Below are 115,343 nucleotides of genomic sequence, written 5' to 3'. Positions count from 1 at the left end.
ACCCGGACGGGTATGGGAACATATCGAGCACGTAATACTTGGGGCCGGACAAGGACTCGGGTGTTTTAAAACTTTGCTTTTCTTCCCAAAAGGCTTGCCATTTGGGTTCAATGGTTAAATGGTCGTACTTCGGCACTTATCACTCCAGAAGAAAGATCGTACTTAAAGGGCGGGTGATGGGGCTCGCCTGCATGCGGCAAAGATGGGACGGACGCGGTCCCCCCGAACCTTTCCACGTCAGCATGTATTGGCTGGGCCGTTGTAAGGCAAACCCGCGAATGGAACAACGGCAGAATCGACTATTGTACTTTGGTTCCAGAAGCTGGGACAAGTATGGAATGCAATGGGTTAGCCCGCATCTCTCACCCGTTTTCTGCTTCGCGAGCCAAAAAGTCTGCTATCACCACGTTTGCTTGGTCAACCGGCCTTCGACGTAGCCCTGCTACGCCTGTGTCCGGTTTCGGTCGCAAGCCTTGTGCTACCAAACTTTTTGACACGCTTGCGACGAACACGGGTGAGAGATGCGGGCTAGCCCGCGAGCCCGGCTGTACCGTCGATCACACCCGTCTCACCCAGAGTTCTCGCTCGCATTGTTTCCAAGGAATTCTGCGACGAAGCCGAATCCTTGTAAGCAATGCGGGCTAAGAATGGTGTTCTCTGCCGAAGGGGCGCAGGCGGATCAGCAAGTAGGGAAGCAAGGTGACGGCCGCGAACAGGGCCGTTACCATCGCCAAGCTTGTGAAAATCCCGAAATAGATGGTGGGTCGGAAACTGGAGGCAGCCAGGATCATGAAGCCCGCCACAATGGTCACCGAGGTATAGAACATGGCGCGTCCGACGCCGCCGTGGCAGCGGTACAAGGTGGCGCGGTAATCGCGATGGATCTCAAATTCCGCCCGGAACCGATAAACGTAGTGGATGGTGTGGTCCACCGCGATGCCGACACTGACCGCCGCGATGGTGATCGTCATGAGGTCGAGGGGAATGCCCAATAAACCCATAATCCCTAGCACCAAAAAGACAGGAAACACATTGGGGACCAAAGCGATGATCGCGACGGGAAAGGAGCGAAACAAAATCAAGAACATCATTAAAATCGCCAAAAACACCACGCCGATGGTTTTGATCTGGGAATCAAACAAACTTTGCAGCATATTGTTGTAAAGCACGTACATGCCGGTGATGCGCACCTGATCTGCTTCGAACCCAATCTCGTTTATCAGGTGGTTGCGAATGCCGTCCAGCAGTTCCTGCCGCTTGAGGTTGGGGTCACTTTCGACGACCCGCGCCACCAGGCGGACCTGGCGGAAGTCGCGATCAACAAACGGCTCAAGCACCGCCTCCTTGAAACGCGCGGGCAGCGCGGTTTTGAGCATGCCCAGCAGGAAACTGTTGAGGGGGCGGCTGCCCGTGATCTCCTCGGCGACCTTAAGCGTGGCGTCCAGCGACAGCACCTTGCCGACGGCCGACTGTTGTTCCAAGTATTCATGGGCCTGGCGCAATTTGGCGCGATGGGCGGGGTTGATCCAATAATTTTTTTCGCCGCCGTCGATCACGATCTCCAGGGGAACCGTGCCGCCTAGCTTGCTGTCGATCAGCAGCATGCCCTGGTGGATTTCGGTGTTTTCGTGGAAATAATCGATAAAGCGGTTTTCGACACTGAGGCGGGTTGTGCCCCAAACCGAAACGCCCAGGAGCACCAAGGCCGCGATGAACAGCAAGCCGCCGTGGGCATCCGTGAGCTTGGCGAGCCACAGCATCAAAGGGTTTTCGGCCTCGGTTTCGGCTGTTTCGTCGCCGCTCCCCGCCGTTTCCGCGGTCGTCAGCACCAGCAGCGGGGCCAGCACCAGGAAAATGAAGGCGTAGGCGACGGCGATCCCGGCCGTCATCATCAATCCGAAATCCATCACCGGTTTGATCCCGGAAAAAACCAGCGAACCGAAACCAACCATGGTGGTTAACGAGCAGAAGAAGCAGGGGAGGGCCACGTCTACCACGGCCTGTTTGAGTTTGGTACGCGCGTTGCCGGACTGTTTGAGGTTGTCGAAGCGGACCGCGATATGAATGGCCATCGACATGCCGATAATCAGGAGCAGCGAAATGAAGTTGGAAGAAACGACCGTGGCGGGTTTGTCCAGTAGGCCCAGCAACCCGATCATGGTAACCACGACCAGGGCGCAGGTGAGCAACGGCAAAAACACAAAACGTTTGCTGCGGAACACGATCCACAAGGCCAGCGCCAGGAACGCGATCATGCCCGCGCCGAAGACGACCAGGTCGCGACGTACAAATGCGGTCATATCGGCCACGATCATGGGCAAGCCGCCTAGGTACACGTCGGCCGCATCGCGGTGGCGCGCCAAGACCGCGCGAATGTCGGCCACCATTTTTTCCTGTTGCTCGGCCTCGGCCGCGGTGAGCGTGCTTACCCTTTCTTCGAGCTCCGATAATCGCGCGGATTCTTCCGGCGAAAGGGCCGCGCTGCGTCGTGACCCGCGTAACGTCTCGCGCTCGATGATTGCTTCGCTCAGCGGCGGGTTTTTGGTGAGAACCAGTTGAATGGCGGTGGTTTCACCATCACGGCTGATTAACTGTTCGCTGTAAAAGGGGCTTTCGGTGAGTTCCTTGCGCGCGAGGGTTTTGTCCACCCTTTCGTCTTCCAGATTGGGGATCCCGCGCAGCAAGGCGGTAATCGGCAGGGGTGGGCTGAGCAGCAGTGGGGCGTTGAGCATGGAATTCACGTGTTCAACACCGTCTACCTGTTCCAGCTCGTCGACGAGTGCGCGCAATGCCTGCAGGGTCGCGGGTTCAAATAAATCGTGTTTGGGTTGGTAGGCCACCAGCAAAAAAGGTTCGTCTGGAAAGGTTTGTCGGATCTGGATATAGGCGCGCAGGTCGGCGTCGTCCTCAAGAATGAGGGAGTCACTGCCGGAATCGAGCCGAAAAGACGGCATGAAAACCGCGCAGGCCGCCACCACCAGCGCCATTGCGAGGAGGCAGCGGCGGGGATGCGCCAAAACGGCGTTTTCGTATAAGGCGGCGAGGGAGGATGACATGCAAGTTCCTTTTGGGTTGGATTCCGTCGGCATCGGGTGGCGATGCGCTTATTTAACCAGGAGACGCGCCCCAAAACCAGGTGGTTGCGGCGGCAGTCCGGGAGCGGCATCTTCTTTACGCCCAGGTTTGGGAATGGGTTTAGCAGAGAGATCGTCGGGTCGTGCGGCAAACCTCGTGGGTCAATTCGCGGGGATGGGTCGGGCGCGTAAAGCGTGGCGTTAGGTTATCCTTTGGTGGGCTGCATTTCTTGTGGATCCTTTTTTTTGGTTAAGGAGAAATCTGATAAACTGGAAAAATACCAAAACCCCGTGCAGAATCTCAAACACCCGCCGTGCATGACCGCGGGTGGGTTCTCCTCGCACTTGGTCCCGGAGTGCGCCTTGGATTTCGAAATCAACGAAGATGACAGCAACGACCTGGAAAAAGAGGGTCTTGCCTGGAAGCAAGCGACCCGCCTGCGTTCGATCTACTTAGGTTTGGCCGCTTACGGGGTGGCGCTTTTAGTGTGGTTTTTTGCCTACCGCCTCGGCTTTTTGTCGCTACCCGCGCGGGTTGGTATTGCCATCATCAGCTTGCATATCTTCGTTCAAATCGGGTTCATTTTGGTGGTTCGCAAGGGGTGGAACCTGCGTTTTGCAGACGCCAGCCTGACCATGCCCAACATTATTTTGGCCATTACCGTGAATGCGCCCGCGCTCTTTTATATGACCGCCGAAAGTCGCGCCATGATGTTGTTTCTTTTCTTGTTTGGTTTCTATTTCTCCATTTTGCGGTTGACCTACCGGCAGTGCTTCGCGGTGGCCCTTTACAACATCAGTCTGTACTGTTTTGTGCTTTGGGGTGTTTACCTCTGGCGAAATGATCAAATCGACCTGCACCTTGAGGCCTTTAACCTCATGGTTTTTTCGGCCTCGTTGTTGTGGCTGGCCTTTTTTTCCGGTTATACCAGTTTCCTGCGCAAGCGTTTGCGCAAAAAGAATTTAGAAAACCAAGACCTACTCAAAAAGTTGTCTGACCTGGCGGAACGCGACGAATTGACCGGTATCGCCAACCGCCGTAAGTTTTTTGCGCGTGCCGAGGAACTGCGTGCTTGGTGCCTGCGCAAGAACATGAACTATGCGGTGGCGATCATCGATCTCGATCATTTCAAGGCCGTCAACGACAATCACGGCCACGCCGTGGGTGACCGGGTTTTGCAAACCTTTGGCCGCCTTGGCGAAACCGAGCTGCGTTTTTGTGATGTCTTTGCGCGCATCGGCGGCGAGGAATTTGCCGTGATGGTGACCGATACCTCCCAGGAGACCTGCACCGTGGGTTTGGAACGGTTGCAGCATGCCTTTAGCAAAATTCATTTCGGCACCAGTGAAAACAGTTTCCGCGTTTCATTTTCCGCGGGCGTTGCCCTTTCCGACGCGGATGAACCCTTGGAAAATCTGATGGATCGCGCCGACCGCGCGCTCTACCTAGCCAAAGAAAAGGGCCGCAAGCGGGTTGAAATCGCCTGCGACACCCCTGGGCAACTGAGCCGCCAACTCTAATTCGGTCCCCATTGTAAGGGTGACCGGTTCGGAATCGTGCGACGCAGCGTGGCATTGCGGCATCGATCTTGTGGGCGTTAGGCCGCAATGTTTGCTAGTGACGTCGTCGACCACCCGATACATGCCGTGCAAGTAACTGTTTACACAGTTGCCAGTGTCGGTTGACGGTACTTTTTGGTATTTGATAGGCGTCCGCAATTTCCTGAAGCGTCATGTCCTCTAGCAGATAGCAAATGGCAATGTAGGCGTGGTCGGGAAGTGTTTCTATCAAACGCGCCATGGCTTGATGGGCGGTCAGCCGCATTTCCAGAGCCTCATTCGATGTGGCGGCAATCACTTGGAATGGGACGTCCCCGCTCTCCGTTTGCGGTCGCCGTTGCCTTTTGCGGCCTTCGTCAATCAAAATTTGGGTCATCGCCCAGCTTGCAAAGCCTTTGAAGGCTCCGGCAGTTTCCGCTTTTATGGGCTTGCCCTCGGCCCACTTGCGGTACAGGCTGTGAACCAGAGCCGTGGTTTGAAGCATGCCGCCTTGCCGCTCGCGTAGCATTTTGTGGTGCGCAATCGTTTTTAAGTCTTCATAAAAAAACGTAAAAAGCTGGCCAAATGCTTCGGTACTTCCCGCGCGCCATTGTTGAAGCCATGCTTCGACGCGGGGGGCTTCCCTGTTTTCACCTTGATGATGGGACACCATGATGGGTTCTCCTTTTTTTCGATGCAGAACACGTGGCTGATCCTTTTTAGGGGGTGCCTGCACCTTGAAGTATGGTGCTTGTGCTTTCAAGCAGCAGGGGCGAGGAGAACCGAACAACAACACCTCTAACTTCGCCTCAAACATCAAGAAATGCAAGGTGAAAGTCATGGTAATGAACAGGATACGCCTCATTGGGTTTGCCGTTCTCTGTTGTGTTTGTGCCGAGGTTTCGGCGAAAGGCCGTCCGATGCGGCCGTTTGAAATGCAACACAAAGTTCGGGTGATTGAAAATGTTAAGACAGTGGGCTTGCTGATTGACGCACACCCGTTTCGCGAAGATTTGAATGCCGTTCTTGTGGCGGGTTTCCTTAACGACGGGCGGTTGCAAGTTGTCGGTGCAGATGATCTTCAGGACCGGGCGGAGCAGCTTGGTGTGACCTTAGAAAGCTTACCCAGCCGGTCCGATAGTCAGCTGGTTAGCGGTCTGCTTGGGGAGCGTGGCGTGCTATTGCGCTTGCGCATTTTGAATGACAGCCGCCAACGTTTTAGACGCGGCTTTTTTCCACGCAACCAGGCGCTGACTCGGATGACGTACCAAGTGCGCGCCGAAATTCAGGTCCTAAAAACCGGAAAACGTTTCGACCCTCAATTTATTGAAGTTGTCCACGAGGTCACCGATAGCGAACTCAAAGGAACCCCGCGTGGGGCCGTGGCTCAGGCCATTCGGGAACGCTCGCTACAAGCCCTTTTCCGTGAGGTATTAGGTCTCTTTTTACCGGTAACGGAACGTGTGAGCGTTTACTTTTTCAATGATAAAAAATGCAACATGCGCGTGATGGCAGAACACATCGAGCAGGGTGATATGGCCCACGCTTTGGACGTTGGGCTTCAAGCAGCAGCCGATTTGGAAGCCTTTGGCGAGGTGAAGGTCGTGGACCAGAGCCGGCTTCATTTCAACATTGGTGCCTTGTATTTATTCGAGCGTCGCTTCGACAAGGCCCTTTACCACCTGGAGCGTGCCTTTGAATTGGAACCGATTGACGACGGCTTAGCCGTGTTGCTGCTTGCCCGCCGTGCGGCCACCCATGAAGCGAGTACGGCTGCTCGTTTAGAAGAGGACCGCGATCAATTGTTAAGTCAACTGCGCCGGTTAAAGGGTTGGCGTAAAGACGGCCTTATTGATGTTGAAGAGTACCGGGAACAGCGGATGTCGGTTTTACAGGGATATCAGACCGAAGCGGGGTTAACCATGGCCGAGCGGTTAGCCAAGGCCCGTGCGTTGTACGAAGAGAAACTCATCTCCGAAAAAGAGTACAAGCTGCTTAAAAACAAAATTTTCGAGAGCGTGGATCACTGAACCCTCTACCTAAGAAGCGCGATATCTCGCGTTGATTTTAGCGAAACCTCTGGGTTTCAACGGCCTGTAAAAATGCTCACCGCACCCGGCGGGTGCGGTCGTGTGCGACCCCGGTCTGCTTTTTCCAAGCATTTTCGCTCCAGATCTTTCGCGAAAATCCCTCGCTTCAGTGCCTCTTAGGTTCTAGGTTGCTGACCGGCAACCTTGTTTTTTTCAATCTTTTTAATCTGGGTGATCCCTAGGCCGCATGGAACGCACCTCGGTAAATAACAACAGCACGCCGGCAAGGGACCACGGGCGTGGCCCCCATGTCGGAATGCAAAAACATGACCTGACTCGTACGAAGCCGGCCCGCCTCTAAAGGGTGCGATGCGGGTGGATGCAATCGCGCAAATAACGGCGCTGCACACGCCTGGGTCTGGTGCGCGATTTCGCCGCTGAGAATCGCGCCAATCAGGCATCGGTGGGAACCTTTTTAAATTAAGGAGAATGTAATGCAAGGTAAGTTTTGTACCCAGTTCTGTCGGCATGGAATTCAATTGACCCTACTGTTTTTGTTGCTCTTTCAGGGACGCCTTTGGGCGGCTGATGTTGCCGATGGTGTGTGGGGACTCCGCTTCCGATTCAGTCCTGGTTCCGAGGTTTCATCAAGTTTCGGCTCGGGTTCGGCCTTAACTTCGGGCATAGAAGGGATTTATCAGCGAGGCATGGGTGAGTGGGGACGTTTTCCCTGGGGGCTTTCGTTTTCTGCCGGTTTATCTCGGTCTTCGATATCCGAGACGGTAGCAGAAGACTTTCGCTTCGAAGTGACCAACACCACCTTGACCGGTCAGGGGGGCGTCTTTGTGGACCTCTTTCAGAAAGAACGCTGGGACCTTCGGGCGGCCGGCGGTCCGCTTATCATGTGGCTCAATACCGATTTTGAATATGGCGGCCTGTCTGACAGTGTTTCCGAGTTTGAGGTTGCGCTTGGTCTTGAGTTGGTTGCGGGTTACCAATGGAACCAACGTCTGACCCTAACGAGCGGCCTCCACTATGTCACCCAGCCCGACACCACCTCCTCAACGCTCAGTTTGGCGCAAAATTCGTTGAGTTACTCCTTGGGTTGTCGTTACCGCTTTTAACGCGGGGCGCTCACATCGAACGGTTGCGATTCGGGTGGATGCGACTGGGCAAGTACGCCGCCGAGAATCGCGCCATTTCGGCCGAGCGAACCTGGTCTGGGTCAGCTTGCCACCGCGCCAATCATTGGCCGGTGGCGGCACCTCGTTCTCAGGTTTGCGCAACAATCCGGCATCGCCGCGGATGGAGGGAGATTATGGTTCATCGCGGTGTTCTTCGGCGTGCTGGGTGGCGCCGGCGCGGTCTTTTTGGGTGTCACCTGGTTTTCAACCCCGAGGCGCTGTTGCGTTGTCTGGATGCGTGGCGCCGGCGATCAACGGCTATGGGCCTCATGCTCCTGGCGTCCTGCGTGGCGCAACCGGCCATGCCGGTTAGGGTGGAGTATGACTTAACCCCGCGTACCGAAGGCATTAAGGTTCGCCTGCACAACCACGGCCACCGGAGTTTATGGGTGACGGTTGAATTTATCAACCACGAGCGTGGCTTGTCGCGCACCGTCAAATTGTTTTTGCCGGCGGGGGCGGGTCACGAGGTGGGCTGGTATGACGGCTGGAAGTTTGAGCCCGGCGAGTGTGTGCGTATTAAGCATGGTGATTTTCAGGACAAGCACGTTTGCCTTGAGTGATCACCCACTTTGGCAGAGGGACATCCTGTGAAATCGCCGCGTCAGCGCTTCTTTGGTTTAAGTCTGAAACCCATGAAAAAAGTTTGGAGAAGGTGCAATGGAAACCATCCGCCATTACAAGATTCTGAACCTAGTAGGACGGGGTGGCTTTGGCGACGTGTATCAAGCCTTCGATGACAAATTGAAACGTTATGTGGCATTGAAGGTGATTCGAACACCCGATGAGGTTTCCCTTTCGGCTGATAACCGACAGCGCTTTTATCAAGAGGGTAAGATTAGCGGCAAATTAGACCATGAAAATATTGCCGCAATTTACGAAATGGGGGAATGGGAAGGGCGCGCCTTTCTCGTAATGGAATGGATCGAGGGGCGTACGCTGGACAGCGTGATTCGTCGCCATGATCGGTTGAGCCTGACGCGGGTAATTGACTACATGCTTCAAATACGGAATGGTTTGGCCTTCGCCCACGAACATAACGTTGCACACCTTGACATAAAACCCACCAATATTATGGTAACGGCGCAAAACCGCATCAAGATTCTCGATTTTGGCGTTGCCCGTATGCTTGAACATTCGGGTTTGACCCGTCAAGGGTTTGAGGGTTTCACACCTTGGTATGCGGCGCCCGAGCAAGAGCGCGGTGATAAAGCCGACCACCGTGGCGACGTATACGCGGTTGGCGTTGTTTTTCATGAATTACTCACCGGCGCTTTACCCCAAATCAGCCTTGATACGCGTGCCTTAAGCGAGGAGATGTTTCCCGAACGCGACGGGGGTGATGATTCCGACATCGGGGTGCCCTCGCAAAACGCCCCTGATTCAAGCGTCCGGCCTCTTGACCTATTTTTTTACAAAGCGTTGCACCCTGAACCCGATAAACGCTACCAAAGCGTCGAAACGATGTTTGATGATCTCTCGAAAATTTTGGCCGATTTGGAGAACGTACCTGATTATCGCTTTTCGAGCACGCCCGACTTTTGGAAAACACCGGTTACCGAACAGGCTTTTTTATCCATGCAAAAGACACTCAGGGGCGCGCCTTCTCGTTTCAGCAAAGGTCGTCTAAAGTTGGTTTTCTGGATTTTTTGTTTGACCGTTGCTGGTGGATTATGGCCTCTAACGCGTGTTTTGCTGGGGCCGTCCAACGATGGATTGATCCCGTCCTCGCCGCGGATCGAACCGGCCCATGCACGGCAAAGGGACGGACAAGGTGGCTTGAGTGGGGAACAACCCGCGGACAAGGAGCCGGAAGAAGCCGGTGAAGTCGCGGACGCGATCAGCCAATCCGGTGATCACAACATCAGTCAATCAGGTGACAACAATACGGTGATTGGTCGGGATCTCAACATTTTTGGCCAACTGGAACCGGCCGCGCCTAAGGAAGGGCTTGATATTCGTTTGCAGGGTAACCCAGGCGCGACGGGTTCCACCCCGTCAAGCAAACCACGAACGAAGAAACGCATCAGCGGGAATCCCAATCTGCGTACCGATTTAAATGCAGATGTGGTTGCCAAAGAGGTGGAACGTCTTGCGGCGTTGGTGGATCGTTACCAAGACCGTGATCCTGATAAGGCGCTATTTTACCAGGGAAAGATTGTCGAACTTTTGCCGGAAGATACACGGCGGCAACAGCGTTTATTCGAGATGATGCGTGCATCCCTGCCCGACCTGTTCACCCGTTCAGATTTAGCCGCCCTGTTAAAGCGATTCCCTGATAAGAGTCGCCCGTTGTTACTCGAAGCGGATCAACGGGCTTGGCGGGCGCGTTGTTTGCCGCCTACCGGAAAAATTGTAGACTTTCTCCTGCTCTCTGATCAGAACGGTACGGTTCAACGAGGCCGCGGTCGCCTGTCGGGTCGCCACTTTTGGATAAACGGACGTCGGGCTGAAATGCAGGGTAGTTTGGAATACCACTACAGCCCTAATCTATCGCCTTATGACCGTTTTCAATACCTCCATCAGGATGGAAAATTTGCCATAGAAACAGGCTATAGTACTGAATTATTGCCTCGTGCCAAGTTTGCGCGAATGGCTTTCCACGACCACGAATCCCAACGATCTGTCACCGATGAAACCCTGGTTTTTTCTTTTGATGTTGTTTTGCTGACAAAGGGTGCAACACGTCGGCGAAATTTTTTGGGAGAAATCCCCATGCATGCCTTGCTGTCAAAATCCGTGGTGCGGCTGAATTTAGATTTATCTTTTGGGCGAGACGTTTTTTTGATTCACGAGGCGGGCTTTCCACTCTCGTTTTCCGACCGTCGACACAACATCGATTTTCACTCGGGCCGGCGCCTCACCCGAAACCGTGTTTCTCGCCTGAGGGATATCGACCTATTCGTGGGATCTCACATTGTGATCGTGCTTGAGCGGGTGTCCGATGCTGAGACGGATTTTAAGGTTCACTGGTCCGCGATTTCCCTGTCTACCGAGAGCAAAATCATATCGGTTCGCGAGGAGGGTGTTTTTGTAGACGACACCCGACATCCCTATAAGCCGATGGGTGATTTCTTCGGAAGCTCGGCAAACAGCTTGTGACTAACGCGCCTTTCTGGTGAAGGGCAAGCGGGCACAGCGACCGCCGGACACCTGGAACAAGGCTGCTGAATTGTTTGCCGAAATCCTACCCGTCCATTGCGCCTTCTGTGTCGAAGGACGTTACCGCGTCAGGATGGTGGCGACGAGATCGAGGCGCGTCTTCAAATCGGGATTGGAGACGGCGGCCTTGTCAACGGCGGTAAGCAGCGCCTTGGCTTCCCACGGCGATCCGCTAACAGCTAAAGCTTCCGCGAGATAGGTTTGGTACAAGAGCGTCAACCATTGGCGCGAGCCCAGTTGAGCCGTGGATTGAGCGACCACTTGATCGAGAAGGCAAAGCCCGGCCGCGACCTGACCGGATTTGACCAAGGCCAAACCAAGGTTACATTTTGAGTTCCAGGTTGGAATGGTCTTTTCGCCGTGTATCTCTATTTTTTGTTGAACCGCTTTTTGAAGAACGGGTACGGCGGCCCGATCATCATTCATTTTAATCAGGTAGTCACCCAGGTTGTTCAGAAGCCTGGCGTGGGCCGGTAATGGATCAAGGTTGCTTGGTAAAAAGCCGGCTTGGTTTTGTCGAATTAAATCGAGGCCTACATCAGGCGCGCCCAATTTGGCATAGGCACCGGAAAGGTTTGTCACCGCGTTCAGGCATTCGGACGTATGCAACTGATCCGGCCGGCATACTTCTTGGTACAAAAGAGAACCCAAATGGGCGGCCTCCGCGTAATCACCTTCCGCCATATGCGCCCGCACCAAGCCGTTTAAGCTGCGTCTGGTCACGGGGTGATTCTTGCCACGATGTGCTTGGTTCAAAAGCCAAGCTTCACGGTAGTAACGTGCGGCCTGTGACGCCTTGGTCGGGGTTTGCAGCAGGGCATAAGCTAAATTGGACAGCGTGCTGAGTCGCTGCGGATGACCGTGATCCAAGATCTTATCTTGGATTTCCAAAGCGCGACGCAACAGATTTTCCCCCTCATCAAGGCGATGCAGCTTGATGAGGGTCATGCCAAGGCCCGCGATGTTTTGCGGCGTATCCGCATGACTTTCCCCAAGCAAGCGCATCTGTCCCTGCATTGCGGCGCGGTAGTATTTCTCCGCCTCAATAAATTTGTGTCGCAGGTAGAACAAATGGGCGTAGTCGCCAAGCGCTTCAAAATGAAGGCGTTCGGCTTCCAGCATTGGGGACGATTCGGGATTATTTTGGGGGGCAAGCAGATGGATGATGTGACGATAGAGCTCGTTTGACGCCTCAAAACTGCGCAGGCGCTTAAGTGTTTTCGCTTTGAGAATCATCATTGCCAGCGCTTCGAGGTCGGGGTGCTTTTGGAGATTCATTTTTAGGGTTAAGGCTTGGTCGAGTTGGTCCAGGGCCTGTTGATAGGCGTCTATTCCGAAAAACAGTTTTGCGAACGTGTAGCGTGCGTGGGCTTCCATCTCAGGATCTCGCTCGAAAACGGTTTTTAAGGTGGGTTCTCTTTCCAGCAAGAGATCCACGACCTTTAACTCCGGCCCGGCGACATTGGGATGGGGGGCGGTGATTAGGTTGGTAAGGAACGCTTGTTGTCGGGTGAGTTTTTCATTTTGGAGACGCAGTTTTTTGTTGGCGTGAATTGCCTGACGTCCCTGGTAGACGGCGCTTACCGTGGAAATCAAGAGTACCGTGGCAACCACCGTCGTGGTGATAAGCGAGAATGCATGGCGCTTGAATAGTTTGTAGAGCTTGTAACGGGTATGAGCGGCCCTGGCCAGGATGGGTTTGTTCTTGGTGAAAAGGACCAGGTCGTCCCGGAGTTGGGTGACCCCCGCGTAGCGCTGTTCGGGATTAATCGCCAGAGCCTTCGCCAGAATCCAGTCAAGGTCTTGTTCCAGCCACAGCCTTAATTGCTTAGGGTTCGTCCCTCGGTTCCGTGCGGCTTGCTCCAAGGCTTCTCTATTATTTGCAAACCGTTCGGCGGCGGAACGATGGGGCGCTTCACAACGCGCCTTAAGCCATTTCGCCCATTCGCCGGGGTGCTTCAGTTCATGCTCCCAATGGGGAATGTCGACCAGCAGTTCCCAAAGAATGGTACCCAGCCCATATACATCGACACGAATATCAAAAACAGGTTCGCCGGGTTGAAGCTGTTCCGGGGCTGCATAGTAGGGTGTACCCAAGGGACCGTCACCGTTGTCCACGGTTTGAAGCTTGACCTCCTCGGCTTGCGCAATACCAAAATCAATAATCTTGACAACGGGTTTTTTACCTTCATGAACCAGAACATGGTCGGGTTTAAGGTCGCGGTGGATCACGCCACGTTGGTGCGCGAGAATTAGGGCGTCACACACTTCGAGGAATAGCTCGATACGGGTCCTAATATCGAGCTTCTTTGCATTGCAGTAGTCGGTAAGTCGTTTTCCTTGAACGTGCTCCATGACCAAAAAGGGGTGGCCTTGCGCGTCCAGGGCGACTTGGTGAATGGTTGAGATGTTTGGGTGGTTCAATTTTGCGAGAATATTTGCCTCAGCAATGAAACGCTCTTTCTCTCTTTGGCCGGGCAACTGCATGTTGAGGACCTTGAGCGCCACGTCGCGTTCTGGTTGGCTTTGGCGTGCTAAATAAACCGTCCCCATACCGCCGCTGCCGATCAGGGCCAGGATTTGGTATTCGCCAATCTGCCGTGGTATCGCCTCGGGAAGCTGGTTGAGGCGAGCACGTACCTCGGTAGGACCATCCACGGTTTCCTCTCGAAATTGCGCCGCGAGCGGTTGTGCGAACGCGGGCTTATCCAGTGGCGTTTCCCGAGCTTGATCCTGTTTCCAGAGGAGAATAAGCTGTCGCGCGGTTTCCGGGTCTTCTTGTCGGCAGCGTTCGAAAAAGGTGTCGTGCTCTTCAGGTTTTAGTTGGGCAAGCTTGTCGAACCACTGTGCCAATCGAGCCACGTCATGGGCGGTCATCAGGGCCGCGCTTCAGCGAGCGCCGAGGCCAGATAAGCCTTGGCGAAACGCCACTTGCGTTTAATTGTTGGTTCGGATACCGCGAGAATCTCGGCGCACTCGGCTACGCTAAAACCGCCAAAAAACCGCAATTCCACAACCTGGCCGGCCTCGGCGTCACCCTGGTGAAGGCTGGAGAGCGCCGCGTCGAGGAGGGTGAGTGCTTCCGCGCTGTAATTACTTGCGACCGTAAAGGCTTCGTTTAGAGATTGATGTTGCTGGTCCGCGCCACGTTTTTCCGCGTTCAGGCGGCGGGCCTCCTGGATGAGCAGACGACGCATGGTTCGCGCTGCAACACGAAAAAAGTGTTGGCGGTCGGTCCATGAAATTGCTTGTTTTTTGCTGAGCGAAATGAAGGCCAGGGAAATTAACTCAGTTGCCTGGAGGTGATTGCCAAGGCGATCCTTGGCCAGGAGGGAGCGACCCAGCTTCTTGAGCTGGGTGTATTGTTCTTCGATCAATACTTCGAAGGCTGTTGCATCGCCGCCGTGCCAGGCATGGAGCCGGCGGGTCACCGTTTTTGCAGACATAATGGTTGTCCTCATCATTTCGACGATACGTAGTCGGCAACCGTGAGACCCGGCCGGAGAACCCAAATAGCGCGGTGTCATGGGCCGCTCCCATCTGGAACTTGAAGAACGCCGGCGGGAAGCTATCGCTCTCAAGCGTGAAGCGCGGGTTGGTCAACCTTTGCGGAACAAGCGTTGGTCATTGATCGCCAAAAAACGCATTTTAAGGTCATATAATTTTCAAATCCTATCATATTTAACTTTATGGAAATGTGCTTTTTTAGAAGATGTTAACTTTATCCAAAAACCTAAAGTGTGCGATTCGGGTGGATACAATCGCACAAGTAACGGCGCAGGACGCGCCGATACTTGTGCGAGGGCGCCGCCTAGAATTGCTCAATTTAGGTAAAAGGCCCTGAAGCGAGGGGTTTTGGCTAAAGTTCTGGAGCGAAACGGTATGGGAAAAGCACGCCGGGGCCGACCTTTCGGCGTAACAGCGCTACGTCGCGGCCGCCCCACCGTTTCTTTGTAACGGTGAAGTCAAGTAAACTAAGTAATCACAGTTATTTAAACACGCGGTAGAACTACTGGTGAGGCATGCGGGTTCGCCACAATCACCGCGAGTTATCGCACTTCTTAGGTTTAAGGAAAGAAGGATTGAATGAGCGCGTGGCGTTTTTCAAAACAAAAAACGCGAGACGATTTCCGGCCAGGTGCGCATTACAGGGTGACCTCGGCGTGTTCAAACACGCGGTCGGTCAAATCTGAAATTCAGGAGCATAAAGATGCGCATGAAACTGACACTTCTTCACAAACGTTTTTCCCTCGGGCTTTCAATGACCTTTGCTTTGGGAGCAGGCTATCCTTTGGTCACGATCTTTGGTGTGGATCCTGTATCCACTGTATTCATCGGTTCGCTCATGTCGTTATGGGTGTTTTATCGCTTGGTTATGCCCGAAAAGCGTGTGACCTGTCAAGCGTGCGGTGCGGATCTCGTTTTGACCTCTATTGCTACTAAAAAGCGGTTGGTACCTGATATTAATGGAAGCGTGGCTCATGACACTGAAGGTCAAGCAACCGATGGGGCACCGTCGACGGGAGAAATCATTGAGACAGGCGGTAGTTCTGAAGACCCTGACGGGAGTGGTGATGTTTGAGACAATCCATTCCCGTCCCTACCGCCTAACGCAAGCGGCGCTTGTGTTTCACGCTTCTCTCGCGGAGCGCGCGAGGCATGAGTTGGCCGCATAATCACCACGAAAGGAGGCGATCGTGACGAACCAATAACAAGCGGCGATGATCCGGACATCGCTCCGTTTTGGTACAACGCGACAACAAACAAGGGGATGATCACTTGGAAAACTCAGGGTTTGGTTCGTTAAGTTTTGTCGGTTTGATAAGACGTGTGCCCGCAACCAAAAAAGGCGGACCTTGCGATCCGCCTCTCAAAAATTGGGTTTGGTAGGGCTTTAGGGGCAGGCGCCCTCTTCCATGGTGTTGATGTGGAGCAGGTCGCGGATGTCAATCACATCGTCGCCGTTGGCATCCATGGCGCTGTTGCGGTCGCGCCAGTTCGTCGCATAGCCGCGCAGGTCGGCGAGGTCGTTGCAACCGTTGCCGTCGTAATCGGCCAGCTCGGCGTTGGCCGGAACCAATACCGTCACGTCGTGGTTGAAGTTGTTACCGGACGCGGTGTGGAACAGGTTGAGGCGAATGGTCGTGGTTTCCGTGAGTTGCGGGTCAAGGGTGAGCAGGCCGGTGTCGCGGGCGATGATGCCGCCGCGGGTGCGGTTCTGCCAGGTGACCGTGTAGGCACTGGAATCACACATGACCGCTTCCAGCTCGACCGGGGCCAGGCCTTGGATCAGCGTGTTGTACATAATGCGGGGTTGTTCGCAGGTAACCACCTCAATCATGAGGGGGCGGCTGGTGTAACTGACGCTTTGGCTGAACACCGTCAGGGTAACCTCGTACATGCCGGGCGTGTTGAAGGTGACCAGGCCGGGGTTGAGCACGTTGCTGCCCGGCGCGCCGCCGCCGAAGTTCCACTGGTAGCTCAACGGGCTGGGCAGGTCGCCCACCAGACCGGAGAACATGACCGAGCCGCCTGCAACAACCGACATACTTTTGGCCGGGCTGGCGATGGTCGGAATCGATCCGTTACCACCGTTTTCTTCAACGGTGATCACCACTTGTGCAGGGCTTGGATCGCTCACGCCGTGTTCGTCCGTCACGGTGAAGGTAACAACGTATCGGCCCGGTCGGGTGAACATGCGTGAACCTGGATCCTGGCGGGTGCTGTCGGAAACGCCGCCGCTGTAGTTCCAGTGGTAGGTCATGCTGTCGCCGTCTGGATCGGAAGCGGAGCCGGCGAAAAAGACCTGTTGACCTGGTTGGATGGTCAGGTTTCCGGCGGGAGAGTCAATGGTGCCGTTGGGGGCGCGGTTCCCCTGGGTGACTTGAATTGTGGTTTGGGCCGGGCTGGGATCCTCGAGGTTTTCGCTGTCCCATACGCGCAAGGTAATGGTGTAGCTGCCCTCCTGATCGAAGCGAATCTGGCCGGGGTTTTGGGCGCTGCTGTCCGCGGCCGCGCCGTCAAAGTTCCAGAGGTAACGGAAGTTGGTGTCGCCGTCGGGATCGCTCGCGCTGCCCGCGAAGGTGACGGTGCCGCCTACTTGAATGACCGCGCCGGAAGCGGGGCTGTCGATGCGGCCGTTGGGGGCGCGGTTTTCGGCTTCAACGGTGACGCGCACGGAAGCCGGGGTTGGGTCACTCAAGCCCTGGCTGTCGGTAACGGTAAAGGTCACCGTATAGGTGCCGGGATTGTTAAAGCGAACGGCGCCGGGGTCTTGGGCGCTGCTGTTTGAAGCACCGCCGCCGAAGTTCCACGCGTAGGTGAGCGGGGTGTCGCCGTCGGGATCGCTCGCGGAGCCACTAAAGGAAACTGTTTGGCCCTCGGTGATGGTGACGTTGCCGGTGGGCGTGTCAATGGTACCGTTGGGTGCCTGGTTGGCCGCTTCTTCTACCGTTACCCGTACCGAGGCCGGCGTGGGGTCGGCGAGGCCGAGGCTGTCGGTGACCGTGAAGGTAACCGTATAGGTGCCGGGCGTGCTGAAACGCACGTTGCCGGGATCTTGGGCGCTGCTGTTTGAAGCGCCGCCGCCGAAGTGCCACACATAGCTAAAGGGCGTGTTGTTGTCGGGATCGCTCGCCGAGCCGGCAAAGAAAACCGATTCTCCCTCGGTAATGGTCACATTGGAAGCGGGGCTGTCGATGGTGCCGTTGGGCGCCTGGTTGGCGGGTGCCTGAACCGTAATGCGTACCGTGTCCGGGGCAGGATCGGCAAGACCAAGGTTGTCAGTGACCGTGAAGGTCACATCGAAGGTGCCCGGGGTGTTGAAACGAACCGAGCCGGGATCCTGGGCCGTGCTGTTGGCAGCGCCGCCGTCGAAGTTCCAGAAGTAGGTGAACGGGGTATGGTTGTCGGGGTCGCTCGCGGATGCGGTGAAAGATACCGTGTCTCCGGCGGTAATGGTGCGGTTGGCGGTCGGTGTGTCGATGATGCCGTTAGGTGCTTGGTTGGCTGGCGCCTGAACCGTGATGCGCACCGTGTCCGGGGTGGGGTCGGCAAGACCGAGGCTGTCGGTAACCGTGAAGGTCACGTCGTAGGTTCCGGGCGTGTTGAAACGCACGCTGCCGGGATCGCGGTTGGTGCTGTTGGCGGCACCGCCGTCGAAGTTCCACAGGTAGCTCAGCGGGGTGTTGCCGTCGGGATCACTCGCCGAGGCGGTGAAGGTGACCTGATCGCCGGCGGTAATCGTCCGGTTACCGGAAGGGCGGCTGATGGAACCGTCGGGTGCTTGGTTGGCGGGCGCCTGAACCGTGATACGCACCGTGTCGGGTGTGTTGTCGGCGAGGCCGAGGCTATCGGTGACCGTAAAGGTGACATCATAGCTGCCGGGTGTGTCGAAACGAACGGAACCGGGATCTTGCTGGGTGCTGTTGGCCGCACCACCGTCGAAGTTCCATACATAACTAAAGGGCGTGTTGTTGTCGGGGTCACTCGCGGAGCCGGCAAAGGAAACGGACTCACCGGCGGTGATGGTGCGGTTGGAAGCGGGGCTGTCGATGGTGCCGTTGGGGCGTTGGTTGCCGCCGCCGCTGCAGACCCAGCCGTTGTGCTCGTAGTTACGTACCGTGTCCCAAGCTACTTGTTGCATGGCCGCGGCCATCGCCGCGGAAGGGGCGCTGTACGGCTGGCCCCATCGGTCGATGAGGGTGTGGTCCAAGCCGACCGGTGAACGGCGGTAAAGGGCGGCGTACATGACACAGGCAATCAGATAGTTGCCTTGGTCGTTCATGTGGATATCGTCGACAAACAATTGCGTGCGGTTGGTGTAACCGGGAATCTGGCCGCCTTCCATCATGAGGATGAGGTTGCGCAGCGCTTGGCCCGCGGGGATCAAATACATGGCGTCATTGTCGCGGGTGGCGTTGACGTCTTCCATGATGCTTTCCCACAAGGGGAGATCGTCGACGATGCGTTGCAGCCAGTTTGCTTCGTCAAGGCTGTGCCATGTTTCGTAAATATAAGAGCGCGTGGCGCTGTTGTGTTGGCGGGCTAGGTCAACGAAGTTGCCCGCATAACGGCTCGACTCGTTCCAGGTGACGTTGGTTTGCAGCGGGATGCCTTCGGTCATAATCAGCGCGTCCCAATCGCCCGAGGGCAGGTCGTCGCCTGCAAAGTTGGGAGGAGGCCATTCGCCGGGAAAGGATGCACGGAAACGGTTCGACCAGTTGAAACGGATGGGGGCGCCGTTGTTCACCTGCGTACCGACTTCCGCGTTCAAACCGGCATCGGCGACCAAGCGCTCCAGCATTAAAGGCATGTCGAAGTTCACCAAGCTGTGGCCGATAAAAAACGATTTGGATGAACTCAAGGGAACGGGATTGTCGCAGACGGGCATTTTGGCGGCGGGTTCTCCCGCGTGCAAGGGTGCGAAACATACGACAACGGCCAAAGCAGCCAAGAAGATGGGGGTGTGAACCTTCGTCTTAAACCAGTTGTGTGTTGTTCTCTCTGCCTGAAAGGGCGGACAAAACATGGGGGCCTCCAGAAAAATATAGGGGGTGTAGGGGAGTGGTTTTGAAAAACATCTGGCGGAGCGGTGGGGCGGGGTTTTATCGAGGAACGCGAGGGGCGAAATTTTCGGCGGGCCCGTCGCTTCCAAACCATCCAGTTGCGGAGTATAGGTGAACTGCTTTTTGTCCACCTTCTCTAAATGAGCTTTTGTGAGGTGGTCACATAGGAAAAACGAAAAGTGTGACCTGTGTCGCGTTGGCGGCCTTTGGTGTCGTACCTCAAGTCGAAGCTCGCTGTGGGTCGGCCATTGTAGGCGGGAAATTTTTTAAGCAGTGAAAAAGATGGGTATATCTTTGTGAATTAATAATTACATTTTTGATTTTATTTTAGATAATATGTTTAAAACAAGTGATTTATGTTTATTTCTCAACGGTTGGTCTTTAAGTTACGCCCTGTAGTGTAAAAAGAAGGTTCACTTTTTAACGGGATGTTAACCTCGGTTGGGCAGTCGATGATTTTCCGTTGATTACCCGATTTTAAGTAGTCCTTTTGCGCGGTGCGATTGGATGATAACTGTTTGATCTGCTTTGAACGGTAGTCGAAGAGACTGTTAAAAGACCTGAGTTTTTAAAATGGAAGCCCATCTATTGGCGTGATCTTTCGAAAGTCACCGTAGGTGAGAACGATTTTTTTCGCCGTCCTGAGGCCGTGCTCCAATGGTTTTGGCGCCCCTGACTAGGTTTTGTCCATCTTTTGTCTAGGCGTGCGTTTGTTGTGTTAGTTTTCGGGAATTCGGATATTTTCTTGGGTTTTGCGGTGGCGATCTTCGGTACCGGAATTTCTGCTGCGGGGCAACCCATGCGATGACGAGGGGGCGGCCTTCCGCATTACTCGGTCGAGCCGTCTTCGCCTCAGCTGCTACGCCGAATGGTCGGACCCCGAATGGTCGGACCCCGATAGGTCGGACCCCGAATGGTCGGACCCCGATAGGTCGGACCCCGATAGGTCGGACCCTTGTGCCGTCTCTCGGTCGTCATCTTCGTATTCACAAGGCTTTTAGCTTCTCGCGACGAATCCTTGTGAGAAATGCGGGCCGGTGCGGCTGGGCCTGTTCGGGGTGTTGTACTTATTTCTTTACGCATTTTTCTGGGGTGAGCGTTTTCTCACTGATGGAGATGTCTCGTTTCAGGTGAAGATAATTTTTATTCCACACTTGCCTCACACTGATCCGCTGGGTATGCTGGGCGTAACACACCTTCTTTGTACCGTCACGGTGTTTGGTTTCAGCGGTTTTCACTCATGATCAGCGTGGAGCGCCCGTTAACTCGATTCCGTGAAATGCAGCAACTCAGGTCGACGGGATTGGCCGGTGGTTCGCACGGTTGGTTGGGAGCAGGGTCGTCCGAAAATCCGGCAAGCCGGGTTTGGGTCTCAGGGGATTATCCGAATGATGGTCTGGAAGCCGATTCGATTCGACAAGGATTTGGAATACCTTTACCATCGCCGTCGCTTGGAATCCGCCGTCCCGCTTATTCGCATCGGCCTTACCCTTGGTGGTTTGCTGTTCGCGGCTTTGTTGGGTGCCGATGCCTTGTTTTTACCGGCGGAGTGGCAATCCTTAATTCCCATTCGTGCCGGTGTTGCCGGTTTCTGTGTGTTGGTGGCCGCGCTTTATATTCGCGGAAAAATGGTGGTTCAGCCCGAGATTGCGGTGGTTTTGGTAAGCACCGCGGTTAGCTTGGCGAATGCCTACAGTTTTACCTTTTACCCCGCCCACTACGCCTTGGTGCTGGTGGTGGCGCAGCTCGTGGTCGGCGTGTTTGCCGTGGGTTTGGCGCCCAGTATCCGTGCCTTGGTGCCCGCCCAAACCGTGGTGCTTTTGGTGCCCGCGGTCTACATGCACATGGTTTCCCAGGACCCGCTGATCCAAATTCAGGCAGATATCTCGCTGTTGGTGGGTTGTACCGCCTGGATTTTGTTCGGTTTTCTCATGGACCAGAGTTTCCGTTACAGCTTCAGCCTCGAACGCGAGGTGGAGCAGGCCTCTTCCCGCGACCACCTGACCGGTGTCTCTAACTACCGTCATTTCATGGAGTTGGCTTGGAATGAGCAGGCGCGCATGCGCCGTTTTGACCGACCCTTATCCGTGGTGCTGATTGGTATCGAGGGTTTGGGTGATATCAACGCCAACTACGGCGTCCACACGGGTGACGAGGTATTGCGTTCCGTGGCTTCAACCTGCGTGGCCTCGTTGCGTGAAGTTGATGTCTTTGGACGTATTTCCAGCGAAGTTTTTGGGGCCTTTTTGCCTGAAACCGACGGTCAATCGGCGATGATCCTCACCAACCGCTTGGCCCAGTTGCTCAACAGCTTGGAAGTGTCCGACGGCAACGAGCATTTGCGTTTTTCCATTTCGTTCGGTATTTCGAGCCTGGGCCGGGCCAACGAAACCGTGGAACTGATGATGGACCGGGCCGAGGCCGCCTTGGCCAGGGCCAAGGACCGCGGCGGCGGCTACATCGAAGTTGCCCCCACCGCGCCGGAAATCGTGGCCGACGAACCTTTGCCCGTGTCCTAACGCATGGTTTTGAGGAAGTCGCGCCAGCCTTTTTCGAAGGCTTTGCGTTGGTTGATCTTCTCGGCTTGTGTGAAAATCAGGTCGATCTCCTGTTGTGCGCCCTTCTGATCCCCTTTTCCGTAGCGAATACACTGCCGGTTTAAGCGGGTGACCAGTTCGGGGAAGGAGTCGGCACCATTGTGCGCCAGTGCTTCCTCCCAGTTTTGGCGTGCGACGGGTTCGGCCTGATCCCAGGCTTTTGCTTTGATCAGACAATCCACCAGTTGGGACATATGGGAGATGCGTTGATCCTTGGTTAAGTTCGTGCCGGCCAGTTCCTTTTCGATTTGCGCGATGAGACCACTGCAACCACCTTGTGCCGCGGGCAGGCGAAACGCCAGCATGAAATCCGCCTTTTGGGTGTCGGGATGATCAGGGCCCAGCGTGTTGGAAAAAATTGTCTTCGCCGTGTTCATAAATTTCTCGGCGCGAGGGAAGTCTTCTCGGTTTAAGCAGAGCAGACCTTGGGTGTAATTAATTCTCCCCACGAAGGGATCATTTTCTTTGAAACGATCTAAATATAATTTTTTCAGCCGCTTAAGGTCACGGTTGGCTCTGCGATATTGGCCCTTCTGAAGATAAACGTTGCCGCGGTTGAGCATCGAGGAGTAGGTATAGTCGGTAAGTAACGTTTTGTTGAAGTCGGTGTTGTCCAGCACCTGATTAAGATCGGTGAGCGCGTCATCCAGACTGTGTTGACGCGAGTTGAGCAGGATGTGCCCTCTGGCCGCGTGCATGCGAAGCGTCGTTTTATGGGTGGGGCCAAAGATTTCCGCCGCTTGGGGAATAGCCTGTTCCAAAAGGCTTTGGTCGGATAGGTTTGGATTTTGGATGGCGCGGTAGGTTTCGAGATAGGAGAGCACCTCGTAATATTCCCGCGAGTCGTCGCCGTACCAGGATTGAACGTCGTCTCGAAGGGACGTCAGTTCCTTCACGGCTCGGTCCAGATGGTTGAGATCTTCCAAGGTGCGGCCCAGCATTAAGCGCTGGTCAAAGTTGCGTTTTCGATCTTTTTTGGCCTCGGGGTCGTTCAGTTTTTCAGAAAGGCGTTCCAGCAGCACATCAAGGGAGAGGGTTTCTTTGCGTTCCGGGCCGAAAAAGGGGCTGGCTTGTTCCAGCAGCACATTGACCAGGTTTTGACCGTTCTCCGCCCGTGCTTCTTCTAGCAACGCAATTTTGGCATTTTTGGCGGCCAAGGCCATGTTGGTCCGAACACCGACCGAAAGCATCATCACCGCGATGGCAAGCGTGGCGGCCGTTGAGACCAGATGCTGATGGGCCTTTAAATAGTGCATCCAACGATACCAGCGGTAGGGTTTTCCCTGGCTAACCTCGCGACGGTCTAAAAAGGCCTCAAGGTCGGCGATCAAGGCTTGCAGGCTGTAGCGATCAGCGGGGTCCTTGGCGAGGGCTTTGGTGACGATCCAGGTCAGCTCGCCCTTGAGTTGGCTCATGAGTTTGGGCGGCGTGGTGTTGCGTTTTTTGGCCATATCGGCGTTGACCAGGTCCGCCGCGGTGTCTACCAACGGGCGCGGTGATAACTTGCGCACCAGTTCCATTTTCTTGCGGCTGTCCGCGTTTTTGAGTTCATCCGCCAAGGGCACCCTGCCGCAAAGCAGTTCGTGTAAAATGACCCCCAGCGAATAAACATCACATTTTTGGGTGAGTTCATTGCGGGGTTTGTTGGTTTGTTCCGGACTCATATAGGCGGGGGTTCCGGTTCCGGTTGAGTGGCCGAGATGCTGATCGATATGGTCTTTGATCTGCGAAATGCCGAAATCGATGATTTTGGGGACCCCGGTATTGTTTTCTTGTTTGACCAAGATGTTCATGGGTTTTAAATCGAGGTGCATCAGCCCGTGCTCGTGGGCGTGATACACCCCTTCACATAACTGTTTAAACAAGCGAACCCGTTCGCGGATGGTCAACTGGTGGTTGTCGCAATAATCGTCGATTTTGACGCCGTCCACATACTCCATGACGATGTATTGAATGCCGTCGTCCCCGGTGAAGGTGTGTTTGAGATGGGCGATGTAGCTGTGGTTGAGCTTGGCCAGACTTTTTTGTTCATTATCGAGATATACCGGGTCGATGAGGGCCGTGGCTTTTAGGGTTTTAACTGCTACTTTCTGTTGGTTTTCGGGGTCCTCGGCAAGGTAGACGACACCCATGCCGCCTTTTCCCAGTATCTTAAGAACCTTGTACGGGCCGACCGTTTCTCTTTTTTCCCGGTCCACATAATTGGCGATTTCATCGACCGAGGAGAAATCAAAGCCTTCAAAGGCTGCCTGAATCAAACTTTCCGTATCGTATCCAGAGACGGAGTTCTCGCCGGTTCCCGGTAGGTAGTTCCAGAATTCGATCACGATGGGTTCGATTTCCGGCATGATGTCGGGGTAGCGAAGGCGGTAGGTTTCAATGAGTTTCTTGCGAACTTCGTCCGTTTCATGTTCGCCGGCACAAAAGAGTTCTTCTTTAATATCGTGTTTGTTCAAGGGCGGGTTTCCGACAGGCGTCGCGCTGTCGACCGTTTTATCCAGGTTCTCCGTGTGTTGCTCTGGGTCGGAACCGGGCTTTGTTTGGCGGGATGGTTGCCCTGCCGGTTGACCCGGTTGCGATGTGGTCGATTTTGCTTGTTCGGTCATAATGGAAATCCTTGAGAACCATGTAGAATGGGTGGGTCGCGGCGTCATGTTCTCTGCCCACCTTGCTTGCCAAAATGTTTTGCAAAAAGCGGTACGTCGGCCGGCGTAACTTTGTTCGTAGGCGAACGGACGCATCAGGATGCCACGATGGGATCGCGGTCATGTGCTGATGCAACGGCGTAATTGCGGTGTCAAAGGGGCAACAATGCGGGTTAAGGCGGATAACTCACTGCTATCCGAGCCTTCAGGTGGGACCGGGCACCGCCTTAAGTTGACTGCAAGCTTTGCTGAATAAATAGATCATGCTTTTTCAAAAATGAAGCAAGTTTTTTTGAGGGAATGAGCCGCGACGGCCCGCTTGTGTTTTGTTAAGTATGTTTAAAGTAGGTGCTTAGATGTCGAAGAACCTTTCGAAGAAGCGTTTGATGTATCGCAATTTTCGGTTGACGGTTGCAGGGGATAAGCCGGTGATTTCCGCGATTTCGGCAACCTTCCGACCTTCGACATAACGTAAGTAGGCAACCCGGTAGGTTGTTTCGTCTTCTTCACGGAGCATGGCCATCGCTTGTTTCACCGCCACAGAAAGATCGAAAGAGCCCGGGTGGTAGCGCGCGTCCGGGGCTAATTTGTTCGCGTTTTCGGCATCGATGGGAATCAGATTGGCGCGGTGATTCTTCCCACCGCGTCGTTCGCGAGCGTTTCGGTTTATTTTGTTGAGGAGCGTGTGTCTCACCTTTCTGCGAAACAGGTTTGTGAAGTGGTGGGCGTTCGCGATTTGGGACTTAGGAATGGTCATGAAGGCCAGTATGGTGTCTTGAAAAACATCGTCATCGCTGAAACTAATGGTGTTGTACTTACCCCATAGTTGCCGACTGCATAACTGGGCGAGGTAGTCGGCGATCCTGGGGAGACCCAAGATGTCTCTTGTGGTGTGCTTCGGATGGTCCAGCATCTTCTGGATGAGGTCCATGATTTCTTGTTCTTCCGGGGTGTAGACGGTTGTGTGTTCCGACAGTTGGGAAGCATCCTCGGTGTCGGTGTCGGTGTGGGTGTCGGTGTCGTCGGGGGCTGCGGCTTCATCCGCGTCGGTGGGTGCAGGCGCCGATTCAAAGGATTCGGCATGGTGGGCGCGATCCATCGCGTCGTTCCCCGAGGGTGGCAAGTCGTAGGCATCGGTATCGCGATCTGGGTAGGGTGTTTCTTCTTTATCCATGTTGGTTCTTCCTAGGAAATTATCTTATTGATTCGGAAGGGGCGGGTGCCTGTTGTTCTGCTTCAGGCGAGGTTTCCACGTGCCGTCTTTTTTTGAAAAGTAGCGGCGTCCGGGGCATCTTATCGCGGTCTATTTCAGGGATGATCGACCGCGGGTCGCGCAAACCCTGTTTTCATTCGAGCGACGTTGTGTGGCGGACCACGGGAGCAAGGGTCTCCATGGTAGGGCGGTGGCCTTTACACAATGATGACGTGTGGGATCCAATGCTTGGGAAGCATGTTCGCGATGTTTAGGGCAGATCGATAGGGCACGCTGTGCGTAACAGATAAGGGCGGAAAAGAGGGCTTAAAGAAAATTCTCGTAAAGTTAGCATTGTGTGTTGCCTTTGTCGAATTTTTGTTGGGATTGGTGGATTTTTATGGTTTTGGTTTTGCATTAAAGTCTTATTTTTAGTTTTCTTTGTGTTCCGCCAAGGCGGCAAAGAAATGGATGAGGTGTCAAAAAAATGTGCAAGAAGTTGGTGAGCTTCTCTTTTACAAGAGGGTTTGAGCGGTTTTGTCGTCGTGTTGAGGATTGACGTGGTTAATCAGACTTGAGGATGAGGTGCTTTTTTTGGATGCACATTTATTAAAGCGTTTTTCCGTAAAAAAACTGTTGAAGAAAATGAAAAAAATAACCAAGTGTTTCCTTTCTCGCGCGCGATTGCAGGTTGGGACCGCGCGTTTATGACTGTTGCTACCTCCTCGGTTTTTTTGCCGGCATGACCGCTTGGCAGCCTTTGCGCCCCTTAAGACGGGAGAGGGCGTTTCGTCAGTTGGCGTGTCTTACATAATTTTCAGAAATTTTACAAATTGTGATAGGAAATTTGTTGAATTCTTGCTTGAGATAAATGGGGTGTGAAAAACTTGTTCCACGCTCTTTGCTGATACCTAAGAGGCGCGAAGCGTGGGATTTTGGTTAATGATCTGGAGCCAAATGGTTTGGTAAAAGCGGACCGGGGTCGCGCACGGCGCGCACCCGTCGGGTGCAGTGAATGTTTTTGCAGGCCATTGTAAGCCAGAGGTTTAGCTAAAATCACCGCGCGTTATCGCGCTTCTTAGGTGATAAGATGTCGTGAGGTGGGGGGCCATTCGGTTGGGTCCTGAGCCTTGCACGCGTCCAGCATCGTCCGTATCATGGCTTGGCATTTTGGTGGATGCCGCTCAGAAAAACGCGCTAAGGTTTTTCCCCGGGGACTGTGCGTGTCTTTGATGGGTTTGCTGTGAAGGGCGGGCGGAGAACAACACCCCGCAAACATCTCAAGCAGGGACGCCGACGCAACGTTGGTACTAAAGGAGAACGCTCATGACTAGCAAGCCTAAAATCGGAGGGGTGACCCCCGTTGAAACCCCGGTACTGGTGATCGATAACCGCATCAACTTTCGTTTTGAGTTGGTTGCCGTGGGGGGAGAGAAATTTAAAACGATTTTTTCCTTTGGAGAGGATAACAAAGGGCTTGAACGCTTGGTTAAGGGTTCTTTTGACATCTTCATTGAAAGAGAGCACGGTGGGGTGCGCGGTAATTTTGGTTTCGGCGACACCTCGAATAGGGTTGGCGCCATGGTTGTGGATCCACCCACCCCGGACGATCCCCCCCCGAAGGGTGGCAAAAAAGGGAGCGGGGAAAAGGTGATTCTGCACCTCTCCTGTGGCGACAGCTTTTTCCTTACGCTGTTGGCTTGCCCCGGCAACCAATATGCTGTTGTTTTTAATACCAAAAGCGAAGTTGTGAAAAGCAACCGGATCGATTGCAGGGGGCCGTTCCGCGTATTTATCGCGAAACCCCGCGATACAGAGCGGCTTATTTTTGATTTTGACAAATCTCCCGGGGTGCCCTGCATGGTGGTTGATCCCATCACACCCGACGATCCGCCGCCAAAAGGCGGAGATGACGAGGACGATTCTGAAGGTTAGCCCGCATCTTTCACAAGGATTCGTCGCGAGACGCTGAAAGCCTTGTGAACACGAAGATTAGGACCGAGAGACGGAACAGGGGTCCGACCTTTCGCGGGTCCGACCATTCGCGGGGCCGACCATTCGCGGGGCCGACCTTTCGCGGGGCCGACCTTTCGCGGGGCCGACCTTTCGCGGGGCCGACCTTTCGCGGGGCCGACCTTTCGGCGTAGCAGCTGAGGCGAAGGCGGCTCGACCGAGTAATGCGGAAGGCCGCCCCCACGTCATCGCATGGGCTGCCCGGTAGCAGCATTCCTTGTGAGAGATGCGGGTTAGTCGGGGGCTTATTTCACCGCGGTTGTGGGGTTCGTGTCTTGATTGCCCAGGCCGTCCCCCCAGCGGGCTTGCGCCCAATAGGCGGCGCCGATGACCGCGGTCTCCATTTTCAGAATGCGGGGGCCCATGCTCTGCAGGGTCCAACCCGCCGCGTGGGCCTCGGCCGCTTCCTCATCACTGAATCCGCCTTCCGGGCCGAACGCCAGCCAAACGCGGTGGGGTCGTCCCGCGTCTGCCGCCTTTGACGCGGGATCGCTTGACGCGGGATCGCTTGACGCGGGATCGCTTGACGCGGGATCGCTTGACGCGGGATCGCTTGACGCGGGATCGCTTGACGCGGGATCGCTTGACGCGGGATTGTAGGGATGGAACAAAAAGCCCATCGCCTCGTCCGCCGCCGGCAAGCCGAGGGTTTCCGGCCAGGTAGCGCCTAGGCTGATTTCCGGTAAAAACAAACGGCCGCATTGTTTGAGACTTTGGCGGGTGATATCGGCCAGGCGCTTTTGATACTTGTCGCGATCTTTTTTGAGTCGCCCCCCGAATGCGGTCTGCACCAACGCAACATGGTTGACACCCAGTTGGACCAGGCCTGGCAGCAGGCTGTCGAAGGTATTGCGCTGGACCGGTAAGGCCGCGACCACGCCCAGCCACAACGGCGATTCGCGTTCGGCCCGGGTGACAGCTTCGATCTCAATATCGCACGTGCGTTTGCTGATGTGGTGAATGCGGCCTTGTGCGACGCCGCCGCGGCCGTCCAGCACTTCCACCGCTTCATCCTGCTTGGCACGAAGGACGTGCACCAAATGGAACGCTTCGTCGGTTGGGGCCGGGAACACCGTGCCGACGCTGGGGATGCTGTCGACGAGTAGCCGTTTCATCGCCGCTGCGCCGCCAGGAGTAGCCATTCACCCAGGCCCGTGTGTCGGTACATGGTGAAACCTTGTTCGTGGAGTAATGCTTCGGCCGTATCCTTTTGTTCGATCAAAATGCCGGAGCTGATTAGGTGCCCGCCCTCGGCCAGCAACCCTGGGATTTGCGGCCAAACCGTTTGCAGTACGTTGAGGGTGATGTTGGCCAGCACCAGGTCATAGTTTGGATGGGGAAGGTTGACATCGTTGAGCGTGCCGATCTCAAGCGTGACCTTGCTGCTGTTGTTGATGCGCAGGTGGTGTTGCATGTTTTCGCGGCAATCGGGATCAATGTCAAAACCAAACACCTCGGCCGCGCCCAGCTTCTCGGCCGCGATGGACAAAATGCCGGTGCCGCAACCGATATCCAGCACGCGTTTGCCCGCCAGATCCAAGGTCTCCATGTGTTCGAGTACCAGGCGGGTGGTTTCGTGTTGGCCGGTTCCGAAGGCTTGGCCGGGGTAAATCAAAATGGTGTGGTCGTCAGAGCTTTCGCCTTCCCATTCGCCCACCAAGTTAAAAGGGCCGGCTTGGATGGGCTTAAAGTTTTCGCGCCAGTTGTTTTGCCAATCCTGTGGATCGATGTCGCAAATGCTGATCGGCGGCGCCTCGCCCGGCCAGTGGACCGCCGCCTGCTGCAGGCGTTGGTCAAAGTCGCTTTCGTCGAGTGCTTCGTAAACTGCTTCCAGCCGCCGGTCCGGGTTTGAAGGCGGCATGGTCGAGACGGAAAAAGCACCGTCGGACCAAAGCCACTGCTCGACGAAATCCTCTTGCTCAAGCGATTGCACAAACAAACTGACGCGTTTCATGACGGCGATCCTTGTTTTGGTGGGATGACGCTAATGTAACACGGACGCGGGACCGCGGGTTGTGAACCCCTCATGAAAGGTCCGGTTTTGTGCGGGACCGGAGGGGCGTGGCTACTCTTTGTCCGCGTTGCGACCCGAGCGTGGTTTGATGACCAGCTTGATGGGGACCCCGTCCAGCTCAAAGGCTTCGCGGATGCGGTTTACCAAAAAACGTTCTTGGGTGAAGTGCAGCGGCTGGTTGGTGTTGACCACGGCGACAAAGGTCGGCGGTGAAACCTCGACCTGGGTCATGTAAAACACTTTGAAGTGGCGGCCCTTGGCGCGGGGGACACGGTGGTTTTTGGCAATGTCCTCCACAAAACGGTTGAGCACGCCGGTGGTGACCCGTTGGCTCGCACGCTCGTGCAGTTCAACCGCGAGGTCCAACACGCGGGTAACGCGTTGACCCGTCAGCGCGGAAACAAAAACAAAGGGCGCTGTTTCCAGGAACTTAAGACGGCGCCGGATGCGTTCTTCGAATTTCTTGGCCGTGTTGGTTTCTTTATCCTCGACCAGGTCCCACTTGTTGACCACCACGATGATGGGTTTGTAGGCCTTGTTGGCAATCCCGGCAATGGCCGCGTCTTGGGCGGCCTCGGGATCGGAGGCGTCCACAAGCAAGGCGATCACGTCGGCGTTCTCCACCTGACGGGTGGCCATCAGGACAGACAAGCTTTCCTGACTGCCCTTGATCTTGCCGCGTTTGCGAATCCCGGCGGTGTCGACCAAACAAAACGTTTGTTTGTTGTAATTAAGGTAACTGTCAATCGGATCGCGGGTGGTGCCGGCAATGTCGCTGACCATCACCCGTTCCTCATTGAGCATTTTGTTGACAATGCTGCTTTTGCCCGCGTTGGGACGCCCGATAATTGCCAGACGGATCGGTGGTGACGCAACCGCTTTTTTGGGATCGCGCCACTTGCCTTCCAGTTTGTTTTCGACCGCGATCATCAGGTTTTCCATGCCCTCGCCGTGGGCGGCGGAGCCGGTTACCAGAATATCGAAGCCGAACTTGTAAAACTCGGGGTCGATTTGTTCGGGGCTACGGCCTTCCATTTTGTTCAGGAACAGAATCACCGGCTTGCTTTGCATGCGCAGGGCTTGGCCGATTTCCTCATCGGGAACGGTTAAGCCGGCGCGGCCGTCGACCATAAAAACAATGACTTCTGCTTCAAGAATGGCGTGGTGGGTTTGGCCTTTGATCATTTCGGCAATCAGATCGGAACGCTCTTCAATCCCGCCGGTATCCACCAAACGGAAGCTACCCATGTCGCGATGGATGGTACCGTATAACCGGTCACGGGTCATGCCGGGGGTGGCGTCGATAATGGCGCGGCGCGAGCGGGTCAGTCGGTTAAATATCGTGCTTTTGCCCACGTTGGGCTGGCCAACCACGGCGACGACCGGTAACTCGCGGTCTTCAATACTGCTCAGCGTTGCTTTGTAATAAGGTTTGCGGCCCGTTGAGGGTTTGGCGCCCTCTCGAGGGGCGACGGGTTCGGAATGAGGTTTTTTGGGTTCCATGACGATTCGATGCTCCAAGTAAAACGGGCGGGCCCGCAACGCGGCGGCCAAAAAACGACCGCGAACCGGCTATTGTCACTAAAAACGGACCTCGGCGCAATGATTGTTTGGGTTTTACCTGTTTTTTCATCGGTGGCGCAGACTGCATTCACCCTTTCAGGAACGCCGGCATCGGGGGGGCTCGTGAACGGGCCCGCATTTCTCACCAGAAGTCGTTGCGAGGCTTTGAAATCACTGTGAGGAAACGGGTTACGACCGAGGGCAAACGTAGCGGGGCCGACTTTGCGGCGTAGCCGTGCTACGTCGAGGCTGCCCCACCGTTGGTTTGCAACGGTGCAACCGAGGAACCTAAGTAATCGCAGTTATTTCAGCGCCAGAGCAGCGCTTCTGGTGAGAAATGCGGGCCGGCCCGCCAGGACGCGGCGTTTCATTTGATTGTTCTGTCAGTATCACCGGGACGTATCCCGCGACTTAGGTTCAAGCACTGATCGGCGTTTTACCGATCAGTGCCGGGGTATGGCGTCGGACAGGATCCGGTGTTATTGATCAAAGGTCTCCGTTTCAACCGGGGTGGCTTCCTCTGTCGCTGGGGCGACCTCGTTGTCCCTGTGCTCCAATTCTTCTGCTTTCTCAACTAAATCGCGCAGCAGGTTGCTGATATCAGAGAGTTGCAGGTGAAGCTCGTAGCCGTAGTCCCGTTGGTGAACCGTTGCGTTGAATTCGCCTTCGATCCCGCGTTGCGCGATGCGCTGTTCGATTTCATTGAGATGGGAGGCAAAGGCTTCGCCCGGATCACAGAAGATCTGGTAACGCAGTAAGAGCTGGTTGTCCTGTTCCGCGTTGAGGTCGAATCCTACCTGGGAGATGGTGGTGTCAAAGGCGGTCAGTTGCTCCGTGTCCCCGTTGTAAAGCCAATCGTCGGTGTCCGGGTCCGTGATTAACAAGTTGGGGAGCCGGCGCAGGGCTTCTTGTTTGAGGAAGCCATAGAGGGTAGCGTCGGGGTTGATGTTGTACAGCGGACTGAGTCGCGCGTTGACTTCAACCTGGCGTTGCGCGCCTTCAAGGGCGATCCGCATCGGTTCTTCCGACAGGGAGAAGTAAAAGACGCCGTCTTCTAAATGAATGAACACCGTTTCGTTGGGCTCTTCCACAACGATGATTTCCTTGCCGCTGATGGTTCGGGTTTTTCCCTCCTCGCGCAACGCCATGCGGAAGAAGCTGTAACCCAGGGAGAAAAGGTTTTTGTTGGAACCGAAGCCGACACCGAAAATGAACAGGTCCTCACCTGCCTCGCTGGGACCGAGGTAGGTCATTTCAAATTCTATCGGGGTGTAGTACTTGAGTTCCTTGATCAGGGTAGGGCGATCTTTGTTGCCCATTTGACTCAACCAGCGGAAATCTTCCGGCACTCTGCGGTTGGTGGCCTCTTGATCAACCAACGCCAAATCGGCGAAGAGACCGATCAATGCTTCATCTTCCGGGCGGACGATCACGCGCAGGTAGCTTTGGCCGTCGGGAACAAAAACCGTGGCCTCTTCCTCGAAGTCACCGGTTTTGGTGAGGAACCAAAAGAAACCGAGGGAGAGAAATACCAGGGTTAAGCCGGTGCCCAAACATCCGAAAAGACAGCAGGAAACTTTTTTATTCATCGCCATGGCGGTGACTCCTGTAGCAGCGTGAAGATCGCAATCGTGAACCTACAGCCTAGCGGAAAGCACCGCGTGCCGGCCAGTAGAAAGTAGGCTTTGTCGTCGTAGGTTGGCTTGGTTTGAATCGATTTTTGGGGTCTGCCCGAATTGCTCACGCGGGCGCCTGCCATAGGGCAACCCTTGCGATTGCGGGGGGCGACCTTCCGCCTTCCTCGATCAAGCCGTCCGCGAGGCCGCGGTGCACCGCTTGGACCGACCCACGGTCGCAATCATCGCCCGCGCCAGGGTTCCAGCTTTTCGCGACATCCCCTCGTGAGCGAGACGGGTTAGTGGAGTACGACGGCCAGGCAGGTTGTGAAACCGAAAACCAGGGAAACCACCCCGTTCATGGTGAAAAAAGCCATGTCTACCTTTTCCAAATTCCCGCCGCGCACAAGGTTGTGTTCGTAAACCAAACAGGCGACCACCATTGCCAAACCCAGCCAATAAACGGGATGGAGCGGGGTGTTAAAACCGATGGCGACCAATACCGCGATCATGGCCACATGCAGAACCTTGGAGAGCAGCAAGCTGTTGTGTACGCCCAGACGGGTTGGAATGCTGTTGAGGCGGTTGGCGCGGTCAAAATCCAAATCCTGACAGGCGTAAATGATGTCGAAACCGGCCGTCCAACCCGTGACCGCCAAACCCAACGCCAACGGCAGTGGGTGAATCTCGCCGGCGACCGCGACCCATGCGCCAAAGGGGGCCAGACCCAAGGCGGCGCCCAGCCAGACGTGGCACAGCGCGGTAAATCGTTTGGTAAAGCTGTAACCCAACAGCCAGGCAAGCACCAGCGGGGAGAGCATGAAGGCCAGTGGGTTGAGCATCCACGCCGAGGCGATAAATAACAGGCTGCAAACGATGGTGAAACCCAGGGTGTAGGCGGCGCTGAGGCGGCCGGCGGGAATGGAACGCATTGCCGTGCGCGGATTTTGGCCGTCGATATCGGCGTCGAGCCAGCGGTTGAACGCCATCGCCGCCGAGCGGGCGCAAACCATGGCGAGCACAATCAATGCGAGCGTGGACCACTCCGGCACGCCGCCGGCGGCCATAAAAGCCGCGACCAAGGCGAACGGCAGCGCAAACACGCTGTGTTCGATTTTGATCATTTTCATCGTTTCTACAAATGCCGCGGTCATGGTTGGCTCCTCGTTAGGCTTGGGGATTGGGTGGACCCGTGGGCGTGGGGTTCCAGCGTCTGACGGCCTGATCGGCGACTTCTAAGTGGTCGATAATGCGGTCGACCACCGAGTCCACCAAGTCGGTGACGGTTTGGGGTTGATGGTAAAAACCCGGTGAAGCGGGCATGATTACCGCGCCGGCCTCGCGCAAGGTGACCATGGCGCGCAGGCTGATCAGGGAAAGCGGAGTTTCCCGCGGGACCACAATCAACGTGCGGCCTTCCTTCAACTGGACCGCCGCCGCGCGATGCACCAAGTTTTCGGCCATCCCGATCGCCATGGCGCTTAAGCTGCTCATGCTGCAGGGGACCACCACCAAACTCTCCAACCCATTGGAGCCGGAGGCGATGGAGGCGCCGATATTGCGCGTGCCGTGAACCACGCAGCCCTCGGTATTGATGTCGCCCCACTTCATGTTCTCTTCGTCGTGGAGCACGCGTTTGCCGCCCTCGGATGCGACCAAATGCAGCTCGAGCTCGGGAAAGGCGCGCAGACGTTCCAAGGTGCGTAAAAAGTAGGCGACACCACTGGCGCCCGTCAGGGCTAAACCAATGCGACGTCGGGGTGTTTGCATGAACAGGTCCTTGGTCGGCGGCGGTGAATTCGGGGAATCACCGCCGTCTTTGTTTTAATTTAAGACGTGAATCGCGTGACCTTTGGCTTTCTTGGCCGCTTCCATCAGCGCTTCGGTTAAGGTTGGGTGTGGGTGGATGGTCAGGCTGAGGTCGTCCAGGAACGCGCCCATCTCGATGCCGAGGGTCGCCTCGCCGATGAGATCGCCCGCGTTGTGGCCGACAATGACCACGCCCAACACTTCTTCCGTTTCTTTGTCCGCGATGATCTTGACAAAACCCTCGGTGTCGTTGCCTGCTTTGGCTTTACCCAAGGCTGCAAAAGGGAAGTTGCCGACGGAAATTTCGCGGCCGGAGGCGCGTGCCTCGTCCTCGCTTTTGCCGACCGTGGCGATTTCGGGATCGGTGAAAACCACCGCGGGGCAAACCTTGGCGTCGGCTTTGGCCGCGTGGCCGGCGATGACCTCGGCGGCGATTTCACCTTGGTAGGACGCGTGGTGGGCCAGCATCGGTTGACCGGCCACGTCGCCGATGGCAAAGATGTTGGGTACATTGGTGCGCAGTTGGTCGTCAATCTTAATAAAGCCGTGGTCGTCCAAGTGAATGCCCGCGTTTTCCAGACCGATCCCGCCCGTGTTGGGGCGACGGCCGACCGTGACACATACGTAATCGGTGTCGATGGTGAGGTCTTTGCCTTTGTGTTCCACCGTCAATTGCACGCCGTTTTCCGTTTCTTGGTAACCCTTGGCCTTGGCGCCGGTCAACACCTGGAACTTGCCTTTTTTCAGCTTGCGGGTCATGGCCTTTACCACGTCCTTATCAAAGCCGGGCAGCACGCTGTCCATCATTTCGACCACGGTTACCTCGGCGCCCAGCTTGCGGTACACAAAACCCAGTTCCAGGCCGATGTAGCCGCCGCCGATCAGCGTCATGTGTTTTGGGATCTCGGTGAGGCCTAAGGCGCCGGTGGAGTCGATGATGCGTTTGCCGACGGGGAAGGTGGGAATGTGAATCGGGGAGGAGCCGGTGGCGATGATGAGGTTTTCAAAACTGACTTTGGTTTCGGAGCCGTCCGCGGCCATCACGCGCAGGTTGTTGGTGCCCATGATGGTGCCGGTCCCTTCTAACACCTTGGCGCCGTTTTTGGTGACCAAGGTTTTAATGCCGCCGGTCAACTGACCAACCAACTTATTTTTCCAGGCTTGGGTTTTGCTGAAGTCAATGGCCGGGGCCTCGGCGGTGATGCCGAAATCGTTCATTTTGCCGATGGACTCAAAGGATTTGGCGACGTGGATCAGAGCCTTGGACGGAATACAGCCGACGTTGAGGCAAACCCCGCCATAGTACTCTTTTTCGACGAGCAAGGTGTCCACGCCGAGTTGGGCCAAACGAATGGCGGCGACGTAACCGCCGGGTCCCGCGCCCAGCACGACACTGTTAACTTTGAGTTCATTCATGAATCCTTCCTCCGGATCGTGTTAATTGGAACCATCAAAAACGGGGTCGTCCGGGGCGGAAAAAACGGAAACAGGCAAGGGATAAGCCATGGCGGACGACCGGATGCGCGGGCGGTTTTTCTACCGCAAACCCGCCTCACCCGTAATCCCTACAAGGGGTAGGCTCGGCTGGAAAAAGGGGCGGTGAAAACCTGGATTGGGTTCGTGCCGGCCCGCCGCATCACAACAGCGCTCACATTCTAGCGCAAAACCCGCGGTGGATGTTGTTGATCAGGATGGGCTGTTTTGTTGGGTTTGGTGTCCTATTTTTGGTTGGGCTGGGCCTAGGAATGCGTCATGACCGTTGGGCTGGGCTTGGTATCCGTCATTTCTCAGCAGGATGGGAGGATGAATTGAGGATGGCGATGGGCGGTGTTTCCCTGTTGTGATGGATCGCGCATGGGATGATGCCGTCGCTTCGTTGATCCGAAAACGCTTGAACCTGGCGGTGATCGGCCAAGATTTATAAAAGCAGTCGTTTACAGGTGTCTGTCCCCGCGTCCCCTGTCCCCGTGTCCCCTGTCCCTATGTTCGGGTGTTCTCAGCGTTGTTGTTTCGCATGGTTTGATGCAAAACATCAGGATTCCAGAAGGCCGGATCGTGACCCATGCAGCGCAAGCGGAGCCAAAAAATTGGAGGGACCCGACCGAGCTTGCTCGGTTGGGAGGTCCCGATTTTTTGGCGGAGCGGTCCTTGACGCGGGTGGTGACGCGCTAAACTCGATGTCGGTCGGCGGGGCGAAGGCTTCATCAACATCAGTCTTTCCGTCGGCCGTGAGATTTCTAAGCGGGTCGGCCCCACCCGTGTCAAGGATGCGCGGTGGAAGGCCTGCACGGCCGCGGACCCAACGCTCTTTTTCCCAGAGGTTGCCAACGTGGGCTTGGCTTGAAGGTTAGCGAATGGTGCGTAATCCAATTTACCCGGTATCGAAGTCTGGAGGCAACATTCGCAAGGTCAGTTGTTTACAGGTGTCCGTCCCAGAATGTTCCTTTAAGCGGGTCGGCCCCACCCGTGTCAAGGATGCGCGGTGGAAGGCCTGCACGGCCGCGGACCCAACGCTCTTTTTCCCAGAGGTTGCCAACGTGGGCCTCACTTGATCGTTACCCTACGACGTGTTTCGCAAAAAAAACCGGTTATTACGGTGTTGCTGGGGTAAGAAACATTTAAGTCATTCGTTTACAGGGGGCTGTCCCTGGGCGCTTCTTTTCTGTCCCGATTTCCGCTTCTTAGGGTGTGAAGTCCTGATTGAACGGGTTGTGATCGGTGTTGTCCGTGATTTTGATGAAACCGTGCTTGGTTTGTTCGTGGCACATGTTGCAGGATTTAACCAAATTCTTAAAGGCTACCTTGCTGCCGGCCCAGTCGCCTTTCTTGATGCGCGCTTCCAGTTCCTCAACGTGGGGCAGGGTCATCACCTTGGCGGGTTGGGCGATGGGCATGCCGTCATAGGTCGTTACCTCGTCGATCACCGTCTCCAGGTTTTCTTCCAGCTCGTGTTGGTAAAAAGTGGCCAGGGGCTGGTTTTGTGCGGCAATCGCCAATCCCAGCTTCTGGGTGTAACGCTGCATGTGGCTCATGTACAAGGCGAGTTCGGGTTCTTCACGGCCGTGTTCCGCGCCCGCCGCCGGGGTCAAGCTAAAGGAAGCTTTGGCAAACGGGTTTTCGCCGGGAAGGGGCGGGGGGTCGGAACGAAGGCTGCTAAAGTCGCTGATAAGCAAGAGGTTGATGCACAAGGAAAAGGCCAGCAGGGCGCACAGGCTAACGGTCTTCAAGCGCAGTGGCGCGGCCGGGGGTTTTAGGCGATGGATTCCGGTATCTTCCAAGAAATTGTGCGATGAACTCGGTGATTGCGACATCAAGCAGTCGACTCCTCATGTGGTGTGGGTGAACCCTATTCTACAGAACGCGATGTGGTTCGTGTTTGTGATTCCCTAACTTACCTTTGCTTTTTGTTGTTAATCGGTGGCGAAAGAAGGCCGAATGCGCGTGAATTAGCGCGAGGAAAGAAGGATGTTGTCGTTTAGATAGTGCCGAAATGACGGCAAAAAACCGAAAAAACCCTGGTGGCAAGCGGGGGGGGAGCAGTTCTGCTGCCCTGAAGATCGCATTAAAACACGGAAAATAAGACGGACTCAAGTACTTGCTGTTGTGCGGCAATCGCCGAGTTTTGAAAAGGTGACCTCGGTAACCGAAAACGGCTTTCCCCGAAATGTTTTTCAGGGAAAGCCGTGGTTGGATGGTCTTGGGTGTGCCTATTGCGCCTGGCAGGGGCCTTCCGGGCAAGCGCCGTTGAGGCATGCCGCCAAATCCCGAATGGTGCGCAGGCTTTCCGGTGTGGTGCATGCCTGTCGCCGGCAGGTAGCCAAGTTGGTGGCCCTTGGCCGTGGGAATCACTCCCGCGTAGCGCGCGCGATCATCGGTTCACTAAATGGTGGAACCATCATTTTGAAAAATGCAGGACCCGCGAAGCGACTTTTGTCTTGGTGAAGTCTGAGTTGTCGGCTTATTTGGGACTTCGTTCGTAAAAAAAAAGCGCCTTACGCCTTATCCAGAATCAGATCGAAGCGGCGGCAGGGGCTTTTGCCGTCCGCGTGGGGTTTCAGTTGGGGAATGGTGGCGATATCGACCTCGGCGGCGATCAGCGCGGCGCGTTGGGCCCGCGGCACCGAGTCGAGCACGGGATCCTGATCGCGTACCGCCGCGAAGCGATCACCCGCGAAATGCATTTCGGTTACCAGTTGGCGGAAGCCGTTTTTGTGGACCTTGTAATGGATGTGGGGCGCGCGGCTGAAACCGGGACTGCCGTAACGTACCGGCAAAATGGTTTTGAAGAAGTAGGCGCCCTGTTGGTCGGTAATCGCGTGGGCGAAATAAGCAAAGCCGGGATCGTGGCTGTCGCCGGGTGTTGCGTCCTGCCGGTAGCGGCCGTTGTTGTCGCATTGCCAAATCTCCACGGCCGCGCCGAAGATCGGCTTGCAATCGCGGTCCAACACCTGGCCAAAAACAAAGGTGGGTTCGCCCGCCGCTTTGCCGCCCTGGGTTAAATCGACCAACTTGGGAATGGTAACCGCGGGATAAAAGGGGCCGGGCCCCATGCGCGGGGTGATCGGACAATCCGCCGCCACATTTGCGGCTAACCCGCCGCCCAGAACACCCGCCACACCCTTAAGCCAATGCCGTCGCGTCACCATGGAAACCCCCCGTTTTTGTGTGTTTTGGTTCATCCTTGGTGTTTCCTACGTTTTAATGGGGGTTTCAGGTTTCTTTTGAAGCAGTGAAATGCGTAAAAAACTTCGTTAGAAAGATCTTGTCTCCAAAAAACGGTTCGTGGTTAAGTGACCAAGATCCCCTATGTGAGGCGTTGCTGTGTATATTCGCAAGCTAGAACTCAAGGACTTTCGCTGTTTTTCGTCGGTAGAACTCGACCTGGCGAGAGCCGACGGTGAATATGCCGGCTGGACGGTTTTTGCCGGTCGCAATGGGTCGGGAAAGTCGACGTTGCTCCAAGCGATGGCTGCCTTGGTAACTGGTTTTGGGGAAGGCCTCTTTGACCCAGCCGCATTGCGCCGCCATGGTCAAGCGCGTTGGACCGGCTCGCTTTTCCTGGAAAAAGGCAAAACGGATCAGACCGATGCAATGGATTTGACCTGTCGGCTTCACTGGAGCGAACAGTTTCGAAAAGATGATCGAGGCCTCCAAGGTATTGAATATCTCGAAGAGCCAGGTTGTCTTCTTTTGGGATACGGCCCTTATCGCCGGTTGAACGAGCGTAGCGGTGACGCCCTTTCTTTTGCTAAGTCCCGGTTTTGGGCTGATCGTTTACAGACACTTTTTCGCAACGATGCCGCGCTAACTGACGCGATAACCTGGTTGCGAGAGGTTGATTACCGGAGCCTAAAAGGCGACCGGCGCGGACGTTTTCAAAAATTGAAAGACCAATCGATCCAAATTTTGAGTGATGGTTTGTTCCCGACGGGTGTGTCCGTACTGGATGTGGACGCTGAAGGCCTCAAGGTGAGAAGTGGCGATCAAGTCACGACATTGGAGCAACTAAGCGACGGTTACAAAGCGGTTGCCGCCCTTGTGGTTGATATCTTGCGGCACATTGTCCGGTCCTTTGGTGATTTAGATTTTCGCATGCTAAAAAGCGAGGGAAAGCCCTATCCGGTGAGCTACCGCGAGGGGATTGTCCTTATTGATGAAGTAGAAACCCATCTCCATTTGTCCTGGCAACGGGAGATCGGATTTTGGCTAAAAAAGCACTTTCCCAAAATTCAGTTCTTGGTCACAACCCACAGTCCTTTTGTTTGCCAGGCCGCGGATTCGCGGGGCATCATTCGCCTTCCAGATCCCGACTCCGGTGCGCCTGTCGCTCATTTAGCAGCCGACCAATTCGACATCGTAGTCAATGGAAACACGGCCGATGCGGCGACCTCGGATCTCTTTGGTTTGCCCTTTGCCCATGCGGATCATGCTGAAGCATTAAGAACCCGGTTCGCTGAACTGGAAGCAGCACTGCTTTATGAAGACCTGAGCCCGGAGGCACGCCGGGAGAAGCGTGAGGCCTTCAATCGGCTTCAAGCACGATTACCCCTGGGGTTACAGGAGCGATGAACAAACTTCACCGCCTCTCACTCTCCAAACATACCCAAAATGTTTTATCCGGCAGACATACGAAAGTTGTCGATTCTTCGATGACCTTGACCTATACCGACCGTTCAGGAGGCGAGGTTGAACTGACGGAGACGGATGAAAAGGCGGAACGTCTCTGGCGAAACCGGGGACGCACGAAAGCGGATCAGGAAATCTTAAAACGGCTGAAGTTTTCCGCCGGTGGTAATTGGAGTTATTGTGAGTCGAATGAACTTTCGCAGGTAGACCACTTCTACCCAAGATCGCGGTATTCTGAGCGGTGTTTCTTGTGGGACAACTACGTTGGCGCTTGTGGTCCTTGTAATGCCGCCAAAGGCGATGCCTTTCCTTTGGATTCAGGTACGCCGTTGTTGCTTAATCCTTATATTGAGGATGCATTGGACTACTTCTTTTTTTCTCCCAAAACCGGGAAGTTGGTGATTCGTCGCGATATAAGTAGGCATGATCAGGAACGCGCTCGGCTAACACTTGGAACTCTTGAGCTGAACCGAAGAGAAAAGGCACGCAAAATCCACTTTAGAACCTGTGTTGCGGCGATCAAAGAATATGCAAAGGCGAAGTTGGCCGGCGATTCCGGAAAAATGGCGGACCTTCGCGAGAGTATGTTGGAACGAAATCATTCCGTTCTGAGTTTTCTGCTGCTTCTTTGGCGTAGGAATATGCTTGATTGGGACCTTTCCGATGCCCTGGCTCGCGCCGGCGAAATTGCAGATTGGGTTAAAGTCGTTCGGGATGACGAGGCGCTACTGCGAGAACTTTTATTTAAGGTCCTGGACCAGGTTGCTGTTGAATTGGGAGAGCTATGTTTGACATTCGAGGACGGCAGCCTCCTTTATTTGTGTCGTTTTTCCCGACGAATTGCGCTTGCCGATACGGCGTCCAAATTAAGCGAAAGCAGGTTGGTGGATTTTGAAGTGCTGGACCGGGAGTTAATTCTTGTTTTTGATCGATGTAGGGTAACCCTTGATCGAAGCGCTGATCAGTGCATGTTTTTCGTTCAAGATGATCGTCTGCTGGGTGTGTGGTAGCCATAAAGGTGAGGGCGGCACGGGTGGTCTTGGTTGTGAGTTGTTTTGCATCACAACTGAAAAAGGCCTGTTAGGGGATCGTTTCCCTGGAATATGATTACGGACGTTGGGGTTGATTTGTCTGTAAGGTTATTGTATCTAGTTGTTTGTGGGCTTGTTGGGGACGATGCTTTTTCACGTGGTAGATGACGTTCGCCGGCGCGGAAAGACCGGAACCGCTGTGATTTAGTTGACATTTGCGCAGGGTTCCTTTGCAAACCGAATAGGGACTGGCTAGGATAATCGTTGCAATAAGGAGCGTGCCAGTTGCTCCTTCTAAAACCCTATATGAACGTCCTTTTTACGGCGTATTCATGTATTGTATTGCGGTTTTTGCTCTGCTTGATAACAAGCAATATTTCAAGATGATGCACCTTTATTCATTGTTTTATAACAAGGGAAACCATTCATGAATTCCCCGGGTGCCTTCTTGCTTTTTTGGTTGTTGTCGCGATTGGAACGGATGGAGGGCTTTTGTCTACCGAATGATCGGAAGCTCATGGACTTGCATTCGTTACCTGTTCCACTACCATTGAATTCAATCATCACAAACGGGACATTCTGCTGCCGGCAAAATGTTTGAAAATACCGTCGCCCGCCTTTGGCGCAAACCAGGTTACCCGCGTTATCGCGTTCTTTTGGTTTGCGGTGAACCCTTTATTGGGTTCACCCGGTGACGCCCAGCGATGCGTCGTGTCTTGCGACGGGTGGCGGTGTTTTCAATAAATCAATCGCGGCTGGGATCCTGTATGTCTATTCATCATCTTTTATGATGCCGTCAATCATACTATCTTATTTTTGATAGCGCATTGTGAATCAGGATTACTGGGACGGCCGGGCAACCTTTCGTCTGCCTTCTTCCGGCCTCGCCCCAGCCGCGTCTTTTGTGATGAGTCACAGATGAGGAGAAAATAGAATGAGAATCACTGCAATCTATGCGCTGATATGCGCTCTGGTGCTTTGCTTTTTTTGGACCAGCGCTTTGGCCGGTCCGGCCAACCCCGACGCCGTCGTTTGGCTCGGTGAGGAAAACGGCCGTTTTGCCGCGCGCATTGTCGGCGATGAATGGGTGAACTACCTGGAAAAAGACGGGTTCACCATTGTAGAAAACGAACGAACCGGGCGCTGGGAATACGCCGCGCGCGGCAAACGCGGCGGGTTGATACCCTCCGGGATCGAAGTCCTTCCCAACCAAGAGGTGCCGGTCGGCGTGCAGAAACACCTGCGCCCCGGTCGTTCCTACAAGGAACTGCGCCAGTCTTACTTTCCCACCGCGGCGGCGCAAGCCGAGGATCACGGCCACGGTGTCCAGCCGATGGAACGGGCCGCCCATCATAAATACGATCCCGAGTTGGTGGCCGGCCCGCGCGATCTCTTGTTTATCCGGGTCGCCTTTGCCGACCAAGGCTTCGACACCATGGCTCAGGATTGGGATGATCTCATTTTCGACGACACGCCCGGTCGCAAAACGGTCAAAAACTTTTACGAGGACAACTCCTTCGGTTTGATCCAAACCCGCGGCGTCGCCCATCGCCAGGGCGGGCAACCGCGTGGCATTGTGTCGGTTCGCCTCGACAACATCAACCATCCCAACACCGGCCGCTCCAACATGAGCGCCGCTCAAAAGTACCAGGTTGAAACCCGTTGGATTAACGCGGCTTTGGCCGAGGCCGCGCGGTTCGTGGATTTCGCCGCGATGGACGACAACCGCGACGGTCGTCTCACCCTGGATGAAACCGTGGTTTATTTCATTGTCGCCGGCTACGACGCCGCCTCTACCGCCAAAACCCCCAACGTGTGGGGACATAAATGGAGCGCTTGGCGTCGCGGCGATGTGATGGCCGGCGGTGTGGAACTGCCGTCTTGGGCGCTTAACGGCGAGTTAACCAATGATGACGGCATTCACCCGATGGGTGTGATCGCTCACGAATTGGGCCACTTGATGTGCGGTCTGCCCGACCTCTACGACATCAATCGCGGTAATGCCGGGATGGGTATTTTTTCCCTAATGGCGGGTGGTTCTTGGGGTTACGAGCCCGGGGAACGAGGTGGCACCACGCCGGTTGCCATGGACGCATGGTCGCGTTATTTCTTGCAGTGGAGCCAGGCGCGCCAACCCGCCGACGGGGAATCACTGGACTTTGACGCTGCGCTACGCGACCGCGAAACGCCGGTCCTGTTTCAGGGCGGCAAGGGCAACGACGAATTCTTCCTGGTCGAAAACCGTGCGCCGGTCGGCTGGGACCGCGGCATGATTCCGCGCCTCTCCCAGCGTGTGAACGGTCAGCGTCAGGATTGGACCGGTGGCCTGTTAATCCAACACATCGATACCACGCAAGGAAACGGTGGTAACGATCTCAATAGTTCGGCCAACGCCCGCCAAGGCGTGACCGTGGTCGAGGCTTCCAATGTCGCCGGCTCCCTGTTGGCGCAAAACTACTCGATGGGTCACCATACCCACCTTTTCTACGAGGGCAACGTGGACCAGTGGCATGCCGACACCACGCCCGGCAGCCGCTACTACGACGGCTCCGATTCCGGCTTTGCCTTATTTAACATTTCCGCGCCGGGCATCGCCATGTCGGCCGATACCCGAGCCGGTGGTGGCGACGGTGGCGACGGTGGCGACGGTGGCGACGGTGGCGACGGTTCCGGCGAGGTTGTTACGCTGAGTAACCCCGCCGAACTGGTTGGCTTACGTGCCGCCGCCAAAACCATGGCCTACTACAAATTGTCGGTTCCCTCCGGCGCGGTGAACCTGCGTTTCGAAACCCGCGGTGGCTCCGGTGATGCCGACCTTTACCTGCAACGCAACCAACGCGCCACGACCGAACAGTATTTGGCCAAATCAACCGATCCCGCGACCAACGAGGTCATCCAAATCGCTAATCCGACGGCGGGCGATTACTTCCTTGCCGTCCACGCTTGGAGTGCCTACAACGGCATGGGTCTGACCGCTTCTTACCAAATCCCGGATCGCGACTTGGTCAACGGCACCCCGGTAACTGTTTCCGGTGCCGCCAACCAAGGGCAATGGTTCAAAATTGATGTTCCGTCCGGCGCGCGTCGCTTGACGCTCTCCCTGAGCGGTGGTTCCGGTGACGGCGAATTGTTTGTCTCCTACAACCAACGCCCCGAACGCTTCAGCCACCAATGGGCTTCCGAACAACCCGGCAACGCCGAGGTGATGGTGTTCGAAGAACCCGCGGCCGGAACCTATTACGCGTTGGTTTGGGGTTACAGTGATTTTCGTGACGCACGCCTGTTGGCAAGCTACGAGGTGGGTGTTACCTACAATGATTCCGGGCGACTGGGCGGCTACGGCTATACCGATTACCGCATCGAAGTCGGCGGCGGGACCATTAACGTCGACCTGACCGGACGCGGGAGCGGCGACGCCGATCTTTACCTGTGGGGCCCGAGTGGCCGTATCGTGGCGGCATCGCTACAATCAGGGAACAACGCGCAAATCAACTACAACACCAACGGCGCGGCCGGCACCTATTGGGTTCGTGTTTATAACGACAGCCGATACAGTGTCAGCTACAACCTCGCCATTCAGTACCGTTAGCGAAGAGGGTTCCCCTAGGGGAACCACTTCACCCAACCCATGAAAACCGCCGCGGACGCTTGGGGCAAATGCCCACGTTCGCGGCGGTTTTTCTTGGTGTTCCAGGGCAACCCCGCAACCAAAAACTCATCGAGTTTTGATCCTATTTTCGAGCGGCCTGACGATAATGCCGGATCCAAGCACCGCCACGCGGATTCACCGCGTCGTATCAAGGGGTTCCCGTTGTTACCGTACCAAATTGCCGCCGCCGTCGTTGTCGTTTACCTTGTGTACCGGGTCCACATCCGCCTGCGTTTGTCGCGCGCCAAGCACCCTTCGTTGCGCGGCCATGCCAAGATGTCGCGGCGTATGGCCAAGTTGGTGCCGTTTTTCGAATACGATGCAGCCCGCTTTTTTCGCTGCGACGATGCCCCCGCGGCGGTCGCCGACCAACGCAAGCAAGCCTTCCACCGCCTCGCCGACACCTTTCGCCGCAAGGCACCCAAAACCCTGGCGGTTAGCGAACGTTTGGAAGCCGGTATCTCCGATGTGTTTTTTACCAACCACTACCGGGTGCCTTTTCCCTTTCGCAATTACGTGCGCAACCATCTGAAGATCGGCCACCTAGTCGCCGCTTCCGAGGGCACCCGTGTCCGCGATTTGGACGGCAATTGGTCCCATGATTTAACCGGCTCTTACGGCGTGAACCTGTTTGGCTACGACTTTTACAAAGAATGCATGCAAGAGGGTTACGAGATGGTGAAGGACCTGGGGCCGGTCCTGGGCAAGTACCATCCCGTCATTGCCGACAACGTCAAACGCCTCAAAGAAATTTCCGGTTTGGACGAGGTCTCCTTCCACATGTCCGGCACCGAGGCCGTGATGCAGGCGGTGCGTCTGGCGCGTTACCATACCGGCCGACCCCGGCTGGTGCGTTTCTGTGGGGCGTACCACGGTTGGTGGGACGGGGTGCAACCCGGCGTCGGCAACGTGCGCGGCAACCACGACGTGTACACCCTCAAAGACATGGACGCCGACACTTTATGGGTCCTGCGCACCCGCAAGGATATTGCCTGCGTGTTGGTCAACCCGCTACAAGCCCTGCACCCCAACGCCAATGCGCCGGGCGACGCGATGCTGATCAACAGTAATCGCAAGGCGGCCTACGACGGCGAGGCCTACGCGGCCTGGCTGCGCGAACTGCGCGCGGTTTGCACCGAGCGCGGTATCGTGCTGATTTTCGACGAGGTGTTTGTCGGGTTCCGTCTGGCCTACCGCGGCGCGCAGGAGTTTTTCGGGGTCAACGCCGACATGGTTACCTACGGCAAAACCCTGGGCGGCGGGTATCCGGTCGGCGTGGTTTGCGGCAAGGCGCATTTGATGAAACGGTTCCGAGAAAACCGGCCCACCGATTTGTGTTTCGCACGGGGGACCTTTAACGCGCATCCGGTGGTGATGGGCGCGATGAACGCGTTCCTGCGCAAGGTGTCGGCGCCGGAACGATTGGCCGCTTACACGGGGATCGAGGCCTTCTGGAACGCGCGGGTCGCCAAACTCAACACCCTGCTCGCCGATGCAAACATCCCGGTTCGCGTGGCCAATCTGGTTTCGATCTGGACCATCACCTACACCCGGCCCAGCCGTTACAACTGGATGTTCCAGTACTACTTGCGTGCCGAGGGTTTGTCCCTGAGCTGGGTTGGTAGCGGGCGCATCATCATGAGCCATAACTTTAGCGATGCGGCCTTTGACGCGGTTTGCGCCCAGTTTGTGGCGGCGGCGAAGGCCATGGACGGCGACGGCTGGTGGTGGCAAAGCGAAACCCTCACCGACAAGGCCATCAAACGCGGATTCATGAAAGACATGCTGCGCGCCCGTTTTTCCTTCCAAAAAGCGGGCGCGGCGCCAAGCACGGGCATGGAACCCCAACGCAACAAACCTTAGAACCTGTCCTTGTTGGCCGAACCACCTTGGCCCTACCATCGCTTTTTCTTTGGTCGCGAAATGAGAAAGAGAACAAAGCAGCGCGATAAGCGCCGGATCTTCAGCCAATACCCCGCGCTCTAATCGTGCCTCTTAGGAGGAATCCTTTTGTTCGCGAGAAGGCGGGGCGCGTCGCCGAAGGCCCGCCCCGCGTTGTTCGAGGCTCCTAGGTTTCTCGAACCGGTTGGGGGGCCGCGTTTTGTCGGGCCGTTTCTTTCGCCATTTCTTTGGCGCCTTGGCGCAGGCAGCGCAGGGCGTCGCCGCTGAACAGGATGATAATGGGAATGTTGACCCAGAGCATGGCGCCCGTGCCAAGCATGGTGAGTTGGTTGATCTCCTGGGCGGTTTGCAGCAGGCCCGAGGCCGAAATCACCGTGACCCCGCAGTAAACCAACCGGTAGGGGAGCACCCACTTTTCGCCGAAGGAAAAGACCACGCCTTGTTCGCCGTAATAGGACCAGGAGATCATAGTGGAGAGGGCGAAGAACCAGGTGGCCAGGGTGACCAACCAGCGGCCCAGCCCCGGCTGGACGCGGTCGAAGGAAAACGCCGTCAGCGAGGCGCCGTCGAAGCGCAGGAAACAGCCCGAGGTGGCCGCAATAGGTTGGCTGTCCGCCTGGACCGGCTGCCAGGAGATGCGCGGTTGACCGTCCGCCGCCGGCGCCGCGACCACCCCGTTCATCAGCAGGCCGGTTTGGCTGTCGTCGGCGAAGCGCAACGGCAGGAACACCGCGCGACCCGGTTCCAGGGTTTCGTCCAGCGAGGGTTCCACCAGGGTGTCGTTTAAGGTCCAGCTACCGTCGGCGCTCGCTTGCAGTGCGATGGGTTCGGGGATGTTCAGGTCCGGGCTTCGGTTCCAGGAGCCGCTGAGCAAAATGACAAAGGCGGTTAAGGTACAGACAACCAGGGTATCGATGAAGGGTTCCAAGCCGGCGACGATGCCCTCGTGGGCGGGATGGTTGGTTTTGACCGCGGCGTGGGCCATGGCGGAAGAGCCTTGACCGGCCTCGTTGGAGAAAAAGGCGCGTTGCATGCCGGTGCTGAAGGCCCAACCGGCGGTGCCGCCGATGAAGGCGCCCTGGGCGGAAAGGGGCGCGAAAGCCGAGCTGAAAATGAGGGACAACACGTCGGGAAGTTGGTCGAAGCTGACGGCGACCACGTAGAGCGCGGCGAGCAGGTAGCAGCCACACATGAAGGGCACAATTTTACCGGCGACTTTGCCGATACGGGATACGCCGCCCAAAATGACGACCGCGACCAGCGCGCCGAGCAAGCCGCCGACCAGGGGGCCGGGTAAGCCGAGGTATTGTTCGGTGACCACGGCCGTGTTCCATGCTTGGAAGGCGTTGCCCCCGGTGAAGGCCGCCACCAGCAGCGCGACGACGAACGAAAATGCGAAGAAACGGCCCAGTCCGGCGAGGGCCGGGTATTTTTGTTTAAAACCGCGTTCCATCACGTACATCGGCCCGCCGTGGGGGTTGTCGGGATCGCTGGTGTCGCGGTGCATCATCGAGAGGGTGACCTCGGTTGACTTGAGTGCCATGCCGAGGAAACCGACCACCCACATCCAAAACACCGAACCCGGGCCGCCGATGCCGATGGCGAGGGCGACCCCGCCGATGTTGCCGAGCCCGACGGTGGCGGAAAGCGCGGCCGAAAGTGCCTGAAAGTGGCTGATGGCACCGGGACCTTCCTCCTTGGGGCCGCGTCCGAAGACCAAGGGAATGCCTTGGCGCAGTGCTTGGAATTGGATCAGGCGACCGCGCAGAGTCAGGTACAGGCCGCAGCCCAGCAAAACATACAAAATGGCCGGGTGCCACAGCACCCCGTTGATCGCGGCGGTGATGCCGTTAAAGGTCGTTCGAAAAGCTTCCCATGTCATAGACTTCGCCCCTTTTCCGTTTTGGAAACAAGGATAAAGGGCGTGGCCGGGGCGCGCTATTCACCAACCTCCGGCTTGGATTGCGGGAAATGCGGAGGTGGGTGGAGGTGGTACGCCCGCATTTCTCACAAGGGTTTCGGCTTGGTAGTAGAATTCCTTGTGAGAAATGCGGGTTAGCCGGAATAGGGTTTGACCTCGGCGATGGTCCACCGCGTGCCGAGTCGGTAGTGGTGATCCTCGGTTTGGATGAGGGTGGGGTCGTTGAGCCGGGCGCGCAAGGCGTGGATGTGGCGCGCCGCCGCGTTGGAGATTTCCGCGTTGCCCGCGTCCTCTGGCGCCAGGCGGCGCCCGACCTCGCGCACCGGTAAACCAGGCCCCGCGTCGAGGAAGGCCGTCACCAGGCCTTGCCAGGTCTCGAACTCCTTCGTGTCGCGTTTGAGTAGAAGCTCGTTTTTGCCCGAGCGGGTTTTGAGCCGCGTTCCCAGGAGTTTGGTTTGGCGGCGGCGATCATGCCACAGCACCAAATCGCAAAAGGTCTGGGGTTGCAGGGGTTCCCGGGGATCGTCGTTGAGCCAGAGTTCCTGGGGCCAGCCGTCGGGGCCCGGTAGCCGGCACAGCAGCGGGAAAGTGCGGCGCCGGAAGCGTTGGAGCACGGGCACCAGTAATTCGGGGAGACGGTGTTTGGCCAAAACCTCGCGGGGATCGAAACCCACCTCGAAGAGATCGGCCCCGAAGGTGGCCTCGAAGCCGGATTTGTTGGACATGAACCGGCAGTGGGGCGGCAAGGTGGCGAACATGCCGCGAATCGTGTTGGCCAGGTAAATTGATTCCCACCAGCGTTCGTCCGGGAGGAAGCGCAAGGTGCCGAGTTGGATATCTTGCAGCAACAAACCGCCGGGTCGCAATAAACCGGCCACCGTGCGGCAATAGGTCGGGGTGTCCTCGAAGCAGGCGGGCGGCAAGGTGACGAGCCGTTCGCGGTCCGCGGCGGGGATGACGCCGGGATTGACGGCGGCGGCGACGGTGACGTCCGGGGCCTGGGCCAGCCAATCGGCCGCGGCGGCGTCGGTATCCGGGCCGGGCCGGTCCAAACAGACCAGGCACAACTGGGCCGCGATTTCGGGAGCATCCGACAGCAACATTTGCAGGATTTCCCCAATGTGATACAAGTGGTCTTCAACCACCACAATTGGTTTTCGTTGCGTGCCCTCGTCGAGGTTCATGGTGCGTACCGTCCTAAACGTCTTTATTCTAGTTTGAAAGAACGGGTCTGCCAACCTGGCTCAAAGGAGATGTTTTGCCGCAATCAAAACGCCGCGATGTGCTGCAACCGATCCCCACGCGCGTGCTCTACCTCGGCGTGTTGGTGGTCTTTTCCGCTTCGCTGCTTACCCTTTACCAGGTGGTGATCGACTGGCGCGGCCGGGTCGAAACCAGCCGCGCCCGTGCCCTCTACGAAATGGTCCACACGACGGTGCCGACGCGACCCACGGATACACCCGGGGTCGTGGCTTGGCTAAACGGCGAGGTGCGCCGTTTCCTCCAGACCCAGGCCGGCGCCTTCCCGCAATCGCTGCTTTCATGGCAACGGGGCAAAGATATACCGCCGCCACTCGACAACCTGGGTGATGTGTTGTTGGCGGGCACGGGGGCACCCTTGGCGCCCATGCCGCAAAACCTGGACCTCGAAACCCCAACCGTGGATTTGCAGTTGCGCACCCAATTCTTCGCGACCCAATCCGGTGAGCCATTTGTGGTGACCCGGCGAACCGCGCTGGGCGCCGCCGATTTAAGCGATCCCGACAACCGATCCAACCGCTTCCTGCAGGACGCCTTGACCGCGATCAATGCCGCCAAAAGCGAGCTCGACCGCGCGCGACCCGAGCGCCGCAACGGGGTACAGATCGTGCGTTTTTTTGCCTTGTGTGAGGACGGGACCATGGTCACCAAACCTTATCTCGCCCAAAATGCCGATGCCGACGCCACGCGGCGCGCACTGCAACGGGAAGGCGCCGAGCTGCGCAAACGGCCGTTGTTGCCCAGTTTGGTTTCCAACGAATTCTTTTTCACCTTTGATTACAGCGAACCGGCACACCCTTTCTATTCAGGTCTGTATTTGGATTTGGCCGGTTCCGGGTTGATTGCCAGCCTCAGCGTTCCCCTTGCCGGACAAGACGGTCGGCTCAAGGGTTTGATCGGCATGGACATCGCTTTTGACATCGATTGGGATGCCTTTACCCGCCATATCGGCGCCCCCCTTGAGGCGGCGCTTGTCTCCCCCGAAACGGAGCCGGAACCCGGGGCCCATCCCTGGCGTCGGCTGGTGGCGCACATCGAGGCACCTCCTGCCTTGAAACAGGCGCTTTTGTCCTTGGCGAGCACGGACACGCCACCTTCGCGCTACCAAACCCCAACCAGCATTCACCACGGTTATGTCGCGGGGACCGGGGCGCTAACGGCTTTTGCCGTGAAACGCGGTACTTGGTTGGTGCTGCTGTTCCCCCACACCGAACCCCGCTTTCCCTGGTTCTCCACCGCGCTGCTCGTCGGTCTGTTCCTCGCCCTGTTGGTGGGGTTCGAATGGAGTCGTTACCGCGGCGAGGTCGCGCGACGCCACGCGGTCGCCGAATTTAACGAGAAACAAAACCTGCTGAACAGCATGAACATTCCCCTCTCCGTGGTGGATCCCAACACGGAGGAAGTGATTTTCGGGAACCAGGCGGCCCAAGAGTTGGGGATCCGGCCCGGCCGCCGCTTCCGCGAGTTGATTCCCGAGGAACCCGCGGTGCGCGAGCATTACGAACACATGCAATTCGCCGGTGACGCGGCGCGACGGGCCTATGGTTTGCCGCTCGACGTGCCGGGGGGACGGCGTTACGCCGTGATCCGTTCGATTGCGGTGACCGCGCCCATCGCGGGCATCCAAGCGGAGGCCCATCATCGCCTCGGCGTGTTGTTTATTCTGGAACCGCAACGGGACCTGGGTTTGTACAACCAAGCTTTGGTGACCGCCACCCAACAAGACATTCGCAACAAATTAACGGGCCTGCTGAACCACGGGGTCGACACCCTGGCGCGGGTGCTGCACCGAACCCTGGCCCGCGGCGGCCAAGACGCTTTCGCGCTCTGGCTGGCGGGCTACGTATCCAACCGCATCCATGTCATCGCTTGGCTTTTGAGCCATTGGGAAGAAACGCCGCCCCTGCCGGCGGAGTATGCGGTAAGCGCGGGCAACCTGACCCAAACCCTGCAGCGATTGGAAGAGGTGTTTGCGGTGGTGCGCGACGACGCCCACCTGCGCGCCCAGCTCAACTGGAACAACGGCGTGTTGGCGGAAAGCGACGGCGAGGGTCCGGTCTTTGAGGTGGAGCTTGATTGGCCGGAAGCTTTCCAAGTCATCATTCCATTGCGCGGCGGGATGGGTTTTTTCCTGCACGAGGTACTGGTGAACGCGGTGCGTCACGGTTGTCCGGGCGACCGGCCGCTGCTGCGCATTGAGTTGGATCCGGTGGCCCGCCAGATTCATTTCTGTGCGGAGAACCGCACCGAGGCTGAACCCTTGGAAGGGGAGACCAAAGCTTACGGCGGCAAAGCGTTGCTGGCGTCCACGGCGCGCCTGTTCGGCTGGCACAACCTACGATTCTCGCTTGAGGCGGGCAAGTTCCGGGTCGGTTGGTCCATTGACGCCGTCGAACGCGCCGATCAAAACCAGGCGGATTAAGGCGTGAATTGAGGTTGCGATGACGAACGAGCAAGAAAACGAACCCCATTTTGGAGAGAATGAAGTGCCGGGTCGCACCCGTTCGCATCCGATGCCTTCGTCCCGACAATCGGAGCCAAAACCCAAGTTGGAACTAAAGGATTCGGTTATTTACGGGATCGCATTCTTTTTATTGGGTTTAGTGGCCATTGTTGTGGTGAGTGTCCATGTTTCCGCTTCGCCGATTCTCCCGATTCTCGTGGTCGCGTTCATACTGGGAACTTTGGTACTGATGGTCAAGGTTCTGGGTTTTCGCCAAACGTTGTTTGTCTTCTTAAACGGGGGGTTAGCCCTTCTTGCATTGTTGGGTTTTGCCCTATTGGTTTTGGTGGGTGGGTGCCTGTTGTTGGTGTAAACGCGACCCTTGGGCGCCCAACGCGGATCACATGGGTTAATGCTCGGGCGCGGTTTCGATGGCGACCGCCGGGCCGACGCCTTCCGGTTCGCGAACCGAATCGACCATTTCCTTAACCCGTTCGCTGGGTTCCGCGCAGAAGGGGGTGAGCGCCAGGGTGACCGCCAGGTTGAGCAACATGCCGAGCACACCGATGCCTTGCGGGTTGATGCCGCGGTCGAGGAAGCCGAAGGTCCAGGGTTTCATGTCGAAATAAACCACGCCGAGGATGTAAAAGGCGGTAAAACCGATGCCGCACAACATCCCCGAAATCGCGGGCACGGTGCCGACCCGTTTGGTGAAAATCCCCAAAACAATGGCGGGGAAGAAACTGGCGGCGGCTAGGCCAAATGCAAAAGCCACAACCTGGCTGACAAAACCGGGCGGGTAAATCCCAAACAAACCGGCGATCACCACGGCGACACCGATCACACCGCGACCCACCAACAGGCGTTTCTTTTCGTCGGCTTGGGGGTTGAGGATGCGGTAGTACAAGTCGTGGGCCACGCTGGAAGAAATCACCAGCAGCAGCCCGCTGGCGGTGGATAAGGCGGCGGCCAAGCCGCCCGCCGCAACCAGGGCGATGATCCATGCCGATAGCTCGGCCATTTCCGGCGTCGCCAGTACAATGATGTCGCGGTCGGGGCCGGAGAAACCCTTGGCTGTTAAGAAGGCGCGGCCGTCCGTGCCGGTTCCGCCGCGGGTTTCAAGCCACAGCTTGTGCGCGGCCAACACCGAGGCGAGTTCGGTGGCGGACAGGTTGCCCGCGCGGAACATTTCGTTGTCGGCGCCTGCCGAGTAGCGGACCTTGCCGTCGCCGTCGTCGAGCCACAGAATCAAACCGGTTTGTTCCCAGTTTTTGTACCATTCCGGCATCTGTTCGGCGGTTTTGCCGTTGAGGCTGACGATCATGTAGTAACGGGCAAAGGCGGCGGTGGCGGGTGCGGTCAGGTAAAGCAACGCGATGAAAAACAGCGCCCATAAGGCGCTCCAACGCGCGTCTTTTACCGATTTCACCGTGTAAAAACGCACGATGACGTGGGGCAAACCCGCGGTGCCCAGCATCAAGGCCAGGGCGACCAGCATCACGTTTACCTTGTCCCAATTACCGACGAAGGTTTGGGTGTAGGGGTGAAAACCCAGATCGGTTTGGATTTGGTTGAGCCGTTCGAGGAGGTAGATGGTTTGGCCGTCGGCGAGTTCCGGCCTGAGCGTGGCGCCCAAGCCGGCTTGGGGCAGGGGATGGCCGGTCAATTTGATGCTGATGGCGATGGCGGGAATGAGGAACGCGGTGATCAAAACCCAGTATTGGGCGACCTGGGTCCAGGTGATCCCTTTCATGCCGCCGAGGGTGGCGTAAATGAACACAATCGCCATGCCGATGACGACCCCGACGCTAATGTCGACCTCGAGGAAACGGCTGAAGACGATGCCCACCCCGCGCATTTGGCCGGCGACGTAGGTAAAGCTGACAAAAACGGCGCAGAGGACCGCGACCAGGCGGGCGGGTTGCGAATCGTAGCGGTCACCGATGAAATCGGGTACGGTGTAGTGGCCGAATTTGCGCAGGTAGGGCGCCAGAAGTAGCGCGAGCAACACGTACCCGCCGGTCCAACCCATCAGGTAAACGCCGCCGGCGTAACCCATGGTTGAAATCAAGCCGGCCATGGAAATGAAGGAGGCGGCGCTCATCCAATCGGAGGCGGTGGCCATGCCGTTGGCGGCGGCGGGAACCCCGCGCCCGGCGACATAAAAACCTTTGGTGTCGCGAACACGACTCAGCCAGGCGATGCTCAGATAAAGCGTGAAGGTGACGCCGACAAACAGATAGGTCCAGCTTTGCACATCCATGGGGTTACCGTCCTTCCTGTTCTAGGGCTTTCAATTCGCGATGGTGAAGCGCGTCGAGGCGGTTCATGGCCATGCAATACACCCAAATGAGCAGGACAAAAACGATGATGCTGCCCTGTTGGGCAAACCAAAAACCCAGCGGGTAACCAAACCATTGAAAGGTATTCAGCGTGTCGGCCCACACAATGCCGCAGCCGACGCCGGCGAAGAGCCAAACGGCGAGCAAGCCGCTCATGAGCATCAGGTTGCGGCGCCAATAACGATCGAGTAACGCCTTGGCGCGGGGATCCTTGGCACGGGACGAGGGACCTTGGCCGGTGGGTGCTGGGTCCGGCGGTACTTCAGCCATAGCGGAGCTCTCTTTTCCAGGATTGCACTCGGCAATCGGTGGACGGATATAAAAATAGGGCGAAGAGATGGGAACTACTATAGCTGTTTCAAGGCGTTGGAACAAATGTTTGGGCTGGGTGGGCCTGGAATTTTTCCGTGCGTGCAGAAGGCGACCGCGCGGCCGCATCCGTGGCGGTGCGCGGTCCGAACACGTTTAAAAAAGAGCGGGTTGGGCGACTTAGGAATGGGTGACCATGTCGTCGAACAACTCGCCTTTCATCAGGAACAGCGGCGATTTGTAGTACATCTTCAGATCGTGGATGGGATCGGTGAAGATTTTCGCGGCCCAAACGAACCCGGTCAGGGCGTTGTAAATGAAAAACAGGTGGATGGTGCGGAACAAAACGGCAATGGGGCCCAAGTACAACCACAACAGACCCACGTTGTTAATGTAGGTCATCTTGTCCTGGGGACCCTTGAAGTAACCGAAAAAGCTGGGATCGAAATAGAGCAAAACGGGGATCGCGAACCAGACGGCCAACAAAATGCGTTTGCGCTGGAGGTTGTAACCAATTTTGATGGCTTCTTTGTGTTGGTGTGTCGCCTGATTCACGTTGTCGTAGCCTTTGGGCTCGAAAAAGAAATGGCCGATTTGGCGCAGCAACATGGCGACGATCCAGCCCAAAACGGCGGCGGCGGCCGGACTAACGAAAATCAAGCCGTAGGCGGCTAGGAAACTGATTGCACTCATTAAATGCAACGTTTGGTTAATCCGGCTTTGGTGATAGTAGCGGTGATCGTCCCAACGTTGCTCGTGTAACTGTTCTAAAAAAGTCATAATCGCCCTAATCCTCGGGTAATGGTCTTGAATACGGAACCATCCGCCGTCGTGCCGGCGGGCGCCGCTTTCTTCCTAACGCAACCAAGGGTTGCGTTCCGTTCGCACTTCGCGGTTGCCGCGAGAAAAGCGCTGAAAGCTCAATGAACCAACTCTAGCCAAGCATCTTGAGAATTGAGTTAAATGCAAGTGAGGCAATGAACCTAATTGGTTCCAACTAAACCACCAAACCCGTTGTGGTTGGGCAAACTCTCTAACCTGCAGCCGGCAGGGTTTTACATGCGCCGCGGCGGCAGAAATCGTCCACGCGGCGGCTGGATTGTGAAAAGAACCAAGGCAATTGTGACGGCTCGGTAGGGGCCGAATGGTGCCAATGTTGCTTTGGGTTTAGCGGGTACCCCGGTGGTCGATGTTGTGCGGTAGGTAGGCGAGCGGTTGGCCCATGCGGAGCAGCGCGCCCTCGGTGACCTCGGGCCGGCATTGAAACCCCTTGGGGAGGAAGGCGATGATGGTGGAGCCGTGTTGGAAATAACCCATCTCCTCGCCTTTCTGGAAATCGGCGCTGCAATGGATGCGATTGGGGCCGCGGTATTTCAGCTCCAACGGGTGTTCCAAGAAGTGGAGTTGGATGCTCGCCACCAGGATCGCGGCAACCGGCACCAGGGTCATGCGCAGCGCGCTGTTGTGGAGGCGAATATCGATCACGGCGCGTTCGTTTTTGCAGTAAAGCCGTTCGACCCGTTTGAGGGCGATGGGGTTGACGTTCCAGGTATCGCCGGAAATATAGGTCACGCGATCCACGTGGCAGTCGTAGGGTGCGTGGAAGCGGTGGTACATGGTCGATTTGAGCCGCAGGGTGATGTAGGTGCCGTCGCGGTAGCGCTCCACCAGCGTGGGGTCGGGGAGCAGGTCTTGCAGCGTATAGGGAAACCCTTTGGTTTGGTAAAGGGTGGTGCCTTCAATATTGCCAAGCGCGCCGACAACCGCGTCGCAGGGGCTGCACAGCAAATCGGGGTTGGTGTCGACGGTGCGGGCGCCCTCCTTGAGTTCGCGAATGAAGCAATCGTGGAGGCTTTTGAACTGGGATTGCTTGGCCTCGTGGAGGTTTAAATCGTCCTCTGCGAACATTTGCCAAACAGCCAGGGAAAAACGACGCACCATCGGTTGCTCGATGCGGGAAAACCAGCCCATGAACTGGGTGGCAAGCCGGCGGGGGATGCGGTTGGTCAGCAAAAAGTTGATGCGTTCTTGTTGCGTCAGGCGCTTTAACGGGATGATAGGCTCGGCTCCAAATGAAGGGGGTCACCTTCGCGTTTGACCTTTGTGGTGCGGATCTAAAATCGGGGTGACGCCCAGGGTAGGTTTTGGTTCCTACCCTGGTTCGAGCGGTTGGTACCAAAACACGCATCGGTTGTCGCGGGTCGAATGATCGCGTGTGGGGACAAGCCCTTGTTGCGAATGAATCGACGCCGTTTAACTTCCCATACCATCGCACATTCTTTTGGTGGTTTGTGTGGCGGTAAGTCGAAGATTTGGTGAGAAAACGATGGGGTGGGGGGCCGGGGTTTTGGTTTTGAATCACGTTTCCCCGCTTTCGCCGCCGGCGGCGTCGGGGTGCTGTTAAATTGTGTTAAGATCGCGGGGTCTTTCTGTAGTTTTCACGACCTCGGTCACCGTCAGATTGGGTGATGTGGTTCGCCTCGCGACCTGGCTCGCCGCGCGGTCGTTTGTGATGGGTGACGACGTTTCGGCCATGGGCGACGGGAAACCCGTTCGGGCGCCGACGTGGTCGCTGTTACTTCGGGAGAAGGTGGAAACAAGGCGCCCGGATTCGAAGGGTTTGGCTGTTTTCCTTTGCGCAAGAAGGGAATGGGACGGCGGTGAGGCGGCTTGTTTTTGTTTTGGGATGGGTGAACGAGTAGGTTGGTGGCGGTGTTCCGGCACGACAACCACAAGACGGGGTAATGGGGAGCGCATGTCGCAACAGGTTCAAATGTTTAACAAAATGATCGCCAACCTCTTGGTATCGAAGAATGTAGTACCGAAAGACTTGGTGAAAGCGGCCTACCGACAGGTAACGCCGACCAAAGATGTCGCCCAAGTTTTGTTGGAATACGGCACCATCAATGCCAAACAGGCCCAACAAGTCCGCCAGTATGTTCAGGAGCAAATGCGGCGCAAGGCGGCGGCGCCGGAACAGCCTGCCGCCCCGGGGCCGCCGGACAACGCCATTCCGCTCTCGGCGCCGATCCCGGACGAGGTGGTGCCCAGTTCGCAACCGGTCCAAGCGGTTCCGGTCGCGCCGCAAAGTGCGCCGCCGCAGAGTGCGCCGCCGCAGAGTGCGCCGCCGCAGAGTGCGCCTCCGCAGAGTGCGCCGCCGCAAAGTGCGCCTCTGCCAAGTGCAGCTCCTCAAAGTGCAGCGCCGCAAAGTGCGCCCGCGAAGCCACGGCCGGCGGCGCCTGCTCACGGATCCGACGAATCGCGTTCGTTGCCGATTGAGTTTCGCGAGGGGCGGGGTGACGGCGATCCCACCGTTCCGGTCCCCGAAAAAATTAACCGTACCCACGGCATGACCCAGATTTTGTTGTACGCCCGTCGTCGCGATGCATCCGATGTGCACCTCTCTGTCGGCAACCCGATCACCCTGCGTTTGTTCGGACGTTTGGTGGCGATGGATCGTGAGCCGCTCGGCTACGAGGATGTGCAGCGGCTGATTTACGAAATTTTGAGCGAAACGCAGCGCGAACAATTTGAAACCACCGGCGACCTGGAGATGTCCTTTAGCTTGCAAGGCGGCGGCCGGTTCCGCGCGACCCTTATGCGTCGCCGCAACGGCATTGATTTCACCGCCCGTTTGGTACCGCGCGGCATTCGTTCCTTCGAACAACTAGGGATGCCTGAATCCTGTAAGTCCCTGACCAAATGGGCGACGGGCATGGTGCTGGTTACCGGACCGCTGAGCAGTGGTAAATCGACCACGCTCACCACCCTGGTCGAAATGGTGAACCGCGACCGCAAGGACCACATCATCACCATCGAAAACCCTATCGAATTTGTCTACACCCCTGCTAAATGTCAGGTTACCCAGCGACAAGTGGACTTGCATACCCTGAGTCAGGGCAATGCGTTGCGGGGGGCGTTGCGGCAAGACCCGGACATCATCGTGGTCAGCGAATTGCGCGATTTGGAGTCGATTCGTTTGGCCGTAACCGCCGCGGAAACCGGCCACCTCGTGTTCGGCACCATGAACACGGCCAATGCGACCCGCACGGTAAACCGCCTGATCGATTCCTTCCCGCCGGAGGAGCAGGAGATCTTGCGGGTGATGGTTTCGGAAAGTTTGCGCGGTATTATTTCGCAGCAGTTGATTCCCCGCAAGGACGGTCGCGGTCAGGTCGCGGCCTTTGAGGTGTTGATGGTGACCCAAGCGGTCTCCAACATGATCCGCAAAAACGCGACCCACCAGCTTGAATCGGCGATGGTTTCGGGGCGTCAAAACGGGATGGTGTTGTTGGATAACTCGCTGATGGAGTTGGTGCAAAAAGGCGTGATCGAAGGTGTTGACGCCTTTAAACGCGCATCCCAGCCCAAGAAGTTCCTCAAGTTCGCGCCGGAAGAATTGCGAGGTAGATACAATGGCTAGTATTGATGTGTTGTTCGACGAAATGCTGTCGCGCAAAGGATCCGACCTCCACCTGGAAGAAGGTTTGGCGCCCAAGATCCGTCAAAACGGGGAGATTGTGCCCCTGGCCATGCCGGAGCTCACGCGTGAGGCCATGGCCGGTTACCTCAGTGAAATTTGTGGCGACGAACCTTGGCATCGCTTCATGAAAACGGGTGATCTCGATTTTGCCTATGAGTTGGGTGATCGCGCGCGTTTTCGTGCCAATTACTTTCGTTACGCGGGCGGCCTCGGCGCCATTTTTCGCGTTATCCCCAGCAAAATTCTGTCGCTCGATGATTTAGAAGCGCCCGCGGTTTTTAAAACCTTCGGCCAAGTGGCGGCCGGTCTGTTTTTGGTGACCGGCCCCACGGGTAGTGGTAAATCAACGACCTTGGCCGCGATTATCGACCACATCAACACCAACCAAGCCGACCGGATTATCACCATTGAAGAGCCGGTCGAATTTATGCATCCCAAGAAAAAATGCATGATTTCTCACCGCGAGGTGGGCGAGGATACCGATAGCTTTTCCTCCGGTCTGCGTACCGCCATCCGCAGCGACGCCAACGTGATTCTGGTCGGTGAGATGCGTGACCGCGAAACCATCGAATTGGCCCTGACCGCCACCGAAATGGGGATTTTGGTATTCGGGACCCTGCACACCAACAGCGCGCCCAAAACCATCGACCGCATCGTCGACGTGTTCCCGCAAAACCAAAAGAACCAGGTGCGCACCATGCTGTCGTTTTCGCTGCAGGGCATTGTGGCGCAACAGTTATTGCGCAGTGCCGACGGCTCCCGGCGCTGGGCCGCCCACGAGATTTTGCTGTATACCCCGCCCCTGCCCGGCATTATTCGCGCGGGCGACAGCACCAAACTCTACTCCTACATCCAGACCGGTCGTGCCTACGGCATGATCACCATGGATGATTGTTTACAGGAGTTGGTTAAGGCAGGCAAGGTTTCCAACGAGGAAGCCTTCAAAAAAGCCATGGACAAGAAGCGGTTCACCAAGTAGAGGGATTGCGGTGACGCCGCGTATTAAGACCTAAGCAGCGCGGCTGATTCGGGGTGACCGAACGCGGTAGGGCTCATAACGCCGCGCCCAAGCGCCGATAGGTTTTTTGGGCGGGTTCGGGATTTCGTTTTTCGGCGTCGCGACCCCCGGTCCATGCGTTAGAATCAGCCAAGCGCTTTCGCCCCAACCCACCAACTTGCCGACGACCAGCGAGGACGACTGTTTATGGCACATTCCGACGCTTCCTCCGATGAGGCGTACCAGGCCCCAGACGAGGCGTATCAAGCTTCAGGCTACCAACACGCCGCTTTTTCGGCCATTAATGAAGTCCCTTCCCTGCCGATTGAGTTCAGCGAAGGTGTGCTGATCGCCGACAAATACAAGGTTGTTCGGCATTTGGGTTCGGGTGCGACGGGTGACGTGTATTTGGTGGAAAACCCGGTGGGTTTGAAAGAAGCGCTGAAGTTGCTGCCGAGCGGTTTGGCCGAGTCCAGCCATGCGCGCGACATTCTCATTCACGAGCTGTCGTTGTTGCGTAACCTCCACCACGAGAACGTGATGGGTGTGTACGACATCGATTTTTTGCCGAACACGGAACGGGTGTACTTTACCTCGGAATACCAAACGGACCACAACCTTTACGATGTGTTTCAAAAAGCGCGCGCCTCGGATCAGCGCCTGCGCCCTGAATTTGTGTTGGTGTGGATGAGTGATGTGGCCAAGGCTTTGGCCTACATTCACGGCAAAGGGGTGGTTCACGGGGACATCAAACCGAACAACATGTTGCTCGACAAAAAAGGGCGCATCAAATTGTGCGATTTCGGTTTTGCCTACCGCTTGTTGCCGGAGCGCGGCGATTCGATTCCCAGCCGTCACCAGATGGAGGTGGGCGGCACCATTATGTTTGCCTCGCCGGAGCAGCGCGATCAATTGATGCACCAAATCGATACCATGGTGGGCGCGAGCAGCGATGTGTATTCCTTCGGGGCCACGCTTTCGTTTTTGTTGAGCGGTGGGTTCCCGGATCCCGGTTCACCCTCGGCGGTGGACGTACTCAACCGTCGCGTTACTGACCGCATTAACAAATTCATCGCGGCCTGTTGTAAAAACAACCCCGAAGAACGCTACGCCGACGGTTCAGCCCTGCGAAAAGCCTATCTAGAGCTTTTGCAGTATATTGCGCGCCAAGATAACAGTTTTTTTAGCGGTGATTTGGATGCCTTTGTCAAAGAGTTGAGTGAAGCAGACGGGTCGCTTTCCAATATCACCTTGGAACGGGACTTCTTTCCCCAGGATCTTCTGGAATCCCGTGAATCGCCGATTTGGCACCGCGCGTTGTTGGGGGTGCTGCTGATTTTGAGCTTGGGTTTGGCCGAACTCAATTTTAACCTGCTGGGATTGCGGAGCGCCGAAAGCCCGCCGGCCGTTGGGGCCGCTGCAACGGGTCATCCGAGTGTGCCCGCCGCGGGGACCAGTCGGGCCGAGCTGATTGAAGCGCGGCGCCGACAGCGTGCGGCGAGTGGCCGGGACGCCTCGGACGTGAATCTCGTTGGGGACCGACCGGAACACGCGGTGGAAAACCCGTCGTCGCGGCGGGAGGGGCGCGACGCTGAACCGCCGCATGAGCAGGGTAGCAAGCCGTCTGATGGTTCCGAAACCGCGGTTGCGGCCGGTGACAGGCATGAAACCCAGGCGAAGCCGGCGCGCGACGGGTCCACGGCCGGTGACGGGGAGGACGCCGCGGCATCCACCAAAAGCGTGGCTGAAGAACAACAAGCGGCCGGGGAACCCGACGGTCCCGAGCCGACGAGCACGGGTTTGGATGGGGACGCGACGGGTTCGGTTGCCGGGAACGGCCGCGAAAGCGCGGCTCCAGACAGCGGGGTTGAAGATGTGAAACCCGAGACAGCCGAACCGGCGGTGGAAACGGTCCCGGCCACATCGGCGACCACCCCCGAACCCGCGCCGCGTGAGCGAGAACGCCCGGCCGGGCGTCGTTACATCGCGCTGACCGACGGGCGTTTGATGGCGTATTTGGTGGGTTTGCACGACCAAAACGGGGACGGGGGTTTGGATGTGGAAGAGGCCAAAGCCATTACCCGTTTGGATTTAAGCCGCGAAAAAGGCATTCGCAGCTTGGGTGGGCTCGACCAGCTCCAGCAACTCGAGTTTTTGATTTGCGCCAACTTGGGGCTGACGCGGCTTCCCGACCTGCCACCGCGTTTGCGTTATTTGGATTGCAGCGGCAACCAGTTGACCGAACTCCCCCAAAAATGGCCGCGATTTTTGATGTACCTCAATTGCAGCAACAACCGAATCAGCCAAATCGATTGGTTACCGGAGTACTTGGAAACCCTCAATGTGGCCAACAACCAGTTACGCGGCTTACCGATGTTGCCCGAACCGTTGAAGACCCTTCATTGCCAAGGCAATTATTTTGAGAAAGGGCGTAATTGGGCGCGTGAATGGTTGTGCCAGGCTAATTAACGCCGTCTTTTATCGCCGCGGGTGAAGCTGCCGGCTTGGGTCGTGGTGCGTGGGTGAAGTGCGCGGATGGGAAACGTGCGCGTGAATCACGTTTGGGAAAAATCGGTTTGCGTCGCGACAGGTGCGTAAACGAGCGTGGGTATCTTAAGTGCTTTGAATTGTTGTGTTTATGCTGGTTGCGCGAGGTTTGGAAAGTCTGTTTCCAGAGACTTCTTCATGCTGTTGCGACGGAATTGTTGTGTTTTCTTGCGGTTTTGAATTTTCTTTTTCTGGATTTTGATTATATTGAGCTGTGAACTGGGGATGTTTGCTAAGTATAAGCAAACAATGAAGTTAAATCTCTATAGTTTCTTCGCGATCTTCACAAAATCACCATATTCTTTGTTTGAATTTTCAGAAAATGTGTTTTTGGAATTTTTGTGTGAGTTTGCTGAAGTGGCTGCTTTTTGTGAAGTGCGTTGGCGCAAAGTTGGACCGCGTTCCTTTGCGCAACCAACCTCGATTACCGTTAGCCTGGGGGCGTTATGAACACACATGGTTTACTGCAAAAGACATCCGATCAGCGTTCGGTTATTGATTTGGTGCCGGGCCGGCGGGACTTTTGGTGGGATTATGTGGAGAAAAGCAAGGCGCCCTCGGTGAATGTGGGTTCCTTGGTGACGATTCCCGCCGCGTTGGATGCGCCCCTGTTTTATCAGGCCTATCAGCATGCCTTGCGTGCGCACGACGCGCTTGGGATGGTTTTGGAGCGGGACCAGGCGGGACACAAGCTGGTTCAAGTGCCGCGCGAGGCGGTGCCGATCATGCAATGGGTTGATTGTGGTGAGACGGCCGATCCCTATGCGGCGGCCTTTAGGGATGCCTGCCGTTTGGCCGACGCCCCGTTGAGTCTCTTTAGCGGTCCACTTTACCGCGCGCGCATTTACACCTTGGGACCGGACACCACCGCATGGGCTTTTGTTTGCCACCACATGGTTTGTGACGGTTGGTCGATGGCGATGTTTGTCAACGATGTGTTGGCTACCTACCGCGGCTTGCTCGATTGCAAGGTGGTATTGCCGGAGCGACCCTCGTTCGTTGATTGGGCGCGGAAGGGCGAATTCAGGGTGCCGAAACCGGCCGATGCATACTGGCGCGAGCGGCTGCCCGCGGAAGTGAATCCGCTGTTCGACACGCCCGTGCAGGGGCAACCGGGCGGCCGTGGTTTGTTCGAGTCGACCTGGTCCCCTGAGCGCCAGGACCGCTTACAGGGCTTTGTGGAGACGGATCAAAGTCAAGCGGTTCGTGTTGTTCAGGCCGTTCTGGGCGCGGCGCTCACCCACCTCACCGGAAAGCGGGATTGGTTGATGGGGGTGCCCTCCAGCAACCGGCGAAACCGCAAACAAAAAAATATGTCGGGCCAGTTTGCATCCTGTGGGGTTTTTCCATGGGGTTATGCTGAAACGAATTCCCTCAAAAGCCTACTCGCGGCGATGCGGCGTGACCAAATGGGCGATTACCGTGCCGGGGTGTGCCCGACCTCGGATATCGCGGAAAAGTTGGGTGAAGCCGGTGCTTCCGGTCCGCTCTTCGATGTGAGCTTCAACGCGTTGCAGTTGGGCGACTTCGATTTCCATTTTGACGGCAAAAAGGCCAAAGTCGCCTATGTACCGTTTCAAAACTTCGCGCATGCGTTGGAAGTGGTTTTTACCGAAACGGCACAGGGGGGTGACCGCGCCTTTGTTTACAACTACGACCCACGGGTGTTGTCGGAGGAGGCGGTTCGTTTGATCGATTGCGTGGTAAACACGCTGTTGGATCGCGCCCCGCGCGAGCCGGACCGTCCTTTGGATCAACTGGCGGCGGACCTGCCGATCTTGGCGCCCCTGTGCGAGCAGCGCGTCGCGCCGGTAGCGTCGCCCTCGGTCCACGCCGATCCTTGTCAAACGCGTAAACAAACCGCGGGCGGCCAAATCCAAGCGCGCCACGCGGGTTAGGGTTTTTTGCGGTAGTGGTCGGGTTTGAGGGTTTCGAAGACGTCGTCGGGATATTTACCGTGTTTCTGGAAGTACTCATAACCGCGAATCATGGGTTCAATTAAGGTGTCTTTTTCGATGAAAAGGCGGTCGTCGTAAACCAGCACGTAGGCCGCAAAGTTTTCGTTGCGCTGGACTTTGCCAATGCATTGGAAGTGTTGGCGCTCCTCCCGCCATGCGGCCGGGACCGGAACCGGGTTCCACAGAATTTTTAGGCGGTTGTCCGCGGCGGTGTCCGCCCAGGTTGCACTCGCGGTGTAGCTGGTGTGTAGGATCGGAATCGGGATGGGCCGCGGAAAACGCTGGAGTTCGTAAACATGGCGAGCCTGGCCTTTTTGCCAGGCCTGGATGAGGACAAAAACCAGCCCGATGCCAACCCCGATCACGGTCACCACGGCCTTGGTATTCGCCATCAGTGCGCTCCTTGTGCTTGCTTGGATCCGATCCATTATTTTACCGAAGTTTTTGTAAGAAAGAGCGCGGTGTTTTATGGGGGACGCGGAAAAGCGTCAAAAATTCGTCATTCTGCTGAGTGTGAGGGTTCTTACAGCTTGCGGCTTTCTTTTCTCTCAAGCGGGATTTATATTGATAAGCATCCTTGTATTTTTGAATTGATCAAACAGCCTTTGAAATTGTGAAGCAGCTGTTTTTGGGGCGTTCAGCGCGTCGTAGGTTTGAAACCGCTATTGCCTGGAGTGTGTGATGAAAGGTTCCGTAACGTGGTCGCAGTTTGGGTTGGGAATGGGTCGTGGTGTTTCCAGATTGTTTTGGCTGTTCCTTTTTTTGCTTGGGGGAAGCCCTTGGCTTCAGGCCCAGGTTGATACGACGATTGTCCAGCCCACGGGGAACCAGTTGGTCACCCTCGGCAACAGTTTAACCTTCCTCGCGGATTCCAATGTGCGGGACGGGGTAACCTTTAATTGGACCGTTTTTGTACCGGACCAGCGTTTGGGTGAAGAATTTACCGGCGCTTCGATGACCTATCAATTCTCGGAATTGGGCAACTATCGCGTGGAGGTTGCCGCCTCCAACGAAGACGGCGAGACCGATAGCACGCCCGCCTCGCTGAACGTCATGGTGATTCAAGAGGCCGATGAGATCGATACAGCGATCTCGTCTTCCACCAACTCACCGGTGCTTGAGGTGGGCCAAAGTATTTCGCTTGAGGCGAGTGCGACCGGCGGCAGTGGCGGCTACAGCTTCACCTGGAGCGCGACCGGGGCGGGTGTCAACCCAACGCAAGCCGCGGGTTCCGCCGTCTCCTTCCGTTTTACCGAGCCCGGCAGCGCCACCATTTCTTGCACCGCCCGAGATTCGGGTGGGAATGTCGACGCGACGCCCGCGGTGCTTGTGGTGACCGTCAATCCAGTGGTAGAACCCATTGAAACCAGCATCGTTTCGCCAACCACGCCTCCGACGGTACCGGCCGGGACCACGCTGAGTTTTCGCGCATCGGCAACCGGGGGCGACGGGAATTATCAATTTGACTGGACTGCGAACGGGCCGGGGGTCTCACCGGCGCAAAGCTCCGGCGCATCGGTTTCTTTTCGCTTCAACGAGCCCGGAAATTATGGGGTGGCTTGTCGGGCGTCCGATGGGTCAAATGGGGTTGATGCAACACCGGCCACCCTTGCGGTACGGGTCGAAGCTCAGCCAGACCCCATCGATACAACCATTGATGCCTCGAATGGCTCCTCGACGGTGACCCTGGGCGGTAGTCTCACCTTTCGCGCGACTGCGACGGGCGGCGACGGCGATTATGGTTTTGAATGGCAGGCCCAGGGGCCCGGCGTAACCCCGACCCAAGCTGAGGGGAGCACGGTTTCATTTACTTTTAACGAGCCCGGTACGGTTCAGATTTTGTGTGCCGCCAAAGACGGGAGTGGCGCGATTGATGAAACCCCCGCGAGTGTGACCATCCGTGTCGAGGCGCGTGTTGAAGCGATAGAGACGACCATCGACACCAGCGGCGGTGCCTTTCGTGTGACGGCCGGTGGTAGCCTGGGCATGCGGGCTTCGGCGACCGGTGGCAACGGAAATTACAGTTTCGAATGGCAGGCCGAGGGCGCGGGTGTTTCACCCACGCAAAATCAGGGAAGCAGTGTGAGCTTCACGTTTAACGAATCGGGTACGGTGCAAATTTCCTGTCGTGCGCGCGACAACGAGGGCTTGGTCGACGAGACGCCGGCGGTGGTTTCGGTGCGGGTCGATCCTGTTCAGACCGATCCCGTTAAAACGGAAATTACCGCCCCGGCCGCCGGTTCGGTCTATGAAGTCGGCGCGGCCGTGTCTTTTTCCGCCACCGCTTCTGGGGGCAATGGCGAAGGCTATACTTTTGATTGGGAACTCACCAACGGAAGCTTGCGCCAAACCTTTAGCGGTCGAACGGTCAGCGCGCGCCTTGAAATCGCCGGCACCTACACCATGCGTTGTGTGGCAACCGACAGCGCCGGGCTCCGCGACCAAGAAGGGGCGACCCTCAGTGTGACGACCCGAGGTGTGGTTGATACCGCCATTGTTGGTGAGATACCGACGGAACTTTTTGTGGGACAGTCGCTGCAACTCAGTGCGACCGCCAGTGGCGGTAGCGAACCCTACAGCTTCGAATGGAACCTGACAGAGGGTAATGCCGGTGGTGGTTCCTTCGAAGGTTCATCCGTGGTGATTCCTTTAACCGCGCCGGGCTCTTATTCTTTGGTTTGCCGTGCGACGGACAGTCAGGGGGTAGCCGACGCAACACCGGCTCAGGTGAGCTTTGTCGTAAGGGAAGAAACCAATGATACGCCGGTTGAAACCAGCCTGAACCCATCCGGCTCCTTGGAAGTGGCCTTGGGTCAAAGCCTGACCTTTGAAGCCGCGGCAAGCGGTGGCAGCGGCCAAGGGTACAGCTTCAACTGGGCGATTAGCTCCCCGGAGCGTCCCAGCGTTCGCCAAGGTGACAAAAACGAAATCCTGTTTGACATACCAGGAACCTGGCGGATTGCGGTTACGGCGATGGACAGTGAGCGACAAAGCGATACCTCGCCGGCAACGGCGCAAGTAACCGTGCTTGACAATAATACGGATGCCGTGGTCACCACCATCGAACCCGCGGGTGAATTGCGGGCCGACTTGGGCGAATCGATGAGCTTCCGGGCCTCGGCAAGCGGTGGCAGCGGCGAAGGTTACAGCTACGATTGGGAAGTGACCTCACCTTTTACCACCCGCTCCTTTAGCGGCCAGTCAATCGGCCTTGAATTTACCGCCGAGGGCGTTTGGACCATTCGCTGTGTGGCCAAGGACGGCGCGGGTACTGTCGATCCCAACGGCGCCACCGCGCGCGTGACCGTCGGGGGAACCAGCAATGAGCCGGTCGAAACAACGATTACGGCGCCGCAAGGTCCGGTATCGATTCAACCGGGAACCGCGGTGGCCTTTAGCGCGACCGCGAGCGGTGGCAGCGGCACGCCTTATCGCTTTTTCTGGGCGGTCTCCGGGCCGGGCGATTTGCCCGCGCGCGAGGCGCCCGAGGTCAGTTATACCTTCGAACGGCCGGGTGAGTATGTGGTGCGTTGTGTCGCCCAGGACAGTTCCGGGGTGCGCGATGAAACCGCGGCCGAGGTGGTGGTTCGGGTTGCGGAAGATGGCAACACGGACGCGGTGGACACCGCCATCGTTTCGCCAACCCAAACCAGGTTCAACCTGGGCGACAGCGCCCGTTTCAGCGCGACCGCCCAGGGCGGGGTTGGTGAACCCTATGATTTTTCTTGGGTCATGCTCATCAACGGCGAACCCAAAACCTTTGAAGGCGCCGACTTTGAATATACCTTCGAGGTTGCGGGTAACTATCAGGTGACCTGCGTCGCGCGCGACGGTGAGGGCAATGTTGACGCCACCCCCGCGCTGGTTCGGTTGGAAGTACAGGATGGCGACGGCAACAATGCCCCCGATACCAAAATTGTTTCACCCGAGGGGCCGGTGCGCGTGGCGCTCGGTGAATCGGTGACTTTTACCGCCGAGGCCGACGGCGGGGCCGGCGGCCCCTATGACTACACCTGGGTTTTGCAGGGGTCCGGTCTGTCCGGTAGCACCCAGGAAGGAAACCCCGTGACCTTCACCTTTACGGAGCCCGGTACCTTCACCTTGGGCGTGAGCGCGCGCGATGCGGAGGGCACCCGCGACACCAGCCCCGCGACAACGACGATTTCGGTTGAAGGCGAGGTGCCCGGCGTCGAAACCACCATTGTTCGGCCCGGCACCAACGTGACCGCGCCGGAGGGTTCGTCGGTTTTGTTTGAAGCGGCCGCCGAGGGAGGCGAGGGCCGTGGTTACACCTTCCTTTGGCGTGTCCTCGACGCCAATAACCGGACCATCGATGAACTGCGTGGGAACCCCGTTCCCGTTGATTTCCCCACCGCCGGGCGTTACGGCGTTTCCGTGGCCGCGACCGACGGCGCCGGCAATGAGGATCCCACCCCGGCCACCGCCTTGGTGACGGTCGAGCGGGGTGACACCGAGACCTTGGTCACCAAAATTGTCCAGCCACTGGAAAACCTGACGGTTCCCATCGGGGAACGGGTGGAATTGGTTGCCGAGGCCGACGGCGGGACCGGTGCGCCCTACCGTTTCGAATGGGTGATCGCCACCCCAACCGGGGTCTCTTTTGAAGATTCCGGTTCCCGCATCGGGCTGACCCTTGAAGATCCCGGCACCTATACCTTTACCTGTACCGCTTATGACAGCGAAAACAATCCCGGCCAACCCGCGGTGCGTGCGATTTCCGTGGGGCGCGGCGATACCGAGTTGGACACCCGCATCGCCGAACCCACCCAAGCGGTGGTGGAAACCCGCGTCAACGAAACGGTGACCTTCCGCGCCGAAAGCGATGGGGAAACCGGGACCAACCGCGTGTTTTTTGATTGGCGCCTGTTGGATGCGGGTGGTCGTTTGGTCGACCAATTCTCCGGCCAGGTCGTGTATGTCAGCGTCAAAGAACCCGGTAATTATGTGTTGGAGGTTGCCGCGCGCGGTGGTGACGGTTCCCGCGATGAGACGCCCGCGAGCCGCGCCCTCGTCGTGAATGACCGTGACGACACCTTTAACACCGTGATCGTGGAGCCCACCGCCGATTTTGAAACCGAGGTCGGCGCGGAACACCTGTTCGTTGCCGATGTGGAAGGCGGGAGCAGTGAGGTGCGTTTTACCTGGCTGGTCACCCGCAATGGATCGGCCAACGTGGCCGACACCTACACGGGTCGCGAAATCAGGTTGCTGTTCGATAGCGCCGGTGATTACAGCGTTTTTTGCCAAGCGACCGATGCAAACGGTCAGGTTGATACCAGCCCGGATTCCCGCCGCGTGCGCGTAATCGATCCCAACGACGGCGGCGACGCGGCCGTCGCCATTGTGGAACCCACCGCCGATGTCACCGCCGAGCCCGGCGCCTTGGTCACCTTCCGCGCCGAATCAACCGGCGAAACCGAGGTCACTCAATTCAAGTGGGCGCTTATCGAAGAAACCACCGGGGCGGTCATTCGCCGTTTTTCCGGTTCCCGCATTAGCGTGGACTTCCCGGTTCCCGGTTCGTTTCGCGTCGTCTGCGAGGGTTTTACGGAACGGGGCACCGCCACCGCGGCTGTTGCCCGCCAAGTTACCATCAGCGAGGCGGATGGTGGGCCCTTGCAGGTGCGCATTGTTTCCCCAGGTGAGGATGTGCGGGTCGAAACCGGTGCGGTGGTGACCTTTAGCGCTGAATTAACCGGCGGCGAGGGCACGATTAACTGGGAACGCCTGCAAGCCGGGGCGCAGACCAATACCCAAAGCGCAACCGGGAACACGGCTTCTTGGGCCTTCGAGCAAGCCGGTATCTACGAGGTGGTGGCGCTTGCGCTGGATGCGAACGGCACCATTCAAGACGGTGATCGCCGTCGGGTCGAGGTGACCGGTTTGGGCGTGCGCATTGTCTCACCCGCCCAACGCGAGGTTCGTTTGCGGGTTGGTGAAACCGTGACCTTCAAAGGTGAAGTGACCGCCGGCGGCTCCGTTCAGGAGCCCTATTGGTACTTCGGCGCCGATCCCGAAACACGATCCTTTGGTGATTCCTATTCGACCGCCTTTGAAACGGCCGGCACCTATCAACTGTTTTTCGAGATGCAGTCGGCCGGCGGGCAAACCGCAACCGATTTCCGTTGGATTGAAGTGGCGGGAGAGGAGCCGCTGGAAGTCGCCATCCTTTCCCCCGGCCAAGACAGCTTGTTTGCGGTTCATGAACAATTTGATTTGGTGGCCGAGATTTCCGGCGCCGGTGATGAACCGCTGGAAACCGTGTGGGTTGTCAACGGCGAAGCCTACGAAGGCGGCAGCCGTGTCGAGGACGTTTCGATTGATGTGCCAGGCAACTATACCGTCGTGTTTGAGGCGCTGCGACCGCGCGACGGCTTGATTCGCGCCGATACCATTCAGGTCAACGTTTACGATCCCGAACGCGCTTTAATCGCGGAAATCGTGGAACCCTTTACGGATTTGCAGCTCCAAGTGGGCGACTCGGTTTATTTTGAGGCCGTCACCAACGGAACCACCTTGGGTGAGGAACTGACCGAACGTTGGGAGATCGTCAACTTGGCGGACGGTTCGGTGGTGGCGAGCGGCCCGCGTCTCGGCAACAGGGCATTTGCCCAGGCCGGTTCGTTTGAGGTGCGTTTCATCGCGCAAACCGCGACCAACCAAAGCAATGTGGCCACCCGTCGCATTGACGTGGGTAATTTTGACAACACCGCCTTTTCATCCAACGATGCACCGGAGCGGGCGGCGGGTGTGAAACCCGGTCGCTACGCCGAAATCGCGCTGGACCGTTCCCACTATTTCTCGGTGACGCTCACCGGGGATACCCAAAACTTACAGGTGGACAACCAAATTGACGGCACCGCCGATGTGACCGTGTACCGCGTGGACGCCATGAACCAGCTGTTTGCGTTGCGCAGCCTGCGGGTCAGCGGCAATCGCGGCTTTACCGTGGCCGACTTGACCGCCGGCACCTATTTGATTGAATTCACCCCGGTTGCGGCCGGCAAACTCAACCTGAGTTTCGGCTTCGCCGTTACGGTTTTGACCCCGTCCCTCTATTTTGCCGACGTCAACGAAACCGACGCCGCTTCAACCAGCTTCGGGGTGGTCAACCCCGGCAACAGCAGCGCGGTGGTGGAGCTGGTCGGTTACGACGGCAGCGGCAACATCATCGCCGAGGCGACCCGTGAAATTGTCGGCAACGGCAAATTGACCGGCGACGCCAAGGCCTTTTTTGGTGACGATGCCGAGGGGGTCGCCTGGATCGTGGCCCAATCCACCAAAAACCTTCAGGGCTACAGCCGTACCGAAAGCCGCGACGGTCAAGAAGCTTATGCGACGTCCGCGGCGACCAAACTTGCATCGGAGCTGTATGTTCCGCATATCGCCCAAAAAACCAACAATTGGTACACGCGAGCCGACATCATCAACGGCGGCGCCAATGCTTCGTCGGGCAGTCAAATACAAGCCGCCGGCAACAACCAGGCCTCGTTGAATGTGGTGGACGGATTCTCCAAGGACCGTTTCCGGTTCACCGAAAAATGGGACGGTGCCTTGCCGACGGGCGCGGTTTGGGCGCGTTTGAAAGAAACCAACGAACAAATCGCCCTGGCCGGCACGGAAGTCTTTGGTCGGGTCGACGGCGTGCGTCATGTGGCCGGCTTGAGTTTGTTCGATGCCGAACGCGACAATCCCAACTTCACCTACGTCCGCCAAAACATCTACTTCACCCACATCGCCCGTGATACCGGCCAGTTCTGGACCGGCATTGCGCTGGTCAACATCGATACTGTACCCGCGAGCATGATCGTGCGCGGTTACGGGCCCGACGGCGGTTTGGTCGGCCAAAAAACCCTGACCCTCGCCGCCGAGGAGAAAATCGTCGAACTGGCGGAGCAGTTCCTGGTGGATATTGGTTCGCCCGCCAACGTGGATTGGGTTGAAATTGAAACCGACTCGGGGATTGTCGGCTACGAATTGTTCGGGACCCACGACGGCGCGCGCCTTGCCGGTTTCGAGGCGAGTACCTCGCTGAAAACCGAACTGTGTTTCCCCATCGTGGAAGCGGGCAATCGATGGCAGGGGATTTCCGTGATTAATGTCAACGATTCCGAGGTAACGCTAACCTTCACGCTCTTCAGTGCCGCGGGGGATGTCATGGCCACGCGCGCGATTACCTCGGCGGGGAAACAGAAGGTGTTGGCCACGGTACGCGATCTCTTCCAACTCGACAAGGTTCCCGCCGCGGGTGGTTGGGTCGGTTTAACCGCGACAGCGCCCGTAGCCGGCTTTGAACTCTTTGGCAACCAAGGTGGTTCGCAAATGTCGGCACTCAAAGCGCAATAATTCCGACTGGCCGTCCCTGAACGGGTTTCCCCATTGCCGGCGAGCCGCCGAGGTAACGAGGCGGCTCGGTTTCTTTAGGAGGGGGGATCGGCAAAATCCTATATTCATATGATTGTGAATCGGGGCCGGACTCGTTAAGTTTATCGGTGCCCATCAACATGCCGAAACACTGTTGCCCCTAATCGGGATAAATATTTTTTTCGCAACCTGGCTGATGGTACCAACACGTACCTGTTAGAGACACTTCAGCACACGTGAAACGTCTGTTGAATTCGTTTGTTTTTCCTTTGGGAGTTTCTGAGTCTCCCATTTTCCCTCCTCGGGAGGACCTCAACTGCTTCATCTGGGGAGGTAGAGCGGTTGAGGTCCTAATTTTCCGAGTTTGAGGTTGAAGTCACCGCGGTTGAAGCGAAAGCGCGTATCCGACGCCGATAACCACCCGCTTTAGTTTGAATCCTGTCTCTATCTACCTTGAAGTGAAAATGATAAACTGTCTTCGATAGCCCGTATAGCTCACCGGCAACTGCCTTGTGAATGGGTGCCGCGGCAGACAAACCTTTGGTTTGGAACCTTTTGTTGTGTCCGCTGCTGTTCCCTTTGAAGCGGTAACACTTTGTTGTTGACCTTCGGGTGTTGCTTGTTTCGGAGAACGAGGCAATACCGCACCTTTCATTGGACATGGCTCGGTGCGTCGTGTGCGTCGGCTATGCGATGGTGAACCTCACATCTGGGCGGCTCATTTTGGAATCGGCATTTCCCCTTTCCTCCGGGATCTTTTTACTCTCTCTGGTGATGTGTTTCTTCTTGGCGGCTTTTGTGTTTGCCTCCGTTTTTTTTCGACGGAAGGATTCGTTATCGAACCGTGTGAATATCGAGTACGTCCCGGATGAAACCACCGAATTTGCCTCCATCGGCGATGAAAGTTTGCCCGAGGACCGCAACATCCGCGAGCACACCGCCTTGGTTCGCGGTAAACGCTTGATCCTCAACGCCAAGACCAATGACGAAATTTTTCAGGAATTGCCGCCCCTGTTGGCCGAGGGTTTTGGTTTCCACTTTGTGTGGATCGATGTTTTCCAACCTTCATTGAACCGTCTCGAATTGGTGGGTCGCCATGTGTGTGACCACATTCCCTTTGAAAACGACGCGCGGCGGACCGTGTTTGTGCGGGAAATCATGAAATCGGCATCTTCCACGGTGGTGGTGGATCTCAACGAAAATGACCAGACCGTCTTCGATTTATTTCGTGAAAACGAAATTCGTTCGGTGTTGGCTTTGCCGTTGGGAACCGACGAAGAAGCCTGGGGCGTGATGACCTTTGCCGACCTCCAGGCACACGATATGACGCGGTACAGCCTTGAGAAACTTAACCTGCTGACCGATTTTTTGTCCCTTTCGCTGGAGCGGCGCCGTGATACCGAGGCCTTGCGCGAAAGCGAGGCGCGCAGCCGTTCCATCGTGAACACGGCGGCTGACGGCATTGTGACCATTCGCGAGGACGGCATCGTGACCACCGTGAACCCGGCCTTTGAAGAACTGTTTGGTTATTTCGCCGAGGAAGTGGTCGGCCACAATATTTCGCTGATCATGCCCGAGCCGTTTCGCGGCAAACACAATCACTTCTTAGAACATTATCTCGAAACCGGTGAGCGCAAAATGATCGGCACCACCACCGAGGTCGAGGGCCGCCGCCGGGATGGTAGCTTGATTCCCATTGAGATCACCGTCAGCGAGTTAATGTTGGGTTATTCGCGATTGTTCACCGCCATCATTCGCGATGTTTCGGCGCGAAAGGAAGCCGAAAAGGCCCTGGAAGAGGCCAAGAACCAAGCCGTCTCCGCGACCAAAGCGAAAAGCCAATTCCTCGCCAACATGAGCCACGAAATTCGCACCCCGATGAACGGGATTCTCGGCATGTCCGGCCTTTTGGTTGACACCGAGTTGGGACCTGAACAACGGGAGTATGTGGAGGCGATCCAAAGCTCCGGTGAAATGCTGCTTTCCATCATCAACGACATTCTCGATTTCTCCAAGGTCGAGGCCGGCAAAATGGAACTGGAGTCGATTGCTTTTGGACCCCGGCCCGTGATCGAGGAAGTTGCCGACATGCTGGCCGTGCGCATTCAGGACAAAGGCTTGGAATTAATCGTTCAAGCCGACCCCAGTTTACCGGAACGGATTGAAGGGGATCCCGTCCGTTTGCGTCAGGTCCTGATGAACCTGGTGAACAATGCCGCCAAATTTACCGAACGCGGTCATGTGGTGCTCAAGGTGTCCGTGCTGGACCGCGATTTTGATCGGGTGACGGTCCGGTTTGAGGTGATTGACACCGGTATCGGCATTGCCCCCGACCGCATGAACCGCCTCTTCAAACCCTTTTCCCAGGTAGACGCCTCGACCACCCGCATGTTCGGCGGAACCGGGTTGGGTCTGGCCATTAGCGCCTACTTGGTTGAGCTGATGGGGGGTGTGTTGGCGGTGGACAGCGAAATAGGTAAAGGCTCCAATTTCCACTTCGATGTGGGGTTTAAAGAACTGGAGTCGGCGGTGTTGCCGGATGAAAAACCGCTGGAAGGAAAGCAGTTTTTGCTCCAATCCGGCAGTCCGCAAATTTTGGCTTCGCTGCGTTCCGACCTTGCCCATTTCGGCGTCACCTGTATCAGCGTCGCCGCGGTAAAAGATGTGAATCGCCGTCTCTTGGAAGCCAAAAGTGCCGGTGACAGGGTTGATTTGGTCACGCTCTCTTTCGAAGACGAATCCGAGGCGCTTGATCTTGGCGCCGTCCTACAAGCCAATCCCTTCGGTGAGGAACTGCCCTTTTTGGTGCTCGCCGGTTACCGAGCGCGTCCCCGCGTGGAGAAACTTTTGGGCGAACGCTGTCCGCCCTGCCTGGTGAAACCGGTGAAACGTCGCCATCTGGAAGAGACACTTTTTAACCTGCTGGGCATCAACGACGGTCCTCAAGCCGGCGAGCAGGAGAAGCGGGCGGTTTCTACCGAGGGGGGGCCTTGGCGTGGGCGTTTGGTCCTGCTGGTCGAAGACAATGTGGTCAACCAGAAAGTCGCCCAGCGCTTGTTGCAGAAATGGGGGATGCGTTGTCTGGTGGCGCAAAACGGGCAAGAGGCGGTTTCTCTTTTTCAAAACGCCGACGAGAAACCCGAGTTGGTGCTGATGGATTGCCAAATGCCGGTGATGGACGGCTATGCCGCGACCGCCGCCATTCGCGGCATGGAGGAGGAACGTACCCCAATCCTTGCAATGACCGCGGAAGTTTTGGGGGACGCGCGACAGCGCTGTCTCGATGCCGGGATGGATGATTACCTGAGTAAACCCATTCAACCCAATGTGTTGTTCGAGAAAATTGTGCGGTACCTCGTCTGATGTGTGGGCGCTTCGGCTTGTACCTACCCGCGCAAACCATCGCGAGTTTTTTTCTGATTCTCAACGAACCGGATCATCCGCCGCGTTACAACATCGCACCGACCCAACCCGTTTTGGCCGTGTTTCAGAGCCCCGCGGGACGACGTGGGGTGCCCATGCGTTGGGGGCTGATTCCCCATTGGGCGAGAGACATCAAAATCGGCGCCAAACTCGCCAACGCCCGATCCGAAACCCTCCATGAAAAACCTTCGTTTCGCACCGCCTTTAACCGACGTCGTTGCCTGATTCCCGCCGACGGGTTCTATGAATGGGTTGCGGTGAAAGGACGCAAGCAGCCCTACTTCATCCGCCGTCGCGACGGTAACCCCTTGGCTTTTGCCGGGCTGTGGGAAGTTTGGGTGGCAGCGGATCAAAGCGAACTGGTCAGTTGTACCATTGTGACCACCGCCGCCAATCGCGAAATGACCCCGGTCCATCACCGCATGCCCGTTATTTTGGAACCCGGGCAGTTTGATCGTTGGCTCGATCCCGACAACCAGAACCCGCGAAGCCTTTGCGATTTGATGCGGCCGATGCGCGACGGGGGCCTTGTCTTGCAGGCCGTTGACGACTATGTGAACCGCACCGGCAACGAGGGGCCCCGTTGTATTGAACCCGCGGCGACCTTCCCAACGCCAAGTTCCCCGCCGGAGCCGCCCGCGCAAATGAACCTGTTCGAGGATTGAAGGGCGAGGCGCTTGTTACAAAATAGGCAAACACAAAAGCGCCGGTACGGGGCGCTTGTTACCAAATAGGGAAATAAGAAGAAAAAAAGCGCCGTTTCAGGGCGCTTGTTACCAAATAGGGAAACCAGAAGAAAAAAAGCGCCGTTTCGGCGCGCTTTTAAAGGTCTGGGAAATGGGGCGCGGGCGCGATTCAGCGCGCCCGCGCCGGAGCTTATTCCCATTCAATGGTGCCGGGTGGTTTTGAGGTAATGTCGAACACCACGCGGTTAATCCCTTTTACCTCGTTCACGATGCGGCTGCTGACCTCGCCCAGGAAATCGTAGGGGAGACGCGACCAATCGGCTGTCATGAAGTCGGTGGTTGAAACCGAACGAATCGCGCAGACCTGTTCATAGGTGCGCTCATCGCCCATGATGCCGACGGTGCGAACCGGTAACAGCACGGCAAAGGCTTGGCTAACCTCGTTGTAAAGGCCCCACTGGTGCAGCATATCGATGAAAATGGCGTCGGCTTCTTGGAGGACGGCCACGCCTTCACGGGTGATCTCGCCGAGGATGCGCACCGCTAGGCCGGGTCCGGGGAAGGGATGACGCTCGACCATGACCTCGGGCAAGCCGAGCAGGCGGCCGACCTGACGGACCTCGTCTTTGAACAAATCGCGCAGGGGCTCCAGCAGTTTGAGGTGCATTTTCTCGGGCAAGCCGCCGACGTTGTGGTGGCTTTTGATCGTTTGGGCCGGGCCGACCGCCACCGCGGATTCGATGACGTCGGGGTACAGGGTACCTTGGGCCAGATAAGTCACGTTGTTCAGTTTCTTGGATTCACTTTCAAAGACCTCAACAAAGGTGCGCCCGATGATTTTGCGTTTTTGCTCCGGGTCGTCGACACCGGCCAAGCGACCGAGGAAGAGGTCCGAGGCGTCGACCGGGATTAAATGAATCCCGAACTGGTCCTTAAAGGTGTGAACCACTTGTTTGCGTTCGTCCTTGCGCATCATGCCGTGATCGACAAAAACGCAGGTCAACTGATCGCCGATTGCCTTGTGAATCAGGGCCGCTGCAACCGAGGAATCCACGCCGCCGCTTAAACCCAAAAGCACGTGGTCGTCGCCGACTTGCTCGCGGATTTCCTCAACCGCGGCTTCGATGTAATCCTTCATCAGCCAGTCTTGAGCACAACCGCATATGTCGGTGACGAAGTTTTTGATCAGGGTCAGCCCGTTTTCGGAGTGGGAAACTTCCGGGTGGAACTGGATCCCGTACAGGGGCCGCTGGTTGTGGGCCATGGCCGTGATCGGCGCGTTTTCGCTGGTGCCGAGGATGTGGAAATCGGCGGGGGCTTTGTCGAGCCGGTCGCCGTGGCTCATCCAAACCCGCGTTTTGGCCTCGAAACCCTTGAACAGGGGGCTGTTGTGGTGGTCGAGTTGGAGATTGGCCGGGCCGTATTCGCGATCATCGGCTGAAACAACCTCGCCGTTAAAATCACGGCACATCAACTGAAGCCCGTAGCAAATGCCCAAAATGGGTTTGTCGATTTCCCAGAACTTTTGATCCAAGGCCGGTGCGCCCTTATCGAAAACACTGCGGGGACCGCCGGAAAGGATCACCCCTTTAATGGACGGGTCGGCCAAATCGGCGGGATCGGTGTTGTAGGGAAGGATTTCACTGTAAATAGAGAGTTCGCGGATGCGCCGCGCGATGAGTTTGGTGTACTGAGAGCCGAAATCCAAAATGGCGATTTTGTTTTGGGTTTCCATGAATCCTTCCTTAGCCCGAGGCGAATATAAACGGGTCGTGACGCTTCCTGAGCAGCGTCTTGAGACGCGTTAAAATCAGCCATTATATCGATTGCCGGAGCGGAGTCCAAGCAAAGCTGTCATGTGGGATGTCGTGGTGACTGTGTCGTGGATTTGGGCCGGCCCGCTCACTCCTTCGATCTTGGTGCCTTGCGCAAGGTGTTTGTGTTTTTGGCTTTTTCGATAAAACCGTCGATGACACGGGTCATGTCGGGTGGCGGGTTTTTGAGTTTCTTGCTCAGCTTTTTGGCTTTTTTGAATTGCTTGAGCGCGGCCGGTCCGTCGGCAAATAGGGTGAGATGGAAATTGCCCGCGTTGGTGTGCCGCGTTATTCGCGCCATGTCACTACCGCCTTTTTCTTCCGCGTAGGCGGCTACGAAGCTGTCGTCTCGGGGCGTAACCCCGCGCAAACGCAGGTAGTCGAGATAGTCGATAAAAGGCGCCGGGGATTCCGGCTGACGGTCGAGTACGCCGCGCACCAGTTTTTCGTAATCGTCCCAGCGCTTTTGCTTGCGCAGGGTGTCCAGGCCGATGGCCCACAATAGGGTGTGGTTGGGGGCCAGTTTGAGGCCGTTTTCAACCGCGGTGAGGGTGCTCTCGTAATTCTCAAGATAGAAAAAGGAACGTGCCGCGCCGGAATAACCCGCGATTTTTTGTTCCGGGGTGGCGGCGTTGGTGAACAACTGGTTGGCAATCGACAGCGCCTGTTTGAATTCTTTTTGGTGGAGCAGGTGGTTGAGGAGTGCCTCCAGCACCTTGGGGTTGTTGGGATTGAGGTGATAAGCCCGGCGCAGGAGTTCGTCGATGGTGTCGGTTTTTTGTTTGCGCTCACCGCGAACCAGGGCGGTGAACACCAGGCTGTTTGGTGTATAAATCTTTTGCTCGTAAGCGTTTTCGTAAATCGCGTAGGTTTGCTCGGGCGTGAAGGTAAAGGGCGGCTTGAGCAAAAAGCGCCGGCCCTGGTGGTGGTAATAGGCGGCGGCGAATTCGAGGTGCAAGTTTTTGGGGTACTTGGCACGGGCGCGCTGGAGGAGGCGGCCCAACTCCTCCTCGACGGGTTGTTCGCCACTGTTGGGAACGATGGTGTCGGTATTGAGGCGCATGCTGTAAATCGACTCGCCGGGAAGCAGGTTTTTGGTGAAGAAAAGCGACCAAGTGAGTTGTTTCGAGTGGAAATCAATCACGAAGCAGGTAAAAGCACGAATCAGCGAGGGGTCTTCCAATTTGCGAGCTTCCTCGGCGAGCGCGCGGGCAATGTCCAAATAACGCCGGTTTTTGGCAGCCTCCTGCAGGGTTGGGGCGAGCTCGGGCGGGAGGTGGAGGTAGTCGATGGTGGGCAAGCGGGGTTTGGCGGGTTGTGGGTTCTGTTGGGGAAAAAGCAATGCATTGAGTAAAAAGGAAAAAATACATAGCAGAAGGTATGAGGGGCGTTTTGGGGTGGTACTCATGTGCAAAGTCAAATCCTTTAATAGCGCGAGTGGCATTATTCTCAGTAGTATATCGCATGCCGAGTTGGTGGGTGTATTAAATACGTGGGGGGTTGATTAGGGTTTCGGTGCGGAACGAATCTGTGAGCAAGGTCGCTGGAATCGAGATGGGCGCTTGACACTGCCAAAAATCAGTAATATATTCAATGAATAAATGATTAACGGAGTCTCGAGATGAAACACAAACAAGGATTTTCATTGGTCGAGGTGATGATTGTTGTCGCCATCATCGGGATCCTGACCGCGATCAGCTTGCCTCTTTACAACCGCTATGTGGCGCGCTCCTACCGCTCGGAAATGTTGCCCTGTGCGTCCGCGATGGTTACCGAAATTGAAAACTTCCGCAACTTGCGTTCAACGCGCCTCTACCCGGCCGCTTTAGACGAATTGGACCGTACTGCTTTTTGCTCACCGCGTTACGAAGTGTCCTACTTTACCAATAACGACCGCACCCAGTACATTCTTGTTTATCAAGATACCGTGGAAGCCATTTATCGGGAAAACTTTGTCCGCGATACTTGGTATGCAACCGATCAGACCTTGGGCATTATCCAGCTTCACGACGGTGTTTCCGACACGAGGGACGTGAACACCTTGCCCGCGGGATACACGATCAACGGCTTCTAACACGCTGTTCGCTAACTTAGCTTGCCTCGCGGTTTTCGCGAGAAATGAGACGAGAACCCGGCTATATGCCGGGTTTTTTTGTGTCCGGTCGGCTCTTTTGGTTTGTTCACGGTTTTTTTTCGTCCTTGTGGGGCTTTGGTTGTTGTTGGTTGAGGGTTTAACCTAAGAAACGCGATAACTCGCGGTGTTTTTCGCTAAACCTCTGGGCTACAACGGCCTGTGAAAATGCTCCCCGCACCCAGTGGGTGCGTGTCGTGCGCGACCCCGGTCCGCTTTTTTCAAGCCATTTCGCTCCAGATCTTTAGCTAAAATCCCTCGCTCTTATGGCGCTTCTTAGGTTAAAACCCAGTCCCTTCAGGACTGGGGGAGAGGTGATCGGGGCGTCCTAGGGTTGCAGTCGCTTCGCTCCTTTACCCCAGGCTGTCATAGATAGTCCTTTCAGGACAGCTTGAGGTGGCTCGCCTTCGGCTCACGTTTAAATTAATGGTGGACCCCGCATGGCGGTGTGCGTGTACTTTCAGCACACGCCGGAAAACGCCCCGTGAGGCGTTGGCACACGCCGGAACCCGCCCCACCCCACCCCGCGAGGCGTTAGCACGTGCCGGAAAACGCTTTCTAGCTATGGATGCGCGGCGAAACAGGCGTAGTCAGGCAGGATGGGTACTGGGGTGGGGCCGGTCTCGCTTTGGGGATGATTGTCGGCTAACCCGCATTTTTTACAAGAATTTGTCCCGAGAAATTGAAAGCCTTGTGATGAGTACGAAGATTAAGACCAAGTGCAAACGGAGCGGGGCCGATCATTCGGCGTAACAGCGCGACGTCGCTTAATTCTCGACTGAGTAAAGCCGATGGCCGTCTCGCGCGAGGCCGCCCTCGCGTCATCGCGGGGTTGCCCTTAGCAGAACGCCTTGTGAGAAATGCGGGGTAAGGCATTGGGCGCCATTGGACAAGGATGATGGGCTTATTTTGGTGGGTTTTTAAGATTACACCATTTATTTTTTTATATTTATAGTAGTAATTATTTTGTGTCACTTTGTGATGGTGGTGATAGGCCATGGGTGTGATTTATTTGTGTTGATTGATGGAGAAACAGTGGTTCTTCCAGTGTTCGCTATAGATGAAAGTGTCTTTGAAAAATATGGTTTTGGTTTTTGGAAAAAGAAAACCCCCGCGGCATAACCGGCGGGGGTTTTTGGTTTGTTTCGTTACAGGTTTTTGGTGATTATTGGATTGTAATTTGTGACATCATGGTGTCTTCCCATCCAAGAACACCGAAAACCGTTGCACCTGTCATGCTCTGAGTGGGTGCCGGTTTGGGTTCGTCAGGGTTGAAAACCGTGTGGTTTTCCGCGCCGCCGCCACCCGTGGTTTGATCGGTCTGGTTGACGTGTACTTCAACACTGCCGTTGTGAACAATAATGGCACCAACGACCGGGGCCGCCAGATCATCGATCTCTTCCACCAAGGCATCGTCGGCGCCCAGCGCGGGGGCGTTGAAGTTGAGCAGGTTGCCGGGATCGGTGCGGTCGAAATCACACAGGCTGTAGGTATCGCCGGTTGCGGTGCCGACAATCAAACGGTTGCCTACCAGAGCCGGACGACCAAACACCTTGTGATTGGTGGGCAGGGGGTTGAAACCGGTTTCCGTGAACCCACCGTTGGTGATGTCGAAGGTGTAACGGTAGACATTGTTGACAAAGTCGCCGCCGCCGTACTCGTCCTCATCGTAAAGGAAGGGTGAGTCACTGCTTGCGATGTACATCTCGATCATGCTGCCGTTGGCGCGGGTGTTGGGCGTGTGGAAGAAACGGGCGTTGGCTACGCGAACCGAGGTCAGCGGGGTGCCGTCGCCGCGGGTGCCTCTTACCCAGAGCAAACCCTCGGAGGTGGCGCCGACCATATGGTCGATGAAACCGTTGTCGTCGGTGTCCAGGAATGCGGGGGAACCCAGCATGACGAAGTCGCCGCCGGCGTTGCCCACCGTGCTGGAAACACCCAAGTCGGCACCGGTCACCGCGTTAACCAAACGGAAGCTGGGGGCTTGGCCGGTTACCGGGGTGGCGCCGGAGGAGTAAGCGACAGCCCAAACTTGGGTATCGTCGTCAAGTTCCACCCAACCGATACTGGGGATCATGACGATGTCCTGCATGTTGGGTTCGCGACGGTGCCACAGAGGAATGGGTTCGGAATCGGGATTGGTGACATCCAGCGCCGTGACCACGTTACCCGTCAAATCGGTGCCGGACATGTCCTCTTGGCCTGCTTTGAAGCCTTGGACAATGATGGCGATGCGGCGCCAGTCGGTACCGTCGTAAACGATGCGGCTGTGGATGGTGGCGTCGACCTTGGCTGTCACGGAGCGGTTGCCCACGTAATTGTGCTTAAGGTCGTCGAGCAGGTGTCCTGGCAGAAACGACCACAACTCGGCACCGGTTCCGTAGTCGTCGCCCGCGAAGTGACCGTCGGCGGGCGCGTGGTTGGGATCGCTTAAGACCGGACGCCATGCACCGGCGTCAATGCAGTGAACCAAACCACTCTCGGAGCCAATCAACAGACGGGTGCGTTCACCGCTTTGCTCGGAAGAGGTCATGAATTCGAAGTAGCTGCGTTTCAGGGAAGCGGGAACCGCGTTGCCGTTGATCCAGGCGGGAATGCCGGGCGCGCGAACCACATCGACCGCGCCGCGGTTAAGACCGCCGAGAATCCAGTCGCGGGTTGGGCCGTCGTCGATCAGGTTGCCGGCGGTTACCGTGGCGTTGGCGTAACCGTGCAACCAGTTTTGTAGCCACAAGGCCGCGGATTGGTGGTCGGGATCGTCCGCCGCGGGGTCGTGGAAGTTGTACAGCCATTCTCCGCTAGATTGGACGTCGATGAATTGGTAAGCACTTACCACCTCGGCATCGGTGCGGTCGCGTTCCAGTTGGTAGCGGGTCAGGTTGGTGGCGTATTCCGCTGAAGGATTAGAAGGGATGGCCGTGTAGATGACGCGTTCGCTACCGCCCAAGTTTTGCAGCATGGTGACGCCCGCATCCCAGTGGATGTAGGGGTCGGTCGGTTGCGATTCGGGGGTGGTTTCCGGGTTGATGGTGTTGGGAAGCGCGGTCGGGGTGGGACCGTGTTCGAACCACTGTTGCCCGTACAAGTGACCGCGGTTGCGGCGGTTGTCTTCCCAGGAGAACGCGGGCGTTTCAACCGAGGGGATGTAACGCATGTTGGAACTGGGGATAACAGCCGCGTTGTAGAAGAAGTCGTGGGTCAGGGTTTGGTAACCGACAATGGCGTCTTCAACCACGGGTGAGAACAAGTCGACGTTGTTGGTCGCCATTTCCACTTTCCAGTAGACTTGGGTCGCGGGAACCTGAATTTGCAGGGTCAAGGTGCGGCGTACCGAACCGCCGGTTTCGACCGTTTCACCGCCGAACACGGGTTGGAACAGGTCGACTTCCCGGGTGTGCTCAAGGCCTTCCGTGTTGCTACCGAGCAGGGGAATCCACTCGTCGCTGCTCGCCAGGCGGTAGTAGTAGTTGATGTAACGGCCTTCGATGCCCCAGTTACCATCGGTGAAGTTGTCGGTGAAATCGAAGCTGACTTGGGTGATGGTGAAATCGTCAAAAAGTTCGGTCGCGTCCTCGGCGACGTTGCCGGACTGCAGAACACCGCCCGCGGCCCGTTTGACGTAAAACACAACGTCTTCATAGTCGCGGTCACCACCGCTGTACAAATCTTCCCAGCCCAGGAGCCACGCATCGCGCGAGCTTTCCGGGGCACCGACCATCAAGTGGACCATGCGGCCGTTGATGGCGCGAATGATCGAGCTGTCGTTTTCGGCGTCCATGTCGATAGTGTAACGGCCGTTGATGATGTTGTTGGCGTCGACGGAGGTACCGCTGAACCAGTCGCGCAGGGCGCGGTACTGGAGGATACGGCGGTCGGGTTGCCAGTTGTTGTACATGTCGACCCAGGCTTGGTTGTCGGTGTTGTGGGCTACCGGAGCGCTGCCGTCGGTTGGTGCGGTGGCGATATCGGTCCAGTTTGTGCCGGCACCGAACACCGCGCGTGTCAGTCTGTTGTGATCGCCCATGTCTTGAAAGTTGGGGTACCAGTTGTCGCGGCCGGAGCCGCCGAAGTTATCGCCGCTGGTGTTACCGGAACGGTCGGCGTTGCCGGGATCGTAGGGATCGGGGTTAAACGCCGATTTGGAGTAGTAGGTATTGACGTTGTCTTCGTTGGTGTTGTACCCGCCGTTGTAGAAAACGACCAGGAAAAACACCAGTTCACGAGCGCCGGAAATATTACTTTCGTACCAGCGGAAACGCCAGTATTCGTGGCCGTTGGGCGCGGTACGGGCGGTGCCGTCGCTGTTCTTAAGGGCGTCGGGGATGTTGGGCGAGTTGATGTCACTGGTACCGTACAGCAGGTAATCGATGAAGGAGTTGGTGGAGGCGTAACGGTCCTGGTAGGTGTTGTAATCGTAGGGCAGGTAGTTTTGGTACTGCCAGGTGGTACCGCGGTCATCATCATCGTCGGCTAAGTAGAAGATCGTTTCGCCGATCCAGTGCAGGTTGGTGCCGGAGCCGCCGGTTGGGGTACCGGAGTAATCGAAGTGGCCCAGGAAACCGGGGTGGGCGCGGCCGTCGAGGCCGGTCCCGTTGAAGTCGCGCTGAACGACGTAAGGGGGGATGTTGCCCTCGTTGTTAACCACGTCGCGGGCTTCGAGCATATCGGGCACGCCAACCGCGCCTTCGTTGTCAACATACAGGTAGGCGCCGGGGTGTTCGAACATGCCGTTGTAGCTACCGGGTTCGGTGCGGACGCTGTTGGGTACGAATTGCCAGTAGTCGCCGGGGTGTTCGCCCGCGGCGGCGGCGACGTCGCCATTACGGAAGAGTTCGACGGGTGAGGAGCGTGCGACACCGGAGGGTCGGGTATCGTCCGTGTCGGGGATGCCGTCGTTGTCGTCGTCGGTATCGTCGATGTTGGCGAGGCCGTCGCCGTCGAGATCGTCGTTGGGACCGGTTTCGTAGAAGTCGGGAATGCCGTCTTTATCGGTGTCGATGTCCATGAAAAAGAACCCGAACAGGTGGTTTGCACCGGCACCCTCGGCCAAGTAGTCAACATAAAAGGGTTGGTCGAGGCCGAGCAGCAGGTTTTCCGTGTCGAGGGGTTGGTCGGAGTCGAGGCGAATGCTGTCGCCTACCAAAATGCCGCCGTCGGCGCGGTCGAAGTCGTCATCGACGAAACCGTCGTTGTTGTAAACCTTGGTGACTTCGTTACAAGCGTCGTTGTTGACCTGTGCCAAGGCGGTGAAAGAGAACAGCAAGGCGCAAAGCATAATCAGCCTTGGAAACAGGGTGTTCTTAAAAATCAAAACGTCCTCTCTTCTTATCAGTAAAAGATCGTTGAGGCGAGGACCCCGAGGATGTGGTCGCGTGTGTGTCGCAAACGGGGTGTGGCGCCGAAATGTATGGGGTTAACTGGGGAAAGGCTAGGGGCTCACAGGTGCTTCGATGGAAACCTCGTTGCCTTCGATATCGCCTTGGAAGTTGCCGGAGTTGTCGCCGGTGCTGCCGGCTTCGCCGGTACCGTCGGTGGCGCGTTCAAGGTCTGTGAAACCGGTGGGACCGACCAGGGCCGACTCAATGGCGAGCGGGCTGGTTTTGCCGGTATCGTTTGCGTCGTAAACGATGGTGGTCATGACGATCCGGCTGTCGGTGTCCACATTCGGCGTGAACGGGGTTTGACCGTTGGCGATAACCGCCAGGTCGTCGGGATTGTTGGTCACGAAGACATCATAGGTATAGTTGGACTCGCCGCTGTTGGTGGTGAAGGTATTGGATGTGAACAAACCACCGTAGCCCTCGGGGTGGAACTCGGTGAGGGATTCGAGCAGCGGGGTGAAGCGCGCGAACCCTGTTTCAAATTCCGAGGGTGATACGTATTCGTTGGCCAGGTCGGCTTTGTGGCGCAGAATGGCGCTGCGTGCTGCAAAAGACTCCATCTGGCTGAATTTCATGGCGCCGGTCATGGCGGATTGGCTCGAGCCCTGGTAAAGCAGACTGCCTGCGAGGGCGAGGAACAGAAGGACACACATCATGGCGATGACGAGCGTTGAGCCGCGTTCTTTGCCGTTTGAGGTATTCATTGGGAAACTCCTTAGCATAATGCGTTTGCTTTACATATAGGGCATGGGCAGGAAGCTGTTGATGCGGAACTGTTGCTCGAAACCGCGTTCGAGTCTGCGTGCCGCACCGAGGGACGCCGTTTCGGTCTGGGTTTCCAGCGAGAAGGAGACGCGGGCCGCGATTGCGTGGCGACCGGTGAATACATGGTAATCCTCGGCGGAGCCGGGGTAGGCGTCGGCGCTTGCGAGCCAAAAAGCGTCGGGATCGGATGTCACGGCGCTGACGCTGCCGTTTTGGTCGGCCAGCAACACGTTGACGGGCGCGGTCGCGGGGTTGACGTCAAAGCCGAGTTCAACCTCGAAGCGGTTGATGTTGGTTGCGATGACCTCGGGTGCGTCGGAATTGTGTTCTCGCATCAAGGTGCGGGTCCCGTCGGGCGCTGTTTCCACATAATAAGTTACGCGGTGGAAATTGCTGCTGTTCCCCAGCTTGCGGGCGAGGAAGTGTGGTTCGGTGATGGCACCGGTACCGTTGACGGATAAGTTGGCCAGTGTCAGGGCAGGGGCGTTGGTGATTACCGCGGCGCCGTTCATGTCGCGGCGCAAACCGCCGCCGGGATAGTTGTTCGTGAATACGCCGCCGTCAACGAGGCCGAAGGTCAAGGGTACCGAATGCTGCAACGAGCTGTCGGCTGGGGCGACGCGACCGCCCGCGTTGGTGACCTGTACCAACACCGCGTTGTTACCCACGCCGTTGTCCGGTTGCAAGTTGGCATTGTTCCACGGTGCCGGTTTGGTGGGCTCATCGCGAAGGTATTGCGAGGTGTTGCTGGTCAGCATGGGTTGAATGTTGTAGACCAGAAAGATATCGCCCTCTTGGACGGCGTCAAGGGCACCGGTGTTGTTGGAGTGAATGGTGCCGCCGGTGAGCGGGTTTGAGTTGTTGGGATCGTCGAAACTGAACAGAAAGGTGGGGGTAATCGAGCCCATGCCGCGGTTGACCTCGTAATCAAACCACTGAAGCGTAATGTTGCTGTCCCCGTTGGCATCGACGATATGATCGGTGACACCGTACATAAACTTGCCGTTGTTGACCTCGTTTTCAAAAGCCGGCACAAACTCATACTGAACGTTGTAGATCGAAAGGTCGGATAAACCTTTGCCGGCGTTTAAGAAGTCGTACCGCATTTGGTTGGACAAACTTTTGAGGGAGGTGGTAATACTGTTGGTTCGCGCGGAATCGGCGGTTGTTGAGCGGATGGAGCGAAAGGTTGCTACCAAACCGGAGCTAATAATGAGCGTCAACAACAGGGCGAGCATGAGCTCGGTAAGGCTGAAACCAAGGCGCACTTTGCCTTTGAGAATCATGACTTCTCCTATATCTGGGTTACTTTGTCTTGAGAGAGATGGGTGCCGTGGCGAAACCGTTAGCCACCACTTAACAGATCATATTGAGCACTTAATACAATATTGGCCTCGTAGGCGAAGTTACTGGCCGGGTTCAAGGTCTTTGCGCGCTCGGAATCGAGCCGCCAGCCGACCCAGGTCACACCGATCGCGAGTTGTGTCCAGCCGTCGCCGACTTCGACTTGGGAAATTTCGACACTGTAATAAACACTGTCGTCATCGTCGGTACGGTTACCTTCCGCGTCGAATTGATAATAAGTTTGCAGGGTATCGAGGTCCCATTCACCATAGGGTGAAGCGGCCAATTCATTGGCGACGGTTTCGACAATCATGGTGGCTTGCGTATGGTTGGTGGCAATAAAGGTACTGAAAATTTGTGCTTGAAAAGCGCCGACCAAACCGACAATGCCGATGAAAAGAATGGTCAAAGAAATCATTGCTTCGATGAGTGAGACACCACGGGCGGCACCTTGTGGGGGTGTTGCCTGCTGTTGGTGTTGCTGTGTCTGATTCATGGTTCTACCCCCTTACTCGATCCAGTCCCAATCTGAGTTCGCGCCGTATTTAAAGGCAATTTTTGTTTCACCCTTGGCGGTGATGTGCAGTGCGCCGCGAATGTCTTGGTTTTCGATTTCAAAGATGAAGGTGCCGCTGCCAGGCGTGTTGGCCGCCCCGGACAGGATGCGTCCGTCTGGAAGAATCAAAAACTCGTTGTCTTCAAAGGGGGTGAGCGGCAAGTCCAAACCCGTGTAGTGGTTCAAATCGGGATCCGCGTTTAGTTGGATCACTGCTAAGGTATTGCGCGCCGCGCCTTCCGGGGGGTGTTGCACAATCGTAATCGGGTCGACAAAATCGCCGGTGCGGTTCATGTCCAAAACGGCCAAAACCGAGCGCTCGTCGCGATCATAGGTAAACCGAACCGGTGCTTTGTTGACAATGGCGTCGCTTTTGGCACGGATGAAGGCGGTGCGCAGCATGCGAACTTCATTGACCAATGCGTTGCGGCTGATAATGCCGGAGGTGAAATACAACCCGGCGGCGGTGATGATGCCTATGATGGTGGTTACGACCATTAGTTCAATCAAAGAATAGCCGCTGTGTGCATTTCTTGATTTCTGCTTGGTGCTGGTGGATCTGTGGTGGTGGTTGATCATGGTTCCTACCTCTCTCGGCCCCTGCTTCTGCATCTTACATGCCACTGTGTAAATCTTTGGTTTTCCGGGTTCTTTGTCGTTTTACCGGGTTGCTGACGGGTGTCCGTGGCAAGCATGGTGGGGTGGGGTGCAAAAAAATGCACGGGTTAGCGGCTGACGCCCGCGCCGCGGAAATGGGCCAGCGTTCGGGTGGTGAGTTCGTTCATGACCGCGATGCGGATCTTCTTTTCATCCAAATCTTTTTGGCGGGCACAGGCGCTGCCGCCAGGCTTAACCTGAATGCGCTTGGCCGACCATTTTTCTGCTTTTTTCTCGTCCTTGCCGGCGACGCTGTACTTGCCGTCCTTGGCCACCAGGTTGACTTTGACCGTCATCGTCTCTTCCACCGTGACCATCCAGAACTGGACATCGCGGTCACCGATGTCTGAACTCCAGTCGATCTGGACCGCGCCGCTGCCGGAAATCGTGCTGCTTTTGGCGCGTTCGACGGCGGTCTTGGGGGTGAGCTTGTCGCTGCACTTGGCGCGAATGAACATGCGCATTTTGGCGGGTTTGACGTAGATTCGTTGGTAGGTTGCCGGGGCCGCGTTTTCAGGGGCTTTTGAGCCGGGTTTGGGGCCGCTGTCCTTGGTAATCATGTTGAACTTGGGTGCGCGCGAGGGCAACTTGTATACGGCGTTTTGGGCTTGCAGCGGGATGCCGGCGGCAACCCATAAAACCATCGAACATAGTCCCATCAAAGTGGTGGTGGAAACGGCGGTTGGCATACGAAAGCTCCTTCGTGTGGGTTCTGTGGATGGGGGCACGGCCCGGTTTTCCCGTTCGCGATCAAAGCGGCTTGATCGCCATCCCGGCGCGGGCGACCCGGTCGTTTGTGCAAAGCACGAGCCAATCCGCGTTGGGGTCGTTCGTTTTTGGTGAGCCTGGTGGGTTGAGGGTACCGCGCATCCGGCAAAAGCGTGGCTTTGCCTGGTTTGATCTGACCACAAATCAAGCCCATTTTCTCCAAGGGATGGAAAAAATGGGCTTGGTTGTGATCCGGGTTACCGGTGCTTATTCACCGCCGAGGTTGAGGTTGCGCATCAAGTTGTCCTGCCAGCCGAGGGTGCCGAAGACGGTGGCGATGCGTTGGCGTTTGGGTTCCGCGTGGGATACATCGGCCACCGTGCTGTCACCGTCTTGGGATTGAACATCCGAGAAGGGACTGGCCAACGAACTGGCGTCGGTCACATTGTTGACGTGGGCCAAGATCTCGCGGCCGTACACGATGATCGAACCCGCGATGGGCGCACCCAGACTGATGGTGTCGGTGACCGGCTCCTCACCGGAGGAGAGGCGTTCGGTGTCGATAAGCATCAAGTTACCGGGATCGTTGGGATCGGCGTCGCAAAGGCTGAGGGTGTCGCCGGTGGCGGTACCCACGACCAACTGATCGCCGACCAGGGCGGGCCGCGCGAAGACCTTGTGGTTATCGGGCAAATCGAAGGAGCCGTTTAAGGTGAAGGTATCGCTTTCTAAATCGTAGGTGAATCCGTATACGGTGTTGTTGAAGGTGGTGGATGGGTATGCGCTTTCATCGTAGAGGAACGGGTGATCACTGGAGATGATGTACATTTCCAGGGTGTCCTCATCCAACACGTTGACGTTCGGGGTGTGGAAGAAGCGGGCGCCTGCAACGCGTTCGGTCGTTACCCTGTTACCGCTTTTGAGGTTTACCGTGTACAACAGGCCCTCGGAGGTTGCCCCGACGACGTAATCAATGTAGCCGTTGCTGTCCGTATCCAAGAGGGCCGGGGTACCGACCATGACGTGATCCGTGCCGGCGGAACCGATGGAAACGTTCGCGATTTCGCGGCCGCTCAACGCATTGATCAGGTAAAAAGAAGGGGCGATGCCGGAAAGCGGTGTCGCGCCGCTTGAGTAGGCGATGGCCCACGCGACACTGTTTCCGTCTTCAATCCACCCGATACTGGGTGGATTCACCATGTCCTGGGTATTGTCGTCAACCCGTTCCCACATCGGAGAGGGGCTGTCGGGATCGGTAATGTCGAGCGCGAATACCGCGTTACCGGTTAAGCTGTTGCCGCCGGATTCCTCGGTGCCGCCTTGCCAACCCTGGGTGATAAAGGCAACGCGCTGCCATCGGTCAGCGTCCCCGACAACCGCGGAAATAGCGGTTGCGTCGACCTTGGCCGAAACCGAGCCCGCGCCGGTGTAGTTAATTTTCATGTCGTCCAAGAGGTGGCCGGGGACGTAGGACCATACCTCGCGGCCGGTACCGTAGTTATCGTCGAGGTAGTGCCCGTCGGCCCAAACATCGCTTTCATTCTCTCTGCGACCGACCCAGGCGCCCGCGTCGAACATGTGGACCATGCCGGCCTCGGACCCGATCAGCAGACGGGTCGGTAAGCCGATTTGATCGTCCTCGGAAATGAAGTCGATGTAGGAGCGTTTGACCGCGGTGGGAACGTCGGCGCCAAAGATAAACGGCGGCAGACCTGGGGCGCGGATGACCTGTACCGAAGCACGGTTAATGCCGCCCAGCAGCCAGGATTTCTCCGGGCCGTTGGCGATGAGGGAACCATCCGCAACGGTTGGATTGCTGTAGCCGTGAATCCAGGCCGACAACCAAATGGAGGCCGAGGTGGTATCTTGCAGCAGTGCGTCGGGCTCGTGGAAGTTGTTGATCCAAATGTTGTTTTGTTTCTCGTCGGTCAAATCAAACGCGGTGACCAGGCCTGCATCAACCGTTCCCAGCTCGATCTCGACCTGGCGCAAATCATCACTCAGACCGTCGTTCGGTGCATCGTTGGGGACGTAGGTGTAAATGGTGCGTGCGGTACCCGAGGTGAAATCGTCGATCATGCGCACACCGGCGTCCCAATTGAAGGGGTAGCCCGGTTGGGTTTCCGGCGAATCCTCGGGGTCGACCGTGTTGGGAACGACGGTTAAACTGCTGCCGTGTTCAAAAGTTACCAGTGAATAGAGGTGGCCGCGGTTGCGGTTGGTTTCTTCCCAATCGAGGTCCGGTGTTTGGAAGGCCGGAATATAACGCACGTTGGAGTTGGGAATGACCGCCGAGTTGTAGAAGAAGTCGTGAACCAAGAATTGGTAGGTAACCTCTGCCTCGTAAACAACCGGGGTGAAGGTGTCGACGTTGTTGGTCGCCATTTCCACCTTCCAGTAAATCTCTTGTTTCTTGTCCTGAACTTCAATGAGTGCGTAACGGCGCACGCGACCGCCGGATTCGCTCGTGGTCCCGTTGGTACTTTCCTGGAACAGATCGGGGTCGCGCTCGTGTTGGCCGCCAAGCAGGGGGATCCATTCGTCGTTGCCCGCCAAACGGTAGTAGTAGTTGACGTAGTTGCCTTCCACGCCCCACAAGTCGTCGGTGAAGTTGTCTGTAAATTCGAAGGTAACTTGGGAGAGCGAGAAGTCGTCGAAGGTTTCGCGTAATTCGTCGGCGACGTTGAGGGATTGCAATTGACCCCCCGCCTCGCGTTTGACGTAAAACACAACGTCTTCAAAGTCACGGTCACCGCCGCCGAACAAATCCTCCCAGCCAAGCAGCCAAGCGTTTTGGGATTCTTCCGGGGCACCGACCATCAAGTGGGCCATGCGGCCGTTAATGGCGCGGATGATTGAGCTGTCGTTTTCAAGGGCCATGTTAATGCCGTAGCGACCGTTGATGACCGTGTTGGCGTCAACCGCGGTACCGCTGAACCAGTCACGCAGGGCGCGATACTGGATGACGCGCCGGTTCTGGTTCCAGTTCTCCCATTCGTCGACCCAGGCCTGGTTGGCCGGGTCGATGGCGGTCGGGGTGGTGAAGTTGTCGGGGGGGACCTGGACGATGTCGTACCAGTCTTCGCCGAAGGCGTCCCGCGTCATGTCGTCGTGTTCGCCCTCGTTGCGTAAGTGGGGGAACCAGTTGTTGTTTCCGCTGTTGCCGAAGGCGTCACCGTTGGTGGCGCCGTTGCGACCGGGGCTGTTGGGCGGGGTATCCGCGTTAAAGCCGGATTTAGAGTAGTAGGTATTGACATTGGAACCACCGCTACCCCAGAAGACAACCAGGAAAAAAACCATTTCGCGGGAACCGGAAACGTCACTGGTGTACCAGCGATACCGCCAGTATTCCTCATTGCGCGGGTCGCGCCGCGCGGTGCCGTCCTCGTTTTTGAGGGCACTGGGGATGCGGCTGTCTTCGATATCGTCCGTTCCGTAAATAAGGTAGTCGGGATGGGCGTTGGTCGAACCAACGATGTCACCATAGGTGTTGCCGTAGGGTGAGTAAGTGTGGTAGATCCAGGTTTGACCGGTGTTACCGTCATCGTCCGCGATGTAGAAAATCGTTGAACCGGTCCAGTGGAAACTGTCGTCGACCGTATCAGCGGGGGTGCCCGCGTAAGAGAAGTTCCCCAGAAAACCCGGGGTGGCGACATTGGCCGCGCTGGTGGTTATGACGTCTTTGTCAACCACGTAGGGGGGGATGCGGTTGGCGCCGCGATTGTACTCCATCATGTCGGGGACCAGGTCGTTGTCCGCGTCCACATAGAGATAAGCGCCGGGGTGTTCGAAGTGACCGTCGTAGGTGCCGCCGGTAATCGTACTGTTAGGGACGAATTGCCAGTAGTCATCGGTGTGAAGACCGTTGGCGGCGGCCACGGTGCCGTTGCGGAAATAGGAGGCCGGCATCGAGTTGACCCCGGCCGGGGCGATGTCGAATAGGTCGGGGATGCCGTCGTTGTCGTCGTCGGTGTCGTCCTGGTTAAGGATCAAGTCACCGTCGAGATCGTCGGTGGGACCGGTTTCGAAAAAGTCGGGAATGCCGTCCTTGTCGGTGTCGATGTCGAAAAAGAAAAAACCGAACAAGTGACTGGCGCCCGCGCCCTCGGCCAGGTAATCGACATAAAAGGGTTGGTCGAGACCGAGGACCAGGTTTTCCAGGTCCAATTCGCGGTCCGTGTCGAGACTGATGTCGTTGTCGACCACAATGCCGCTGTCGGTTTCGAGAAAATCATCTTGGTTGAAATTGCCCGTGTTGTAGGTTTTGGTTACCTCGTTACAGGCGTCTTGAGCAAAGCCGGGGGTCGCAAACAAACCCAGGAGCAAAAAAAGAGTAAAAAACGGGGTCTTACGCAAGGGGATCCTCCTCTGACGTGTGATGCCGGGATTGGCGCGTTACGGCGTGTCGGAAAACTTGTTCAGGTCGAGGGCACGGTCGAATTGATCGATGGTGCCGGTACCTTGGCGGTTCATGTTCTGCTCGGTGACCGACAGCTCGGCGAACTCGACACTTTCTTCGCCCGTGGGGGCGATGATGGCGGAGTTGACGGCGACGGGCACCTCTTGGCCTTCGATGAAGACCTCCGCGGTCATCACGATGTAGCCGTCGTAATCCTGATCAACGTTGTAGTTGGCGGATCCGTGTTCGGAAAAAACAATGCCGTAATCGCCGGAGTTGTTGGCAACATACACGTTGTAGCGCATGCTGCTGGCGCCGCTGTAACTGGTGAAGGTGCCGGAGGCATAGAGCTTGCCGTAGCCGTGTTCCGACTCGGTGGTCAAGCTGGTCAGCAAGGGGGTGAAGTGGTCGATGTCGTCCCAGTCGTCGCTGAGCGAAGCTTTTTCTTTTTGGATCGCGCTAAAAGAAGCCATTTCGTACATTTGCGCGAGGCGCAAGGCGCCGGTTTCGCTTGATTGGGACTGGGCTTGAAACAACAGGCTCATCGCCAAGCCGAACATAATTAAGATGGCACCCATGCTGAGCACCAGGGTCGAACCTCTGCGGTTTTGCGTCGTGATCATGGGTCCTCCTTATTCGGCCGCGATGTTGTTGGCTTTGTTGTAGAACGGTAATGGGACCGTGTTGGCGATGCGGAAGCGGCTGTTAAACGACTTGGTCGGCAGGCGGCCGTCGCTGGTTTCCGCGGTGCTTTCGGCGGTGATCAGCACGTTGGCGGCCAGCGCGTGGCGCCCGAGCAAGGTTTGGTAATCGTCGTAGGAGACCCCGAAATCCGCGGCCTCGTAAGCCCAGGCCGCTGGATCGGTGGCGCTAAGCGTGCCGTCCATGTGGTTGATCTGGACCGAATTCGGCGGGATGTTGGGGGCGACGTCGAGACCGAGGAAGATCGAGAAGTCGGTGACGTTGGTCATCAGTACCTCGGGGTCGTCGTTATTGTGAATGCGCATCAAGGTGGGGTAGGTGCCGGTGTTGTCGATGATGTACCGGACCCGGTGGAAATCATCGCGGCTGCCCAGTTTGCGCGCGAACATGGTGTTGTCGAGCAATCTGGGATCGCCCGCCTCGGCGGGGCGGCTGAAGGGGAAGGAAATGGAGTCACCTTCCATGTCGGGACTAAAGTAGGAATCGCCGGTCTCGGCGAAGTTAACCGTAATCTGTTGCAGGTTGCCGTAATCGGCGCTGCCCACGGCCTCAACCGGGGAGACCTCACTGACTTCTAGGAGGACCGCGGTGTTGAGCGGGTCAACCGCGCCGCCTACCTGTTCGTGGTTCCACACGGCCAAGGTGCCTTCACCTTCGATATCCGTGTAGGCCGAGGTGGTGGTGCGGGCCGCATTGTTGTAAATCACGAAAATATCACCCGGCTCAACCGTTTGCAGGTAAGCGGTGGGCCCGATGAAATTGGCGGTGGTAAACAGGCCGCCCGCGGGGAAATCCTCACCCACGCCCAAATCAAATAAGAAGGTGGGGCTTTTGGATTCGTTGCCGCCGATGACGTCGTAGTCAAACCACTGCACGATGATCGTGGACTGCCCGGAAATGTCTTCCACGTCGTGATCGGTGACGCCGTGGAAGTAGCGGGGTTGGGCGCCGGCAACGAAGCTGTCGGAAAAATTATAGCGAATATTAAAAGCGCTCAAATCCCACAAACCGCGGCCGGCATTGGCGAAGTCGTGTTGCATTTGAACGTTCACGCCGCGGATCGAACCGGACAGCGCCGAAGAACGACTCTGGTCGGTCGCGCCCTTGCGCATTTCGGAGAAGGTGGCCGCGACGCCGCCGTAGATGGTCACCGCGATCAGCAGCGTGAGCATCAGTTCGGTCAAACTGAAACCGGCCGCCGCGCCGGGAGGTGATGCGTGGGACGGTGGTTGTCCCTTGAGCCCTGTCTGCGTCCTAAATTGTTGCTCAGGCGGCGCCGGCGTGGGGCCTTGATGGGAACGCGCTTCGATCATGATTTCCTCCCTGGTGCCCGAAAACCGGGTGATCAGGAAGGCGGTGCCGTTGCGCGACCCCTGAGGCGGGGCGGGCAGCGGTCGGCCGGTGATGATCACCATTGCGGTCGTACGGGGTGTTAGCGGTAACTCGGAACGATTTGGTAAGGGTTGCGCAACCAAAAAACGGCCTAAGCCGCCCATGGCGATGCCGAGGACGGAGCACCGTCTCTCGCTGCATGGTTGCAAAACGAATCGTGGTCAAACGTGGGCAGCCGTTCAATGAGGCTGCTCTGTCATCCGAATAGGCATAACGGCCCGTGATCATCACCGCGGTCATAGGCGGTGCGTCGGGGTCGTCGGCGCGGTAATGCGCCGTAACCACACCCATAGGTGGCGTGGTTGGATCGGCCGCGGGACGCTGGTAGGACGCGTTCCCGTGCCGCGTTTTTTCAGCCGTTGTTTTGGCGGCTGTAAAACGTTGGAATACCGGGGAGGGTAATAAGAAGGATAAGGACGGAACAAGTTTTAAGGACGGGGCTGTCGCCGCCGTTTCGGCATGCGACGGGCGTGGGCCGGATGGATCGGCACCGGTGCCACAAAAGACGCCACGAAGTCCGTACCGGACGGAACACCTTTGGTTTTTCACCAAATGTGCACCACTCCGCGCAATGCTGCGCGTGCGGTGATCGCTCGTGAGGTCGTGAAAGGGCATGAAGAACTCCTGCTCGCTCTTGAGCATAGAGTGTGCCGGCTGCGCAACTTGTTGCAGTATTTTGTTTTACGAAAAATTAAAGTTTTGCATTGAAGAAAATAGCGGTAAGGCACCAGTGTTTGGTGCAAAAAAATGCATTGCCCGTGTGGCTTTCCGGTCAAGCTTCGTCGTCATGGACGGAGGCTAAGCACGGGTGAGACTTCGAAACGCCGTACCGATTGCGTCATTAATACCGTGCCCTGCCTGCTCAACCGTTACAAATCGACCCGTGTTGCCGATTTTTAAAAGTTGGCCGTGAGATTGCATAGAGCGCGCGAGATCAACCAGCGCATCCCGCTTTCCGTGGACCGCATCAAGTGGGAACGGCAAGATTTCCTTTAAGCTTTCGTCGCGGAAACGACAATTTATGCCAACGGCCTGGACAATATTTGTCAGCGCTCGTGCCGCGAACGGCGCCAAATAGCCGCCTTGCGAATAACCAATCACGCGGATTCGCCGCGCCCGGCCCCTGATCCCCGCGACGAACGCGCGCAGCAATGCCACCGCCGGTTCCATCGGCACATGGTAGATCTGGGTGGCCGGATCGAACAGGTACCAGGCGAACCCCATGCGCCAACCCGCGGCGCTCTGGTGGGGCGCGGGGAAGGGGGCGTCCGGGGCGACCAGGCGTACCGAATCCGGGCAGTAGGGCTTGAGTTTCTCAAGTACCACGCTCCCCCGTTGCTGGTAGCCATGGAGAAGCAACCACATTTCCTCGGCGTCTTCCGGCCCCTGTGTTTCGTAATTTACAGACCAGGTAACCTCGATTTCGTGTTGGGGCATGACGTGTTCTCCTGTTTAAAAAAGTTGCCGACAGCGGGAATCGCTTTTTGCAACACCTTGGTTAACGGCATCTTACCCAAAGTCTCTTGGTCAACCCAGCAGAAATCTTGATAACTGTTCGGTGCCCCTTCGCGCCATTGTGGCTCTTTTTCCACGCGGTACAGCTCGATGTGGTAGGTCGCGTGGAGGTGCGTGAAGCGATGCAGGATGGGTTGCTCTAGGCGGCCGATCGGGGTAATGGCGTCGGCAAACCAATGGCGCCAATCCCGGAATGCGGTTTCTTCCTGTGCGGGCAATTCCCACATGGAAGCCATCAGGCCCGATCCCGGTCGTTGGCCCAGTAAAAACCGGCCGGGGGTGGTGAGGAACAGGGATCGATAGGCGATTTTGCCAGGTTTGATTTTCTTGCTTTTGTAAGGGAACACGTGTGGGTCCAGACCCTTGCGTCGCACCGAGCAATAGTTGGATACGGGACAGGTCAAGCAACTCGGGTTGCGTGGGGAACAGCGGGTTGCGCCTAACTCCATGAGGGCTTGGTTGTAATCCCCCGGCCGTTCCGTATCGAGTAGTTTTTGGGCTCTGGCCTGAATATCTCGTTTGACGGCGGTCGCGGCAACGTCGTCTTCCAGGGCAAACAAACGGCTGAGTACCCGAATCACATTGCCGTCGACGACCGCGTGGGGCAGGTTGAAACCGATACTTGCCACGGCCGCGGCGGTATAAGCGCCCACGCCCGGTAGGGCGTCGATGGCCTCTTTGTCCCCGGGAAAATCGCCGTTGTGGTGTTCCTGAATGCGTTGCGCCGCGGCTTGTAGATAACGGGCGCGCCGGTAATAACCCAATCCTTGCCAGAGCTTTAGAACCTCTTGTTCCTCTGCCTCGGCCAATTCCTTCGGGGTGGGAAAACGTTCCAGAAAACGTTCGAAATAGGGAATCACTGTTTTGACCTGGGTTTGTTGCAGCATCAGTTCTGAAACCAGGGTGGCGTAGGGATTGGCGGGGCCTCGCCACGGGAGTTGTCGCTGCTCGCGGTCGTACCAAGCCAACAGATCTTTGCGGAAATCAAGTTCAGAAAACAAGCGTGTCACCTCGCGAGGAGATCGGGAAAACGGCGCAGGGCCCATCATACACTTAGGATGGATTGTGGGCGAGGTGGTTTGGTGTGGGGGTTGTTTTTGGGTGTGGGGTTATCTTGTTTATTTCTCAGGATAAAAGAATGGTTTGAGGATGCGGCCGTGCGCAGAGACCCTCTGCTGCCGGTTCCCGGAATGGATGAAGCCGTCGCTTCGAAATTTGAATGCATGGGGGGCCCATGATTATGTCCCGGATCGTTCGAACCCGTGGGCGCGATGTGGTCGGGCTGGGCATGTTTTTGGTGTGGATCGAAAATGCGGGAGAGAACAACATGCAGTGATGTAAAAAAAACCGGAGCGACGGCTTCATCCAAACCGGGAAGCGGGAAAAGAGGGCACTAAAGCCCGGCCGATGTCCTGTAAATATCCTAAAAATCCTGGGAAAAAAATCGAAGCGACGGCATCATCCAAACCGGGAAGCGGGAAAAGAGGGCGCCAAAGCTCGGCCGCCATCCAGTAAATAGCCACAAAATCCTGATAAAAAAGAAGATCACCCCAATCCCGGCCAAAAATCCAAGATCAAAAACATCCTAGCTGATCATTTCACTGAAATTGATGACCTGCTTCCTGAGCGCGAAGACCACCGTGTCCAAGGCGATGCTTTCCGGGTAGCCGAAGCGGTTGACCATGTTTTTCAGAATGGTTTCCACCATATTGCGAATTTCAATGGAATAGGTTTTGTAATAGCTGTAGTTGTTTTTCTTTTGGAAAAAGGCGTCTCGCAACAATTCCGCGTCGATGCCTTCGACCGTGCGCCGGTGCGACAAAAGTTTGGAAAACAGATCGTGAAAACAGACCAGCACGTTGTCCGAGCGGGAACTGATGACGTTTTTCCCCTCTTGAATGAATATTTCCCCGCTGCTTTGCATGCCGAGGAATTTTTGGGCAATCTCGCGGCGGAAGTGCTGCGGGTCGCGATCCGGTGCAATCACCTTCTCCAGGGAGGTCATGAAGTGGATGTCGGGAGAATCAACCTTTTCGCCCGTGGTGGGGTGGATGAAGGAGAATTTGGGCACCATGATGTGGGAAAAGGCTTTGTTTTCCAGAGCGTTGGCGAGCAGTGTGTACTGAAGGTAGCGGCGCAGGTCTTCTTCGATCTCATTGGGGTTGCGGTCGACCGTTGCCTCGGTGATCTCCTTGTCGATGATCATGAAATACAGCGATTGCACCACCTTCACCAAACCCGCAAAATCGCCGTAATCACCCTCACCCGCGCCCAAGCGGAAACGCCCGATTTTGCGGCTGGGCAATGTCTTGCGCTCTTTTTTCCACTTGTTATCGATGCTCATCCAGTGGTGTAGCTCGGATCCTTCTTTGATCATGCGTTTGAGCTGGCTCAAGAAGGTACCGACGTGTACCTTGCGCCCGTCCGAATTGGAGATGGTGTTGCGCATGATGTTCTGAAGCTGACGTACCGAAATACCCTCGCGCCCCTCGTAAGGGTAGTGTTCGCGAAATAACTCACGCATGAATTCATCGTCGATCAGCGCCAACTCCTCGTTCGAAAACAGGCCCGACTCGCCCAGGGAAATGGCGTCGGGGTGGCGTTTGATGAGCTTTTCCAAGGCTTCGGGGTCGTACAGGTTGAGATTCAGCTTTAAGGCCTCGTTGCGGAATGGGTGCCAATGCGGCAACTTTTGGATGGTGGCCAGCGGGTCGTCCGATTGACATGCGTAAAGGAACAGCTTTTTTTCGACCGTAATGTCGTTGTACAGGTTCTGCTTGCGTTGACTCCAGTTGGAGGGCCACTTTTTACGCGAAGGCGGCAACAGGCGTGTCATCACCGCGTAGTAAGCGGCAATGCGCAACAGGTTGGGATCCACCTGGTAATTGATCTTCATGATCTCCATGTCACGCTTGAGAATGTCCATTTCCGAATTGGCGTCGAGCAGGTAGTTCACCGGAATTTTTTCGATGCGGTCCAGCAATTTGGAAGAGGTGAGTTGCTTGTCCAGCAATGCCATCTCTTCAAGGTTGGTGGTCATAACCACCGTGTTGTCCACCGAGGCTTGGGTCGACTCAATCGAAACCTTCCCGCTGCCCAACAGCATCAGCAGCGGTTTGTAGTCGGCCTCGGTTGAGTTGTCCGTGCCGAAAGCGTCGTGAATGTGAAGCAAACCGCGATTGGCGCTGACAATCGCGCCCGCGTATTGGTAAATGTCGGTGCCGGGGACGTGCTCCGCCAAAATGGCTTTGTCCTCGCCGCTCAAATCCAGATGGCGCATACGGACGCGTAACTGCTTCATGTCGTCAATATTGGCGATGCCGGTTGCCTGGCCGTTGGAAAAGACGATTTCTTCCACGCGCACGTATTCTTCCAAGATGTTGTACAAACTCTTGCCGCGATTGGTGGGGTTCTGCAGCAGGCCTTCGATGATGTCCAGGCTGCATTTGTCGAGCATCGCGTTGTGGTAATACGTGGGAAACACCACCTTGCCTTTGTGCATTTCGTGCACGTGGTTGAACAACTCTTGGCGGGGGCGAATCACCCGGTCGCCCAGCGAAAGCACCGTGGGGAACAACAGCAGCGGGTTGTGAAAGAAGCTGCTCCAGACTTCCAGGGAGCGGTTGCTGCCGCCTTTGCCCTTGAACTCAAAGAAAAACGAATACAACTTCACCGCTTTGCGTTTGGTGTATTCCTCTAGGGCCTCCGTGATCAGATCGATGATGTTGGTTTTGCCCGATGCCGGTGGGCCGACCAACACCAGTCCACGGTTGGGACCGGTTTCTTTACCCGCCGAATCAATGGCGGCGACCAGATGTTTGACCGCGGCTTCTTGACCGAATACCGCGTTGGTACCCTTGTTAAAGATGTCGTTAAAAATGCGGTAACTGATGATGGGTTCGCCGGCGCGAACCACGATGTCAAAGTCGAAATACTCAATGGCCCTTGCCAACAGCGTCGAGGAGGTGTGCAAGAAATCACCGGGTGTTTGAATGAATTCTTCGATAAAGTGAGAAAACGGCAAGGTTCGGTTACGGGTGTAACCCAGCACGTTTTTCGCATCGAAATGGCTCATGTATCCCTCCCGTTACCGGGGAATCCAAACCTCGGTAACTGCTTGACGTCTCCGTCGACCACAATAAACGTATCGAAAAGAATGAGTTGGTAGTTTAGTAAGTCTGCATTTCGCCCGGTACGCGGCGCGCCTCGGTTGTGGGTTTGGTTCGGGACCGGGGGCTTGATTTAGTCCAGCACCATCGGTTTCTTGCCCTCCCGCATTCGTTCCACAATAACCTCGAATTCCACCTCGGGAATGCGCATTTCGCGGTAGCGGCCGCCGGTATAACCGTAAAGCGTATTTTTGGAAACGAGTGACACGCCCCCTTTCCAAATCATGTTCAGGTTTTTCAGGGTCGGTTGGATCCAGTTGGCTTTGAGGCGGCGGCCGTCGTCGCGGTGAAACAGCAACAAACCGCCGTCTTCAAAATCGGTATCCACTAAATAGATGCGGGGTCGGTAATAGTGGGTGAAAAATTTCAGCATTTCTTTCTTGATCGGCCTCGGATCGAGCCATACCCAGTAGCGATCTTCTTCGATGACATCGCGTTTCGAAATGCCCAGGCGCGCCACGTCCCGTTGTGGGATGCGGTTGAGATGGAACTCGTGAATCAGTTTCGGTGTGAGGAAACGGCGCAAGAATTCGTAGTCCGTACAGGTTCGCACCAAATGGCGCATGCGCTCGATGGGATCAACATCGCCACCGCGGTCCCACGCGTCGCGGGTTTTGCGGTCGACCTCATCGAAATAATCCAAATCGATTTTGCCCTTTTCGTAGAGCGCCTTGATGTGGTTCCACATGTGGAAACCGAGATGGTAGGGGTTGCGCTGGTAATAAGGCCGTGGGTAACACACGCCTGAGAACACCTTGGCGTAGTCGATAATGCCGGTGCAGGCTCTTTCCTTAAACAATTCCAGCATAATGGCTTTTTCCCAGTACATGGCCCAGCCTTCGTTCATGATTTGCGTGCGAATTACGAAATCGCTCGGGGCATGGATCACGTAGAGGTAGTCCAGAACCGAGCGTTCGCCGGCCGTGGTGGGCGCGTAATGGCGCAAAAAGGCAAACACATCTTGGCAAGGGCTGCGCAACCGGTAGCCGCGCCGCGATAAAGTCTCCTGGCGTAGTTTTGACTTGAGCTCCCGTTCAAAGGGATCCTGGGTTTCCGGTGGGCGCAGGAGACTGGACAGGGTGGAGGAAAAAGGGGGTAGCAGCGGTTTTTCTTCATCGGGTTCCGGGGCCGAAACCGAGGCAACCCCGCCGGTGGCGCGATCCGTTTCAACCGAATGTTGCAGGTTAAATTGGGAGTTGGGCGACAACAACGGCAATGCCGATTCGGCCGCGTTCCAGTAGGACAGGAAACTTTTTTCGCCCATCTGGTTGCGGCCCAGGTTGACCTTGCGCACCAGGTGCATCACAAATTCGGTGCGATCCGGGTTTGAATCGCGCAACACGTTGGTTTCACTGAACTCGCAGTGACCCAGCACGTGGGCCATGACCGAGGCCTGCATCATCGGCGAGTTGGTGTTGTTGAGGTAGGCGTAGCTGGGGTTCCCGGTTTGGACAACCTCGTAGTACAGGCTCGACTCCAAACCTTCCGAGATGCGAAATTTCTTGCTTACCATGCGTTTACCTTCCCAGATGTTGGTGGGGCTGGTCGGGTAAACACGTTTTTCCAACAGCGAGGCAAACTCGAGACCGTCGAGAATATAAAAACGAACCTCGGGTAACACCATGCCGAATTCGCGACCGTGGTGCAGGGTGCGTTCGGCAAGTTCGTGTAATACGGGATCGGTATGAATCATGCGCATGATGCTACCTCGCTTTCACAAAATTATTCCGCGACATAGGGTTTGCAGGGATCGGTGTCCCGGCGAACCGGTGGATTCGGCCTTAGCCCGGTCGTTCACCGAACAGTTTTTTGATGACGTCGATGGTGTCTTTTTTGTGTTTGAGTTCGCCCAAGCGTACGACGCGGTCGCGGCGGAAGCGGTTGCTGATTTTGGTGTTGAGGTGGGAAGAGCGGCTGGGTTGTACCTCAACCACGCCGACGCGGTTAAAGATATGCACCATTTGTTCCTCGATAATGGTCACGATTTCCTTGGCATCGTCGGCAAACAACTCGCCGTCGCCGAAGTAGAAGCCGTAAAAGTTGGTGGTGGCGGGATCGTATTCGTTGACCGCGATTTGGGCGACCAAATCAAAAACAATCGATGCCCGGGTACCGCCCGCGTTGGCGACGCGGTAGAAATCTTCCGGCATGACCTCGTAGGCCTCGGCATCGTGGACAAAAAAGCGGTGTTCCACCGAGTTGGGTCCATAGTTGTAGTCCAGCCAACTGTGAATGAACTTGACCAGGCGTTTTTCGAGCTCGAGGCGTTCGCCGTAGGTCGAATAAGAAATGTCACCCATATAGAACACCACCGCTTTGAACTTGGGTTTCTCCACCCGTTGCGGCAGTTTGAAGCGGCGATCACGGCGGCGGAAACTCACGTCGTAACGGTTTTGGTCGGGGTTGTAAACGCCGGTGGCGACCGAGGTCTTGAGCGCGCGTTTGAAGGTGCGTTTTTTGTCGAGGATGACCCCCATCGGCCCGAAGGTTTTAAAGGTATAGGAGACCTGTTTGATTTTGCCGCGACCTTCTTTTTTGAGGTCCGGCAACTCAAGTCGTTCGGCGATCAGTTCCATGAGTTTCTCGAACGGCAGGCTGAAGCTCATTTTTCCGCCGCCGCCACCCGGTCCGGCACCGCCGCCGCCGCCACCGCGGCCGTCGTCCCCGTAAACGAAGGTCGGCGGTTGGATGTCGTCCATTTCAATGATGAGATCGCTGCCGCGTTCACCAAACTCCTCAATATTGCCGTCGGTCAAAATGCCTTCGATCAAATCGTTGAGCTGGTTGTCGATGTATTCGTTAAAGGCGCCTTCCGATTCGTCGGAGTTAATGCGGTCCTGATTAAAAGGAATGTGGCCGTTGGTCATCGAGGGTCCTCCGCGACTGACGGTTGCTGGGGTTGCGGGTGGCTTCGAAAAAGATGGGCGTCGGCGTTTTGCCGGTTCCTTCACGGGGCGGTCGTGATGACGCGCCCCGTGAGGAAGGGACAAAGCAGAAAGTGTGCCGACCATTCAAGGCGACGGCGCCGCTTTTGAATCCCCGTGCTGTTAAACGACGATGCTCGAGGCGTTGGCGGTAATGGTTAGCGCTTGGAAGGCGCATTTCCCGCAATAGCCTTTTTCCTCGATCAGGTATTTGATCGTGTCGTTTAACTGTTTCTGCTCTTTGCTGTTGACGTTGGCGGCGCTGGTGCCGCTTTTGATCCAGCCCAGCAGTTTCATGTTTTCGCCCGACTTAAACTCGTTCTCAAACACGTACTTTTTGATCGCGTTTTGATACGAGGGCTCGTCGGCCAGCAGGACCGTGTAGTTCACACTGGAAATCGCATCGGAGAGTTCCTTGCGGAACACCTCCTTGTCGGGAATGCCCAGGTACTGTTCAATCGTCTGCATGAACTTTTCGTCCGGCTTGACGTCGGCTTGGGTGACCTCGTGTTTCACCGTGGTGTTGTGGGCGTAAGCGCGCACATGGTCGGTGTATTTTTTCCAGGTGGTTTCCACGATGGAATCGTCGCGCAGAATGGCACCGTAGACGTCGCTGGCTATTTGGCCGAAAATCCACGACTTGGCCTGGGGCAGGATTTTTTCGGCGTAATGACTGAGACGCACCTTGTTGGTCGCGAAACTGTCCTTTATGGATCGTTCCATAATCACCGCCAAATCCAAAGGTGTGGTGCAGGGATTGGCGAGGGCGATAGAGGTTAACAGCGCGTGTTCGCCGCTTTCTTCCTTAAGCTTCTGGATGTTGGCCGCGTATTCGTTGATTTGGAAGTGTTCGGTTTTTTCGAAGACGTTTTGGATGAAACGCGGGTCGAGCCCAAAGGTGCCCTCGGTGGGTTTGACGAACTCAAACTCTTCCAAAATGGTTTTGGCCATGTTGTTGTCGACGCCTGAATCGGCGCGGCCCGCGTAGATCAGTGCTTTTTGCAGCAGCGACAGGTTGGGGTTTTGTTTTGATTCGTAGAGGCGCGACATGGCGGAAGTCAAGCTCAGGAATTCCAGGCTGTGGGGTGCCACGTGACACATGTGCTTGCGGTCCTTGTTCCAGCGACGGTTCTCGTTGGAATAAGTGAACTTGTAGATGTACTCTTCGTCTTTGAAGTTCACGCTGAGCGGCATTTCGATAAAGGTGGTCCGCGAGCGCAAGGCCTCAAAACTCTCGTTGCTCATGAACATATTAAATTCGTGGAAGTTGGTGTGGCCGATGATGACCCCGTTAAAGGGGACCGGGGGCTGCCCCTCCGGCTTGAAGAAGCGGTCCTGGGTGGCGAACAACAACTCGTACAGGAACTTATCGGAAAGCTTGAGAATTTCGTGGATCTCGACAAAACCGTTGGCGCCCGCGCACAATTCGCCCTTGTAATCGTGGACCAGCGGGTGGGATTCGCTGCCAAAACGCGGCAGGAGGCTGTAGTCGATGTTGCCCACCAGTGAACCGGCCTCCTGGCTTTTCTCGTCGCGGGGGGTGTAGGAACCGATTCCGGTTTTGGTTCGCGCGTCAAAGATCATGCGTTTGACCTTGATAAAGTCGAGCAGGCCGACGAAATCCAGGTCCTTGGCCGCGGAAAAATCGTCCAGGACGTGCCGCGCGAAAGGTGAAATACGACCCGACACCTGGATGTCGAACACACCGTCGTAATGGGGATGACGCTCGAGGAAATCGGCGAGGCTGGATTGATCGACGTTGCCGTTGAGCTCCTCACAGAATTCGCGGCGGCTGTGTTCGGGGATGATTTGTAGCGGCCGTTCGAAAATCGGGGCCTGTAGGTACCAGACGCCGTTTTCTTCAAATTCGGCGCGGTCGCGCAAACGTTCATCCACGGTGGGGAGCAGCAAGGTGTAGGTGCGCCCCTCGTCGGATTGGCTGTAGAGGTTCAGCGCGGTTTTGATGCCGTCCATGCTGCGTGATTTGGCCGAGCCGGGCGGCCCCAACAGGATCCACAGGCGTTTCGAGGACTCTAATCCCCGGCTGGCGTTGTCGACCTTTTCAACCAGGTTTTCCTTGGCTTTCTGTTGGCCGAACACGATAAACGGACCGACTTTTTCGGCGTCTTCAAAGAAGTTGTAGCGGTGTTTGACGGGTTTTCCGGGGGTGAGCGCGTGTTCGACACCGCCGCTTAAAACCATGTCGTGCAGGAGCTGAAATGTGTCGCGGGTGATCCATGGCTTTTGCGTCACCATGTCAAGGTATTCATAAAAAGACAGGAATTGATCGCCGCGGTTGGTTGTCGTAGATGATTTGAGAATCGACTGAAGCTTATCGCGCATGAACGCCCACCTTTCGCGTAGTGTTCCCACAAAACCACGGATGGGGCACCGGGCCGAAGGGCCGGACGCGGGGACGCTTCGTTGGTCCGAGGGTCCGTGACGCGTGGCGCCGGAAGCGGCGTGAAGGGTACTTCTTAAAACGATGGGATGCCGTGACGGTGTAGCTCGCTTTCGCCGTCGTGCGCGGCCGGGCGCCGCCCTACCTTCACCTAAACCTTTGAACCATAACACCACAAAACCGAGCGATCCTGTCTGGTCGCTGCTGTTGACCTTGGCGGTGTTAGACGGGTGAACGGGTTTCGAGGTTTAAGCGGGTTCGGGTTCGACGTTGCCGGTGATTGGGTGCGGACCGTGCCGAGGCAGCGGTTCGCGCGCGAAGAGCCACAAAAATCAAGAGCCAACCCACCCTAGTGAAGTGTGAACGGCTCGTGATCGCTAAGCCGTCAGAGCGGCCGAACGACAACGGAGAAACACGTTCGCTTTCAACAGTCCGGGTTTTGAAGAGATGCGTGTAAGCTTAGCATTAAAAACCGCATAAAGCCAGGAACGAAGCACGCAAGAAAATGAAAAAGTTTCACTCAAGCACCTGGCGGACCATGGGTTTAACACCGTACTTGCCCCTCTTTTCCGCCTGCCCGCGCGGCCTAAGCAAGGGGCGCTTTCCTCTGGGTCGCTTTCCTGGATTGTGGCAGATGTCGCCCCAAATCCAACCACCTCGTCCAGACGCATGGGCCGACCTGTACCGGGTCAGAGGGTTCAGATTCTTGCCGTCCCAACCCGGGTACCGACAAGCGTCGCTTGGCATGAAGCATCCATCCGGGGGGTTGGCGGTGCTTTCTTCCACCACGTCAAAAGTTACCGCGCCGCCGCCGGTGCGCCAACGTTCTAACCTAAGAAGCGCGGTAAGAACCTGGGATTTTCGCTAAGGATCTGGAGCGAAATGGCTTGGGAAAAGCGGAAGCGCACCCGCCGGGTGCGGCGAGCATGTTTGCAGGCTGTTGCAGCCCAGAGGTTTAGCGAAAATCACCACGAGTTATCGCGCTTCTCAGGTCTAATTAAGGGTTGCTCGCATCCTGTTTAGAGTTCAGGTTACAATACACACACCGCTTTTGATGTGATTGACCTTCTCTGTGCTCGGACCCTACCCCGTGGATTCGCCAGGTAAGTCCCGGTAACAGTTTTTGCCGCGGGCGGCCTCCGTCGTCCTGAGGAGTACTCCTTGTCTCTTTCCGACCTTGAACCTTCCAACCCCGTTTCGCTTGCCGGTGTGGACCCGGAGGAGCTGCGAAAGTTTGAGAACTTGGTTCGTCTGCTTGATGCCGAGTCAGCCTCGGTTCGCGAGGCGGTTGGCGAGGAATTGGCCGCATTCGGTGAGCGTTTGTCGGCGCTTACCCAGGCGACGGCGGTGGCTTGGTCGCCGGAGCAGCAGTTTTTGCTGAGCGAGTTGCTGGATCACGTGCGCTCGCGCCGCATGCGCGGCATTTGGGAAGGCTTTGCCAAAATTACCGATGTTAATGTGCAACTGGAACGCGTGTTAACCACCATCGGCGATGCCCAACCGATGGACGAGCAGCTTGCGCCCTTGAGTGATCTTCTGGATGCCGAGGCCGAGGCCTTTCGCAACGCCGGTCGGAGCATCAACGTGTTGGAGTTAAACCAGTTTCTTTTTGCCGACCAGCGGTTCCGCGGCGCCCACAAGGATTATTACAACCCGCGTCACTGTCATTTGTCCTGGGTGTTGCAGCACCGGCAGGGACTGCCGATTTCCCTGGTGTGTATCTTTATGTTGGTGGCCCATCGTTTTGACTTGGTGGTGGAAGGCTTCAACCTGCCGCGTCACTTTCTGGCCAAGGCGACCGTGAACGGCAACCTGGTGCTCATCGATTGTTTTAACAACGGCAAAATCCTGTCGGGACAGGAGATCGCGGGTTTGACCCAAATGCCCAATATCGACATCCACGAACTTTTGTCGCAGCCGCCTTCACCCGGTCAAATCGGCCGCCGCGTGTTGTTGAATTTGGTGAACGCCTACAACAAAAGCGGGGAACTGCCGCGCAGCCGGCGGGCCAAGGCCATGTTGGAAGAACTGAACCAAATGCCCCGTTCTTTTTTCGTCTCGACGCCGCGAATTTCACCCGACGCCCAATACCGCCGCGGCCAGTTGGTGCGCCACGGCCGTTACGGCTACCGCGGCGTGGTCGTGGATTACGATCCCCGTTGTCTGGCCGACGAGTCTTGGTACCGCGCCAATAAAACCCAACCGGAACGCAATCAGCCTTGGTACCATGTGTTGGTTCACGGTTCCAATGTCACCACGTACGCCGCACAAACCAGTTTGATCCCAGACTATTCCGGCGCCGAGGTGATCCACCCGCTGATTGACGTTTATTTTGACGGGTTTGCCAATGGTTTTTATGTGCGTAACGAACGTCCTTGGAATGAAGAAAGTTAACCCCCGCCGTTCACACGGCGCGGGCCTCTAGGTTTTGCCATGCAGTTTCAGAGCGTTCCCGAACTGTTCTTTAACGCTTGCAGTCGCTTTGATCGCAAAAATGCGGTGCTGATACCCGGTGACGACGAAGTCCCGCGCGCCTATTCCCATCGTTTCTTTCGCCAGCGGGTGTGCATGTTCGCGCGGGGACTGTTGGCGCTTGGTGTCGGCGTGGGTGACCGCGTTGCCCTATGGTCACCCTCCCGTTTTGAATGGCAGATCGCCGATTTGGCAGTTGCCGCCGTGGGTGCCGTTTCCGTGCCCCTTTACGTCGGCGTACCTTTTGAAGAAACCGACTACATTCTCCAGCAAACCGAACCGGTGGCGGCGGTGGTCGGTCACGCGGATCAGGCCGAGAGCTTGGGTCGCGATGCCGCGAGCGCGCCCCGACACATCATCGTCATGGACGACACCCCTGGCGACGCTTGGCTGACCATGGATGCGGTGGAAATTGCCGGTAGTCGCGAGGACAACGAGCTGTTGCTGATCAGTCTGTGGCAGGGCCGTTTACCGCGCGACCTTTTGACCATCGTCTACTCCGGCGGCACCCAGGGGCGACCCAGGGGCATTCAGCTCACGCACGGCAATGTTTTGGCCAACATTCAGAGCTGTGGCGGTTTGATGCCGCTGAGTGCCGAGGATGTGTGCCTCAGCCATTTGCAACCCGCCAATATTTTTGAGCGGGTGATTGGGCTTTACCTGATGTTGACCCACGGCGTGTGTATTGCCTACGGCGGTTCTCCCGCCGCCCTGAAGGCGCTTCTGCCGCGGGTGAAACCCACCCTGCTGGTTTCGATGCCGGCCGTTTACCAAAAATTCTACGTGTCGCTGACCCGCGAAATTCAACAGGCCGGGTTTATCAAACGCAACGCGGCGCAGTTGGCCTTTGACCTCGGCAAAGAGGTTGCGCCGTTGTTGGCGCGCGGCGAAGCCCTCGGTGCTTGGCGGTCGCGCAAACTCAAGCTGGCGCGACGCATGGTGTTCGATCCACTGCTGGAGAATTTTGGGGGTCGGCTGCGTTTGGTGGTTTGCGGTGGGGGTTCCCTGCCGTCCGAGGTTGCCGACATGCTGGCCGCGCTGGGACTGACGTTAATTGACGGGTATGGTCTGAGCGAGGCCTCACCGGTCTTGACCATCAACCCGCCGGACCGGCGCCGCGCGGGCACGGTTGGTGTACCGGTCGAAGGGGTATCGTTGCGGATTGCCGACGACGGCGAGATTCAAGCCCACGGCGAGAACATCATGCTTGGTTATTTTGGGGACGAAGCCGCGACCGCGGCCGTGCTGCGCGACGGTTGGCTGAGCACCGGGGACATCGGCCATATCGACGACCAAGGGTATTTGCGTTTAACCGATTCAAAAACCGATGTCTTTTGTTTGGCCTCGGGGCAACAGGTACCGCCGGGTCCCCTCGAGGCTTCGTTGCGGGAGTGTCCCTTTATCGAGCAAGTGGCCGTCATCGGTGAAGGCCGGCCTTTTATTTGCGCGCTGATCGTGCCCGCCTGGGACGTGGTCGATGTTTTTGTGAAACGGGAGCATCCAGGGGCGGCCCCTGAGCAAGCGATTGAGGACCCCGCGTTGATCCAGGCCGTGGCCAAGGAGATCGAGGCGCGTTCACGCCATGTCGTCCATACCGAACGGATTCAGGCCTTTCGTTTGCTGGCGGAACCGCTGTCGGTTGCCGCCGGCGAACTGACCCCGAGTTTGAAGATCAAACGGGCGGTGGTGGCGCAACGGTATCAGGCCTTGATTGACGAGATGTATGCATAAATGGGTTTTTGCCGGCGCTTGGGGACCTGGATGACGCGTTAAGGGCTATGGGGTTTTGTGCCGGAGATGCGCCGGGTTGTTCGCCCTGTTAAGGGGATTGTCCCTTGCCCCGGTGAGAACGCGCCTTTCCAAAAGTGAACCCGCAACGATTGGAGGAAAACCATGACGATTGAAGTCGAACCGCGCATTTTTGCGTGTCCCAACTGCGGCGGAAAAAACCGTCTCAACCCTTTAAAGATCGCCTCAAAGTTGGATAAGGTGCGCTGTGGTAGCTGCGGTACCAGCTTGTTTTTGGGTCCTCACGATCCCCTACTCGAAATCAGTTCCACCGCCTACGAGCACCATTTGGACCGTCGCGCCCTGGAGATGTTGCGCCGGGTACCCGGGGTTAATTCGATTTTGCGGTTCATTTTAAGAGAGTTATCGGAGCGGCGATTGCGGATGTTGTTTCTGCAAACCGCCGTCAAGGTACACGACAAGCATTTGACCAAACTCCACGACATGAATGTGCGTGCCTGCACCTTGCTGGACATGGAACTGATGCCCGAGTTGTACGTGATGCACGACCCCATGCCGAACGCGATGGCGATCGGCGTCGACGATCCCTTTGTGGTGTTGACCTCGGGTTTGTTAGACCAGATGGACGAGGACCAAATCCGCGGGGTGATCGGCCACGAACTGGGCCACATCCACGCCGGGCACCAGTTGTACCGTACCGCGCTGTACCTCCTTATCAATTTGGCCGACCGTCTGTTGGGTTCGATCATTCCCATGCGCGAGGCCGCGATGTTTGCGATTGTCCAGGCGTTGCAGTATTGGAGTCGTTGTTCCGAGTTAACCGCGGACCGCGCGCAAATGTTGGTTCAGCGCAATTTTGACCGTTTCGTGCATTGTGAGATGCGGCTCGCGGGTGGGAGTCGTTTTACCAACCCGGATTTGGATGCCGAGCAGTTTTTGCTACAGGCACAGGAGGCGACCCGCGTGCAGGAGGAGAACTTCCTCAACAAGATCTACGCGGGTATGCAGGCTTCCAATGCCAGCCACCCCTTCCCGGTTTGGCGGGCGGGGCACATGTTGACCTGGGTCGGCGAGGGTTCGTATCTAGACATTTTGAGTGGCAACTTCGCGCGCAAGAACCAAGAGCCGGCGCCACCGGTGCTGGATGAAGAAGATTTGGAAGGGAAGGAATCGCTTTCACCGGTACGCAAGATGTTGGATGAATTGCGCGGTGTTCTGGGCCGGTGATGGTTTTGGGCGTGGCAGAACACCCTGTCAGGATGGGGTTGAACCGAGGGAAACCCTCTATGGACGGGGGTTGAACCGGGGAAAACGCTGCATGGATGGGGGTTGAACGGGGGGAAACGCTGCATGGATGGGGGTTTAACCGGGGAAAACGCTGCATGGATGGGGGTTGAACGGGGAAGGCCCTGTCAGGATGGGGGTTGAACGGGGAAGGCCCTGTCAGGATGGGGGTTGAACGGGGAAGGCCCTGTCAGGATGGGGGTTGAACGGGGAAGGCCCTGTCAGGATGGGGGTTGAACCGGCGCACCCCAACGGGGCGCGCACACCGTGAATTGGGGTCCACCATTAATTTAAAACGTGAGCCGGCGGCGAACTACGACTGGTTTGGCTGAAGGCCTTACGGATTTCAGCCCTGGGTAAAGGGTTATGGAATAACCCTTTACCCAGGGTCCCCGGGAGTTCCCGTCGTGTAGACGCTGAAGGCGTCGGCCCTACAACCATTTGCACGAAACCGCTCGTCCTGGGTAAACGACCGTATGATTTTTCCATCTTGGTGGGGTTGTTGCCCCGGAG

At 56.7% G+C, this 115,343-nt stretch carries 67 protein-coding genes and 1 pseudogene (1 of these 68 running past the window's edge); 26 read left to right on the top strand and 42 right to left on the bottom strand.

All coding sequences use genetic code 11. The features are described 5' to 3' along the window. Both leuS and J3U88_RS20700 read right to left on the bottom strand, forming a co-directional pair. Positions 1-136: the start of a leucine--tRNA ligase gene (leuS, locus tag J3U88_RS20705; RefSeq protein WP_207860883.1), read on the bottom strand. 2,393 nt of this gene lie to the left of the window's left edge; only the first 136 of its 2,529 coding nucleotides appear in the window; the start codon lies at positions 134-136; the stop codon falls past the left edge of the window. A 505-nt stretch (positions 137-641) separates the two neighbouring features. Continuing rightward, complete coding sequence (locus tag J3U88_RS20700) at positions 642-3,056, bottom strand: efflux RND transporter permease subunit (RefSeq protein ID WP_207860882.1); 2,415 nt, start codon at positions 3,054-3,056, stop codon at positions 642-644. A 381-nt stretch (positions 3,057-3,437) separates the two neighbouring features. Here J3U88_RS20700 and J3U88_RS20695 point away from each other — a divergent pair, with 381 nt between their 5' ends. Next, the gene (locus J3U88_RS20695; RefSeq protein ID WP_207860881.1) at positions 3,438-4,595 is read left to right on the top strand and encodes a GGDEF domain-containing protein; all 1,158 of its coding nucleotides are present in this window, start codon (positions 3,438-3,440) and stop codon (positions 4,593-4,595) included. Positions 4,596-4,689: 94 nt separating this feature from the next. On the opposite strand, the gene J3U88_RS20690 is transcribed toward J3U88_RS20695, so the two are convergent. Then, positions 4,690-5,286 carry a sigma-70 family RNA polymerase sigma factor gene (locus tag J3U88_RS20690; protein WP_207860880.1) on the bottom strand — a complete coding sequence of 199 codons (597 nt, stop codon included), beginning with the start codon at positions 5,284-5,286 and terminating at the stop codon, positions 4,690-4,692. Between the two features lie 64 nt (positions 5,287-5,350). Here J3U88_RS20690 and J3U88_RS20685 point away from each other — a divergent pair, with 64 nt between their 5' ends. The 4 genes from J3U88_RS20685 (at position 5,351) to J3U88_RS20670 (ending at position 10,929) form a co-directional block, all read left to right on the top strand. After that, positions 5,351-6,643 carry a tetratricopeptide repeat protein gene (locus tag J3U88_RS20685; RefSeq protein WP_207860879.1) on the top strand — a complete coding sequence of 431 codons (1,293 nt, stop codon included), beginning with the start codon at positions 5,351-5,353 and terminating at the stop codon, positions 6,641-6,643. Positions 6,644-7,137: 494 nt separating this feature from the next. Further along, the gene (locus J3U88_RS20680) at positions 7,138-7,767 is read left to right on the top strand and encodes a hypothetical protein (protein ID WP_207860878.1); all 630 of its coding nucleotides are present in this window, start codon (positions 7,138-7,140) and stop codon (positions 7,765-7,767) included. Positions 7,768-8,087: 320 nt separating this feature from the next. Next, positions 8,088-8,390 carry a hypothetical protein gene (locus J3U88_RS20675; RefSeq protein ID WP_207860877.1) on the top strand — a complete coding sequence of 101 codons (303 nt, stop codon included), beginning with the start codon at positions 8,088-8,090 and terminating at the stop codon, positions 8,388-8,390. A gap of 97 nt (positions 8,391-8,487) precedes the next feature. Next, positions 8,488-10,929 (top strand): serine/threonine-protein kinase, encoded by a 2,442-nt coding sequence (locus J3U88_RS20670; protein ID WP_207860876.1) that lies wholly within the window; start codon positions 8,488-8,490, stop codon positions 10,927-10,929. 120 nt (positions 10,930-11,049) lie between these two features. On the opposite strand, the gene J3U88_RS20665 is transcribed toward J3U88_RS20670, so the two are convergent. Both J3U88_RS20665 and J3U88_RS20660 read right to left on the bottom strand, forming a co-directional pair. Continuing rightward, entirely contained in the window at positions 11,050-13,842 is a 2,793-nt protein-coding gene (locus J3U88_RS20665; protein ID WP_207860875.1) for a serine/threonine-protein kinase, read from the bottom strand. A gap of 23 nt (positions 13,843-13,865) precedes the next feature. Next, entirely contained in the window at positions 13,866-14,435 is a 570-nt protein-coding gene (locus J3U88_RS20660) for an ECF-type sigma factor (RefSeq protein WP_207860874.1), read from the bottom strand. A 764-nt stretch (positions 14,436-15,199) separates the two neighbouring features. Here J3U88_RS20660 and J3U88_RS20655 point away from each other — a divergent pair. Next, the gene (locus J3U88_RS20655) at positions 15,200-15,571 is read left to right on the top strand and encodes a hypothetical protein (protein ID WP_207860873.1); all 372 of its coding nucleotides are present in this window, start codon (positions 15,200-15,202) and stop codon (positions 15,569-15,571) included. Between the two features lie 312 nt (positions 15,572-15,883). On the opposite strand, the gene J3U88_RS20650 is transcribed toward J3U88_RS20655, so the two are convergent. Further along, positions 15,884-19,519: a PKD domain-containing protein gene (locus tag J3U88_RS20650; protein WP_207860872.1), complete on the bottom strand. Its 3,636-nt coding sequence runs from the start codon at positions 19,517-19,519 to the stop codon at positions 15,884-15,886. A gap of 896 nt (positions 19,520-20,415) precedes the next feature. Then, a pseudogene (locus J3U88_RS35370) lies at positions 20,416-20,502 on the bottom strand (hypothetical protein); the annotation flags it as partial. A 442-nt stretch (positions 20,503-20,944) separates the two neighbouring features. On the opposite strand from J3U88_RS35370, the gene J3U88_RS20640 reads away from it, so the two are divergent. Next, complete coding sequence (locus J3U88_RS20640) at positions 20,945-22,075, top strand: GGDEF domain-containing protein (protein ID WP_207860871.1); 1,131 nt, start codon at positions 20,945-20,947, stop codon at positions 22,073-22,075. Here J3U88_RS20640 and J3U88_RS20635 read toward each other — a convergent pair. Next, positions 22,072-24,609 carry a serine/threonine-protein kinase gene (locus tag J3U88_RS20635; RefSeq protein ID WP_207860870.1) on the bottom strand — a complete coding sequence of 846 codons (2,538 nt, stop codon included), beginning with the start codon at positions 24,607-24,609 and terminating at the stop codon, positions 22,072-22,074. The genes J3U88_RS20640 and J3U88_RS20635 overlap by 4 nt on opposite strands. Before the next feature lie 541 nt (positions 24,610-25,150). Further along, positions 25,151-25,972: an RNA polymerase sigma factor gene (locus tag J3U88_RS20630; RefSeq protein ID WP_207860869.1), complete on the bottom strand. Its 822-nt coding sequence runs from the start codon at positions 25,970-25,972 to the stop codon at positions 25,151-25,153. Between the two features lie 1,344 nt (positions 25,973-27,316). Here J3U88_RS20630 and J3U88_RS20625 point away from each other — a divergent pair. Continuing rightward, positions 27,317-27,925: a hypothetical protein gene (locus J3U88_RS20625; RefSeq protein WP_207860868.1), complete on the top strand. Its 609-nt coding sequence runs from the start codon at positions 27,317-27,319 to the stop codon at positions 27,923-27,925. A gap of 323 nt (positions 27,926-28,248) precedes the next feature. Here J3U88_RS20625 and J3U88_RS20620 read toward each other — a convergent pair whose 3' ends face one another. The 9 genes from J3U88_RS20620 to J3U88_RS20580 all read right to left on the bottom strand — a co-directional run bounded on the left by J3U88_RS20620 (position 28,249) and on the right by J3U88_RS20580 (position 39,684). Next, on the bottom strand, positions 28,249-29,118 hold the full coding sequence (locus J3U88_RS20620; protein ID WP_207860867.1) for an RsmE family RNA methyltransferase: 870 nt from the start codon (positions 29,116-29,118) through the stop codon (positions 28,249-28,251). Then, on the bottom strand, positions 29,115-29,957 hold the full coding sequence (locus J3U88_RS20615; protein WP_207860866.1) for a 50S ribosomal protein L11 methyltransferase: 843 nt from the start codon (positions 29,955-29,957) through the stop codon (positions 29,115-29,117). Before J3U88_RS20615 ends, J3U88_RS20620 begins: the two co-directional genes overlap by 4 nt. Positions 29,958-30,068: 111 nt before the next feature. Further along, positions 30,069-31,520, bottom strand: coding sequence for a ribosome biogenesis GTPase Der (gene der / locus J3U88_RS20610; RefSeq protein ID WP_207860865.1), 1,452 nt, complete (start codon positions 31,518-31,520; stop codon positions 30,069-30,071). Positions 31,521-32,059: 539 nt separating this feature from the next. Next, positions 32,060-33,175, bottom strand: coding sequence for a hypothetical protein (locus J3U88_RS20605; protein WP_207860864.1), 1,116 nt, complete (start codon positions 33,173-33,175; stop codon positions 32,060-32,062). 320 nt (positions 33,176-33,495) lie between these two features. Continuing rightward, positions 33,496-34,350 carry a UbiA-like polyprenyltransferase gene (locus J3U88_RS20600; RefSeq protein ID WP_207860863.1) on the bottom strand — a complete coding sequence of 285 codons (855 nt, stop codon included), beginning with the start codon at positions 34,348-34,350 and terminating at the stop codon, positions 33,496-33,498. A 13-nt stretch (positions 34,351-34,363) separates the two neighbouring features. Beyond that, positions 34,364-34,966, bottom strand: a complete 603-nt coding sequence (locus J3U88_RS20595) for a UbiX family flavin prenyltransferase (protein ID WP_207860862.1) — start codon at positions 34,964-34,966, stop codon at positions 34,364-34,366. Between the two features lie 54 nt (positions 34,967-35,020). Continuing rightward, positions 35,021-36,421 carry a dihydrolipoyl dehydrogenase gene (lpdA, locus tag J3U88_RS20590; RefSeq protein WP_207860861.1) on the bottom strand — a complete coding sequence of 467 codons (1,401 nt, stop codon included), beginning with the start codon at positions 36,419-36,421 and terminating at the stop codon, positions 35,021-35,023. Between the two features lie 1,265 nt (positions 36,422-37,686). Next, positions 37,687-38,316: a hypothetical protein gene (locus J3U88_RS20585; protein WP_207860860.1), complete on the bottom strand. Its 630-nt coding sequence runs from the start codon at positions 38,314-38,316 to the stop codon at positions 37,687-37,689. A gap of 681 nt (positions 38,317-38,997) precedes the next feature. Further along, entirely contained in the window at positions 38,998-39,684 is a 687-nt protein-coding gene (locus J3U88_RS20580) for a dioxygenase family protein (protein ID WP_207860859.1), read from the bottom strand. Positions 39,685-39,826: 142 nt separating this feature from the next. Here J3U88_RS20580 and J3U88_RS20575 point away from each other — a divergent pair, with 142 nt between their 5' ends. The 4 genes from J3U88_RS20575 (at position 39,827) to J3U88_RS20560 (ending at position 47,674) form a co-directional block, all read left to right on the top strand. Next, on the top strand, positions 39,827-41,074 hold the full coding sequence (locus J3U88_RS20575) for an AAA family ATPase (protein ID WP_207860858.1): 1,248 nt from the start codon (positions 39,827-39,829) through the stop codon (positions 41,072-41,074). Further along, the gene (locus J3U88_RS20570; RefSeq protein WP_207860857.1) at positions 41,071-42,141 is read left to right on the top strand and encodes an HNH endonuclease family protein; all 1,071 of its coding nucleotides are present in this window, start codon (positions 41,071-41,073) and stop codon (positions 42,139-42,141) included. Before J3U88_RS20575 ends, J3U88_RS20570 begins: the two co-directional genes overlap by 4 nt. A gap of 955 nt (positions 42,142-43,096) precedes the next feature. After that, the gene (locus J3U88_RS20565) at positions 43,097-45,751 is read left to right on the top strand and encodes a M6 family metalloprotease domain-containing protein (protein WP_207860856.1); all 2,655 of its coding nucleotides are present in this window, start codon (positions 43,097-43,099) and stop codon (positions 45,749-45,751) included. A gap of 222 nt (positions 45,752-45,973) precedes the next feature. Beyond that, a complete protein-coding gene (locus J3U88_RS20560; RefSeq protein ID WP_207860855.1) occupies positions 45,974-47,674 on the top strand; it encodes an aminotransferase class III-fold pyridoxal phosphate-dependent enzyme in 1,701 nt (566 codons plus the stop codon). A gap of 205 nt (positions 47,675-47,879) precedes the next feature. On the opposite strand, the gene J3U88_RS20555 is transcribed toward J3U88_RS20560, so the two are convergent. Continuing rightward, positions 47,880-49,595 carry an alanine/glycine:cation symporter family protein gene (locus tag J3U88_RS20555; RefSeq protein ID WP_207860854.1) on the bottom strand — a complete coding sequence of 572 codons (1,716 nt, stop codon included), beginning with the start codon at positions 49,593-49,595 and terminating at the stop codon, positions 47,880-47,882. Positions 49,596-49,768: 173 nt separating this feature from the next. Further along, entirely contained in the window at positions 49,769-50,818 is a 1,050-nt protein-coding gene (locus tag J3U88_RS20550) for a hypothetical protein (protein ID WP_207860853.1), read from the bottom strand. 74 nt (positions 50,819-50,892) lie between these two features. Between J3U88_RS20550 and J3U88_RS20545 the strand changes: the two genes are divergently transcribed. Both J3U88_RS20545 and J3U88_RS20540 read left to right on the top strand, forming a co-directional pair. Continuing rightward, complete coding sequence (locus J3U88_RS20545; protein ID WP_207860852.1) at positions 50,893-53,316, top strand: nitrogen regulation protein NR(II); 2,424 nt, start codon at positions 50,893-50,895, stop codon at positions 53,314-53,316. A gap of 19 nt (positions 53,317-53,335) precedes the next feature. Then, complete coding sequence (locus J3U88_RS20540; protein WP_207860851.1) at positions 53,336-53,710, top strand: hypothetical protein; 375 nt, start codon at positions 53,336-53,338, stop codon at positions 53,708-53,710. Between the two features lie 36 nt (positions 53,711-53,746). On the opposite strand, the gene J3U88_RS20535 is transcribed toward J3U88_RS20540, so the two are convergent. The 4 genes from J3U88_RS20535 to asd all read right to left on the bottom strand — a co-directional run bounded on the left by J3U88_RS20535 (position 53,747) and on the right by asd (position 58,001). Beyond that, on the bottom strand, positions 53,747-55,600 hold the full coding sequence (locus J3U88_RS20535) for a sodium:solute symporter family protein (RefSeq protein WP_207860850.1): 1,854 nt from the start codon (positions 55,598-55,600) through the stop codon (positions 53,747-53,749). 4 nt (positions 55,601-55,604) lie between these two features. Next, positions 55,605-55,949, bottom strand: coding sequence for a DUF4212 domain-containing protein (locus J3U88_RS20530; protein ID WP_207860849.1), 345 nt, complete (start codon positions 55,947-55,949; stop codon positions 55,605-55,607). 219 nt (positions 55,950-56,168) lie between these two features. Then, entirely contained in the window at positions 56,169-56,771 is a 603-nt protein-coding gene (locus J3U88_RS20525; RefSeq protein WP_423842073.1) for a hypothetical protein, read from the bottom strand. Positions 56,772-57,155: 384 nt separating this feature from the next. Beyond that, on the bottom strand, positions 57,156-58,001 hold the full coding sequence (gene asd, locus J3U88_RS20520; protein WP_207860847.1) for an archaetidylserine decarboxylase: 846 nt from the start codon (positions 57,999-58,001) through the stop codon (positions 57,156-57,158). Positions 58,002-58,743: 742 nt separating this feature from the next. Between asd and J3U88_RS20515 the strand changes: the two genes are divergently transcribed. From J3U88_RS20515 to J3U88_RS20495, 5 genes are all read left to right on the top strand, one after another. Then, complete coding sequence (locus J3U88_RS20515) at positions 58,744-60,411, top strand: type IV pilus twitching motility protein PilT (protein WP_207860846.1); 1,668 nt, start codon at positions 58,744-58,746, stop codon at positions 60,409-60,411. After that, positions 60,404-61,450 carry a type IV pilus twitching motility protein PilT gene (locus J3U88_RS20510; RefSeq protein WP_207860845.1) on the top strand — a complete coding sequence of 349 codons (1,047 nt, stop codon included), beginning with the start codon at positions 60,404-60,406 and terminating at the stop codon, positions 61,448-61,450. Before J3U88_RS20515 ends, J3U88_RS20510 begins: the two co-directional genes overlap by 8 nt. A 225-nt stretch (positions 61,451-61,675) precedes the next feature. Continuing rightward, positions 61,676-63,937 carry a serine/threonine-protein kinase gene (locus J3U88_RS20505; RefSeq protein ID WP_207860844.1) on the top strand — a complete coding sequence of 754 codons (2,262 nt, stop codon included), beginning with the start codon at positions 61,676-61,678 and terminating at the stop codon, positions 63,935-63,937. Positions 63,938-64,240: 303 nt separating this feature from the next. After that, a complete protein-coding gene (locus tag J3U88_RS20500; protein ID WP_207860843.1) occupies positions 64,241-64,465 on the top strand; it encodes a hypothetical protein in 225 nt (74 codons plus the stop codon). Continuing rightward, positions 64,462-65,913, top strand: a complete 1,452-nt coding sequence (locus tag J3U88_RS20495) for a condensation domain-containing protein (protein WP_207860842.1) — start codon at positions 64,462-64,464, stop codon at positions 65,911-65,913. The genes J3U88_RS20500 and J3U88_RS20495 overlap by 4 nt, the downstream gene beginning before the upstream one ends. On the opposite strand, the gene J3U88_RS20490 is transcribed toward J3U88_RS20495, so the two are convergent. Further along, positions 65,910-66,365, bottom strand: a complete 456-nt coding sequence (locus J3U88_RS20490; protein ID WP_207860841.1) for a hypothetical protein — start codon at positions 66,363-66,365, stop codon at positions 65,910-65,912. The genes J3U88_RS20495 and J3U88_RS20490 overlap by 4 nt on opposite strands. Before the next feature lie 289 nt (positions 66,366-66,654). Here J3U88_RS20490 and J3U88_RS20485 point away from each other — a divergent pair, with 289 nt between their 5' ends. From J3U88_RS20485 to J3U88_RS20475, 3 genes are all read left to right on the top strand, one after another. Further along, positions 66,655-74,340, top strand: a complete 7,686-nt coding sequence (locus tag J3U88_RS20485; RefSeq protein WP_207860840.1) for a PKD domain-containing protein — start codon at positions 66,655-66,657, stop codon at positions 74,338-74,340. Positions 74,341-75,204: 864 nt separating this feature from the next. After that, positions 75,205-77,721 (top strand): PAS domain S-box protein, encoded by a 2,517-nt coding sequence (locus J3U88_RS20480; protein ID WP_207860839.1) that lies wholly within the window; start codon positions 75,205-75,207, stop codon positions 77,719-77,721. Then, positions 77,721-78,446 carry an SOS response-associated peptidase gene (locus tag J3U88_RS20475; protein WP_279382588.1) on the top strand — a complete coding sequence of 242 codons (726 nt, stop codon included), beginning with the start codon at positions 77,721-77,723 and terminating at the stop codon, positions 78,444-78,446. The genes J3U88_RS20480 and J3U88_RS20475 overlap by 1 nt, the downstream gene beginning before the upstream one ends. Before the next feature lie 211 nt (positions 78,447-78,657). On the opposite strand, the gene guaA is transcribed toward J3U88_RS20475, so the two are convergent. Both guaA and J3U88_RS20465 read right to left on the bottom strand, forming a co-directional pair. After that, positions 78,658-80,202, bottom strand: a complete 1,545-nt coding sequence (gene guaA, locus J3U88_RS20470) for a glutamine-hydrolyzing GMP synthase (protein ID WP_207860837.1) — start codon at positions 80,200-80,202, stop codon at positions 78,658-78,660. A gap of 167 nt (positions 80,203-80,369) precedes the next feature. Continuing rightward, positions 80,370-81,689 (bottom strand): tetratricopeptide repeat protein, encoded by a 1,320-nt coding sequence (locus tag J3U88_RS20465; RefSeq protein ID WP_207860836.1) that lies wholly within the window; start codon positions 81,687-81,689, stop codon positions 80,370-80,372. Between the two features lie 213 nt (positions 81,690-81,902). Between J3U88_RS20465 and J3U88_RS34715 the strand changes: the two genes are divergently transcribed. After that, the gene (locus J3U88_RS34715; RefSeq protein ID WP_207860835.1) at positions 81,903-82,355 is read left to right on the top strand and encodes a type IV pilin protein; all 453 of its coding nucleotides are present in this window, start codon (positions 81,903-81,905) and stop codon (positions 82,353-82,355) included. 1,222 nt (positions 82,356-83,577) lie between these two features. Here J3U88_RS34715 and J3U88_RS20455 read toward each other — a convergent pair. The 15 genes from J3U88_RS20455 to J3U88_RS20385 all read right to left on the bottom strand — a co-directional run bounded on the left by J3U88_RS20455 (position 83,578) and on the right by J3U88_RS20385 (position 109,267). Then, a complete protein-coding gene (locus tag J3U88_RS20455) occupies positions 83,578-87,723 on the bottom strand; it encodes a DUF4114 domain-containing protein (protein ID WP_207860834.1) in 4,146 nt (1,381 codons plus the stop codon). A 117-nt stretch (positions 87,724-87,840) separates the two neighbouring features. Next, complete coding sequence (locus J3U88_RS20450) at positions 87,841-88,497, bottom strand: hypothetical protein (RefSeq protein WP_207860833.1); 657 nt, start codon at positions 88,495-88,497, stop codon at positions 87,841-87,843. 30 nt (positions 88,498-88,527) lie between these two features. Further along, complete coding sequence (locus J3U88_RS20445) at positions 88,528-89,844, bottom strand: hypothetical protein (RefSeq protein ID WP_207860832.1); 1,317 nt, start codon at positions 89,842-89,844, stop codon at positions 88,528-88,530. A 59-nt stretch (positions 89,845-89,903) separates the two neighbouring features. Continuing rightward, positions 89,904-90,398, bottom strand: a complete 495-nt coding sequence (locus tag J3U88_RS20440; RefSeq protein WP_207860831.1) for a type IV pilus modification PilV family protein — start codon at positions 90,396-90,398, stop codon at positions 89,904-89,906. Between the two features lie 12 nt (positions 90,399-90,410). Next, positions 90,411-91,037, bottom strand: coding sequence for a pilus assembly FimT family protein (locus J3U88_RS20435; protein ID WP_279382587.1), 627 nt, complete (start codon positions 91,035-91,037; stop codon positions 90,411-90,413). A gap of 146 nt (positions 91,038-91,183) precedes the next feature. Next, positions 91,184-91,804 (bottom strand): hypothetical protein, encoded by a 621-nt coding sequence (locus J3U88_RS20430; RefSeq protein WP_207860829.1) that lies wholly within the window; start codon positions 91,802-91,804, stop codon positions 91,184-91,186. 286 nt (positions 91,805-92,090) lie between these two features. Then, positions 92,091-96,179 carry a DUF4114 domain-containing protein gene (locus J3U88_RS20425; protein WP_207860828.1) on the bottom strand — a complete coding sequence of 1,363 codons (4,089 nt, stop codon included), beginning with the start codon at positions 96,177-96,179 and terminating at the stop codon, positions 92,091-92,093. Between the two features lie 39 nt (positions 96,180-96,218). Next, complete coding sequence (locus J3U88_RS20420) at positions 96,219-96,845, bottom strand: hypothetical protein (RefSeq protein ID WP_207860827.1); 627 nt, start codon at positions 96,843-96,845, stop codon at positions 96,219-96,221. A 9-nt stretch (positions 96,846-96,854) separates the two neighbouring features. After that, positions 96,855-98,237 carry a PilW family protein gene (locus J3U88_RS20415; RefSeq protein WP_207860826.1) on the bottom strand — a complete coding sequence of 461 codons (1,383 nt, stop codon included), beginning with the start codon at positions 98,235-98,237 and terminating at the stop codon, positions 96,855-96,857. Positions 98,238-99,114: 877 nt separating this feature from the next. Then, a complete protein-coding gene (locus J3U88_RS20410; protein WP_207860825.1) occupies positions 99,115-99,753 on the bottom strand; it encodes an alpha/beta hydrolase in 639 nt (212 codons plus the stop codon). Continuing rightward, complete coding sequence (gene mutY / locus J3U88_RS20405; RefSeq protein WP_207860823.1) at positions 99,717-100,832, bottom strand: A/G-specific adenine glycosylase; 1,116 nt, start codon at positions 100,830-100,832, stop codon at positions 99,717-99,719. Before mutY ends, J3U88_RS20410 begins: the two co-directional genes overlap by 37 nt. Positions 100,833-101,416: 584 nt before the next feature. After that, positions 101,417-103,906 carry a hypothetical protein gene (locus J3U88_RS20400; protein WP_207860821.1) on the bottom strand — a complete coding sequence of 830 codons (2,490 nt, stop codon included), beginning with the start codon at positions 103,904-103,906 and terminating at the stop codon, positions 101,417-101,419. A 167-nt stretch (positions 103,907-104,073) separates the two neighbouring features. Then, on the bottom strand, positions 104,074-105,699 hold the full coding sequence (locus tag J3U88_RS20395; RefSeq protein ID WP_207860819.1) for a SpoVR family protein: 1,626 nt from the start codon (positions 105,697-105,699) through the stop codon (positions 104,074-104,076). Positions 105,700-105,781: 82 nt separating this feature from the next. Then, positions 105,782-106,867 (bottom strand): DUF444 family protein, encoded by a 1,086-nt coding sequence (locus J3U88_RS20390; RefSeq protein ID WP_207860817.1) that lies wholly within the window; start codon positions 106,865-106,867, stop codon positions 105,782-105,784. Positions 106,868-107,047: 180 nt separating this feature from the next. After that, a complete protein-coding gene (locus J3U88_RS20385; RefSeq protein WP_207860815.1) occupies positions 107,048-109,267 on the bottom strand; it encodes a hypothetical protein in 2,220 nt (739 codons plus the stop codon). A 1,219-nt stretch (positions 109,268-110,486) separates the two neighbouring features. Between J3U88_RS20385 and hspQ the strand changes: the two genes are divergently transcribed. The 3 genes from hspQ (at position 110,487) to J3U88_RS20370 (ending at position 114,773) form a co-directional block, all read left to right on the top strand. Beyond that, the gene (gene hspQ, locus J3U88_RS20380) at positions 110,487-111,719 is read left to right on the top strand and encodes a heat shock protein HspQ (RefSeq protein ID WP_207860814.1); all 1,233 of its coding nucleotides are present in this window, start codon (positions 110,487-110,489) and stop codon (positions 111,717-111,719) included. 39 nt (positions 111,720-111,758) lie between these two features. Further along, the gene (locus J3U88_RS20375) at positions 111,759-113,528 is read left to right on the top strand and encodes an AMP-dependent synthetase/ligase (protein WP_207860812.1); all 1,770 of its coding nucleotides are present in this window, start codon (positions 111,759-111,761) and stop codon (positions 113,526-113,528) included. A gap of 162 nt (positions 113,529-113,690) precedes the next feature. Continuing rightward, positions 113,691-114,773 (top strand): M48 family metalloprotease, encoded by a 1,083-nt coding sequence (locus J3U88_RS20370; RefSeq protein WP_207860811.1) that lies wholly within the window; start codon positions 113,691-113,693, stop codon positions 114,771-114,773. Positions 114,774-115,343 lie beyond the last annotated feature (570 nt).

The sequence above is a fragment of the Acanthopleuribacter pedis genome (assembly GCF_017377855.1).
Taxonomy (GTDB): domain Bacteria; phylum Acidobacteriota; class Holophagae; order Acanthopleuribacterales; family Acanthopleuribacteraceae; genus Acanthopleuribacter; species Acanthopleuribacter pedis.
This window is presented reverse-complemented; position numbering and strand designations above follow the sequence as displayed.

Excerpts from the sequence above, each read along its gene's own strand:
- J3U88_RS20700 (WP_207860882.1), bottom strand. The coding sequence starts at position 3,056 with ATGTCATCCTCCCTCGCCGCCTTATACGAAAACGCCGTTTTGGCGCAT.
- J3U88_RS20690 (WP_207860880.1), bottom strand. The coding sequence starts at position 5,286 with ATGGTGTCCCATCATCAAGGTGAAAACAGGGAAGCCCCCCGCGTCGAA.
- J3U88_RS20680 (WP_207860878.1), top strand. The coding sequence starts at position 7,138 with ATGCAAGGTAAGTTTTGTACCCAGTTCTGTCGGCATGGAATTCAATTG.
- J3U88_RS20675 (WP_207860877.1), top strand. The coding sequence starts at position 8,088 with ATGGGCCTCATGCTCCTGGCGTCCTGCGTGGCGCAACCGGCCATGCCG.
- J3U88_RS20670 (WP_207860876.1), top strand. The coding sequence starts at position 8,488 with ATGGAAACCATCCGCCATTACAAGATTCTGAACCTAGTAGGACGGGGT.
- J3U88_RS20660 (WP_207860874.1), bottom strand. The coding sequence starts at position 14,435 with ATGTCTGCAAAAACGGTGACCCGCCGGCTCCATGCCTGGCACGGCGGC.
- J3U88_RS20655 (WP_207860873.1), top strand. The coding sequence starts at position 15,200 with ATGCGCATGAAACTGACACTTCTTCACAAACGTTTTTCCCTCGGGCTT.
- J3U88_RS20650 (WP_207860872.1), bottom strand. The coding sequence starts at position 19,519 with ATGTTTTGTCCGCCCTTTCAGGCAGAGAGAACAACACACAACTGGTTT.
- J3U88_RS20640 (WP_207860871.1), top strand. The coding sequence starts at position 20,945 with ATGATGGTCTGGAAGCCGATTCGATTCGACAAGGATTTGGAATACCTT.
- J3U88_RS20630 (WP_207860869.1), bottom strand. The coding sequence starts at position 25,972 with ATGGATAAAGAAGAAACACCCTACCCAGATCGCGATACCGATGCCTAC.
- J3U88_RS20625 (WP_207860868.1), top strand. The coding sequence starts at position 27,317 with ATGACTAGCAAGCCTAAAATCGGAGGGGTGACCCCCGTTGAAACCCCG.
- J3U88_RS20620 (WP_207860867.1), bottom strand. The coding sequence starts at position 29,118 with ATGAAACGGCTACTCGTCGACAGCATCCCCAGCGTCGGCACGGTGTTC.
- J3U88_RS20615 (WP_207860866.1), bottom strand. The coding sequence starts at position 29,957 with ATGAAACGCGTCAGTTTGTTTGTGCAATCGCTTGAGCAAGAGGATTTC.
- der (WP_207860865.1), bottom strand. The coding sequence starts at position 31,520 with ATGGAACCCAAAAAACCTCATTCCGAACCCGTCGCCCCTCGAGAGGGC.
- J3U88_RS20605 (WP_207860864.1), bottom strand. The coding sequence starts at position 33,175 with ATGGCGATGAATAAAAAAGTTTCCTGCTGTCTTTTCGGATGTTTGGGC.
- J3U88_RS20600 (WP_207860863.1), bottom strand. The coding sequence starts at position 34,350 with ATGACCGCGGCATTTGTAGAAACGATGAAAATGATCAAAATCGAACAC.
- J3U88_RS20595 (WP_207860862.1), bottom strand. The coding sequence starts at position 34,966 with ATGCAAACACCCCGACGTCGCATTGGTTTAGCCCTGACGGGCGCCAGT.
- lpdA (WP_207860861.1), bottom strand. The coding sequence starts at position 36,421 with ATGAATGAACTCAAAGTTAACAGTGTCGTGCTGGGCGCGGGACCCGGC.
- J3U88_RS20585 (WP_207860860.1), bottom strand. The coding sequence starts at position 38,316 with ATGTCGCAATCACCGAGTTCATCGCACAATTTCTTGGAAGATACCGGA.
- J3U88_RS20580 (WP_207860859.1), bottom strand. The coding sequence starts at position 39,684 with ATGAACCAAAACACACAAAAACGGGGGGTTTCCATGGTGACGCGACGG.
- J3U88_RS20570 (WP_207860857.1), top strand. The coding sequence starts at position 41,071 with ATGAACAAACTTCACCGCCTCTCACTCTCCAAACATACCCAAAATGTT.
- J3U88_RS20565 (WP_207860856.1), top strand. The coding sequence starts at position 43,097 with ATGAGAATCACTGCAATCTATGCGCTGATATGCGCTCTGGTGCTTTGC.
- J3U88_RS20555 (WP_207860854.1), bottom strand. The coding sequence starts at position 49,595 with ATGACATGGGAAGCTTTTCGAACGACCTTTAACGGCATCACCGCCGCG.
- J3U88_RS20550 (WP_207860853.1), bottom strand. The coding sequence starts at position 50,818 with ATGAACCTCGACGAGGGCACGCAACGAAAACCAATTGTGGTGGTTGAA.
- J3U88_RS20540 (WP_207860851.1), top strand. The coding sequence starts at position 53,336 with ATGACGAACGAGCAAGAAAACGAACCCCATTTTGGAGAGAATGAAGTG.
- J3U88_RS20535 (WP_207860850.1), bottom strand. The coding sequence starts at position 55,600 with ATGGATGTGCAAAGCTGGACCTATCTGTTTGTCGGCGTCACCTTCACG.
- J3U88_RS20530 (WP_207860849.1), bottom strand. The coding sequence starts at position 55,949 with ATGGCTGAAGTACCGCCGGACCCAGCACCCACCGGCCAAGGTCCCTCG.
- J3U88_RS20515 (WP_207860846.1), top strand. The coding sequence starts at position 58,744 with ATGTCGCAACAGGTTCAAATGTTTAACAAAATGATCGCCAACCTCTTG.
- J3U88_RS20510 (WP_207860845.1), top strand. The coding sequence starts at position 60,404 with ATGGCTAGTATTGATGTGTTGTTCGACGAAATGCTGTCGCGCAAAGGA.
- J3U88_RS20505 (WP_207860844.1), top strand. The coding sequence starts at position 61,676 with ATGGCACATTCCGACGCTTCCTCCGATGAGGCGTACCAGGCCCCAGAC.
- J3U88_RS20500 (WP_207860843.1), top strand. The coding sequence starts at position 64,241 with ATGTTTGCTAAGTATAAGCAAACAATGAAGTTAAATCTCTATAGTTTC.
- J3U88_RS20495 (WP_207860842.1), top strand. The coding sequence starts at position 64,462 with ATGAACACACATGGTTTACTGCAAAAGACATCCGATCAGCGTTCGGTT.
- J3U88_RS20490 (WP_207860841.1), bottom strand. The coding sequence starts at position 66,365 with ATGGCGAATACCAAGGCCGTGGTGACCGTGATCGGGGTTGGCATCGGG.
- J3U88_RS20485 (WP_207860840.1), top strand. The coding sequence starts at position 66,655 with ATGAAAGGTTCCGTAACGTGGTCGCAGTTTGGGTTGGGAATGGGTCGT.
- J3U88_RS20475 (WP_279382588.1), top strand. The coding sequence starts at position 77,721 with ATGTGTGGGCGCTTCGGCTTGTACCTACCCGCGCAAACCATCGCGAGT.
- guaA (WP_207860837.1), bottom strand. The coding sequence starts at position 80,202 with ATGGAAACCCAAAACAAAATCGCCATTTTGGATTTCGGCTCTCAGTAC.
- J3U88_RS20465 (WP_207860836.1), bottom strand. The coding sequence starts at position 81,689 with ATGAGTACCACCCCAAAACGCCCCTCATACCTTCTGCTATGTATTTTT.
- J3U88_RS34715 (WP_207860835.1), top strand. The coding sequence starts at position 81,903 with ATGAAACACAAACAAGGATTTTCATTGGTCGAGGTGATGATTGTTGTC.
- J3U88_RS20450 (WP_207860833.1), bottom strand. The coding sequence starts at position 88,497 with ATGAATACCTCAAACGGCAAAGAACGCGGCTCAACGCTCGTCATCGCC.
- J3U88_RS20445 (WP_207860832.1), bottom strand. The coding sequence starts at position 89,844 with ATGATTCTCAAAGGCAAAGTGCGCCTTGGTTTCAGCCTTACCGAGCTC.
- J3U88_RS20440 (WP_207860831.1), bottom strand. The coding sequence starts at position 90,398 with ATGAATCAGACACAGCAACACCAACAGCAGGCAACACCCCCACAAGGT.
- J3U88_RS20435 (WP_279382587.1), bottom strand. The coding sequence starts at position 91,037 with ATGATCAACCACCACCACAGATCCACCAGCACCAAGCAGAAATCAAGA.
- J3U88_RS20430 (WP_207860829.1), bottom strand. The coding sequence starts at position 91,804 with ATGCCAACCGCCGTTTCCACCACCACTTTGATGGGACTATGTTCGATG.
- J3U88_RS20420 (WP_207860827.1), bottom strand. The coding sequence starts at position 96,845 with ATGATCACGACGCAAAACCGCAGAGGTTCGACCCTGGTGCTCAGCATG.
- J3U88_RS20415 (WP_207860826.1), bottom strand. The coding sequence starts at position 98,237 with ATGATCGAAGCGCGTTCCCATCAAGGCCCCACGCCGGCGCCGCCTGAG.
- J3U88_RS20410 (WP_207860825.1), bottom strand. The coding sequence starts at position 99,753 with ATGCCCCAACACGAAATCGAGGTTACCTGGTCTGTAAATTACGAAACA.
- J3U88_RS20400 (WP_207860821.1), bottom strand. The coding sequence starts at position 103,906 with ATGAGCCATTTCGATGCGAAAAACGTGCTGGGTTACACCCGTAACCGA.
- J3U88_RS20395 (WP_207860819.1), bottom strand. The coding sequence starts at position 105,699 with ATGCGCATGATTCATACCGATCCCGTATTACACGAACTTGCCGAACGC.
- J3U88_RS20390 (WP_207860817.1), bottom strand. The coding sequence starts at position 106,867 with ATGACCAACGGCCACATTCCTTTTAATCAGGACCGCATTAACTCCGAC.
- J3U88_RS20385 (WP_207860815.1), bottom strand. The coding sequence starts at position 109,267 with ATGCGCGATAAGCTTCAGTCGATTCTCAAATCATCTACGACAACCAAC.
- J3U88_RS20375 (WP_207860812.1), top strand. The coding sequence starts at position 111,759 with ATGCAGTTTCAGAGCGTTCCCGAACTGTTCTTTAACGCTTGCAGTCGC.
- J3U88_RS20370 (WP_207860811.1), top strand. The coding sequence starts at position 113,691 with ATGACGATTGAAGTCGAACCGCGCATTTTTGCGTGTCCCAACTGCGGC.